Genomic DNA, 114646 nt, shown 5'->3' on the forward strand with positions numbered 1-114646 from the left:
TTAGGCACGCCGCCAGCGTTCATCCTGAGCCAGGATCAAACTCTCCGAAGAAATGTTTGACTTGCTCAATTTAAAAAATAAAAATTAACGTTGACGTTTGTCGCTTTGTTCAGTTTTCAAAGTTCAACCGCCGCTCTTAAGCGACTTTATCATCTTATCAAGTTATCAACGTAATGTCAACAACTTTTTAAAATTCTTTTTTTAGCTTCGTTGTTAACGGTATGTCTCAACGACGCTTTATAACAATAAAATATATTTTAACTAAAGTCAACGGTTTTTAAAGAAAAAATTAAAAACTATTATTTATAGATTTGAACAACGACTGCTGCAACGTATTATAGTAAATATTATAGACAAAAGCCAGCTGTAACTTTGCCTTCTTTGCTCCTGCGCTTTTACGTATTCTTTTTTATTATTCTTATAGAAGAAACTAAGAAAGAGCTGTCCATTAGACAGCCCTTTCTTATTTCCCTTTAAAACTAGGTCTTCTCTTCTCAGCAAATGCTTGAAGCGCCTCGAGACGATCTTCTGTCGGAATCGTTAACTCATATGCTTTTCGTTCAATTTGCAAACCAGTCTGCAAATCGGCCTTCATTCCTTCTTTAATAGCAAATTTTGCTTGCTGAAGTGCAATTGGCCCATTTTTCAATAAAAGAGAGATAAAAATATCTATTGTCTCTTCTATTTCATATCCGGGAGCCACCTTCGTTACTAGACCACATTCTTTCGCTTCTGATGCTGAGAGACGCTGAGCTGTTAAAATGAGTTCCATTGCTTTTGCTTCCCCAACTAACCGAGGGAGACGCTGTGTTCCTCCTGCGCCTGGTATAATCGCTAAGCTTGTTTCTGTTAAACCCATAAGCGCTTCGGTTGAAGCAATCCGGAAATCACATGCTAAAGCCAGCTCCATTCCTCCTCCAAATGCATATCCATTAATGATTGCTATCGTTGGCTGCGGAAGCTGCTCTATCTTCGAAAACACTTCTCCTATTTTGTAAATATTGCGCTTTACCTCTTGATCAGAGAGAGTTTTACGTTCTTTTAAATCGGCCCCTACACTAAAAGACTTTTCACCTGCTCCTTTAAACGTCACAACTCGAATATCTTTTTGAATACGAATTGCTTCAATTACTTCTTCCAATTCTTTAAGCATATCGTAATTAAAAGCATTCATCGCTTCCGGACGGTTCAGTATCACATGGGCGACGTGTCCCTTCATTTCATAAGAAATAGATGACATCCTTTTACCACCTCCAACTTGGAATCGCTTTCATTTTATCGTTCCTGAGATACTTGCTGCTTCAATGCACGACGTAAAATTTTTCCCGTTGTATTTTTAGGAAGTTCTTTTAAAAATTCAATTTCACTTGGCACTTTATATTTAGCAAGGTGCTCTTTGCAATAGGCAATAAGCTTCTCTTCCGTTATCTCTTGATTATTGCAAACCACGTAACACTTCACACATTCACCTAAAGAAGGATCAGGGACTCCGATAACAGCCACTTCTACAATATCCCGATGCGCATATAGCACTTCTTCTACTTCGCGAGGATAAACATTATATCCTCCTACAATAATTAAATCTTTTTTACGGTCAACGATATAAAAATAACCTTCCTTATCCATTCTTGCTAAGTCACCTGTATACAGCCAACCATCTCGGAGAGCATATTCCGTGTCTTCTGGAAGCTTGTAATACCCTTTCATCACGTTAGGGCCTTTGACGATAAGTTCGCCAACTTGTCCTACTTCTACTTCTTCTCCTAGTTCGTTCACCACTTTATTTTCAACATTCATAATAGATGTGCCTATAGAACCGGCTTTTCTCTCTCGGTCAATCGGATTGAAACACGTCACAGGAGAAGCCTCAGATAATCCATACCCTTCTGCTACCATTACCCCAAACTTACGTTCAAAATTGGTTAGAAGTGCCACCGGCATTGATGCCCCGCCTGATATACAAAGCCTTACCGTGTGAAAGTGCTCTTTTTTCCCTTTGTCATGCTGAAGTAAGAAATTATACATTGTGGGAACGCCGGCAAAAATAGTCGCTTGTCGATTTTGAATTAATTCAAATATAGAAGATGGACTGAATTTTGGTTCAATTAATATCGTTCCTCCATTCATTAAAGGCGCATTTAATGAAACAGTTAAACAAAATACGTGAAACATCGGCAAAGCAGCTACGACTCGGTCATTCCCATTTATACTTAAATAATCTGCTACGTCTTGAGCATTTGAATAAATATTCTTATGTGTAAGCATAGCTCCTTTTGGTTTTCCAGTCGTTCCTGACGTATACAGAATGATAGCCACATCTTCTTCTTTTAACTCCAGAAAATCATATGTAGCTTCTCCTCTGTTTATAACTTGCGAAAACGTGTGAAAATAAGAAGGTATATTTTCCACTGTATCTGTCGTTTCACATAAGATAACATGTTCCAAAAATGGAGTGTGTCCAATGATTTTCTTTAAAATAGGGAGAAGTAAATCAACCGCAATAACTGCTTTTACATCTCCATCCTGAAGCATGTAGCTAATTTCATCCGCTGTGTAAATAGGATTAATGGGTATAACAGTAGCTCCTACTCGAAGAGCACCGTACAATCCAATCACAAAATGAGGCGAGTTGCCGACAATCAAAGCGATATGATCTCCTTTTTTTACACCTAATTGCTTCAGACCATCAGCAAACTTAGATACCGATGCATCAAGATTTGCATAAGATGTTTCCTGGTCCATAAAAACATATGCAGATTTCTGTGGAAATTGCTCAGCTGTTTTATGAAGCTGTGCTGACAAATTCATCTCATAACTTCCTCCTTTTAATAATGAATGAATGAACAACCATTCATTATTAAGTCATAATAATGTAAAAATTCTTACTTCTTCTATTCTATTATAATGTTACTGCTGTTCCATTGACAAGACTCATCTGTTTAAAAAGAAAAAAAGCCTGATGTAGCAGACTTTTTTCTTAATAGATTAATTCAACAAACTCTTCTTTTGTAATATTACCAAAATAATGTGGAATATCGATGTCTTCTAAGGCTTGTTCAATAGAAGCTTTTTCATAACGAACACCTGTTAATTTTTCCTGTACTTCCTGGACATCTCCCACTCCAAAGAAATCTCCGTAAATGGTGCAAGCATCGATTTTTCCTTTATTCACTTCTAAACGAACGTCGATTTGTCCCACAGGAAAGCGGTGAGAGTGCTGTAAGTTAAATTTAGGTGATTTTCCATAGTTCCAATCCCATGACTGATAGCGCTCTTTAGAAATTTGATGAATCGTTTCCCAATCTTTTTCCGTTAGTTTATATTCTGTTATATTTTCTTCTCCGTCAAAGATATATCGAAGCAGCATTTCTCTAAACTCTTCCACCGTTACTTTCTGTTCTAAAAATTCGCTGATATTTGCTACTCTATTTCGAATAGACTTAATGCCTTTGGATTCAATTTTATCTTTTTTTACTTTTAACGCTGATACGACGTTTTCAATCTCTGAATCAAAAAGAAGAGTTCCATGGCTGAACATTCTCCCTTTCGTTGAAAACTGAGCATTTCCAGAAATTTTCCGTCCTTCAGCCATTAAATCATTTCGTCCGCTTAGCTCGGCATTAACTCCTAATTTCTTTAACGCTTCCACGACCGGCTCGGTAAACTTTTTAAAATTATGAAAGCTATTTCCATCGTCTTTCGTAATAAAGCTGAAATTTAAATTTCCTTTATCATGATAAACGGCCCCGCCTCCAGACAGACGTCTCACTACATTAATTTGCTGATCTTCAACATATTTTGTATTAATCTCCTCAATGGTGTTCTGGTTTTTCCCAATAATAATAGAAGGTTCATTAATATAAAACAGCAGATATGTCTCATTAATGTCTAGATGCTTGAGCGCATACTCTTCAATTGCTAAGTTAATTCGGGGATCATAGTTTTTTTGATTATCAATAAATAACATTCATTTTCCTCCTTGTTATTCCCATACATATCCTGATTCAGCTAACGTAAGCGTACCTCTATAATGAGCAGCAGCTTCCTCTACTAGCTGTTGATGTTCTCCATAGTGCGGAAGGTGAGTAAGCATGAGGTGTTTGACACTTGCTTTTGAAGCAAGTGTACCGGCTTCTGTACTTGTCATGTGTCCAGCGCCTCTTCCATCTTGGTTAGCATAAAAATTACATTCACAAATGAGAAGATCTGCTTCGTCTGAGAAGGAAATAAACTCTTCTAAATAGCTAGAGTCCGCTGTGTACACGACAGTTTGATTGCCGGCGCTTATTCTCATAGCATAACAAACGACTGGATGCTTCGTTTTCATAAATTCGATGGTAAAAGGCCCAACTTCAAGTTTTTGACTCGGATCATACTCTAACCCTTTAGTAATTCCTTTATGAGTAAGTTTGTTGAAGCTTTCCTGATCATATGTATGTCCATAAATAGAAAGTTCCTTAACAGCGTTTCCTAGATGAGTCTGAATGAGGCGTGCATATTGAAATACTCCGACATCAGCCACGTGATCATGATGATAATGAGATAAAATCATAGCATCTATTTCTTCTGGCTTTGCATATTTTTGCAGCTGAGCCAATGCACCGCTTCCACAATCAACAAGCAGCTGAAACCCATCGTGCTCCACTAAATAGCTAGAAGTAGCTTCTGAAACCGCAGGATATCCTCCCCAAAAACCAATAACAGTTACTTTCATTTCAATCACCCTTTCGTACTATTTTTATTACGTTCAGTATACCCTACTTTTTTTTGAAAACTAACTGAAAGGCACTCGTTTCGGCGATTTTATCGAAATAACTCATTGTTATATAACAAATAACCACTTAGAATAGCAAAATAGGCTAAATTGTTATAAAACATAATTGACATTTTATCATCTGTTATAATACAATGTTAGTAACAAAAACAACGGAGGGGATTTAAAATGTTAGAAAAAATGACTGAATTTTTCAAAAGATTACCCAATAAAAAGTGCGTAGAATGCGGAAACGACATTGAGGAACAGCATGAATGCTACGGAAACAAATGTGATCACTGTCTAGATATCATGAAATAAAAAAAGCTGAAACTGTTTTATAACAGTTTCAGCTTTTTTTATACGGTCAAACTGCGATACTCGTTTGGCGTAATGCCTTCTACTTTTTTAAACACTTTTCGAAAGTATTTATCATCATGATATCCAATCATATTCGCAATTTCATAGATTTTTAGTTCTTCATTTAGTAAAAGTGATTTGGCTTTATTCATTCTGACTTTCACCATATAATCTGAAATGTTTTCTTGAAATTCTTGCTTAAACTTCCTCGAAATGTATTCACGGCTTAGATAGAAACGTTCCGATATTTCTTGAAGCTTCACATCTCGATGAAAATTTTGCTGCAAATATTGTTCGATTTCATAAATAACGTCGCGATTATTTTTCTTGCTATACCTTTTTACTACTTTTAAAAAGCGCTTTACTTCACGCTTCTTTCTCTCTACATACTTTGCTAGCTGAAACTGCCCATCTTGGTTATAGAAAAAAGAAAGAACATATTCAGGACCGTTATTTATCGTATAAGGAATGTGATATCTTTTTAACCAATGCTGGCTTAACAGCTGATATTCCTGCTCAAAATGCAGAATTTGCTTTAATGAGAGATAATTTTGTGCTTCAAAAGCTGTGATAATTTCGTTGAATACCGGCAAAAAGGCTTCAAACTTCCCGACTTGCAGCGCTTCTTCAATTTTACTATTATAATCCATCATATTTATTAATAAAGCACTTGCTAAAACGTCTTGCTCGCCGTAGACCTTCACTTTATTTTGATCAAGAACATTGCTTAATAAAAGCGAGTTTTTCGCATCTTCATAGGATTTCATTAGCTGATCAATAGAAGAAACTTTGCACCCTCTTGCAATCCGACAGCTCACGTCTAGCGTACGGCGAATGGCTGTATGTAAAGTCGTCAGTAAAGAGGTTATGCGTTCAAAATCATTCCAAAATATAATAATAATTTCCCACTTATTTGATAAATAACGGAAGGCTACCCCATTTTCTTCTGCCATCAGCATTTCATTGATTACATTTAAAATTGAAAAATAGGCTAAATCCCGGTCACCGCCAAAAGAACGAATGATGGATTCATCTACACGTACAATCCCCACTTCATACTCTCTAGTCAGATGGAAACCAAACTCTTCATAGATTGATTGATTTAGCAAATAATTGTTCATTAACTGCGTCAGTTTTCGATCTCGATAAATCGGCTTCATTTCATTGATTAAACGATAGCTGCTATTATGGACTTTTCTGGACTCTTCTTCTTTCTTCCATTGGGTTACAGCTCGTATAAGCGTATCGTTTAAAATCGAAGGATCCACTGGTTTTAGAATATAATCCGTACTTCCAAAATGAATAGCTTTACGCATATAGTGGTAGTCATCATACCCTGTTACCACAATCGTTTTGCTAGAAGGCGAATTCTCTTTAATCCACTCCAACAAAGCAATGCCATCGATATTAGGCATCTTCATATCAGTAAAAATGATTTCAGGTCCGTGATCCTCAATAAGCGCAATCGCTTGCTCACCGCTATCAGCTTCTATCACATCTGTAATTTCATGCTCTTCCCACTGTCCAAGCAGCTTTATTCCTTCTCTTACATGCTCTTCATCATCCACGATTAATACTTTCATCACTATCCCTCTTTTCTTCAATTGTTGTTAGCTTTATGACAACGGTAAAATCGTGATTTTCTTGACTGCTAATTTGCATTGAAGCATGATCTCCATAGTAGATGCGAAGTCGTTCATAAATGTTTTGCAACCCAATATGCTCATCTGTTTGATTATACGATTGCTGAAGTCTCGTTTTTAATTGATTCAACTCTTGTTGCCCTATCCCTTTTCCGTTATCAGAAACCGTTAGAATCAGTTCTTCACCGTTCAAATCCGCTGAAATCAGCAGCTTTCCGCTTCCTGTGCGGGTTTCGAATCCATGCTTAAAAGAATTCTCAACCAGAGGCTGCAAAATCATTTTCGGTATTCGCATAAGCTCTGCTTCTCTTTCGATATTTAACTCATACTCAAACTTTGAACCAAACCGCTGCTTTTGCAGACTTAAGAAAGCTTTTACGTGATCGACTTCTTGCTTTAAGCTAACGATATCCTCTTTCATATTCATGCTGTAACGCATAATGTGGGAAAGTGAGGTTAATAAAGAATATACTTCAACTGCTTTATGCTTAAGAGCAAGAGTTCCAATCGATTGAAATGCGTTGTATAAAAAATGCGGATTAATTTGTGACTGCAGCACTTTTAGCTGCGTTGATTTATTTTCTAATTCCAATCGAAATTTACGTTCAATCAAGTCATTAATTGTTTCTACCATAGAGGTAAAATGCCTTCCTAACACACCAAATTCATCGTTTCCAAGCGACTTAAACCGCACCTCAAATGATCCTTTTTCCACTTCTTTCATATTGCGAATCAATACGTTAATCGGCTGTGTAAAACGTACTGATATAAAAAGCGTAGCGATAACGAGCATACACAAAAATGGCAGGCCAATTAATACATTCATAAGTGCTGTCTTTCTTGCATCCTCATATAAAACACTGTAAGGAATTCGTTTCACAATGTACAAGTCCTCAAAGGGCTGTTTAAGCTTTTCATACATTAATACGCCTGAGAAGCTTTTATCTTCCCATTCCATGCTATGGTCTTTTTGAGAAGTGAGCGCCTTCACCCACGCGTAGTTTTCATTTTTTCCAATAACCTTTGAATCAGAGGAATACAAAACCTTCCCTTTATTGTTCATTAAATAAAAATCTTCTGACTCTTCATTATATAGACGCTGTGATATAGATTGGATTTGTGTCATATTAATGTCTAAAGATAGATAAGCTAACAACTTGTCTGATGGAATCTCATCAATCCGCTGATGAAAGCTAATAACTTGATTCGGCAGTGAATCAATTAACGTTGATAAATTATTGTAGCTATAAATTTCATGGGTAGGCTCAATCACAAGAAATTTATGATTTTTATTTAAATAAGAATAGTAAGGCTGAGTGTAAATATCATCGTACTTCCCTCTGCTGCTCACTTTCGAATTATAAGCTGTATATGAGTCATGCCCGTTTTCAATGTAAAGATGGAGCTGTTCAATCTCTGGACGAGTATTATATAAATAAAGAAGAGTTCGTGATATTTCCAGTTGATTGGCTCCTAAGTCACTTGATACACCTTCATCTAACACTTTAATAAATGGGTGGTAGCCGTACAGCCTTTTTGTAATATTAGCAATTTCATTTAAGTAATCGCTCAAATCATTGCTTCCGTTTTTAATAACTTGATAGTTGGTAGAAATAAATCGGTTCTTAACCGTTTCTTTTGTGTATTGATACGTAAAAATCGTTGAAATTAAAAATGGAATAACCGTTGCGAATAAGAAAAACAAAATTAATTTCTTGCGTATGCTCCAGCCTTTCACAAATAACCTCCTTTGACTAATGTCATACATTATGACTATTATTATACATTAAAAGCGCTTTCAATTAACTATTATTTTTTCATAACTATGAATCTAACCAGCTATTTTTTCACACCAAAAAGTCCGCGTTTTCCACGCGGACTTTTTGTTTATTTTTTCATTTTTGCCCAAATTGTATCTAATTTCTTCATAAATTCTTCTTCTGTCATTTGCTTGCCTGCGTAAGACTGCATTGCTGCGCCGACTTCTTGAACCGTTCCTTCCGGATACTTAAACCAGTTCCAAGATAATGTTTTACCTTCTTCAGAGTATTTTAAGATATCATCAGATAAAGAATCGATTCCTTTTCCATCGATGTTTTTGAACGCTGGAATGAACTTGAACTTTTCAACTAAGAATTTTTGACCCTCTTTAGAAGAAACCATCCAATTTAAGAATTCCTTCGCTGCTTTTTTATCTGCATCTGGCGCATTTTTGTTTACTACCCAGTTATTTGGAACTCCGATTGCTAATTTATCATTTTTCTTTGCATCGTTGCTGATTGGCATTGGAATAAAGCCCATTTTCATGTCCGGATTAATTTTCGTAATCATATTTACCGTCCAGTTACCTTGTTGCATCATTGCTGTTTCACCAGAAGCAAATTGAGTAACTTGTGTATTGTAGTCTGTCGTTAGTGGATTTTTATTTCCATACTTTAACGTTAAATCGAACAGATTCATAAATTGCTTAAACGTTTCATTGCCTTCAAATTTTGCTTTTCCTTCGTTTAGACCTTTAATAAACGCATCTGGATCGTCTTGCTGTGCCATTGGAATATTAAATAAGTGGTTACCTAGTACCCACCACTCGCCGTATCCATTAGAAAATGGCGTAATGCCTTTTGCTTTAAGCTTCTTAGAAGCTGCTTCTAATTCTGACAGCGTTTTAGGTAATTCTTTAACGCCTGCTTTTTCAAATAAATCTTTATTATAAATAAAACCATAACCTTCTAAGTTTAGCGGCTGACCATAAATTTTCCCGTCCATTGTCATCGGTTCTTTGGCGATATCATACAGATTATCTACCCACGGCTGATCGGATAAATCTTCCAATTTATCCTTCCACGTTTGCGCTTCTTGGAACCCTCCATTGTTAAAGATATCAGGTTCATTTCCAGAGGCAAACTGTGCTTTTAATGCTGCACCATAGTCCGCGCCTCCGCCGACTGTTTGGATGTTAAACTTTACGTTTGGATGTTCTTTTGTATATTCATCCGTTAATTCTTTCAGCTGATCTGCAATTTCCACTTTGAACTGGAACATATCAATAACAACTTGATCACCTGAGCCTGTTGATTTACTTGCTTTTGAATCCGTACCTGAGTTTGAACATGCTGTCGCAAATAAAAGTGATGTTGCTAACACGCCAGACATTATTGAAAGCCTTTTCATTTTCATTCGTTTTGCCCCCCTTGATATCTATCTCTCTTTATTTTACCGATTCTAGGACATTTGAACAGGTAACAATATTGAACAACCGAGTGGAAAATATTGAACAACCCCTTCAGCACCCTTCGACAGATCTCTCTTCTTTCGCAAAAATTTCTATAAATTTTTTGTCTGTTTTATTCCACCTAATAACATTTATAGACAAAATTATGTTAATATGTAGAGTGATAGATTCATAAGAAAATTTATGAATTTTTTTAACTTGTATAAACAAAGTGAAGGGGTTTACATGAAAACTAAAAAGCGCAAAAAAACACATGTCTCATTTCGAATTAACTGGCTGTTTATTGTGGTTTTCCTGCTTTTTTCTGCACTCATTTTACGATTAGGCTTCGTACAGATCGTGTACGGAGAGAACTATAAACGAGAAGTTGAAAAAACAGAAGATGAAACGGTAGATTCACCGGTTCCTCGCGGAAAGATGCTAGACCGCTATGACCGCGTTATCGTGGATAATAAACCGTTGAACGCTGTCACGTACACGCGTTTGAAAGGCGTCACTCAAGAAGACAAGCTAAAAGTAGCTAAAAAGCTTGCCACTCTTATTGATGTTCCTGTTACAACAGACGTGTTTGGCAAATCGGCTAAAAAGAAAGATAAAAATACGATTAAGCTAACAGAACGCGACTTAAAAGATTACTGGATTGCAACTCATCCAAAAGCAGCAGCGAAAAAAATTACCGCAGCGGATAAGCAAAAAGTAAAAGAAGGTCAACTTTCTGAAGATGATTTATATCCTCTTCAGCTAAAGCGCATCACAAAAAACGAACTTCTATCGGTGAAAGATGACCTTGAAGTGATTGCTATTAAAAGCAAGATGGAAGGCGGCTACGCGTTAACCGCGCAAATTATTAAAAGCGGATTAACCGATAAAGAGCTTGCCGTCATTAGTGAGCAGCTGGGTGACTTACCAGGCGTCGATACGACAACTTACTGGGACCGTATGTATACATACGACGGCTTACTTAGCACGCTGCTTGGTAAAATCACATCGGCAGATGAAGGATTGCCAAGCGAAAACTTACAGTACTATTTATCACACGGCTACAGCCGTAACGACCGAGTAGGAAAAAGTTATTTAGAAAAGCAGTACGAAGACGTTCTTCGCGGTCAAAAAGCCCGCGTGCAAAACGTAACAGACCGCTCTGGCAACCTAGTGAGCCAAGAGACCGTTACTGAAGGTCAGCGCGGCAGTGACTTGATTTTAACAATTGATATGGAGCTTCAAAAGCAAGTCGAAGATATTTTAACAAAAGCCGTGACATCTGGAGCTGCTGGTTCACGATTAATGGACCGAGCGTTTGCCATTATGATGGACCCTCATACAGGAGACATTTTAGCAATGGGCGGAAAACAGCTCGTTACAGATAAAAAGACCGGAACACGAAAAGTACAAGATTTTGCTCTTGGTAACATGACCACTTCTTATGAAGTAGGTTCGGCTGTAAAAGGAGCTACTGTTCTTGCAGGTCTTGACTCAGGCGCTATTCAGCCCGGAACGGTGTTTTATGATGCACCGATGACATTTGCTGGGGGCACTAAGAAAAAGTCTTCACATAATATGGGAGCTACCGGAATCCAAAAAGCGCTAGAACAATCATCAAACGTGTTCATGTACCGTACGGTTATGAGCATGGCTGGTGAAACGTACCGCCCTGGCGGTAGACTGAACATTCCACCGTCTATCTTTAATAAGCTGCGCTCATACTATAGCCAGTTTGGTCTTGGAATTTCAACGGGCATCGAATTAGAAAACGAATCAACGGGTATTCGTAACAGCGTCACAAATGAACCAGGTAAAGCGCTAGATTTTGGTATTGGACAGTATGATACGTACACACCGCTTCAGCTTGTTCAATACATTTCAACGATTGCAAACGGCGGCTATCGTATGAAACCCCATCTAGTAAAAGAAATTCGTGAGCCTGAGCTTGATAGCGAACTAAAAGGAAGCGTACAAAGCTCGTTTGAGCCGGAAGTATTAAACCGTATTACAATGAGTCAATCGGAAATTGACATTGTTAAGGAAGGCTTCCGCCGCGTAGTCACAAGCTCACATGGTACAGGGCGTTTACTTAATTTAGGGAAATATCGTCAGTATAACATTGCTGGTAAATCCGGGACAGCTGAAACCTTTAACAAAGGTGTAAGCGTACGTAACTCTACATTCGTTTCATACGCGCCTTATGATAATCCGGAAGTAGCAGTAGCGGTTGTTATTCCTTCTGCTTATGTAGCAGGTACATCTAACACGTTAAGTAAAACTATTACAGGTGATTCTATTAAAGCTTACTTCGACCTTAAAAAAGAAGGCGAAAAAGAAGTAGAGCAAAAAGAAGAAGATGCAAAAACAGGAAATACAGAATTAAACGGCGTAAAAAAAGATGATAATGAACAATAAAAAAGGTCTCGTCATGAGACCTTTTTTGTTTTTTCTATGAAAAAAGCCCATCTCACTGAGACAGACCGCGTAAAAAGTATAGTTCAATTAATTCAGCAATTTTTTCTTCTGAAAGCGGCTCATGCCGTTTTTCCCAATCATAGACGAGTGCAATGTACATTTTAAATAGTAAAAAAGCTGTGAGCTCCGGGTTGCACGGTTTGATTTCTTTTTTAGAAATCGCAATTTCGATTTTGTTTTTTATATAAGTCAAAATCTCTTCTTCTACTCGTACCAGCACTTCTTGCACTGCTGTAGTGCCTAACTGCTGTTCCTGTACCAGCTTCAGCATGAGCTGATGCTCAGTGCGGAATTCTAAGATTCGAAAAATGGCTGCTTGGGCATTTTCAAAAAAAGGACGGTTGCTATCAATGACAGTTTCAGCTGCATCTGTCATTTCTCGAATCATTCGTGTCACAATTTCATCGAATAACTCTTCTTTGTTTTTAAAAAAAGTATAAATCGTTCCTTTTCCGACATTTGCAAGCTTCGCCACTTGCTCCATAGTCGTTGCTTTATATCCAAACAGCGCAAATGATTTTGACGCTGCATCAACAACTGATTGCTTTCGGTCTATCGCCACGTTATCCCCTTCTTTCTGACCAAATGAATATTTCAGTCAACAAGTACGGTTTTACTATAGCATAAGTTTCTTTTGCTTTTCAACCACAATCTCTTCTCTTAGTATAACCTTTCTCTACAGGTAGTAGACAAAAAAGCGGAGCATTGATTCACCGCTCCACTTCTACAGTTGCTGCACATATTTAACCGCTTTTTTAGCCACATCTTCTCCTTGCTCTACACATTCTGGTATACCCAGACCTTCGTATGAGCTTCCCGCTACATAAAGACCGGCCAGCTCTTTTTCAAGCTGTTCGTTCATCGTATCTAGCATATCGTGATGTCCGACCGTATACTGAGGCATTGACTGCTTCCATCTCGTTACCGCGTAAAATTCAGGCTCAGCAGAAATTGTAATGAGCTTCTTCAAATCCTCCAGGACAATTTTGAAAATTTCATCGTCAGGCTGATCCACCACAGCTTCATCCCCGGTTCGTCCAACTAAACATCTCAGCAGCACTTTTCCTTCCGGAACCGCATGCGGCCACTTTTTATTTAGCCATGTGCACGCCGTAATCGTGTAATCGCTATTTCTTGAAACGGCGATGTTCATTGCATCTAGATTGTCTTGCAGCGCTTCTTGTGCAAAGGCTATCACAACAGTAGCTACTGAAGTGGAAGGCATATGCTTCAACGGTTCGAATATTTTATATTCTGAAAGCATAGACTGAGCAGCTGCATGAGGAGAAGTTACAATAACGCTGTCTGCTTTTATGACTTTCCCGCTATTTAACGACAATTCATATGCGGTATCTTCTTTATAAATTTTCTCTACTTTTATTCCTTTTGTAATAATATCAGGATCTATTGCTTTTTCTACCCCATCTACTAGCGATTGAAGACCTTCTTTTAATGTTAAAAAAACACTATTTTTTTTGAACTCCGAATCATCACCGTGCTGTGGGTGAATTTCTTTTAGCTTTTTCATTCCAACAATTAAGCTTCTGTACTTATGTTCAGCATGCAGAAACTGTGGAAATGTTGATCGTAAACTCAAGCGATCAACGTCTCCTGCGTAAATTCCTGATAATAGAGGCTCAATTAAATTTTCAACAACTTCATCACCAAACCGTCTTCTAAAAAATACGCCTAGCGAACGGTCATCCTGATTTTTTGTCTTCGGTATAAAAAAATCAGCTGCTGCGCGCAGCTTGCCAACAGGTGAAAATAACCCTGTTGTGATAAAAGGAGATAACTTGGTTGGTATCCCCATTACAGCACCATCAGGCAGCGCATGCGGTGTATCTTTTACTAGAATATAGGATTTTCCTTTTTCATTTCCGACTAACTCCCTGCCTAACCCTACTTCTTTTGCCAGTTTTGTAGCAGCTAGCTTACGCGCTAAAAATGAATCAGGACCTTTTTCAAATAAATACCCGTCTCGTTTGACCGTTTGAATTTTTCCACCAAGCCGATGCGTCGCTTCTATTAGTTGAAGATCAATTGGCAGCTGATGATCCTTTATTTTTTTTTGCAAATAATAGGCAGCTGAAAGACCTGTTATTCCTCCACCGATGATGACAACCTTTTTTCGTCTATCCGTCATGTTATCATCGCCTTTTCTGTAAAATTCAATATAAAGAGAAGCGATTATGGAAATCCATAGCTCGCTTCTTACTTTTCTCTATATTGATTATAAGTTACTTTTCATCGCTGTTCAACGTACAAAGAATCTATATTGACTTAACGGGCAATCTGTTTTAAAACAACTGTAGCTAACCCATCGATAAATTCAGGCTGTGCATTTGGCATTTCAGGGCGGTAATAATCAGCCCCAATTTCATCTGTCACAACTTTGCATTCATAGTCGTTATCATAAAGTACTTCTAAGTGGTCTGCGATAAATCCAACCGGAGTATACACGAACGATGTATAGCCTTTTTCTTCATGCAATTCTCTTGTTAAATCTTGAACATCCGGACCTATCCATGGTTCAGGCGTATTTCCAGCACTTTGCCAGCCAATTTCGTAATGTTCAATACCAGCTGCTTGTGCAATTAAATCCGCTGTTTCTTGAAGCTGATTTGGATATGGATCTCCTGCTGCAATAATTTTTTCCGGCAAGCTATGTGCAGATACAATCAACACGGTTTTTTGGCGTTTCTCTTCGTCCATTAAATCAAACGTTTGTTTAACACGTGTAGCCCAGTACTGAATGAACTTTGGCTCACTGTACCAGCTTTCTACTGAATGAATGATTGGTCCTCCTAATTTTTCAGCCGTTTCTTTGGCGCGCCCATTATAGGATTTTACGCTAAACGTTGAAAAGTGAGGTGCAAGCACAATGCTGACCGCTTCTTTAATTCCGTCTTTATGCATGGCTTCTACTGCATCTTCAACAAACGGTTCAATATGCTTTAAGCCAAGATACGCTTTAAATTCAATTTCATCCTGCACTTCATTCAAGCGCTTTTCCAGACTTTCCATTTGCTGTTGCGTAATTTTGGCAAGAGGTGAAATGCCCCCGATTGCTTCGTAGCGGTTTTGTAAATCTTCTAAGGCTTCTGGTGAAGGTTTACGTCCGCGGCGGATATGTGTATAGTAACGTTCAATATCTTCTTCTTTATATGGCGTTCCATATGCCATTACAAGTAATCCCATTACTTTTTTACTCATGTGTTCGACACCTCTTTATTAGATTCAATACTTGTCTTCATTTTGCCATGAATAAAAAGAAAAATTCAAAGTTTAGCGCTCCAAATTATTTGACAATTTATTGTCTATTTGCAGAATATTCATGAATAAAGGTTGTTAAACGCTTTAACGTTTCCGGCTGAACCTGTGGAAAAACGCCGTGCCCCAAGTTAAAGATGTAACCAGGACTGGCCATCCCTTTATCTAATATTTCTGTTACACGTTCTTCAATAACTTCCCATGGAGCTAACAAAATAGCAGGATCTAAGTTTCCTTGCAGTGTTTTTGTTAAGCCTAATGCACGTGCTTCATCCAGCTGTGTTCTCCAATCTAATCCAACTACATCCAGCGGCAGATCATGCCATTCTTTTGCCAAATGACTTGCCCCGACTCCAAACATAATGAGCGGTACATTTTTTTCACGTAAAGAGGTGAAAATTCGCTCCATAACAGGTTTTATAAAGTAACGATAATCCGCTACATTTAAAGCACCCACCCATGAATCAAAGATTTGAATGGCTTTTGCCCCAGCGTCAATTTGCGCTTTTACATATGTAATCGTCATATCTCCTAACTTATCCATTAGTGCAAACCATGCTTTAGGTTCGGTATACATAAATGCTTTTGTTTTATTGTAATTTTTTGAAGGTCCTCCTTCAATCATATAGCTTGCCACTGTAAAAGGAGCACCTGCAAAGCCAATTAGAGGTACGTTTAACTGTTCTGTTGTTAACAGCTTAATCGTATCTAATACATACGGAACATCTTCTTCCGGCGTAATTTCTCCTAGTTTTTCTACATCGCTTAAAGATTGAATTGGATTAGAAATTACGGGACCAATTCCTGACTTGATTTCAACATCCACTCCAATTGAAGGAAGCGGTGACATTATATCTTTATATAAAATAGCTGCATCCACTCCGTACTGTTCAACGGGCAGGCGTGTTACGTATGCTCCAAGCTCTGGCTGATGAGTGATTTCAAATAAAGAGTACTTCTCTTTTAGTTTTCGGTATTCCGGCTGTGAACGCCCTGCTTGGCGCATATACCAAACCGGAACATGATCCGTTTTTTCCCCTCTACAGGCTTTTAAAAAAGTATCGTTAAACGTTCCTTGACTCATGATTTCCACCTTTCTCGATTGTCTTCCATCCGTATTTTCTTCGATTAGACAGACAATAATCAGCAAAGGAACATACCGGTTCCTCTACTGATTAAAGTTTCACGTTATATTCTCTACTTGTCACTATACCCATTTCTTTACGACTTGTATAGCCACCTGCTAAAAATGTCAAAAATTCGCCCTACTCTTCCTTTTTTTATTGAAAAAGAGCAGGTGTTACTTCGTTGGATTTTTTTCCTTTTTGTTTTGTTTGGGAATTGTAAGGAACTACATAATAAGTAGGACTGTCGAGCAGATTCACACGCTCTTTTTCAAATGCTCCTTTTCCCTTCACTTTGCCAATTACTTCGGCTTTATCTCCTTTTTTCTCATAAACATAATAAACAGCTCTTTTATCAGGTGAAGGTGTCCACGATAAATTTACCGTTAGCAAACCAAATGGATGGAATGTTAATTCTTGTTTTAAGTCTTTAACTTGCTCTAAGCGTATGGGTTTTGGCAAATCTTTAACGCCTGCTGGCTTTTGAAATGCAGCTTCGTCGTAACCAGCTCTTGTGAGAATATCTTTAAATAATAGCGTCGGATAAGAACTTCCTTTTGTTAAATAATGCTGGTCATTTGTAGAATCATATCCCATCCACACGCTTCCTACAACATCTGGCGTATACCCAACGAACCAAGCATCCCTTGTAGCTCCTTTAACATTCGTATACGAAGTAGACCCTGTTTTTCCTGCTAACTCTCCTTTAAACTCTCCATTTTTTGCCGTTCCTTCTTTAACAACTCCTTGAAGCATTTTTGTCATATACCACGCTGTCTGTTTTGAAAATGCTTTGTGAGTGTCGGGAACAGCTTTTGCAATCACTTTTCCGTCTTGATCTTTTATTTCTTGAATAAAGTACGGTTGGATGTTTTCTCCGTTTTCAGCAAATGCACGGTACGCTCCTGCTAATTGAAGCGGTGTAATTCCTTCCTTTAATCCTCCAAGAGCAATCGCAAGCCCTTTATCTTCTATAGGAATTCCTAGCTTTGTGAGATACTGCTTACTTGTTTCAACTCCTAGCTGATTCAACGTCCAGACGGCAGCTGCGTTTTTAGAATCTTTTAGGGCATCGTACATCGTTACCTTTTTAGCATATTGGCCGTCTACATTTTTAGGTGTGTATCCCCCGTAGCTTCTAAGCTTGTCTTGCAGCAAGGAATAAGGCTTGAATTGACCTTCTTCTAACGCAGGGCCATATACCGCAATAGGTTTCATCGTAGAACCTGGCTGTCTTTTGACATTTACGCGATTGAGCGACTTTTGTACATAATCTCGTCCTCCCATAACAGATAAAACTCCTCCGCTTTTGTTATCGACTAATACAAAAGCACCTTGGGCACTTTTATCTGTACCTGGAAAATAACGATTTTCTTTCATCAGCTCGTAGGCGGCTTCTTGTACTTTTGTACTCATAGGTACTTTGACCGTATAACCGCCGCGCAGAAGCTCATTGCTCGAAATACTGTATTTCTTCTCTGCTTCTTGAATAACCATATCGATATAGGTTAGATACGCTGGGTTTTTAGCCTGTTCCTTTACGTTCAACCCCAGCATTCTTCCTTGCAAACGGACATTTTTTTCAGCTGATAAATAACCTGCTTTTTGCATGGCATTTAACACAACATTTCTACGTTCTATACTTTTTTCCGGATGTAAAATAGGAGAATAAGAATTCGGTGCTTTTGGCAGTGCAGCGAGCAGTGCACCTTCTTCTACCGTTAATTCGGAGACATCTTTATTGAAGTAAAGCTTGGATGCAGCTTGGATTCCATAGGCTCCGTGTCCAAAGTATATTTGGTTCAAATACATTTCAAGCAGTTTTTGCTTACTGTAACGCTGCTCCAAGTTAATGGCCACCACTACTTCTTTTGTTTTTCTAAGCAACGTTTTATCATTAGATAAAAACACATTTTTAGCCAACTGCTGTGTTAAAGTACTTCCTCCTTCAACACTTCCTCCAGCCAATATATCTCGGTATAATGCTCGACCAATAGATTTAAAATCGATTCCGTGGTGTTCATAAAAACGAACGTCTTCAATTGAAATAAATGCTTGTTGCACATGCTTTGGAATCTTATCAATTGAAACCAAGTCCCGATTTTTCACATAGAGCTTTGTTAATTCGTCTCCATTTTCGTCCACTAACCTCGTAGCCGAGTCCATGACGATCTTTTTCTCATCAATTACATAGTTTCCAAGAAACAAGATGATAATATATCCAATCAATCCTAATAGAAAAATTCCAACTAAGGCAGCAATTGCGTATAAGCCTTTTTTGTACATCGTGCCACCCCTTTTCTTTCGCTAAACTTTTGATAATATGGAAAACAACTTCATCAATGTTTTACTTTACCATCTTCATTAGAAGTTCACAATTTTTGAATTTTTGTGTGTAAAATTTTATAATTTTAGTATGATTTACAATTGTAAATTGTATGCAATTCCCAATTAGAAAGGAAGTATAATCCATGAAGATCTTTATTACTTACGGAACAGGCCCTTACCTTCAGAAGTTGATCGACGAACATCCGAGTGAACGTTTGCTACTGCTTCACAAAGATGACGATCAATTTGCACTAGTTCACGAAACAGATGGAGATACAATTTTTAAAGAAGGACATGCTTATGAGGTATTAGATGCTTCTGGAGATCTTGCAGATAGCGGATTTGCTGTACTAAATAATATTTCAGTTACAGATGAAGGCCGTCCTTTGTTTGAACAGCGATTTAGCCAACGAGCTCGTTTAATTGAAAATGAAGCAGGCTTCTCAGCTATTCGTGTGCTTCGTCCACTGCAAAATGACACATACATTATCTTTACAGGATGGAAAGATGAAAGTTCATTTAGCGATTGGCAGTCTTCAAAAGCCTATAATGAAGCACACAAAAAACGCGGTACGTCAGAAGGCGTGGATCAGCAGCCATCGATTTTCTCTCGCCCTTCTTATGTGACCTCATACCACGTAGTTAAATAAGTAAACATCCTCCTAGTAGGCGAGTATCACAATAGGCACAAACGTCATATTGTATACTATATCACCTATTGGGAGGAATTTTTATGGGCATAGAGCTTGGAGCTCTTCATTGGATGTATGTCCTTTTTATCACCTTCATTATCGGCTTTATGATTATGCGGCGAGATACGAGTATCCTTTGTATACTCGGGATTTTTTTACTTTCCTTAACGGCTACCTCTTCGTTAAGCCACTCTGTCAGCGCTGTTTTTTCCAGCTTCATTTATGCCATTACAGAACTGCTTCCTACCATTTTAATTATTTCAATTATTGTATCCATGAGTAAAGTCTTAATGGCTACAGGAATAAATGAATCGATGATTTCACCTTTTGCTCGCCTCATTAAAACGCCTGCTCTTGCCTATTGGGTTATTGGATTAGTTATGATGACCATCTCCTATTTTTTCTGGCCTTCTCCAGCCGTTGCTTTACTTGGAGCCGTGCTTTTACCAGTGGCCATCCGCGTAGGGCTTCCAGCTATAGGCGTAGCCGTAGCGATGAATTTGTTCGGCCACGGCGTTGCGCTTTCAGGAGACTTTGTTATTCAAGCTGCTCCTAAGATAACTGCTGACGCAGCAGGTCTTCCAGTTCACGAGGTGGTTCAAGCAAGTGTCCCTCTGGTCATTGTGATGGGAGTTGTTACGACACTCTCTGCTTTTTACTTTTTAAAACAAGATATGAAGCACAATAGAATTCACGCTCAACCGACAATGTTAACAAGCAGTTCTTCTGTCCAATCCACACCTCTTTCTTCTTCAGTACGCCGGGCTTTAGCCATTATAGTTCCCCTTTTCTTTGCTATAGACGTATGGGCAATGTTCGCCCTTCATTTACAGGGAGGAGATGCAACTGCTCTCGTTGGTGGCACAGCCTTATTTATTTTAGTGGTGGTTTCACTTATTGCTCACAAAGGAAAAGGTCTCGAACAAACAACTTCCTACTTGATTGAAGGCTTGCAGTTTGGTTTTAAAGTATTCGGTCCCGTTATTCCCATTGCAGCTTTTTTCTATTTAGGAGATGCTGGATTCACAACAATCATCGGTGACTTTCTTCCGAAAGGATCACATGGACTTGTAAATGACCTAGGCGTTGCGCTTGCTTCCACTGTGCCGTTAACCGCACAGGTCGCCACTGTAACGATAACTGCTCTAGGAGCTATTACCGGATTAGACGGTTCAGGCTTTTCAGGCATTTCACTTGTAGGCTCTGTCTCTCATTTATTTGCATCTGCTTTAGGATCAGGCGCTGCCACCCTAACTGCTTTAGGGCAAATTGCTGCGATTTGGGTTGGGGGAGGCACATTGATTCCATGGGCATTGATTCCAGCTGCTGCGATTTGCGGAGTCAGTCCGTTTGAACTCGCCAGACGTAATTTAAAACCTGTAGCGATTGGATTAGTCGTTACAACAATTGTCGCGATGTTCTTAGTTTAAACAAAAGCCCCCCTTCTTTTTATGAAGGGGGCCATATGTATATATTTTTTACATGCCTTTTGGAAACTCTTTTTCCGCTGAAGGCTTTACATACGCATAAACAAGCGTATAGAAGAAAATGCCTACAATAAGCCACATAAGCCCTAAGCTGTAGCCAGCTAAGACATCTGTTAAAAAATGTTCTCTTAATAGAATACGGCTCACACCTATTAATAAAACAATTAAAGTAATTGCAAGCTGATACCGCTTGGCTACCTTTTGACTGTTCATATGCTTTGTGAGAAAAAAGATAATCAGACCATAAATAAGAATTCCCATCATCGCATGGCCGCTTGGAAAACTGTAGCCTTCGATGCCTTCAAGAGGACGCCCTCGTTCTACCGCATCCTTAACTGCTTTATTAATAATATCACCGCTTAAAATAAATAAAAATGCCGATATCATACCGATATAGTCCTTTTTAAAAAATAAAAAAACGAGAAGTACAGCTAAAAGAACCATAATCATCACTTTTGAAGCTAAAAAAGACAAGCCATGAAAAACAGATGACGCTGACTGAAGAACAGTGCTGTCATCTATAGCTGAAACAAGCCAGTGGTCTCCTTGAAAAGAATCTGTCGACACAACAAACAACACTCCTAAAAAAACGAGACCTGCCCCCCCAAACACCCACATCAATTTTTTGTACAGGGATACAGTTTGTGAATCTACCATATCGTTACCTCCTATTATCTCATGAGAAAATTGGCAAAAAACTCATTCTTTATCCCTATTCCTCATCTTATGTATCTATTATGTATATAAAATATTTCATGATTCAATTACTTTTTTCAATAACAACGCTTACATTCTTTTCTTTTTAATAGATAATGATATAATGATTAAAATGTCAAAAAATTCAAAACTTTATTCAACCTATACAGAAAGGATATGGTCACGTGAATTCCAAGCTACATACTTTACTTGAAGAAAAATTTGATGAAATGGTTCAAGTCCGCCGATATCTGCATCAGTATCCAGAACCGTCTTTTAAAGAATTTCAAACCGCTGCCTACATTCGATCTTTTTATGACAAAATCGGTATTTCTTACCGAGCAAATGTAGGAGGAAACGGCATTGTAGCAAGCATTCAAGGAGGAAACCCTGGTCCTACTGTAGCTTTGAGAGCCGACTTTGATGCCCTGCCTATTCAAGATGAAAAAGATGTACCATATCAATCAACTGTTCCCGGTGTAATGCATGCGTGTGGTCACGATGGTCATACAGCTACTCTTTTAGTCCTTGCTAAAGCGCTTTTTGAAATAAGGGATTCTCTCCCTGGTAAAATCATCTTCATTCATCAGCACGCCGAAGAGTACGCACCCGGAGGCGCCAAGTCCATGATTGAAGACGGATGCTTAGACGGTGTAGACGCGATATTCGGAACGCATTTATGGTCATTAACTCCAACTGGTGTCGTTCAATATCGAACGGGCCCTATTATGGCTGCTGCTGATCGCTTTGAAATTACGATCAAAGGAGCAGGCGGCCACGGTGCACAGCCTCACAAAACAAAAGATTCAATCGTCATCGCCTCTCAGCTTGTTGTTAATTTACAGCAAATTGTAAGCAGACGTGTAAACCCAATTGATTCAGCGGTTGTGAGCATAGGTTCTTTTGTAGCAGAAAATGCATTTAATATTATTGCTGATTCTGCTCGACTAATTGGAACGGTAAGAACATTTAATGAAGATGTACGAAATGACGTAGAAAAAGAAATCGAACGAATTGTCCAAGGTACATGCTTAACAGCTGACGCTTCTTATGAACTGAGTTATACGCGCGGCTATCCTTCCGTCGTCAACCACCCGGAAGAAACGGCCTTTCTTGCTTCTGCTGCTTCTCAAATCGATGAAGTTCATACAGTCGAAGAAACGGAGCCTCACATGACTGGGGAAGATTTCTCTTATTATTTGCAGCATATTAAAGGAACGTTCTTTTTTACAGGAGCTCAGCCAGAAGGTGTAGATGCTCCATATCCTCATCATCATCCTAAATTTGATTTTAACGAAAAAGCAATGCTTATCGCAGCTAAAACGCTTGGTACGGCTGCTGTTGAGTATTTAAGAGAACAAGCTCCTTCTAAAAACGTAATAAAAGCGAATTAATCATTCAGCAAGCATTCGTACAGATAAGCAGACGAGTGCTTGTTGTTTTATTTCAGGAACCTTTTCCTCACTTAAAACGTAGTATTTATATCGACTGAAATGAGGTGATTTTTTTGAATACGTATGAAGAAAAAGTGTTACAAGAAGCTGAACATTGGAAATTCAGCATGTTGAAACGACCTTCTAAATTTCAACGGACCGCAAAATCTTTACAGCTTAAAATAAATGAAAAAATCCCTGCTAAAGTCCATAAGATTATGACTGAAAGCATAAAAAAAATGGTTGAAACCACGCTTGTTGGATCCGATTTCACCACTAAAAAAAGAGATGTCAGCGGTCTTTCATTTGAAGAAAAAGAGAACAGAATTTTGGAACTCATACCTAAGTACAAAAGAACAGCTGCTGTAGAAGGAGCTGGTACTGGTGCAGGCGGTATCCTTTTAGGTGCAGCAGATTTCCCGCTTCTTCTTTCCATAAAAATGAAGTGCTTATTTGACATTGCCGCTACGTATGGTTTTGATGTAAAAGAAAAAGAAGAACGCATTTATATGCTGTATATTTTTCATCTTGCCTTTTGCAGCGACGACCATAGAACGAAGCTGCTCGAAGTAGTAGAAAACTGGGAAGAAAAGAAAGAGGAACTTCTTGAGCTTGATTGGAAAGCTTTTCAACAAGAATACCGTGATTACATTGATGTTGTGAAAATGTTTCAGCTTATGCCGGGAATTGGCGCTGTTATAGGTGCATATGCTAATTATCAGCTTCTTGACCATCTCACAAAAGTAGCAATGAACGTCTATCGCTTCCGTATATTATCTTCGTCTCCAAAGTAGTCTAAAAACGTAAAAAAGCTCCTTTCGGAGCTTTTTTTTACGTTAATTTTTTATTTACATATGCATGTACAAATAAGTGAATAAATATAGCACCTGCTGCCACGGAAAGCAGCGCAGCAACTATATTAGAAAAAGCCACCGCTATGGCGAGCACAAGAATTTGTACATACAGCGCTTTTTTCCATACGTCCAAAAATGCCTTTTTCCGTTCTTTAGCTTCAACCGGATAAAGAGAAAGCCATAAAATCTGTTTGTGCTGCTTCCAAAGCGGGAGTAATTGAAAACCCGTCATGTATACAACAAATAAAACAACCACTATATTGCCGTATTGAAACGGCGCAGCTACAATTAAAAATCCGCCAATGACAGTTAAGCGAACGAGCAAACTTAAATAATCTCCTGATCGCAAAAATGTTCTGGTGTATAAGTAATGGTAAGTGGCACTTTGACGAAATGGAATACGTGCTACTAGCCAATCTAAATATCTACGGCGTTTGATTCGCTCTTTCACCTGAGGAACGTCCGTAAATAAATTAGCTAATCGATAAAAATAGCCCATGCGCTTTTCTTCTAAGTCAATTAGCTTTTCCCATTTGATCGGCTTTCTTTTTGTAAGCGAGCGATAATAAATGGCTAGCGCAATCATAATCACCGCTACGATTCCTGTAAAGAATGCGTATGCATGGGAAAATAAGAAGTACGTAAAAACTGCGTTCAAGAAAAACCTGACGATATAATCTGTCCACTTCGCCCACTTTTCTTCAAACCATACAGCCCACCAAGACATGCCTAAGTTTACAACTTTCAAGATGAGTAATAGCAGAAAAAACACAAAAACGTTTGAGTAAGAATCATGCATTACCTTTACTTGAAGAGGTGCTGCTGCACCAGTTGCAAATAATAAAATATAAAGCTGAATCGTAAAGGTAAACCAAAAAGATTTTTTAAAATAAGGCTGAAGCTTCGTCTCCAAAGGAAGTAAAAAGACTAAATCAGGTCGTTTTAAAAACGTTTGAATTTGACCCATGGTTAAAATCAATCCCATAAGTATCGCAATCAATACAGCCGAAGGAAACGCAGGTGTTAATGTACTTAACCACTGTTGATAATAGTAGGCCAAACCGCCAATTGCAAAAATTAACACTAATTTAATGTGGTCATTTAAGATATATTTTGTATATCTTCTTATATCCACTAAATACTGCTGAAACCGTTGCTTCCATAATGCATCAATCTTACTCATAGCCTTCTTCCTTTGTTAATTCAATATAAATTTCATCAAGAGTAGCATTGCGCATTTGAAATTCTTCTTGAAGGTCTTTAAGCGTTCCTTGCGCTCTTACTTCTCCGTTATGTAAAATAACAAATTTATCGCAGTAGCGTTCCGCGGTCGCCAAAATGTGTGTGGACATTAAGATGCCTGCACCTTGCTTTTTCATATCCGTCATCAAATCAAGTAAAGATTGAATACCCAGCGGATCTAAACCTAAAAAAGGTTCATCAATAATATAAAGAGACGGCTGAACCAAAAAAGCGCACATAATCATAACCTTCTGCTTCATTCCTTTTGAAAAATGCGCAGGGAACCATTTTAACTTCCGGTCTAAACGAAACTCTTTTAAAAGCGGCTGCAGACGGGCTTCATATGTTTGAGCCTCAAGTCCATAAGCCATAGCTGTCAGATCTAAATGTTCTTTTAATGTTAATTCATCGTATAACACAGGAGTTTCTGGAATAAACGTAAACTGACTTCGATAACCTGTTGGATCTTGTTGAAAGGTTTTATTATTAATGGATACACTTCCTTTTTTTGCTTCCATTAATCCAATGATATGTTTAATCGTTGTACTTTTGCCGGCCCCGTTTAACCCGATTAACCCGACTAATTCACCTGCATTTACATCAAACGATACATCTTTTAAGACGGGAGTTTTTGTATATCCCCCTGTAATATTGTTAATTTGCAATAAAGAACCCATCACGATCTCCTTTTATTTGTTCTTTTTGTCTCCAAGCGCAAGCGCTATTTGCTCTATTGTACCAAATCTTTTTCTTCCTCACATTGTTTTCAATTTTTTTCGGTTAATTTTTCCAGAATATAATCGAAATATCGGGACATTCTATATAGGGAAGAAGGAAAACAAGTTATTGATTACAACTAATCATTACAAAGCTTCTTACATTTGGGATGAGGTGTCTACAGCAGGCATATTTCAGAAAACCTTATTGTAAATCGATGTATGTTTGATTCATAAGGGGATGGTAGTCATGAACGTAGTAAGAATATATATAATGGGTAGACAATAATGTTCATTTATTACTGTGTAGATGAGGTGTTTGTCAAAGACCAAGAACGATTTCGTTCACATTGTATATTTTTTTAGCTCAATGCTTAAATGAGGTGTTTGTTAAAGAGAATATACTTTTTCAAGTTACTGTTTCATTAGGCAATGCAATTACGTAAATGAGGTGTTCCTTAAAGATCATATGCTGCATTAAAAGCTATTTTTTCCTTCTTCACATGACGGGATGCATAATCGTTTGCATCCCGTTTTTGTGTATAAAATGCCAGCAGCTATTTCTTGTCTGCTGATTGCATTTCTACTTTGTGGTAAAATAAACGTACATGTATACCCATACATTTATATTGGTAACGGAAGGTGAATATAATGAGCACACATGATGAAAACTGTATTTTTTGCAAAATTATTCGCGGTGAAATCCCAGGTGCAAAAGTATTTGAAAATGAACATGTATTAGCTTTTTTAGACATTAGTCAAGTAACAAAAGGGCATACGCTGGTGATTCCAAAAGTACATAAAAAAGACATTCACGAACTAACGCCGGAAATTGCGCGCAATTTGTTTGAAGTGGTTCCTCAAATCGCAAATGCAATTAAAGAAACATACAGTCCAATCGGCTTAAACATCTTAAATAATAATGGTGAAAAAGCTGGTCAATCCGTGTTTCATTATCATATGCACATTATTCCTCGCTATGGGGAAGGCGATGGATTCGGTGCTGTATGGAAAGAGCATACAAGCGAATACACGCCTGAAAAACTTCAAGAAATCGCTGGCAATATTTCTTCTCGCCTTTCTTGAAACAAAAAAAGCTTACACATGTAAGCTTTTTTTGTTTTATCTATTCATTTAACACATGTTTAATCAGTTTGTGATACAAAACATCGTACAGCTTTTCACTTATTATGAACGACTTTCCGCCTTAACTTCTAAATTCATACGTTCTTCAATCAATTTTGTTAATGCTCTTGATCCTTCAGGTACCAAGTGGACACCATCTGATGTAAAGTATTCAGGGTGCTTAGAAGCCTCTGAGTACCAATCTACGAGCGTGACGTGATCAAACTTTTCAGAAGCAGCTTTCAAGTTCTTGTTCACGGTGCTTTCCCACGAACGAGGAACGCGCGTATTCACTAAGTAAACATCCGCGTGTGAAAAAGCTTTTAACAGTTGTTCAAGTTCTTCATTTGTAAAATAGCCGTTTGTTCCTAACTCAATAATCACTGCGCTGTTCGGATTATTAAATGCTTGATAGCTAGGAGTTAGCTGCAGTGCTTCATTGAGCTGCCTTCCTACTTTTCCGTCAATCGTAATACTAAGCGGCATCTCTTTAAGATTAGGAGCAATATCCAGCATGACCGAGTCTCCAATCGCAAGAACATCTCTGTAAGAATTCGGCTGCTGTTTTTCTTTGGCATCAGATTTTTCTTCCCCGGAACTCTTTTCCGCGTTCTCTGCTTTTTTATCATCCGCTTTGTTCTTGTCTTTGACAGAAGTTGAAGCATTTTCTTTATGATTCGTTTGAATTTTAACCTCTGTCTCTTTCGCTGTCGTTTCATCCTTTTGCTGCGTACTAATAGCAAAGCTTGTCATATCCGCTGTAAACAGCGCCAAAAAGAAAATGAGACTGCCCAAAACCGCTTGTCTCGAACGAGAGAGATTACGCCATTTAAAAAGCTCTCTCGGATGGTAGTGCCGGAAATAATAGCGAAAGCCGCGTGTGCGGATAGGCACTTCGATGTAACGGTAAGAAAGTTCAGCAATGATAAATGTAAGGCCTACTTGTAGCAGCGCATGCCAATAGACCGGGCGGCCAATCTCGGATACAGGTGTTGTAAGAACAATAACCGGATAATGCCACAAATAGATGCCGTATGATCTAGTACCAAGCCAGCGAAGCGGCTTAAACGACAGAGCTTTTCCTAAAAAACTACTAGGATGACTAATCGTTGCAACCAGTACAGCAGCGTTTAAACAAATCAGCAGCATTCCACCTTGATAAAGAAAAGATGCATGAGTATACTCATCAACGCTCCATACGCAGAGAATAAATACAAAGAAACTCACCATACTTACCGCGTTTAATACTTGCTTGCCTACGGCTGGAAGATTTTTTGATGATAAACGATACATCGGCCAGGCAAATGCAAGTAAACAGCCGATTAAAAGGGCAAACAGCCGAGTGTCGGTTCCATAATAAATGCGGCTAGGATCTCCTCCTGGCTCATATAAAAAAGACATTAGAATAGCTGAGGCCATTACTCCAGCTAAAATGAATAGAGAAAGAATTCCTCTCTTTTTGATAAATTTTAAACCCAACAATAAAACAAGTGGCCACACAATATAAAACTGCTCTTCAATAGCCAGTGACCATAAGTTCTTTAATGGTGACGGTGACCCAAAACTATCAAAATATGAAACTTTATGAAAAATAAACCACCAGTTACTCATATAAAAAATAGACGATAATGCATCGCCTCGTAGCGTTGTTAACAATGGCCGGTTAAATAAAATAACCCAAGCTGCAGTTAATACTACCATCACATACACAGCTGGAAGAAGTCTTCTCGTTCGGCTAATCCAAAAATGCTTCAAATTTTTCAAAGGATTTTCCAAAGATTGCACCAGTAAAATCGAGGTAATTAAATACCCTGATAATACGAAGAAAACGTCAACTCCTAGAAATCCTCCAGATGCCCATCCAAATCCTAAGTGATATGCAATGACAGACATAACAGCGAAAGCTCGAAGTCCATCCAAACTATATATATACCTATTTTTCTTTTCCTTTGCACTCATAAAAATGCCTCCAAGCAATATGTACAACAAATTTCTTTCTGAACCAATATTAAGAATATTACGTAATTGTTACATTTTTGTTACAAAAATCATTATATACAATATTATTACTTTCTTCAATATATCACTTACTTAAAATCAAAGAATAAGCAAAAAGAAACAAATTCATTATCTATCTTATTCATAAATTACTAATTTAGTAGTAGTCATATCGATTCTATCTGCGCAATACTAAAGCCTAACATCTTTCTTTCACCTTACCCGTTTCAGAAATAGAAAAACTTCACACAATTGGTGAAGTTCCTAAGGTGTCTTTAACATATCTACGTGGGGAAGCCCTTCATCTGAATAAATATCGGAAACAGGTCTAAAACCAAACGATTCATAAAATGTTTGAAGTCTGCTTTGAGCTTGAATTTTAATTGTCTTCTCGTGCAATTCATTCTCTAAAAAATCAATTCCTCTTGCTACTAGTTCTCTTCCGAGACCCGTACCGCGCTGTGCTTGTTTTACAATAATGCGCCCAAGAGAAGCTTCCTGGTAGCTAATTCCTTTTGGTAAAACTCTAAGATATGCGATAATTTTCTCATTCTCTTTTTTGAACAAGTGATAAGCAAGTTTGTCTTTTCCATCTACTTCTAAGTAAGCACACTTCTGTTCGACAACAAAAATAGCGGTGCGAACCTGTAGAATTTCATAAAGCTCATCGTTTGTCAGCTCTTGAAATGATTTTATGCACCAAGTCATGATCCGCTCACCTTTTCTTATTGTTCTTTTTCAATTAAATTCAGCGTACGTTCAAGCCAATTGATATAGCTTGTCTCCCGGTCTTGAGCGCGAGATAGCACCAAATAATGACCAAATTGAGGAGACGAAACGGTGATGTGATGATTAACTTGTTCCAAAAGGTCATCCATTCGTTTCTTTAAAAAAGTTAGCTTCACTTTCCTGCTTGATAGCTGGTTATCTATTTGTTGCTTTAACTCTTCTATTGACATGGATGAAGCAAAATAAGCTTTTAACATAAATTCATCTTTAGTTGTTTCAGGAATAGGATCAATCGTAGTGAGCCACTTGCTTAACTCAGCTCTTCCTTCTTCCGTTATCGAATACATCTTTTTTTCTAATTTCTTGCCTTGAATCACGGTTTCATAGCGAATAAATCCCTCTTCTGTTAATCGCTTTAACTCGGGATAAATCTGGCTGTGCTTAGCACTCCAAAAATTACCGACCTCTTCTTTAAAAAGTCTGGTAATGTCATACCCGCTGAGCTCCTTCTGATCTAAGAGCCCTAATATGGCATATTTTAATACTCTCATTCTGTTCCTCCACATTATTTCTTCCATCAGTATAGCATATAAACATTTCATTTACATGTTTGCCAAAACATGTTTGCATATACTTTTTATTTATCTTTTTTCTATTATTTTCTCTTTACAGATTAATTTAAATTTTTGAAAAGTTACCTCCACAATCAATGGTTTTCATGATAGTATAATGATATTCTTTCTGACATCAGTCATTAGCCATTTTGTATGATGAGTGTTCGAACTAATTTGAGGAGGAATTAATGTGATTACGTTAAACAGAGCTTATAATTTTAATGCAGGTCCGTCTGCGCTTCCCCTACCTGTCTTACAACTTGCTCAAGAGGAGCTAGTTAATTTTAAAAATACAGGTATGTCTGTGATGGAATTATCACATCGCAGCAAAGAGTTTGAAGATGTATTAACACATGCTAAAGAAACACTCACGGAATTGCTTAACATTCCAGATACACATGAAATTTTATTCCTGCAGGGCGGAGCAAGCCTGCAATTCTCTATGATTCCAATGAACTTTTTAGCTCCCGATCAAGTCGGTGCATATGTACTAACCGGATCATGGTCGGAAAAAGCATTAAAAGAAGCAAAGAAACTTGGAAAAACAGCAGTTGTTGCTTCTACTAAAGAAGAGAACTACCGCTCTATTCCAGCTTTAGATGACGTAAAGCTTCCAAAAGAAGAGATTGGGTACTTGCATATCACGTCCAACAATACCATTTTTGGTACACAATGGGCTGACTACCCTTCTATCGAAGGAGTAGACTTAATTGCCGACATGTCAAGCGACATTCTTTGCCGTCAAATTGATGTATCTAAGTTCTCACTCATTTATGCTGGTGCTCAGAAAAACCTCGGACCATCTGGTGTCACGGTTGTCATTTTGAAGAAAGAATTGCTTAAACGTATTCCTGAAGGTTTACCAACAATGCTGAATTATGAGACACACGTAAAGAGCAACTCTCTTTACAACACTCCTCCAACGTTTGGCATTTACATGCTTTCACTTGTTTTAGATTGGATTAAAGAACAAGGTGGCGTTAAAGCAATTGAAGCCCAAAATCATAAGAAAGCTAAGTTACTCTATACAAGCATGGAACGTTCAAATGGTTTCTATACCCCTCACGCTACAGAGGAAAGCCGATCAATTATGAACGTAACGTTTACTTTACCAACCGATGAGTTAACTGCTGCGTTTTTACAGCAAGCAAAAGAAAAAGGCTTCGTAGGATTAGCTGGACACCGTTCAATCGGCGGATGCCGCGCTTCTATTTACAATGCTGTACCGCTTGAAGCGTGTGAAGCTCTTGCCGTCTTTATGGATGAATTTGCACAGGCAAACGCATAATTGGCAGAATTAATTGATCTTTTTTTCACATAAATATGTTATAATCAGTATGTAAATATATGCAATGGGCATAGACGCACTATTGGTATATTTCGAGCTTAGCTTAGAAGAGGAGAGATGAGAAATGAATACAAAGGTTTTAGTTTCTTTAGCGTTATTAGTCGGAATTGGAGCGGTTCTCCACACGGTGGTACCTCCTATTTTATTTGGAATGAAGCCAGATATGATGTTAACAATGATGTTTTTAGCAATCCTGTTGTTTCCTAGCGTAAAAAATGTTGCATTGGTTAGCTTAACCACAGCGGTTATTTCTGCTTTAACAACAAGCTTTCCTGGCGGACAAATTGCAAACTTGATTGATAAACCAATTACAGCATTTGTTTTCTTTGCATTATTTATGCTTGTGAAAAAAGCAATAGGCATTAAAACACCCGTTGCCGCTGCTTTAACAGCTGTTGGCACACTCGTATCAGGAACCGTATTCTTGTCTGCTGCCGCGCTAATCGTCGGCTTACCGGGCGGAAACAGCGTCATGGCGCTTGTTGCTGCGGTTGTATTACCTGCAACAGTAGTGAACACAATCGTTATGGTCGTTATTTATCCAATTGTTCAATCCGTTCTAAAACGCACAAGCATCAAAGCAAAATTATCGTAACGTCAAGAGCCTGATTTAATTAAGAATCAGGCTCTTTTTTTACACCAAAAGCTCAGGCTCGCCAAAGCGTGGCGGGCCTTTAGATAAAACGGTTCATTTATAGTATGTTGCTGATCTTTTAGAAACAATCTACAGTTCGACTCTTAACTTTTTGTTTAAAAAGAAATGGTACAGAATGCTTTTCACTTAAATTTCATTTGCAGCTCATACAATAGGTATGAAGACTTACTATGTAATAAAGGTTTAAGTTCTCCATCCTAGGTTACATAATAAAGTATAAGCGCCAATAAAAAACTCGCAAAAGCCACTGTCGCACATGTAAGAGACTTTTGTTTCAGCACATGTTTAGGTGGATATGATGCCGTTCTAGTCGTAAGGCTAAACCATTTAAAGGCAGCCAGAAAAAAACTCAGGCTAATTATCAAAAGAATGAATAAAGCTACCCCATGTTGATAACCTCCTTCTTTTGTATAAATCTATGCTATTTTTTTATGATTATGTCAGAAGGAAGTGTTAGCAATTACTTTACTACATAGGAGGAAATAAATAATGAGCAGAATGAAAAAACTAGCAGCTGGAGCAGCAATCGGAAGCACCGTAGCCGCTATTACAACGCTTCTTGTTACTCCATATTCAGGACGAGAACTTAAACAGCGTGTCAGCTCTCGAAAAGACCGAGTTAACGCTTCACAACAAGAGCTCTCAACAAAAATAAAAGCTGTTTCTCAACAAGTACAAATGACCGCCAGAGAAGGAAATACTATAGTGAAAAATATCGCAAGTGACCTTTCTACTACCCTTGGTCAGTTTAAAGAAGAAATTGTCCCTCATAAGGAATCCCTTCAGCATCATTTGAAAGAAATCCAAAATTCTTTGTCAAACCTTGAGGAACATGTACAGACAACTAAAAATCCCAATGAAAAAATTGACAAAAAAGAAGGTTGAAACGCCTTCTTTTTTAATTTTTTAAAATTTTGTAAATTTACATCTTTATAATTTTTTATTTTATTGGCATAATAGAAGATAAATAAAAAAAGAGACTAAGTAGGTGGGAGAAGATGAAAAAGACTAGTGATCAAGATTACAGTTTGAAAGAAGCACTTCTATTTAGCCAACGCATTGCCCAATTAAGTAAAGCCCTTTGGAAAACCGTAGAGAAGGATTGGCAGCAATGGATTAAGCCTTATGACCTTAATATTAACGAGCATCATATTTTATGGATTTCATATCATTTAAACGGGGCTTCCATTTCCGAAATTGCCAAGTTTGGAGTTATGCACGTTTCTACTGCATTTAACTTCTCCAAAAAACTAGAAGAACGAGGTTTACTTGAGTTTTCTAAAAAAGAAAGCGACAAGCGAAATACGTACATTCAGCTGACAGATAAAGGCGAGGCCATTTTATTAGATTTAATGGAACATTACGAACCTTCTAATAATTCAGTGTTCAGCGGCGCACTTCCGTTGCGCGACTTGTACGGCAAATTCCCTGAATTTATGGAACTGATGACCGTCATCCGCAAAATTTACGGTGAAGATTTTATGGATATCTTCGAGCGATCTTTCCATCATATCGAAGAAGAATTCACTGAAGAAGATGGCAAGCTCGTCAAGAAAGACAAAGAGAACCACCAGGAGACTATTTCAAACTCTTAATGGTTAGTCCCTTATCCATTGAATAATTTCAAAAAATTCATTCATCACATCTTGATAAGAAGGTTGATAACGAAGCGATTCGACCGTCTCTCTGGGAGTTAATTTATAATTCAGCATGCCAACAAATTGTGTAAGAAGCGGAACAAAGTCTGTTAGACCTTCCGCTTTTTGCTCAATATATTCGTTTTTTGTATCTTCACACAGAATTAAAATTTCCTCTACTTCCTTCTTTGTAAGCTGATTTCTTACCACTAAATCAATAAATGGTTTAGCTTCTTGTTCAGATGTCCCAGATAACAGTTTTATGTAATATTCTAAACGTGATACTCGAGATTCTAAAGTTTCCATCCGCTTCCCCTACTCCTTCAACGTTCATATACCTCTACTCCATATTGTACATGATTCATTCATGTTCTTCCAAATAATTCTTTCTGCGTCATTCACATTTCCTGTTTAAGTAGCACCGTATAAAGATTTTCATATACTGATTATGTACTCACTGCATATATTAATATAAATCCCTCTGTCCTTTTTAACAATCCTTTTGCACAATGGGTAATTGTTACTCATTTCTTATCCATTCACTTTGCTATTTCGTTTAAAACCTATTTCTCAACTTCTTAACTACCCTTTATAAAATAAAAACCGCATTTCTGTGTAAATACCTTTTGAAATTCTTTGCTCAACTGTATATATAACTATCTATTTTACCGCTTTTTTGGTAATGTTAATATAGATATTTGTAAATTCATACAAAGCTGTACTATATAAATGACTATAAGACTTTTTGTCTTCGTCACACTGATTTTGTTAGGGGGATTTTTATGTACATATTCTTTATTGTATTTGCACTATTCATTTTATTCTACATCAATGCACTAACAAATACATTGTGTATTCAAAAAGAAATTCCAGCTGAAAAACAGCCTAAAGTTTTTCGTACGATTAATGTATTAATTACCATTTTATTAGTTTCATCTTATATTGAAGTATCATTTACATAAAAAACGGTGAGATGTCTCACCGCTTTTTTATAGGCTTAGCAAAAACAGCTAGCTCCGATGATAACTAATAAGATGAATAATACGACTAATAGCGCAAATCCACTGCCGTATCCGCATCCGTAAGTACCCATATCTATCGCCCCTTTCCTTTTATATTCATCTGTTTCCTAGTGGTAACATGCACAACCAACAATGACTAATAAGATAAACAGTACAACTAATAGTGCAAAACCGCCTCCATATCCGCCTCCGCTCATTTGAGCACCCCCTTTGTTTACTAATACTGCATCTTATGCATCAGCTCAAAAAACGTCTAGGCTTTTAGCCCAAACTCCATAATTTATTTCTCTTGCTTCTCGTTTGGAAATTACTCTGTGAGTTTGTCCACCATTTTGAAAACGCTTTATAAAAAAGCCATCATAAGCGTATAATCACTTCATGCTTAGTGGAAAATAAATGTAAATTTACGTGGTTTTAACTTCATTTGCTAACATCAGGAAATGTGATATAGTAAATCTTGAGTCAAGCTACATAAGTAAAAATGATGAGTAGGAGTGTTTACGTATGAAAAAAAGCTTAGTTGCACTAACAACGGCAGCCAGCCTCGTTGCTTTATCAGCATGCAGTGGGGGAAATGATGCTTCAAATGCAAACGATTCTTCAAAAGTAATTGTAGAAACAAAAGCAGGCAATATCACTCAAGGTGATTTGTATAAGCAAATGAAAGATACAATCGGACAAGACCAATTTAATACACTCGTACGAAGCGTTACCGAAGAAAAAGTATTGAGTAAAAAATATAAAGTAACGGATAAAGAGCTTGATCAGCAGCTGAACATTCTAAGAGAACAATACGGTGATCAGGTGGATTCAGTTATTAAGCAAAAAGGCGAAAAAGAAGTCAAAGATATGCTAAAAGTGGATATTCTCCGTGAAAAAGCTGCTACGGCAGGCATTAAGGTATCGGACAAAGAGCTGAAAAAAGCTTATGATGAATATAAAGCTCAAAAACCTCAAATTCGCGCAAGTCATATTTTAGTAAAAGACGAAAAGACAGCAAACGAAGTAGAAGCGAAAATCAAAAAAGGCGAGGACTTTGCTAGTCTGGCAAAAGAATATTCAACGGATCAGCAGTCTGCAGCTAACGGCGGCGATTTAGGCTACTTCGGTGAAGGCCAAATGGTTAAAGAATTTGAAGAAGCGGCTTACAAGCTGAAAAAAGGTGAAGTAAGTAAACCAATCAAAACAGAGTACGGCTACCATATCATTAAACTAGTCGATAAAAAGAAAGTAGAATCGTTTGAGAAAAAGAAACCCGAACTTGAGCAGCAAATCAAACGTTCAAAAGTAGATCAAGCAGAAGCGAACAAGAAGATTCAAAAAGAGCTTGATAAAGCAAAAGTGAAACCAAAAGATAAGGATGTAAAACCAATTTTCGAAGAAGGTGCGACAGATAGTCAATCTGGCGTAGAAACTCCTCAGCAGTAATGCTAAGAGCCTGTCACTCATGTGACAGGCTCTTTTATATAATCAGATGGAATCGCTGTTGCGTCTTTCTTTTTCCACTTGCATTCTTTCGATGAAGACTTGTCCTTCTTTTTCAATAAACGAATCATCCACTTGCTTATCATGTTGTGCAGCACGAATCGCCATAAATCCACTAAAGAAAATGCCTGCTACAACTAAATAAATCCAAATTGGTAGTGTCACCATATATTGATCCCCCATCACAGTTATTTACAACCACTATATGCGAAGGAAGAAAGACTTATACCTTTTTAATCAATCGTTGGTTTATAAAATGAGCGATTATCAAGTGCAAAAATACGCTCTGTAAACTCACCGGGCTTCACTTTTGTTAATGCTCGGTCCAGCATATTCATTTTAGCGTCTACATTGTCAATCAAATGAAGCATCTCAGCCTCTTTAATTAACGGCTTTTTCGGACTTCCCCACTCTTCCTTACCGTGATGCGATAATACAAGATGCTGAAGAAGCATAACCTCTTCTCCTTCAATCGCTAATTCTTCTGCGGCTTTTCCAATTTCATTCACCATAATCGAAATATGGCCAAGCAGGTTCCCTTCGACTGTGTATATCGTCGAAACAGGACCTGAAAGTTCAAATACTTTGCCAAGGTCATGAAGAATAACTCCAGCGTACAGCAAGTCGCGGTTTAAGCTTGGATAAAGGGTTGAAAATGACTCAGCCAGCTTCAGCATAGACACCACATGATAGGCAAGTCCCGATACAAACTCATGGTGATTTTTAGTTGCTGCCGGATATTCTAGAAATTCCGTTTGATATTTTTTAAACAAATGGCGAGTAATGCGCTGGACATTCGAATTTTTCATTTCAAATATACTCTTTGTAATATGTTCGACCATTTCTTCTTGAGATAAAGGCGCCACTTCTAAAAAGTCAGATGTGCGCACTCCGTCTTGGGGCTGTGCAGGACGAATGTTGCGTATTTTCAGCTGGTTGCGTCCGCGGTAATTCATTACTTCTCCAGCAGCTCGCACAATCTTTTGAGCAGCATAATTTTCCTCGTCATCTGGGGAAGCATCCCACAGCTTGGCTTCAATATCACCTGTTTTATCTTGCAGGATTACCGTTAAAAATGGCTTTCCATTGCTTGCAATTCCTCTCGTTGAGGATTTAATTAAAAAATAAAGATCAACTTGCTCTCCTACTTCGTATTGAGCAATTCCTTTTGTCATGATCTTTTCCTCCTTACCACTTCATTCTATGTATTTGATAACGAAGCTCTTATCGCTTCGTCCCCTTATTTACAGCTCTTTACATTTCATTTTACCATCGCTTGCCACCGAATGCACGGGTAGACGCTTTTTCATAAAAGATGAGATTGCGACATAACAAAATCAATGCAATCTAAAGAAGAACAAATTGGATAAAAGAGCTGAACTGCTTGAGACACCGCTGTTGATTTCCGTGCAAGACTTCGCTTTCCGCGAGCGGGCGCTGAGCCTCATCGTCCCTTCCGCTCCTGCGGGGTCTCACCTATTCCGCTTTTCCCGCAGGGGTCTTCGTCTTGCTCTCCAATACACAGCTAGAAGCAGCCACATATATGAAAACTATGGTCACTATAGCAACAAAAAAATCCGAACGAGTTGGATTCTCCCTCAAGAATCTAGGTTGTTCGTTCGGATCTTCCTTCAACTAAACTACTTTTATCTCAGCCTCTCACTTCTTTATGTTTCTTTTTTCGTTAGCTGCAGCGCCTTTTTAATATCTTTAAAAGAGGTAGATTGCCCATACATAAGGACTCCTCCTTTATACACACGGGCACCAAATATAGCTAAAGCCGTAATCGTCACAACTAAAATCCCTATCGATACACTCACTTCCCACACAGGAACATTTAACATACCTACACGCAAAAACATAATCATCGGAGCAAAAAATGGGATAAAAGATGTGACCGTAATGATTGTGGTTTCAGGATCACCAAGTCCAAACATAGCAATTAAAAAAGCAGCCACAATCACAAGGGTCATAGGCGTAATCATTTGCTGTACATCTTCAATACGGCTCACAAGAGAACCTAAAAAAGCCGCGAGCGTAGCAAAAAGGAAGTACCCCAATATGAAGAAGACAAATGCATACACGAATGTAGTCAGCGGAACATCATTAAATCCGAGATAAGAAAAGATACCGTTATGATTTGTTTCCACACTGGCTTTTAACGATGTGTAGCCCACGCTCAGTATCACTGCAAGCTGTGTTAAGCTGAGCAGTGCAATTCCAATGATTTTAGCAAACATTTGTGTAATAGGTGATACGCTCGATACAAGGATCTCCATAACGCGGGATGATTTTTCAGTAGCTACTTCCATCGCAATCATGCTCCCATACATGATAACGGCAAAATAAATAACAAACAGCAGTACATATACAAGACCTCTTGCTTGATTTAGCTCTTGTTCTGTTTTGGCATTTTCAACTAACGCTTTCTTTTTAAATGAAACAGGGCTGTAAAGCTGATCAATTTGCTTTTCTTCTAAACCGATTTTTACTGTAGCCATAGCCACTTTTGTTTGCTGTACCGCCTGTTCTAAGGTAGAAGAAAGATTTGATTCGGCCAAAGAATTAGCTTTGTACACAGCTTGAGGCAGCTGCTTATCGTTTAAAGACAAGAGTAAATAGCTATCGAGCTCCCCGTTTTTTACCGCTTGTTTTGCCTTAGACTCAGACGTAAATTCTTTTAAATGAATGTCTTTATTCATGACATTTACATTTTGTTTGAACAATGTATATACGCTTTCCACTTCATAGATGACACCCACATTTGTTCCATTATCGTCTGAATTAAAAACGTCGATAATTTTCTCCATATTTGTAAGAGCAACTAGAATAAGAGCAGTAATAATCGTTGTAATAATAAAAGATTTTGTTTTTAATTTATTAAGATATGTATGAAAGACAATGACCCAAAATTTATTCATAGGAAGCACCTACCTTTTCAATGAAAATATCATTTAATGAAGGCTCTTCCACTGCGAATTTAGATACAAATGAAAAGTATTTAAGTTCTTGAAAAATGAGTTGTGATACGGATTCATGTTGAATTTGAACAATCATACCCTCAACCGTTTTTTTTACCTTTACAACGCCTTCAAGCTCTGTAATTCTCTCAAACGGACCTTTTCCGTGTACAATGACGTTTTTCTTTCCAAATGAACGTTTGATCTCGGGCAGCCTTCCATACACTACAGGCGTGCCATGATGCATAATACATAAATATTCACAAAGTTCTTCCACATGTTCCATTCGATGACTTGAAAAAACAATCGTCGTTCCGCGTTTTTTCAAATCAAGCACCGCTTCTTTTAATACCTCTACGTTTACAGGATCTAAGCCGCTAAAAGGTTCGTCTAAAATAAGCAGCTCGGGTCGATGAATAACAGAGGCAATAAATTGAATTTTTTGCTGATTTCCTTTGGATAGCTCTTCTACTTTTTTGGAAGCATATTGAGGAATATTGAATCGAGATAACCAGTGCTCCATTTCTTGCAGCACGTTCGCTTTTTTCATTCCGCGTAACCGTCCAAGGTATACAAGCTGATCTTTGACTTTTAATTTCGGATACAGTCCCCTTTCTTCTGGAAGGTAGCCAACTAGATGACTTCTACTGTAAGTTAAAGATTTATCATTCCATTGGATGTGACCTGAGGTTGGTTCAATGAGCCCTAAAATCATTCGAAACGTCGTCGTTTTGCCAGCACCGTTTGCACCTAAAAAACCGAACACTTCGCCTTTTGGAATTTGCAGGGATAGCTCGTTTACAGCTGTAAATTCACCGTACCTTTTTGAAACTTCACGGATAGAAAGAGACATTTAATTCCTCCTTTGTAAATAAACCTATGTTTATTGTATGGAAAAAAATGATATCTGTAAACCTTAGCAGGATTTAAGGGAATAGGACGAGAAATATGTTGAATACGCTTACAATTATACTATAAGAGGAGAGTAGATTTTATGAGTACTTACACATTAACCGCTTTTGAAAAGACTGGAGAAAAATTAATAGATGAAAGTTTTGAAGCAGCTTCTGAGACAGAAGCAAAGACTATCGGCACCAAGAAGTTAGAAGAGCTTTCCTATTTAGAAAAAACGCATCGATGCGTTAGCTCTAGCGGAAAACTTGTATTGTTTCATCGTTAATACAAAACGCCGGAAAGTTTTAGCTTTCCGGCGTTTTATATTACTTTACAGCTTCTTTTAGTTCTTTACCAGCTTTAAATGCCGGTACTTTTGATGCTGGAATTTGCATTTCTTCACCCGTTTGAGGGTTACGGCCTGTACGAGCAGCACGCTCGCGTACTTCAAATGTACCGAAGCCGATTAACTGAATTTTTTCACCTTCACCTAGCGTTGATGAAATTGTTTCTAGTAATGCATCAACTGCTTTAGATGCATCTGCTTTTGTTAACTCTGATTTTGTTGCCACTGCGTTTACTAAATCTGTTTTGTTCATTTCCAATCACCTCATTAGTTTCTACATTATCTTGTGTTACCACTGTTTTGCAACTTTTAAACATGCTCTATCAATATGATAGACAAAAATATTGGCTTTTAAACTAGTTCACTTAATTTTCGGAAATATCTTTTTCACTTTGATTAAAAACAGGCGCTCGCTTTTCCAGAAACGCACGTACACCTTCCTTATGATCCGAACTTCGGCTCATAGCAAACTGACTTTTTTTCTCAAGCGCAAGCACTTGCTTTAATTGTGAAACAGATGTCTCCACATAAATTCGCTTTGTTTCCTTCAAAGCACGTGAAGGTTTTTTTAGCCAATATGAGAGATAATCTTCTACATGCTTCGCCAAATCTCCTTCTTTTATTTCATCAATTATGCCAAATTGATGAGCTTCCTCTGCTTTTAACGTCTTTCCTTCCCAAATTAGCTGTTTTGCACGATGAGCACCGATGCGCTTTTCTAGTAAAAAGTGACCGCCTCCGTCTGGAATTAGAGCAATACCGATAAAGTTCATCGCAATTTTTGTGTGTCTTTCTGCAATAATATAATCAGAGGCAAGCGCGATGCTCAGCCCTAGCCCTGCTGCCGCACCGTGCAGTACACTTATCGTCATTTGAGGGAGGCTGTATAAAGTCAGCACGGCTTCATTAATCAAATCCATTACCTGCTCAAAACGTTCTGATTGTGAAGGTGACATCATCATATTAATATCTCCGCCTGCTGAAAATACTTTTCCGTTTCCTTTTACTATTAAAAAGTCCGCTTCACTTCCTTCGACAACTTTTAAACATTGAATAAACTGCTCTAGCACTTCTTCGTTTAATGCATTTAACGCATCCGGCCTGTTAAACGAAATTGTGGCGATACGCTCTTGCAAAACTAGTTCTACTACTTTTAATTCGACGGTCATCTTACTCACCCTTTCTGATAATGATTGAGGACTTGTTCACGAAGCGTACGTTTTAAGAACTTTCCTACCGTTGTCTTCGGGATCTCATCCATAAATAAAATGTCATCTGGAAGCCACCATTTTGCGAACTGCGGCGTTAAAAATTCGAGCAGCTCTTCTGACGAAACGATGCCTTTGTATGCATCTTTTAACACGACACAAGCCACTGGACGCTCTTGCCACACCTTATGAGGGACTGCTATTACACAGGCTTCGAAAACAGCTTCATGGGCAATAAGCGCGTTTTCTAGATCAACCGATGAAATCCATTCTCCTCCGCTTTTAATTAAATCTTTTGTTCGGTCTACGATTTTGATCGTTCCCTCTTCGTCAACCGTCACAATATCTCCGGTGTACAGCCAGCCGTCTTTAAACGTATCTTCTGTTCTTTTATCCTTGTAATATTCAGAAGCTACCCATGGGCCCTTTAGTAATAGCTCACCCATTTCCACTCCATCCCAAGCAATTTCTCCATTTTGACCTATTACTTTCATTTCAACGCCAGGAACTAAGAAACCTTGCTTAGCTTTTACGTTGAGCTGATACTCAAAGTCTTCGCTGTACTGATAGCTTTTTAAGCGGGAGACGGTCACCACAGGGCTTGTTTCTGTCATTCCGTATGCATGCATAAATTCAATTTGATATTTTTCTTGAAATTCTCGAATAACGCTTTTTGGGGCCGCTGATCCGCCGCATAAAATAGCTCGCAAACTATCGACTGCGTAAGGCCTGTTTTCTATCTCTTGTAAAAAGTTTAACCAAACGGTAGGAACAGCTGCAGCCAGAGTTACTTTCTCTTCTTCAATCAAAAAAGCAATCGTCTCTGAAGTACAAAAAGCACCCGGCAGCACGAGCTTTGTTCCAAACCAAACGGCAGCAAAAGGAATTCCCCATGCGTTCACGTGAAACATTGGAACGATAGGCATAGCGGTATCAGCTTCTGATAATCCAGCACTATCAGCAAGCCCTAGCGCCATACAGTGCAGATAAATAGCGCGATGAGAATATACAACGCCCTTTGGCTCTCCTGTAGTAGCAGAGGTATAACAAAGACCTGCTGGTTCTTCTTCGTTTAAATCTTGAACAAAAGAATGCGATGCATCCCCTTGCTTAATCCAATTTTCGTAATGATAAACTGGCAAGTCTGTTTCTGGCAGCTTATTTTCATCTGACATAATGATATAGGCTTCAACATGTGGAAGCTTTTGATGAATGCTTTCAAATAAAGGTAAAAAACATTCATCAAATAAAATGACTTTATCGCGTGCATGGTTAATGATGTATACAATTTGCTCAGGATCTAACCGGATATTGATGGTGTGAAGAACAGCGCCTATTCCGGGCACGGCAAAATAAGCTTCTAGATGTCTATGATGATTCCATGCAAACGTCCCGACTCTTTCTCCTCGCTTCACTCCAATTCGTTCTAGCATACTAGAGAGCTGCCGAGTCCGTTTTATTAACTGATTATAAGTTAAACGCTGAATTCCTTTTGAAGATTTAGAAATCACTTCTTTTTTACTAAACAGCTTTTCAGCTCTTTCCATCATAGATGGTACGGTTAACTGTACATTCATCATTAAGCGGCACCTCGCATCGCCATAATAAGAAAACGCTTACAACTTTTTTTATATATTCAACAGATTCCGACATTTCCCTGCCGAAAATAAAAAAAGATCACTAAAAAGTGATCTTTTTATTTCCTAAACAATTCATCTAAAATCTTGAGTTTCTCTTGTGTGTAGTGCTCGAATCCATCGTTGTACGATTTTGGGTCTTTTGGATTCGCAAACCTTGTGATAATGCCTGTTTCTGGATGCACGAACTTACTAGATGCCCCGCATCCAAGACCAATAATCGTCTGCTTTTCTTCCATGATCATAATATTGTACAGGCTCTCTTGACCGGGGAATGAATATCCAACGTTCTCTAAATTACCTAAAATATTTTTTTGGCGATATAAATAATAAGGTTCATACCCTTGTTCTTGAGTCCACTCAGTCGCTAAATCCATCATTTTACCAATTTCATAACGATCTGCCACTTTGTATTTCCGTTTATTTTGAGTCATTTCAGACGCGCGTTTAAATGATAGCGTATGAACCGTTAAAGATTCAGGAAGCAATTTTTTAGATTCGTCTAGCGTATGCTGAAATTCTTCTACACCTTCATTTGGAAGCCCAATAATTAAGTCCATGTTAATGTTATTCATCCCCATTTTTCGAGAAAGATGAAATTTATCAATAGTTTCTTCAACTGTATGATGACGTCCAATAGCTTTTAAGGTTTCTTGAATATAAGACTGCGGATTTACACTAATCCGGTCAATATTCCATTTGTTCAAAACAGCTAGCTTTTCTTCCGTAATCGTATCGGGTCTTCCTGCTTCTACCGTAATTTCCCGGATATTTTGTACATCCGGGAACGATTCATACATCTCTTCATACAGCATGTCCATTTCTTCAGCGGTAATGCTCGTTGGTGTGCCTCCACCATAATAGACGGTTGTAATCTTGACGTTATTGTCTTTTAGCCATTTTCCTACTTCACGCATCTCATAATGCAAGCCGCCTAAAAATGACGTAACGGATCCTTGACGTCCGTTAATTGCATAGGCTGGGAATGTACAGTATGCACACTTTGTCGGACAAAACGGAATGCCTATATAAATGCTTACCTCGTTCTTTAACTCATGTAAATCTGGAATAGCTGCTAGTTGACGATCCACAATATGCTGCATTAAATTAATTTTGTCATCGGTAATTAAATATTCTTCCTTTAGCTCACGATGGGCTTGTTCTTTACTTTTGCCTGACTGCAGTTTCATATGAAGCAGTTTCGTCGGACGAATACCGGTCAAAATACCCCATTTTTGAACAATGCTTGTATACTCCTGTAGCACAGATAAGTAGACGCGAAGCACCACATTTTTTATTTGCTTAAATTTTTCTTTTTCTGTTTCATACGGCGTAAACGATTTAGCAAGCTCTTCGGTAAACACCTTGTCCGTTTCAGCATCATGCAGCACTGCTTTCGCATAAATTTCTTCATGAACTTTTAGCTCTACTTCGACTTTCAGCTGAGCTTCGTTATCATCCTCAAAGGAGACATTGCTTTCTTCAAAAAACAAATCTGAAATTCGGTGAAGCGGACGTAAAAAACGCTCATCTTCTATACCTTTTATATAAATGTTCAATATAATCACCTTTCAAATCAATTCTATCTAAGTAATCAGTTTACAAAACCTACGTATGTCCGGTCAAGGTGCTCAGCTCAAGGGAATGCGCGGACAGGAAACAAACGGAAAAAGAGATTGAGCCATAGCTACATTAATTCAATCTAAAGACGAACAAATGAGATACATGAGCTGAACCGCTTGTTACACTTTGTTGATTTCGGTGCAAGGCTTTGCTTTCCGCGGGCGGGCGATGAGCCTTCTCGTCGCTTGCGCTTTTTGCTCAGAAGCCTTCGCCTTGCCCTCCAATCAACACGTACATATATGAAACCTACGTTCACTCTTCCAATAAAAAAATCCGAACGAATTGGATTCTCTATCAAGAATCTCGATTCATCGTTCGGATCTTCCTTCGGCTAAACTGCTTTTGTACTAGCCTCTTTTTTCCTTTATTTATTTTAAACGAAAGCTGTCAATTTGATGAAGATAACCAAGGCGCTGCTGCTTTCTAAATAGTTCTTTTACCATATAGGCTACACCATTTTCATTATTAGAACGAGTAACCCAATCCGCAAGCATTTTTAATTCTGTTGGTGAATTGCCCATGGCCACACCCATTCCCGCATGTTCAATCGTTTCTAAATCATCATAACAATTTCCAATTGCTACTACGTCTTCCATTGGTATCCCTAGACGATTTGCTACATAACGAACGCCGGCAGCTTTTGTGGCTCCTTTTGGCGTAATATAACATCTATTTTCATTTGGATACGAAAACCATTCAATATCTGGAACTGCACTAGCGATTGTTTGCTCGGCATATTCTTTTTCTCTACGATCTGCAAAATACACTTCTATTTTTGGCGTAGAAACAGGTTCATCACGAAGTGTATCTCCTAATGAATCTACGAACTGCACGGGATAAAAGAGCGGTTCTCCCGTTTTCAACACGCTTTTAGCTACGATATTATTAGGAAGCTTTACACGATTTCCAATTGAAAACCTTTCATGTAAAATGCGGACATGACAATTAAAATTTTCAAAAAGCTGAATGAGATTAAATGTTTTTTCCTCGCTAATTCTCTTATCTAGTATCGGTTTGTCTATCGATGTTCCGATAAAGGCACCGCTATGAGTAATGAGCATTGCTGGATGAACTTTAAGTGACCGAGCAATTTTTTTAGCAGACGGAAAATGCCTGTTTGTTACTAACGTAACGTAAACCCCTTTATTTTTAACGAATTGAATTGCGTCTTTCGTTTCTTTTGTAACGCGCCCTTGGCTATTTAAAATGGTTCCATCAATATTCAACGCTAGCAATCGATAAGCCATATGAGAACCCCTTCTTTCATAGATGTCTAATCCGTTAGGATACGGTTATAAATGACCTTTTCATGATAGTCGGCATGTGTAGCCTTGTTACTAAGCTTATGAGCAGAACTGCACAATTAGAAGGAATTTCCGCATAAAAAAAAGAGGAAAAGATTTCTCTTTTCCTCTTTCCTCTATCTCTTATTCAGCCGCACCGTAAAGTTCTTCAAGTGGCTTCATGATAATTTTGTTTAATTCACCAATTACCATGCTCATACGTTGCTCAGCTTCCATTAGCTTCGCGATATTTTGATCTTGCTGAACGATTGCAACTGTTTGTTGAGCTTGCTGAACTTCTTCTTCAGTGATTTCTTGGCCCATCATTTGCTTTTGTTGCAGCTCCATTTGCATTGTACGGAAACGCTCAAATAATTGTTTTGAACCTTGATCAGCGTTTACTGCTGCATATAAGTTTTTTAAGTTTGTGTAATCGTCGCTTTGACGAATTGCTTTTTCTAAATCATTTGCTACATCATGTAAGTTTACAGACACGTTAAGTTCCTCCTAATTAAGTTCTATAATTTCTTGACTTCCCTAACTATAACAAATTATTATATAAAATTCAGCTTAAGACCTTTATTTTCTTAGAAAACGATAAATTCTCTTCACAGATTGGGCTAATTCCTCATAGTATATATCAGCATTCGCCTACTAAAGGAAAGAAAAAGAGGATTCGTTTATGAATACTTTTACCATTTCTCTAAAACCACTAGAGAACCATATGAGCAGCGACATTTACATTAGTTCTGCTCTGTTCTCACGTGTGAAGTGCAAGCACGAGTTTACGTTAACAGTAGGTTCCATCAGGAAAGAAGTCGAAGCCACCGTGTTTCAGCATCGAGAATGCTGTTTCATGATGTCAGAAGCTCTATTTACAGACTTTCGCTTTCCGTATGAAACACATCAGCTGAGAGGCATTTATGAAGAGAACACGTTTAGGTTGGGACCCGTAATTAGCATCGTAACAGAAGTTCGAGAAGATGAAGAACTCTTTGGCTCCATTTCTGTATTTTGTAAGGAATTTGTTCAAGCTTGCAAGGAGTTAGGGTGTTTTTGCTATGTGAGCAAATTAAGCGACGTGAAGTCATTATCCCCTAAAGGATATGTTTATCGCGCTGATCGATGGGTTTATTCAGACGTTCCCTTTCCTGGAATCGTACACAATCGGATTCATGCCAGGAAAACGGAGCAAACCGCTGATTTTCAAACCTTTAAAACATTTTTAAAAGAACATGACGTTCCTTTCTTTAACGCACGCTACTTAAATAAATGGACGGTTTTTCAACAGCTTAAAGATGTCGTACACTTGCTTCCATATTTGCCAAAAACGTATCAGCTTCGTTCACGTCAAGATCTTCTTGACGCTTTGGAACTTCATGACGATGTTTTTTTGAAGCCTGTTCATGGTAGCCAAGGAAAAAATATTTTTAAAATTTCAAAAAAAGAGAAGTATATTTTAGACTATACAACGTTTACGCAGACATATGAAAAAGAATATGAATCTCTTTATGACTTATTTGAAACGCTTTATAGTCAATTAAAAAGGCAAGGATTTCTCATCCAAGAAGGAATTTCACTGCAGACATACAAACAGTGCCCTTTTGATTTCCGCATTCTCTGTCATAAAAAAGACGACTTGACGTGGAAAATCACGTCCATTGTCACACGTGTATCAAAACCCGGCAATTTCGTCTCAAATCTTGCCCGTGGAGGAGATATTCATCCTCCTCAGCAAGTGTTAACTCAGCTCTATGATTCAAAAACTACGCGCCATATCCTTTCACTTTTAAAAGAGATTGCGATTGAAATTTGCACGCAGCTTTCTCATCCGTCTGAACTTTATGCCGAATTCGGTATTGATTTAGCGATTGATCAAGAAGGAAAGCCTTGGATTATTGAAGTAAATGTCAAACCTTCCAAACAATCCGATTCAAGCGCTTTCTCTGTCCGTCCATCAACAAAAGCACTGCTTGATTATTGTCTGCATGCAACGAATTTTCAATTTCCCAAGGAGGATTTATGATGATTTCATTAGGCTTTTTGACGATTCACCCACAGCAAGAAGTGGAGTACGTGACCGAAATTGCTAAACATGCTTCTGAGTTTTCGATTGAAATATACCGTTTTACTCCTTTTAACATTCATCCTAACACCGAAAATATTGAAGGCTTCCGCTACGATTTACAACAAAAGAAATGGATAGAAGATTCCTTCTTACTTCCTTCGTTTATTTACGATCGCTGCTTTTATCGAAAAGACTCTCTGTCTAAAAAGGCTCGCCCTATTGTAAACTGGCTTAAACAGCGGGAAGATGTTACATTTTTAGGCCATGGATTACCCAATAAGCTAGATGTCTATGAAGTAATTAAAAAAGATAGCTATTTATCTTCATATATTCCTCCTACCACTCCAATCGAAAGTGTAGAGCAACTTGTTCAGCTGCTTCGAACAAACGATAGCCTAATGATTAAACCTGCCAACGGCTCACAAGGTAAAGGAATTGTGAAATTAAGACAGCGCGGACGTGAAATTGAAGCTTCTTATCAACAAAATGACATTGTAAATACCATTCTATTTTCCTCTTTTCAAGAGTTTAAGAACTGGTTTACGAAAACCACCCGTGATGTACTGTATATTGCTCAGCCCCATATTTCATTTTTCCCTTATGAACGCACTCCTTTTGATATAAGACTGCTATTACAAAAAGGAAACGATGGTGCTTGGAAAGAAATTGGAAGAGGCATTAGACAAGGTGAACGGGACTCTATCGTAACAAATGTAAGTTCAGGAGCATCTATTGTACCTTTTGAGAACTTGCTGCCTCGCATCCCTCGCGTTCATCGTCAATATGTAATGGATGAAATCAACACCATTTGTAAAACGATTCCGTCCGTGCTGGAAAATCACTTTACTTCTCTTTTTGAATTAGGTATTGATTTATGTATCTCGAGAGACTTCAGCATCTGGATTCTAGATTTAAATTCGAAACCGGGAAGAAAAATAGTAATGGAAACAGCACCTGAACAAAAAGAAGTCATGTATAAAAATGTCCTGTCTTACTGCGTCTATTTAGCTAACACACTATCGTATCGTAAGGAGTAATGCTATGAAAAAAATTCTTACTCGCCTTGTTGTAGTAGAGCAGCTAGGCTGTGATCTTTCTGTTCCTGCATCTCTTTACAAAGACTCCTTGAAACAAGCAGCTTTTGGAACAATGACAGCTCCATGCCTTATACAATCTTCAGAACGTGAAGAAATTCAGATTTCAGCTGAGCTAATGACAAAACTTCAAATTCCTTTCGCCCATATGATGCATCCTATTATTGTGAATGAGACCATTCACTTAGGACCTTTAATCGGTGTGTTATCCGCTGGTTTTACTGGTTCTCTGCTGCGGCCAATTGGAAAGCGTTCCCTTCACTTAGCTAAACTTCTTTCTACTGCAAGTATAACAGGGGGCCTGCCTTTTATTTTTGGAACTCATCATATCAACTGGGAAACCGGGACCATAAACGGCTATTTTTATGAAGAAAGCGGCTGGACACAGCATGAAATCCCGCTTCCTAACATTGTATATAATCGTTTGCCAAATCGAAAAACAGAAGGGTTAGCTCCTTTTAAGTTCATTAAAGAAAAGATGATGACTGATTATGGCATTCCATTTTTTAATCCTGATTTTTTCAACAAGTGGGAAATTCATGAGCTTTTAAAACTGAACGAGCAGACAGCCTATTTGTTACCTTACACGGTTGAAAGTCCTTCGTGTGAGCAAATAAAAAAACTTCTGCTTCTTCATCAAACCGTTTATTTAAAACCGAAAAACGGAAGCTTAGGCCGGGGCATTTATACCCTATCTTTTAAGGATTCCATGTACACGCTGACTTACAAAGGAGAAAAAGGTCTTCATGTTCAAGAAAAAGAAACCTTAGAGGATCTATTATCAGAATTTGAATATTTACTTACTAATCCTTCCTACATTGCTCAGCAGGGTATTTCATTAATCAAAAAAGAAAAGCGCTGTGTAGACTTTCGCGTGCATACGAATAAAGACGGGAATAACCAATGGGTGCTTACTGCTCTGGCTGCTAAAGTAGCGGGTCCCAACAGCATCACTACGCATCTTGATTACGGCGGAGAAATTGAAGCTACAGCTAAAATATTCACCAACCCTTCTTACAAAAAAGAAATTGAAAATAAGCTAAAAGATGCCGCTATCTCAATTAGTCATGTGCTTGAACAGGAGTTGAACGGATTAATTGGAGAGCTTGGATTCGATTTTGGAGTGGATTATCAAGGCAACGTATGGCTGTTTGAAGCTAACTCCAAGCCCGGTCGCTCTATTTTTTCACACCCTGCCTTACGAAAAGCGGATCAACAAACTAGAAAACTTTCTCTAGAATATGCGATTTACTTATCTGGATACTATCTAAATACACCTGAAGGCATCAGCATATGATTACAATTTACTATCACAAAGAAAAGCAGCAGTGGTTTCATCATAACCCTTCAGCGTCTTACACATGGGGAGTTCAAGAAATTGAACTTCCCTTTACTCAAAACATTTCTTCTACTCAAGCTTTTCTTCGTTTAAAAGGAGAAAAAGTCGGTCCTATTGTGGGAGTTTTAACGAACAAAGCGGTTTTGGAAAAACTGAATGTAAAACAGCGCCCTTTATTGGAACTCTTACATCATACCCTGCAAGAAAAAGGCGGCCTTCTTGCTTTATTCGCTGAAGAAACAATGTCTCATCACTTCTTTGAAGGGTATTGCTTTGACGGTGCAAAAAAGCAGTGGATCAAAACAACTTTGCCGCTGCCAAACGTTATATATAATCGTTATCCAGGAAGAAAATCAGAAACTAAGAAGCTGACATCTTTACATCAAAAAATTAAAGGCAAGCACATCCCACTTTTTAACTCCGCTTTTTTTTCAAAATGGAAAGTATATCAATTATTTTCAAAGAATTCACTACTATCTTCTCACCTTCCTAAAACCTATCGTTTAACACCAGAAATTGATATTGCTAAGCTTCTGCAAAAGCACTCTTCCCTTTACTTTAAGCCTATTAACAGCAGTAAAGGTGCTGGAATTTTTCGATTATCTTCCCATAAGCATACGATTATTTACCAAGATCATAAACGCAAAGAAGAATTTTCTTCTTTACAAGCAATTGACCTTCCCAGGTCTGCTTATCTCATTCAAGAAGCGATTGAGACACAACCATTCAAAGACAGGCGCTATGACTTGCGTATTTTAGCGCATCACAAAGATAGCGGATATGTTATTAGCGGCGTCGGTATTCGACATAGTCCCTATCAATCCATTACAACACACACGTTAAACGGCGGCAGCATTTCACCTTTTCAAGATTTTGAAGATGAAGTAGATACTTCCTTTCTTTCGTCCTTTGTAAATACGTGCGGGCAAGTCCTTCAAAAGTCCTTCCCTCTAGTTGAAGAATTTTCTCTTGATATGGCAAAGTCAGCCCAAGGGCAGTATTATCTGTTTGAAGTGAATGCAAAACCGATGATTTTTGATGAAACAGATATTCAAACGCAAGGTGCTAAACACATATGCAACATATTTTACAAATTAACAAAATTTTTAGATTAAATGATTTTTCATCTCCTTTTCTCATGGTAAGCTTATAATAACTAATTGAGAAAGGAGATTTTCTTTATGGTTGCACATTTTCAGGTTAAACCGCTGTATCAAAATAATCGAATGCCGGGCTGGCACATCTCGTTTTATATGAATCAGGTTTATTATGAGGCTGATTATTTAAAAGATGGACAAATTGTATGGAAAACTGCGCTTTCTAATCAAATAGATGAAACACAATTAATTGATTATATTCATGAGCTTATGCTTTTTCACGTTTATGAATAGTAAGCTTTCACCGAAGGGAACGAGCACAGATGAAACAGCTGCACACACTATTTGGGGATAAAATGATTAAGGCTAAAATCCCTTCTCAATTTGAACGTTACAAATGGTTTTCATGTGATGAAGGCTTCATTGGAATTGAACACACGGCTTTATCTCAAACAGAGCAGGCGTTACTTTCTGCTTTTTTAACCCCTTATGATGAGAAAGTTTCTTTACTAACGCCAGAGCAATTGTATTGGTCAAACCTGTTATTTGAAGCACCTGAAAAAGTCATTCACTCTCATCATACGCACCATTCTTTTCGCTTCACCCAGTTTTTAATTAAACGTTTGTTTGAACAAAAAATAGAGTTTGAAAATGCGCTTCACGCCTTGTATTCTACCTCCATTACTGTGTTGTGGATTGATAAACAATCAGGTATCGTTATCGAAACCTTTAATGATCCTAATGACTTAACTGAAAATTTATCAGATTCTATCGAGGTGCTATGTCATGATTTTGAAACTTCGATTCAGTTCTTTGAAGGACAAATTCACTTTTTTCCGTCTTCACCGCAATTAATTTTTGAGCGTGAAAAGAAATGGTTTTATCAAATTAAGCATACAGTCGAACAAAACCATGTTATTCATTTTGCCGACGTTTTACCCCATTTGGTTCTGCAAGAGTCTTCAGAGGCAATCCAAAATCATATGATACATTTACTTGACTTAGTAAAAGATGATGGAGATCTTTTAGAAACGATTAAAGTTTATTTAGAATGTAATTTAAACGTATCTCTTGCTGCTAAGAAATTGTACATGCATCGCAACAGCTTGCAGTATAGAATTGAGAAATTTATTGATCGCACACACCTTGATATCAAACACTTCACAGGAGCTGTGTCTGCTTACTTAGCCATTCTTGCTTTAAAAAATTCGCAAGATGGAGAATGAAATGAAATGAAAGGGTTTTCGTAAATAGTGCACGAAAACTCTTTCTTTTTTTTGTGCATGTTTGCCATTTACCGTTTCATTAAAAAAAATTACACTAGAGTTAAGAAAACGGTTTCACAGAGTACATACAAGGGGGAAATGGAAATGGCTGAATTACGTTTAGAACATATTTATAAAATGTATGATAAAGATGTGACGGCGGTAAAAGATTTTAACCTTCACATTCAAGATAAAGAATTTATTGTATTTGTTGGGCCTTCAGGCTGCGGGAAATCGACAACGCTTCGTATGGTTGCAGGGCTAGAGGAAATTTCCAAAGGTGATTTTTATATTGACAGCAAGCGTGTAAATGATGTTGCTCCAAAAGATCGCGATATTGCAATGGTATTCCAAAACTACGCATTGTATCCGCATATGAGCGTATATGACAACATGGCTTTCGGCTTAAAACTTCGTAAATTACCAAAAGATGAAATCGAACGCCGCGTAAAAGATGCCGCTCGTATTTTAGGACTTGAGCAATACTTAGAGCGCAAGCCAAAAGCATTATCCGGCGGACAGCGTCAGCGTGTAGCCCTAGGTCGTGCAATCGTTCGTGATGCTAAGGTCTTCTTAATGGACGAACCTTTATCAAACTTAGACGCGAAATTACGTGTGCAAATGCGTTCTGAAATTGCGAAGCTTCACCAGCGTTTGGGTACAACGACAATTTACGTAACACATGACCAAACCGAAGCAATGACAATGGCTTCTCGTCTGGTTGTTATGAAAGATGGGATTATCCAGCAGGTTGGTACACCAAAAGAAGTATATGAAAAACCTGAAAATGTATTTGTAGGCGGATTTATTGGTTCTCCTGCTATGAACTTCTTAACCGGAACGTTAAAAGACGGAAAGGTTCAAGTAGGCGATTCTCTTCTTGCAGTTCCGGAAGGTAAAATGAAAATACTTCGCGAGCAAGGATATTTAAACAAACAAATTATTTTAGGCATCCGTCCTGAAGATTTCCATGATGAGCCTGTATTTATTGAATCTTCACCTGGCACAAAAGTTACAATCAAAGTCGATGTATCCGAGTTAATGGGAGCTGAAACCATGCTTTATTCTAAACTTGGCGGACAAGATTTTGTAGCACGCGTAGATTCAAGAACAGATATTAAACCGCTTCAGTCTCTAGACTTAGCATTAGATATGAACAAAGCGCATTTCTTTGATGCAGAATCTGAACAGCGCATCCGTGCTGAACACGAATAAAAAAGACCCCCAGGGGTCTTTTTTTATTCCTGTATTTGCTTCAATTCTTCACTGTGACAAGTAGAACAGTAAAAGAGATGAATACATTGGTGATTTGCTAAATCACTAGGATACCCATTTTCTACTTTTAACTGATCGATTTCCATGTAAGCACTGTAATCATCAAAATAATCGCTGACTTTTCCCATATCCCCCAGCACTCCTCCACATGTTTTGCACGTCATTTGTACATCACTAAACCCATTACATAAGGAACAAATCGACATCCGCACACCTCGCTTTACCTGATCAATATGTACCTATAATATGCACGGAATAAAACTCTCTTACTCTTTATCAAACTCTACAAAAAAATTCTATAAATTACCAATAATTTTCTATGTATATGTTTTTTTCCCTTTCGCCATAATACTAGTAACAACCGAGCACAACAGCTCGCAAGCATTGAGTTACGCCGCGGTAGGCAAGCAGATCTAATCGATGCATCTGCTCGGCTGGTTCAACTCCAGCTAACTCAACCATTACAATCTATTTTATCTAACGAGGAGATGAATACACATGGCAAATTATCAAAACGCATCAAACAGAAATTCATCAAACAAGTTAGTAGCGCCTGGTGCTCAAGCTGCTATCGATCAAATGAAGTTCGAAATCGCTAGTGAGTTTGGTGTAAACTTAGGACCAGATGCAACAGCTCGTGCGAACGGATCTGTTGGTGGCGAAATCACAAAACGTTTAGTACAATTAGCTGAGCAAAACTTAGGCGGCAAGTACTAATATTAACTAATTTCATATTATGGCTTTAGCGCTCCAAGATTTCTTGGAGCGCTTTCTAGTTTCTTTTAATCAGCTTCCTCATTCTTATTCCCAAATGATTTTACGGAAACTTTGCGAATACGTCGATTTTCTACTTCCTTAATGGTAAATAATATCTCTTCATATGAGAAAAAGTCTCCTTTAGCAGGGATATGATCAAACTGCTCATATATCCATCCCCCTAAGGTATGGCACGTACTGTCAGGAGAACTAACCGCTATATAGGTTAAAAATTCATCAATAGGGATGTCGGCGTTAAATTCGTACTCCTTTTCCCCTATCTGGTGTACATATTTAACAGCTTCATCATGTTCATCCCAAATCTCTCCTACAATTTCTTCTAATATATCCTCTAAGGTCACAAGTCCGGCCGTTCCACCAAACTCATCAACTACAATTGCCATGTGCACCTTACTTTTTTGGAGCTCTGGCAATAGAATAGATATTTTCATGGATTCTACTACAAAAATAGGTTGTCTCAACAAATCACGAATAGAAATCTTTTTTCTTTGGATTAAACAGGTTAAAAATTCTCTTTCTGATAAAATGCCAATAATATTATCAATATGATCTTCATATACAGGCACTCTCGAATATCTCTCTTCAAGAAACATTTGACAAACTGAATCAATATCGGCATTTACGTCAACTGCTGTGACATCTATTCTAGGTTTTAAAATTTGCCCCACCACAATGTCATTAAAATTGAGTGAACGATGAACTAGCTCTTTTTCAATATTATTAATCGTTCCTTCTTCTTCGCTTAAATCTACCATCACTTTAATTTCATCTTCTGTAATCGTTGGTGTAGGAGCAGACGTTAACAAGTGAGAAGTTCCTTTTTTTACCTGTAAAAATAAGAAGGAAATCGGGGTTAACAATTTAATAATAATAAATAACAAGGAAGAAATCATCAGCGCAAAAGATTCGGCATGCTCTTTAGCTAACGATTTTGGCAAGACTTCACCAAAAATCAAAATGATGATGGTCATAACGATGATACTAATCACAAGTGCTAGGTTTCCTTTAAACATATCGAGGGCAATTTTAGCTGCCAAAGAGGACGCAGCAATGTTTACGACAACATTTCCTACTAAAATTGTCGATAGCGTCTGCTCAAAGTGTTCAGCAATATGCAGCGCTTTTTTACTTCCCCGATATTTTTTCTCAGCGTAATGTTTTAAACGAATTTTATTTACGCTTGAAAAGGCTGTCTCAGCAGATGAAAAGAAAGCTGATAACATAAGCAAAACGACTAGTATCATCATTTGATTCAGAGGCAAGTCTCCCAAAAGACATTCACTCTCCTATTTTTTTGATTTTTCTGTCTTTTTATCATATCAAATTTTTTTGTTGTTGAATATTTCATTCATCAACTTTGTATTACTTTATGCTACGCATGCTTTTTATTATGAATAAGTATACAGATTGTATATCCTAAAGAATAGATACTATCTTTTATAGAGGGGTGTAGCCAATGAAAATTTTACTATTAGGCTCTACAGGGCGAGTTGGACAGTCTTTATTAAAAATGATGCTAAAAGATGAAAACGACGTTACTGTACTTGTTAGAGACCGCAATAAGCTACAGGTTAGCCATCCAAACCTACATATCTTACAAGGCGATGTACTTCATCAAGAAAATATCAACTTTGCCCTCAAGCACCAAGATATCGTAGTCAGCGCGTTAAATACAGATGGTGCAGAGACAATTTCAAAAAGTATGCCGCTTATTATAAACAGCATGAAGTATTACGGCGTTCATCGTATTCTTACCATTGGAACTGCAGGCATCTTACAATCACGAACAGAACCAGAAAAGTATCGTTTTCAATCAAATGAATCAAAGCGTAAAACGACCAGAGCAGCAGAAGATCATTTAAAAGGATACTTACACTTGAAGGAAAGTGATCTAAACTGGACGGTTATATGCCCAACATACTTGCCTGAGGGTGAAATAACAGGCACGTATCGAGTGGAAAAAGATATTTTACCAGCTGATGCCGTTAAAATCTCAACGGGAGATACCGCTCACTTTACCTACCATGAGATATGGGCTCAAAAATTTTCCAAATGCCGCGTTGGGATTGCTTATTGAAAAATCAGGAGAACTTTTCGTTTTCAAAACGAGAAGTTCTACATCCAGAAAATACCGATTATAGCTAATCCACCTAGAACAAAACCTCCTATTTGACCAACGAGAGCCTGTGTCAAAACAGGCTTTCCTTTTTCTTTCTCTAATGGGCTAATATCAAGCTTCATCTGATACATTTCTTCTTTTAAATCTTCAATCTGGCCGTGCAGCGCTTGAATCTGACGTTCTTGGTCACTCATCCACTATCTTCCCTTCCCTTTTTTATTTTTATCATATGCGTAAAAAAGTTAAAGCTTTACTTTTCGGCATCACTTTTTCTAAATGATAAAAACTCCTTTCCCCGGCTTTAGGATAAAAAACTCTTTCCTTCTCATAATAAAAAAGAATAGAGTCCTTAGTCACTGTTGAAAGGAGAACACGATGATAAAACTTGTGTTGATTCGGCACGGACAAAGCGTGTGGAATCTTGAAAATAAATTTACAGGCTGGACGGATGTAGATCTTTCTAAAAATGGATTGCAAGAAGCGCGAGAAGCTGGAAAAGTACTAAAGAAAAACGAATATACTTTTGATATTGCCTATACTTCTGTTTTAAAACGATCCATTCGCACTCTATGGATTGTCTTACATCAAATGGACTTCATGTGGATTCCCGTATATAAATCTTGGAGGCTGAATGAACGGCACTACGGGGCTCTTCAAGGTTTGAACAAAGAAGAAACCGCAAAAAAATTTGGAGAAGAGCAAGTGCATTTGTGGAGAAGGTCGATGAACGAACGCCCTCCTGCTTTAGAGACAACAGATATTCGTTATGAAGCTTCTAACCCTAAGTATAAGGAATTAGCTAAGGGACAATTTCCTGTAACGGAAAACTTAGCCGATACAGAAAAGCGGGTTCTAGAATACTGGGACGAAACTATTGCTCCTTCTATTAAAGCTGGAAAAAAGGTTATTATTTCCGCTCACGGTAATACGATTAGGGCTCTAATGCAGTACTTGGATAACATTTCGCCTGATGGCATTGCGAACTTGAATATTCCTACAAGCGTGCCGCTTGTTTATGAGCTTGATGATAATTTAAAGCCCCTTAGACATTATTATTTAGGCATCGATGGAGAGATTCCTACCCATATTCCTTCTTCATAAAAAACGTGCCTAGATTGTAGGCACGTTTTTTTATATGTTTGAACGAAAGTATTTTCCATACGCCCAGTGATTAGTAGGACCGTGTCCGGAACCAATTTCAAGCGTGTGCTTAATCGCATAGTGAACAAAATCCGAGGCAGTTTGAACTGCTTCAACCACGCTTTTGCCTTTCGCTAGTTCAGCTGTGACGCAAGCAGCAAACGTGCATCCCGTTCCATGTGTATGCTTTGTATTCATCTTTTCATGCGTGATTTCAACGTACTTATGACCATCATACACTATATCAATCATATCTTGATGAGATTGATCATGTCCGCCTTTAATTACCACGTGCTTTACACCTAGCTCATGAATCTGTTTTGCCGCTTCTTTTCGGTCTTCGATCGTGTGAATTTCTTTACCCGTGATGACTTCCGCCTCCGGTATGTTCGGCGTAATGACTTCACAAAGAGGCAACAATTCTTTTAGAGCCTGTACGGCTTCACTTTGAAGAAGAGACTGACCGCCTTTTGCAATCATAACGGGATCAACTACAACATTTTGCAGTCCGTACTGTTTGATTTTACGAGCCACTGCGTAAATAATATCAGCACTGAACAACATACCTGTCTTCACTGCATTAGGAAATAAGTCAGTGGCAATTGAATCTAACTGAGTTTCAACTGCTTCTACTTCTAAAGGATAAACTCCTTGAACGCCAACTGTATTTTGTGCGGTCACAGCTGTAATAACAGACATGCCAAAAACGTCACGCTCTTGAAATGTTTTTAAATCTGCTTGAATGCCTGCTCCTCCACCGCTGTCTGATCCAGCAATGGTTAATGCTTTTGGTACTGTCATGCTTGAAACCTCCATCTCTTTCTTACCCAATATACCGATGATAAAGTGACTTTGCTTCTACTATATCGTTTGTTCCATGGACAAAGACGCGCCCATCTTGAAACATAACTAAACGGTAATCATCTACATAAAAAGAAAGCAGATACGGATTCTGTTCAATTTTATATCCTTTTTCTTTTAATCGTTCACCTAAAGACTGCAGCGGCTGCTTGGCTGATTTGCCCGGACGGATTTGTACCGTGTTTCTTCCGCATAGCACAGCTGTTTTCGTTTGATTTTCATATTGTAAAAAGGGATACGTTTGTTCACTGCCGCATGAGCGGCAAGCAGATTTGCGAAACACGTTCACATTGATGCTCGTATACTCATTTTTCCATACGTCAAACGAAACAAGTTCCCTCCTGAGCGCATTCCAGTCTCCGACTAATATTTTTAACACTTCTGTTACTTGATGAGCGACTACCATTTGGACAGCAGGACTAATAATCCCCACTGTATCACATGTTAACCCTCCAAGCGGTACAGATTCAAGCAAACAGGATAAACACGGTGTTTCACTTGGTATGATAGTATAACTAATTCCATAACTTCCTACACATGCTCCGTAAATCCAAGGAATATCATATTTTTGTGATAAATCATTCATTACAAGGCGTGTGTCAAAATTATCGGTTGCATCAATCATAACATCTACCCCCTCAACAAGCTGTTCTAAAACTTGAGGGGTACCGTCTGCTACGTGCGCTTCTACTTTTACATCGTGATTAATATCGTGAAGCCGTTTTTTAGCGGCAATTGCTTTTGGAATTCTTTTATCAGCATCTTTTTCACTATACAATTGCTGCCGCTGAAGGTTGCTCCATTCTACATAGTCCCGGTCAATGAGCGTTATTTTCTTTATCCCCGCTCGCGCAAGGGCCTCCGCGTTCCCTGTTCCAAGAGCACCTGCTCCTACAATCAGAACATGCTTTTCTTGAATTTGCTGCTGTCCGCCTTTTCCAATAGGTTGAAACAATTCTTGGCGGGAATAACGATTAATCAACCGATACTCATCCCTTCTGTTGGACTGCTTGCCGTTGCATATTGTTTCTTTTCAATACGTCCTGCTTCAAATGCTGCTCGTCCTGCTTCAATCGCTAACTTCATAGCACGAGCCATTTTCACAGGATCTTTTGCTCCTGAAACAGCTGTATTTAATAACACACCATCTGCTCCTAACTCCATAGCTTGAGCTGCGTCTGAAGCCGTTCCAATACCTGCATCTACAATTACTGGAACAGTTGATTGTTCAATGATAAAACGCATGTTCAACGGATTAATAATACCTTGACCTGAACCGATAGGCGAAGCTCCTGGCATAATGGCATGTACGCCTAACTCCTCTAAACGACGCGCAAGTAAAACATCATCTGATGTGTAAGGTAAAACGGTAAAGCCCTCTTTTAACAGTTCTTCACTGGCTTTTAATGTTTCAACTGGATCAGGAAGCAGCGTTTTATCACATCCAATTACTTCTACTTTCACCATGTCACAAAGTCCAGAAGCCTTTGCTAATTTAGCAATACGTACGGCCTCTTCTGCATTTTTTGCTCCAGCAGTGTTAGGCAAAAGAGTGAAACGCTTCACATCAAGCGCTTCTAATAAATTAGGCTGATTTTGATCAAAAATATCCATTCGTCTCACAGCAAATGTTAAAATTTCTGTTTCTGACTCTTCTACCGCTTGACGCTGAGTCGTAAAGTCCGGAAATTTCCCTGTCCCTAATAATAAACGTGAATTAAATGTATATTGTCCAATTTTTAACATACTCTTCATCCTCCTCCGACAAATGAAACAACTTCTAATATATCGCCATCTTTTAAGCATGCATCGCTATGTTCTTCTTTTTGCAAAATGTTCTTGTTTAGCTCAACAATTACCACTCGTTCATGCAGGTTCTGAGCCTGCAACAAGTGCTCGACCGTTTCAATTTCATCTCCAAAAGTAACGGTCTTACCATTAATGATTAGATTCAATGAACTCCCTCCATTACTCTTGTTAGCTGAAATGATGTAAAAAATGAATGATTCAGCTTTTTCCCTAACAAAGCATCAGCCATAATTTTTCCAGTTGCAGCACTTAATAAAATACCGTTTCGGTAGTGGCCAAACGCCATGTGTAGATTCGCTATTTCAGGATGCTCTCCTAAATAAGGCCAGCCATCATTTGTTTGCGGACGAAGACCAGCCCATGCTTTTTCAAATGTGGCTTCTTTAATAGCCGGCAGAAGCGCAGAAGCTTTATTCAGCAAAAATTGAATACCTTGTGCAGAAACCGTCTTGGTAAAATCATGCTGTAGCTTAGTTGCCCCGATTACGATTCTTCCACCAGTCTTAGGCACTAAGTAAAAACCTTCATCTAAAAAAATCGTTTTAGAAAGCAGCGGCTTATGACTTTGAAGAGCAATACACTCCCCTTTTACGGGAAACACCTGACCTACATGTTCAGAAGAAATAAAGCGTTTAGCCCATGAGCCTGCTGCAATAACTACTTTTTCTCCATAAAAAGAGCCTTTGGACGTCTGTACACCTTTTACTGTTTCATTTTCCATAATAAGAGAATGAACGTCACAGTATTCGAATACATCTGCTCCGTGATACAAGGCTCCATGAGCAAGAGCTTGCGTTAACTTAGCCGGAGCTAGCTGGCCGTCTCCCGGTATTGTAATGGCTCCGTATATGTCTGGAGAGAGCCCGGGTTCTAACAAACGCGCTTCTTTTACATCGATCCATCTTACATGTTCATCCCACCGGTGGTGCTGAGCGGCTTTTTTCTTTAATACGTGTGCATCTTCTTCTGTTACAGCGACTTTTAATAAGCCTTTTTGAATGAGCTCTACATCGATGGCCGTTTTTTCTTTTAGTTCCTTCACCAGTTCAGGAAACATGCTTCTGCTCTTAATAGCAAGGTCTAAAAGAGGACCTTCTTCATCAATTTCAGCTTGAGCACCTAAAATACCAGCGGCTGCACTTGAAGCTTCACAACCAATTTGATTGCGTTCAAGAATAGCTACTGACGCTCCTTGTTTTGACAAATGATAAGCGATAGAAGAGCTGATTATACCTCCTCCGATTAACAGTACATCATAATGCTGCTTCATTTTCTCCACCTCCAGATGTCCATATATGAGAATATTGTTTAATCGCTTTGAGGGGATCTTGCGCAAGCATGACACCAGACATCACAGCTATACCGTGTGCTCCTGTTTGAAGCACCTCTTTGGCATTTACAGGTGTAATTCCTCCAATGGCAATAACCGGTATCTGCACAGCGTCTACTACTTCTTTTAGTGCTGCTATCCCTCGACTTTTTAATCCTTTTTTTGAATGTGTTGAATAAATATGTCCGTATAGAATGTAGTGAGCACCATCTTTTTCAGCTTCTAAAGCCTCTTCCACAGAGTGAACTGATTTTCCGACAATAAGAGAAGGAAATGCGTCTATAACAACCGAAACGTCTAAACTATGATAGGCAAGCTGTACGCCTTTTGCTTTTAAAGCATGCGCTACATCAACTCGGTCATTCAAAATAATTTTAGAGCGACAAAATGGCAGGCTTTCTAGTAAACATTGAATCTGCTTTGCCGTTTTCTCTTTTTCTCTAATATGAACGGCGCCCGCAAAAGGCGCGATAGCCGTTAAAATTTTTTGAAGCTCTTCGATTGGCTGCTTATCTGTTGTAATGACATGAAATTTAGGAATATCCACATGATCGAAACCTTTCTATTCAGAATAAAGAGAAATTTCAATCACCTCATCTTGTGTAGAGGGTTTTATTACATACAAAAAACCACTCTACAACGTAGAGTGGTTAGCATGCATCGTTATGTAAACATGATCACCACTTCCCTACGCTGGTCCAAACCAGATCAGGTTCAAAGGGTCCGAAATACATTCGTCTCAGCTTCAAAAAGCTCCCCTAGTGATTGCTATTTATTGATTTTGTTTTCGCACTTAAAATTATAACACAACTAGATGTAAATACAATATCTCTTTATGCTCTTACAGCTCTCTTCTTTTTATAGATGTATCTTTTAAGCTTCTTTAGTAAGTAAGAGGCCCGGCGCACCGCATCATTCTGCTTTTTATATGGTTAGTAATCGGTATAGTCGTCAAATTCTTCTTTGTCTTTTTCCTTTTTCCGATCCCATATAAACAGCAGGAGTAACATAATAAAAGTTAGAATATAAAAACCGTAAAAAATAAATGCCGCGACAACATTTATAAATAAAAATAAAAAACCGATGATCTGACCTGCAACAGCTACAATCAACAAAATGTATTTCCAAACTTCTGCTTTTCTATCCATTCTCTACTTCTCCGTCTTTTTGTTTTTCCCTACTAGAAACGTTCTCTTTACTTAAATAAAAACGTTCCTGCCAGTAAACCGACTGTAAATAAACCAACTGTTCCAAATGCTGAAATCCCCACATACGCCAACATTTTTCGATAAGATTTTTCTCGAATTAACTGTACGGTTTCCACACTGAACGTTGAAAAAGTGGTAAAGGCACCAAAAAACCCAATGCCAATCATTAAAAATATTGAATCATCATAAGCATGACTCGGAACCTTTCCATAATAACTACCGTAAAAAAGACCAAGGCCAAACGCACCGAGCAAGTTTACAAACAGCATTGATACTGGAAAAGGAGGGTTTGAAACTATTTTTGTAACTTTTAAACCCAAAAGATAACGGCATATCCCTCCAGCTGCCCCGCCAAGTGCCAAGCTCACTATGCTCATTTACTTCACCTCATGTACTTTCACTAAATTTTCCCCTGCCGCTTCACCGCATAGATAGCCTGCTAAAGCAAGAAGGATTCCACCTACTAAAGAGACAATTACATAAATGGCTCCCCAAAATAAATGGTGCTGAGTGAGAGAAATGACGTCTCCTGCAAACGTTGAATACGTTGTAAAACCGCCGCACACGCCAACTCCTAGTCCAAGCTTTATCCATTCTTTTGGCTTTTTCCACACAAAAAATCCTGTTAATAGGCCTAGTATGAAGCTTCCTAATAGGTTTTCAATTACCGTTCCTATTGGATAGCCCGTGTATAATAAGGAAAGATTCAGCAAATAACGTGCATATGTACCAGCGATAGCACCAAAGGCAATTGAGATTAAGTTTATGGCTTTCATCATATCGCTCCGTTTCATAAATTCTTCTTTAAGTGTACCATAAGGAATTTATTTCTACCTTAACATTTAACTATATGTTTATTGCACCAAAAGTCATGAAAAAATGAAAGAGAAAATCGTCGCATGAAACTTCCTTTTTACTCCTCAAATCTCCCTTAAAAATCCACTTAATCCAAATTTTAAAATCTTTCTGTATCCTTATGACAAACCGTGTATAGAAGGTATATTTCCCTTATTTTAAGTCACATTAATCGTATAAGTTTTTTTTGTTGACTTTTGCTGTGTTCTTGTTTAGTATCACAGAGTATCATTTCCTATCAGAATACTAGGGGGTTTAGAAAATGAAGAAATTTGCTGCACTTTTGTCGCTACTATTAGCTTTCACAGTTGTGCTTGCCGCATGCGGTTCTAGCTCAAAAAATGAAGCAAACAATGGAGACAATAAATCTTCACAAGAGGATTTATATAATAAAGTGAAAAAAGATGGCGTATTAACAATTGGAACTGAAGGTACATACCCTCCGTTCACTTTTCATGATGACAAACAAAAGCTAACTGGGTTTGATGTAGAATTGGCTCAAGAAGTAGCTAAACGTCTTGGCGTAAAAGCTGAGTTCAAAGAAACACAGTGGGATGGCATGTTTGCCGGATTAGATGCTAAACGCTTTGACATGATTGCTAACGAAGTGGGTATTCGTGAAGATCGTCAAAAGAAATACGATTTCTCTGATCCATACATCCAGTCAGGCGCTGTATTAATTGTTCGTAAAGACGAAAAAGATATCAAATCATTTAAAGATTTAAAAGGAAAAAAATCAGCACAGTCATTAACAAGTAACTATAAAGACATGGCTCAATCTTATGGTGCAAACATTACGAGTGCTGAAGGTTTTGCTCAAGCAGTAGAACTAATGAGCGCAAACCGTGTTGATGCTACAATCAACGATAAATTATCGTTCCTTGACTATAAGAAAAAGCACCCTAACGCACCTATCAAAATCGCGGATGAAAAATCCGATGGTGCTGCAAGCGGCTTTATGTTTAGAAAAGACAGCGGTAAGTTAGTGGATGAAGTAAACAAAGCATTGAAAGATATGAAAAAAGACGGAACATACGCAAAAATTTCTAAGAAATGGTTTGGCGAAGATGTTTCTCCTAAATAATATTTTTCCTGATGGAGAGCGATTGAATCAATTGATTTCAATCGCTCAATCATCTCTCTTACCAATGCTAAAGGGAGCTATTCAATATTCTATTCCACTAACATTAATAAGCTTTGCCATAGGCATTGTGTTAGCTGTTTTAACAGCACTTGCTCGCTTGTCGTCAAGTAAGGTATTAAACATGATTGCACGTGTATATGTCTCAATTATTCGTGGAACGCCTTTGCTTGTGCAATTATTTATCATTTTCTACGGATTACCTAACTTAGATATAACAATTGATCCATTTATCTCTGCTGTTATTGGATTTTCATTAAGTGTAGGTGCTTATGCATCTGAAATTATCCGAGCAGCAATTCAATCTATTCCTAAAGGACAGTGGGAAGCTGGCTACTCACTTGGTATGACCTATTCCCAAGCGTTAAGACGGATTATCTTACCGCAAGCAGCACGTGTATCGATTCCGCCATTATCTAACTCTTTTATTAGTCTTATTAAAGACACGTCACTTGCATCGCTTATTCTTGTTTCTGAAATGTTCCGTCAAGCTCAAGAAATTGCTTCAACTAACTATGAGTTTTTACTTCTTTATAGTGAAGCAGCGCTCTTGTACTGGATTATGTGCACAATCTTATCCATTATCCAAGGACGCATTGAAATAAGACTAGATCGTTACGTATCTAAATAACCGTTTCAAGTAGCTAAAGGAGTTTTTTATATGATTAATATCAAAAATTTGCATAAATCATTCGGTGATTTGCAAGTATTAAAAGGGATTGATTTGGAAGTTGAACAGGGCAAGGTAATTGTATTAATCGGCCCTTCTGGATCCGGTAAAACAACTTTTTTACGTTGCTTAAATCTGTTAGAAATCCCAACAGACGGTACGATTGAACTTGATAAAAAAAGCATGAATTTTACCAAGCCTGTTCGTAAAAAAGACATTACTTCATTTCGAAGCCTAACAGGTATGGTCTTTCAAAACTATAACTTATTTCCTCATAAAACTGCACTTGAAAATGTTATGGAAGGTCCTGTAATTGTAAAAGGTGTTTCCACTCAAGAAGCAGAAAAAAGAGGGAAAGAATTATTAACACGAGTTGGCTTAGGAGACAAGCTCGACTTTTATCCTTTCCAGCTGTCTGGCGGACAACAACAGCGCGTTGGCATCGCCAGAGCAATGGCGATGGATCCAAAAGTTATGCTGTTTGATGAGCCTACTTCAGCTCTTGATCCTGAGCTTGTAGGAGACGTTCTTCAAGCCATGAAAGACTTGGCAAAAGAAGGAATGACGATGGTGGTGGTAACTCACGAAATGCGCTTTGCCCGTGAAGTAGCGGATGAAGTTATTTTTATGGATCAAGGCGTCATTATGGAAAGAGGGACACCAGATAAAATATTTTCAAATCCTCAACAAGAGCGGACACGTCAATTCTTGAATATGATTCATTAAAAAGGTTGCACACTTTCATGTGCAACCTTTTTCTTTATTTGGCTACTGCTTTTTTCATCAAATCTGTAATGTACGTAAAGAATGCTTCAGCTGTGACATCATATACGACATCTACAGGTCGTCCCTCTTCGGAAATTTCTGTTCTTCCTTGGCTCGGTGTTTCTGTATGCACAATACTCGAAACGGTTTTTACCTTCACAAGTGTTGAATTCCCTGTAAATGCTGTTGTGAGTACATCCCACAAATAATATGTTGAATTGGTTTCAACGTGTACAAGCGGCGGGCAAGCCGCGTAGCACTGCCCTACAAAGTCTACTCCTTCATATCTTCGAAGTGAAGCCCACATTTGACGAATAGCGGGCGTTAAGGGAACTTGATTCGTGCTTTCTAAAGCAACCATCTCAATTTTAATTTTGCTTTTCCATACTTTCGCTACTGCTTCTGGATCCCAAAAAGCATTCCACTCCGCCGTTCCATCATGTTCGGGCTCTTGCACGTTTCCTACTTCTTGAAATGTACCGCCCATCCATACTAACTTGTCAATTTTCTTTTCTATTTCCGGCGCTTTTTCCAATGCTCTTGCTAAATCTGTTAACGGTCCTGTAAACAATAAAGTTGTTTTCCCGGCTGTGTGCTGCAATGTCTCGATTAAATGATCATGAGCAGGGAGCTGATTTATTTTTGTTTGTACTTCCCCTTTTTCATTTAAAATCGGCAGTGCATCTACATAAAACGTATGCATGCGCCACTCCTTTGGAAATGGATTCATACCGCGTGAAGTAGATTTAGCGACCTCAATATCATAACTTCCAAAACGATCAATAATCTTTTGGCTTGCGCTGATACCTGGCTCTAGATATCCGTCAGCGGGAATAACAGATACCCCTGTTACCTTTACATCATCCATTTTCAGCAGTAAAAAAAGCGATACTAAATCATCAATGCCTGCATCATGGTTAAAATATATGTTTGTGCTCATTTCTCTTCTCCTCTTTTCTATGTATTGCTAACTAATAGCTATACCGCTATTTTATAATGAAATAATCTCTTTCGTAATCAAAGTATTAGGAACTTCTTTTACTATTTTCTATAATGGGTATAGAAATAAGGTAGTCTATGTATAGATATATACATCTCATTATAGAAAGGAGAAATAAAATGGAGCAATCATTTTCAGCATTAATCGTAGATAAAAAAAGTGAAGAGCAAGTGGAGGCGTCCGTCCAAGAACTGACGCTAAACGATTTGCCAGAAGGCGATGTACTTATTCGCGTTCATTATTCAGGGGTGAATTATAAAGATAGCTTAGCCAGCATCGCAAACGGAAATATTGTGACAAGCTACCCATTTGTTCCAGGAATCGACCTAGCAGGAGTTGTTGTATCTTCTGACAGCCCTGATTTTAAAGAAGGTGATCATGTCATTGCAACAAGCTATGACATTGGCGTATCACACTTTGGAGGCTATAGTGAGTATGCGCGCATACGCAGCGAATGGATTGTCCCTCTCCCTGAAAATTTAACGTTAAAAGAAGCAATGATTATCGGAACAGCTGGCTTTACAGCTGCTTTATCTGTGCATCGCTTAGAGGAAAACCATACTAGTCCATCTAATGGCTCTGTGCTTGTAACAGGCGCTACGGGAGGTGTAGGAAGCTTTGCAGTTGCCATTCTTTCAAAATTAGGCTACACAGTGGAAGCAAGTACGGGAAAAAGCTCGGAAGCAGCTTATTTGAAAGAGCTTGGCGCTTCCTCTATTGTAGCGCGTGAAGATGTTTATAACGGCAAATTAAAAGCATTAGGCAAGGAAAAATGGGCCGCTGCGGTGGATCCTGTGGGCGGAGAGCCTCTAGCTTCTGTTCTCAGTCAAATTCAGTACGGAGGCTCTGTAGCGGTCAGCGGGCTAACGGCTGGAGGCAAAGTGCCAACAACAGTCTTTCCCTTCATTTTAAGAGGGATTAATTTATTAGGTATCGATTCTGTTTACTGTCCAATGCCTACTCGAAAAGAGATTTGGAATAGACTTGCTAATGACTTTAAGCCTGAAAGCTTCGAACCTTTCATTCAGCAAGAAATTTCACTACAACAGCTCCCTGAGGTACTTCCGACTTTATTAAAAGGACAAGCTCGAGGACGAACAATTGTGAAGCTATAAAAAAATGGAGAAACCTAGGTTTCTCCGTTTTTTTACGAACAGAAGCATGTTATTATGCATCTATTTTTGCTATTAAATCCGTCACTAATTCTTTCATGGTCACATCCGCTAAGACTTGTTCCATGGCATCTTGAGAACGTTTTAAAATCAATTCAAGAACACTTTGAATATTGGCTCCTACAGGACACTCCACATTCGGATTTTCATGCATTTGAAACAATTCTCCTTCTTCCACTGCCGCCACCGCTCGATAAACGTCCAGCAACGTTATCTCTTCTAGATCTTTCAATAGATAAGCTCCGCCAGCTCCGGCTTTTACACCTACGAGTCCAGCTTTCTTTAACATCCCAATTACTCGTCTTATAACAACAGGATTTGTATTTACACTGCTAGCAATCCACTCTGAAGTACTAAGATGACTGCTATCTACTTTAATTAAAGATAGTATGTGAACGGCCACGGTGAATCGACTGCTAATTTTCATTGCTCTCACTCCTAATTTGTTGTAATCATTATAGTTACAACATTTATGAAAGTCAAGCATGCTTTTTTAGGAAAGAATGTCCTCTTCTACCGCCTCATAAAAACGCATCGTTTTCTTGATTTCCATAGCTTTAGAAAATGCTTTCGTTTTCTTTTTATTCGCTTCTTTATGTTCGTTCACATGTTCCTCTCTTGAGATCCACGCTTGAAAGAACTGCTTGTCTTCCCACTTCGATACAAAGACATATTCAACTTTATCTGCAGAATCTTTTTTCCAGCATTCGAACGATAAATTTCCTTTGGCTGCCTCAATTTCTGTTTTGTTTTTCTTAGCTTTTTGCGTGAGCTGTTCTTCAAATTTCTTTTCTGTTTCAAAACTTGCGTTTACAACAAACATCTTATCTTCCTTTCTAAATGAAAGTAATTCTCATTCGATTATTGCATAGTAATTTTATTTTTTCAATTTATATGGATAAGTTACAGAAGCCCAAAAAGACCGCTGTTTAAGCGGTCTTCTTTTTTACAAATGTTTTCTATGCACTGTTTTTCCATCATACGTAAAGGCGATTGGCTTGCCTTCCATTACCGTTTCTAAATGAACGGGGCGGCCCCAAAGCTGATGAACGTACGGTACCACTTTTTCTAAGTATTTGACATCTAATTCAATTCCTTCATACCAATGTTTTAAATAGAGCTCTCCATTTTTTAGATAGTCTCCATTGGTTACTGTGATATAAGGAAATCCGCCGTTTACGCGCATATTAACAAGCTGATCTCTAACTTCTGTCCACTCTTTGTCAACGATTTTATAGTCTTTTCCTTGTTTTTGGAATAAGTACATATCCTCTCGCATGACTAAATCTTTTGTTAAGTAATTGCGAATAAAGGAAATATCTGATTCAACCTCACGTACCTCAAACATCTTCTCTCTTCCTGACCCCGGCTCCACGCCCCGGCGAATCATATCTTCTGTTGGATTATTGTAGCGTTCTTCAATGTCTTCAAAGATTTTTAAACCTAAATAATATGGATTGATTCCCGTCTTAGAGGGCTGCACAACCCCTGCATTTAGCTTGGCGAATTCTATCGCTTCATCACTCGTTAAGTCCATTTCTCGAATAATGCGCTGATGCCAGAAAGAAGCCCAGCCTTCATTCATAATTTTTGTTTCAAGCTGCGGCCAGAAATAAAGCATTTCTTCTCGCATCATCGTTAAAATATCCCGCTGCCAGTCCTCTAAATAAGGACTGTATTCTTCGATAAATAATAAGATGTCTTTTTCAGGCTGAGGCGGAAATTTTTTAAAAGATTTTGGAGGTTTTGGTTTTTTCTTTTCTTTATAATCCAAATTCCATAAATCATCGTAAGGAGAAATGATTTCTTCTTCCGATGATTCTACATCATCTATGCTCCAAGAAAGCTTGGCACGCATAAGAGACGGATCAATATGTTCCTGAATCGATAGGACAGCATCCAAAAACTTTTCTACTTCACGCTTACCGTGCTTTACTTCGTATTCTTTAATTCGATCAGCGGTCGCTGCCATACTTTCTACCATATCCCGTTTAGTGTTGGCAAAACGGCTGTTATTTTTAAAGAAGTCACAGTGGGCTAACACGTGAGCTACAATTAATTTATTCTGAATAAGCGCATTGGAATCCAATAAAAATGCATAACAAGGATCTGAATTGATAACTAATTCATAAATTTTACTCAATCCAAGATCGTAGTGTAATTTCATTTTGTAAAATTGTTTTCCAAAGCTCCAATGTGAAAAACGAGTTGGCATCCCATATGCACCAAACGTATAAATAATATCTGCCGGGCAAATTTCATAGCGCATCGGATAAAAATCTAAGCCGAAACCGCTAGCTATTTCCGTAATTTCATCAATCGCACGGTATAATTGCTTATAATCTGCTTCTTTCACGACAGCTCCCCCTTTCACTCCTTACTTCAATCTATGTACAAACATGTCAATTCATGTGTTTTCATCAAAAAGAAGCTTTATTTTTTCAAGAAAAGGGGATTTTTATTTAGTTGTCTTAAATAATGGATGTAATATAACTGTTATGCTGCATCATTCTTTGCCTTTCTTATCATTTATAGGGTCCTGTACGTTTATTCTTCTTGCATAATGACTACAACCTCTTTTAATTATGCACTGGTCTTTTGCCCAACATTTACAGCGTAAGAATTCCCGCAAATATCATACACTAATTTCAACTCCTCAAAAGGAGGAACGTTATTAATGGATGTAATTGATTATGATCGAGCTTTATATTACACACACCGTTCACAATGGGATAACTTATTAATTTTAATGGTTCGAACAGACGACGATTTTCTTTCAAAAAAGATTGAACATTTTTTGCACGCCTACAATTTTGAACGAAACTACCGCATCATTCAAGAAGAGCTTTATTCTTTACTACGCTACATTGATCATGCAACGGAATATTCGGAGCACAACCCGGAGCTTCTGGAAGAATCATTGTACTAGTATTTTTGATACACACACTTGGACAAAGAAGGGATGAATTCCCTTCTTTATTTTTTTATGTTGCACTAAAAATATGCATACTTTATTTCAAAAAACATCAAATAATATATGTAAACACATTTATTTTTATCGTTGACATAAAAGCAGATTCGACGTACAATCTTCAGTACATACGCTAAGATATTTCAGTACATACTGGGAGGAACATATATGAGTACTAATAAAAGGTTTCGCACATTAGATTTAACGCTAGCTGGTATGTTTGCGGCTCTTATGGCTATTGGTGCAAACATTACTTCTTGGGCACCTTTTTTACAAGTAGGCGGCGTGCCTCTTTCACTTCAGCCTTTTTTTGTTATATTAGCAGGACTTTTACTTGGGAGCAGAATGGGTTCTATTTCAATGATTGTATACGTATTAATTGGCATTGCCGGCGCCCCAGTATTTGCTCAATTTAAAGCAGGAATTGGTATTTTATTTGGAAGCACTGGCGGCTTTTTGCTTTCTTATATCGTAGCAGCATTTATCACAGGAAAAATTATGGAGATGCGCGGCAAGCCAACTTTTTCTATCTTTTTAATTTCATCACTAGTTGGTATTGCCGTTATTTATTTAATAGGTACTACGTATATGTATGCAGCGGTTAATTACTGGCTTGAAGCTCCTGCAATGACATATGCAGCCGCTTGGAAGATTATGTCGTGGTTTGCGGTAAAGGATCTTATTTTTACTGTTCTTGGGGCTATGCTTGCTCCGAAAATTTATAAAGCCCTACGATCTTCTTCGTATTTGTCAAATACGCAATCAAATAAAGTATCATAAAAGAAGCCTGCTCAAGTTTGAGCAGGCTTTACTTTTATACCGTTTTCACTTTATCTAATACACGTTCTACTTCACCCATTACAGCTGTTTGTACAGCTTCTAAATGAGCAATGCTCGTTGCTTCATCTTCTGACACGACGCCAAAATAGAACTTCACCTTTGGCTCTGTACCAGATGGACGAAGGCAGAACCAAGAACCGTCTTCTAAGATATATTTTAATACATTTGATTTTGGCAATGTAATTTCTTCTACTTTCCCTGCTTTAATATGCTGACGCTCACTTAATGTATAATCCTCTACAACCGAAACATTTAATCCTGCAATATTCTTAGGAGGTTCATTTCTAAATGTAGCCAAAATATGCTGAATTTGCTCAGATCCTTCTTTTCCTTTAAGCGTTAAAGATTTCAGACCTTCACGATAGAAACCATATTTAGTAAACACTTGCTGAAGCGCTTCATATAGCGTCATGCCCTGCTTTTTATAATAAGCACAAGCTTCTACTGCTAGAATGGCTGCTTGTACAGCGTCTTTGTCACGAGCAAAGTCACCAATTAAATAGCCGTAGCTTTCTTCATAACCGAATTGGAATGTATACTCGCCCGTTTGCTCATATTGCTTAATTTTTTCACCGATAAATTTAAAACCTGTTAGAGTGTCAACAACTTGCAGTCCAAATGAACGAGCAATTTGTGCGCCGATTTCTGACGTTACAATCGTTTTTAACACAACGCCATTAGCAGGCAGCACGCCTTTTTCTTTCTTTTGAGAAAGCAAATAGTGAAGCAATAAAGCACCCGTTTGGTTTCCTGTTAATAACGCATATTCGCCGCTTGGATCTTTGACAGCAATTCCTAAACGGTCTGCATCTGGATCCGTTGCGATTAAGATATCTGCATCAATTTCTTTTCCTTTACGAACAGCATATTCAAACGCAGCTGGTTCTTCAGGATTCGGAGATTTAACCGTCGAGAAATTTGGATCAGGAAGTTCTTGTTCTTCAATAACCGTGACATTTTCGTAACCGATGGATTGAAGCGCGTTGCGAACTGGCTTATTAGCTGTACCATGTAGAGGTGTAAAAACCACTTTTAAATCTTTACCTGTTTCAGAAGCTAGCTCTGAATTAATTAAAATCGTTTTTAGTTTCTCATTGTATGCTTCGTCAATCGCTGAACCAATCATTTCAATAAGACCTTTTTCTTTTAGCTCCGCTTCAGATTGAACAGCTAATGTAAGTTCATTTTCCACAGCATTTACAAAGCCAACTAGTTCATCAGCTTCTTTTGGCGGCAGCTGACCACCGTCTGGACCATATACTTTGTATCCGTTATATTCAGGAGGATTGTGGCTCGCTGTAATAACAATACCTCCAAATGCGTTTAACTCACGCACTGCAAATGAAAGTTCAGGTGTTGGTCTTAGCTCTTCAAATACATACGTTTTAATTCCGTGACTTGCTAATGTTTTTGCTGCTTCCATTGCAAATTCAGGGGATTTGTGGCGAGAATCATACGCAATGACTACTCCTTGGTTAATAGCTTCTTCGCCAGCTTGTTTAATGTACTCAGCAAAGCCTTCGGAAGCTTTTCGGATTGTATACGTATTCATACGGTTTGTACCGGCTCCAATTTCCCCACGCATTCCGCCTGTTCCAAATTCCAATGTTTTGTAAAAACTATCTTCTAATTGTTTTTCATCACCTTTGATTGCGTCTAAATTTTGACGTAATTCAGGATCTAAATTTGGATAATTAATCCAAGATGTATACGTTTCTTTCCAACTCATAAAAAAAAGCCCCCTTATATAGATGTAAATATGTATGAAAAGAGAAAAACGAGTAATCGTCTTTCTCTTTTTTTAACAGTCATATTATATTTCTTCGTCAAAATTTGACTTCCTGCTATTATATTATGGCTGTATTGACAAATTTTGAGGTGCTTTTTTATTTTATCATGAAATACCTGTCATACGGTTAACTTTTTCATCTACTGGTACAACTGCGTCATGAAGGTGCTGTTCTAATTCATCCGTATAAGCTTTTGTTTGCTCAGGCGTCCACTTTAACTCTTCGGCCATATGAGCAATCACTTGTTTTTTCCAGCTTCTTACCCAGTTGATATCAAAGAATAAAGCGCCCGTACGTCTAATGAAGAAGTCCACTGGTTTTGAAACCATTTCTTCTTCTATGCCATATTGAATTTGCAGAAATACACTAGCTGGAAGGTCGCTGTTTTTTAGCTGATCAGGACGTTCAATCATGTAGCGGTATACTTTATCTACGTTTGAGCCATAGCGTTTTACAAGCTTTTCAGCAGCGTCACGTGATAACCCTAGTTTGATGCCTTCTTTGACTTTTTGCTCTACAAACGTTGGGAACCCACCTGAACCGCCTACATTACCTCCAGAAATCGGTAAATGTTTAGTTTGACAGCTTTCAAATTCGCGTCCTTCTGCTTTAAAATCTTCAGCTACGCGATTTACGACAATTTCAGCCATTTTACGGTACCCAGTTAATTTCCCTCCAGCGATTGTAATTAAACCTGATTCTGATGTCCAGATTTCATCTTTACGCGAGATTTCAGAAGGATCTTTTCCTTGTTCGTGAATAAGTGGACGAACACCCGCCCAGCTTGATTCTACGTCGTCTACCGTAAGATCAACCGTTGGGAACATATAGTTAATCGCATCAATAACATATTGACGGTCTTTTACAGTCATACGCGGATGTCTAGCGTCTTCTTTATAGACCGTGTCTGTTGTGCCTACGTATGTTTTTCCATCACGCGGAATCGCAAATACCATACGTCCATCAGGTGTATCAAAATAAATGGCTTGTTTTAACGGAAAGCGTTCTTGGTCAATAACTAAGTGAATTCCTTTTGTTAATTGAAGCTGCTTGCCTTTTTTTGAATTATCTTTTTCACGCAGCGTGTCCACCCATGGACCTGCAGCGTTGACGATTTTTTTCGCATAGATATTATATTCTTTATTCGTAAGCTGATCACGAACAACCGCCCCTACTACTTTTCCTTTATCGTAGATGAAGTTTTCCACTTTTGTGTAATTGACTAAGTCTGCCCCTCTTGCTGCAGCTTCTTTAGCTACTTCAATCGTTAAACGTGCATCATCTGTTTTATATTCAACGTAGTAACCGCCGCCTTTTAAATCTTTAGATTTCACCAATGGCTCGCGGCTAAGTGTTTCTTCTGCGCTAAACATTTTGCGGCGCTCTGAGCGTTTTACACCAGCTAAAAAATCATATACGCGCAGTCCAATTGAAGTTGAGAATTTACCGAATGTTCCACCTGTATGGAAAGGTAACAGCATCCACTCCGGAGTCGTTACATGAGGGCCATTTTCATATACGATGGCACGTTCTTTACCAACTTCGGCTACCATTTTAACTTCAAACTGTTTTAAATAGCGTAGACCGCCGTGAACAAGCTTTGTTGAACGACTAGATGTTCCTGCTGCGAAATCCTGCATTTCAACTAATGCCGTTTTCATGCCTCGATGAGTCGCATCAAGTGCAATACCTGACCCAGTAATTCCCCCACCAATTACTAGTAAATCGTATTGATTTTGTGTCATGTCTACCAATTTATTCGAACGTGTTTGACTTGAAAACATACGTCATTCCCCTTTCATTTTTCAAAGATATAAAATTTTTCCAATATACAAAAAAGAGAGACCACAAATCACATATATAGTATGCCTACATATGGATCTGTGGTCTCTCCGATTCTCCAACCAATTTATTAACTTGAGTAAATTATATCATACATGCGCTTTTAATTAAAGGATTTTCATCAAATAATTACTTAAAAGCCATTGTTGCATGTACGGCTTTTTTCCAGCCGCTATATAATTCTTCACGCTTTTCTTCTTCCATACTTGGTTCGAAAGATTTTTCCATATTCCACTGCTGCGCAATTTCATCGCAATCTTTCCAGTAGCCGACCGCTAGACCCGCTAAATATGCTGCCCCAAGAGCCGTTGTTTCATTCACTTGAGGACGTTCAACCGGAACGTCTAACACATCACTTTGGAACTGCATTAAGAAATTATTCTTAACTGCTCCTCCGTCTACACGCAATGTTTTTAATGTAATTCCAGAGTCCGCTTCCATTGCACTTAATACATCTCTTGTTTGATAAGCTAGTGATTCAAGCGTTGCACGGATAAAATGTTCTTTTTTTGTACCCCGAGTCAATCCAAACATCGCCCCCCGTACATCACTATCCCAATAAGGTGTTCCAAGTCCTACGAAAGCTGGCACAATATATACGCCGTCTGTAGACTCTACTCGCGTTGCATAGTTTTCAGTTTCAGCCGCATTTTTAAACATTCTTAAACCGTCGCGAAGCCACTGAATAGCAGATCCTGCTACAAAAATACTGCCTTCAAGCGCATATTCTACTTTGCCGTTAATCCCCCATGCTAATGTAGTTAACAAACCGTGATCGGACTTAACTGCTTTTTCACCCGTATTCATGAGCATAAAGCAGCCTGTTCCATAGGTGTTTTTCGCCATTCCTTTTTCATAGCACGCTTGTCCAAATAAAGCGGCTTGCTGATCCCCGGCTGCTCCAGCAATTGGAATGTTTTTACCAAAGAAATGATAGTCTACTGTATGAGCGTATACTTCAGAAGAAGGCTTCACTTCTGGAAGCATTGATTTCGGTACCCCTAAGATGTCTAGCAGTTCATCATCCCATTTTAAATCGTAGATATTGAACATAAGCGTGCGGGATGCGTTTGAGTAATCCGTTACATGCGCCTTTCCGCCTGATAGCTTCCAAATTAACCATGTATCAATTGTTCCGAATAACAATTCACCGTTTTCTGCTTTTTCACGTGCACCTTCTACGTTATCTAAAATCCACTTCACCTTTGTTCCAGAGAAGTATGCATCAATTAATAATCCCGTTTTGTCGCGGAACGTATCGTTTAATCCTTTTGCTTTTAATTCTTCACAAATACCAGACGTTTGTCGAGATTGCCATACAATTGCATTGTACACCGGTTTCCCTGTTGCTTTTTCCCATACTACTGCTGTTTCACGCTGATTGGTAATCCCAATTCCTTCGATTTGATCCGCATGAACACCTGACTCAGATAAACAAGATGCGATAACTGCTAGGATAGATCCCCAAATTTCACTTGCATTATGCTCTACCCAACCTGGTTTTGGAAAGTACTGTGTAAACTCTTTTTGAGCTACATGTACAACTTCACCTTTTTTATTAAATAACATTGCTCGTGAGCTTGTTGTTCCTTGGTCTAAAGATAAAATAAATTTTTCCATATCAATATCCCCTATTCTCTGTATAGTGTCGTTTCTTTATTGTACATAGTTAGATGGTAAAGCGCATTCATTTTTTCGGTACTACTGCTGATTGAATCTGTGCTGCCTTTTGTTTAGAAACAGCGTAGATAACTGCTAAAACAATCAGCGCTAGACTTAAAACAACCCATAAACTGCTTGACATTTTATTTAAAAATGCCGCTTGGTAAAATACTGCCCCGATTGATCCGCCTACTAAAGGACCCACTACTGGCACCCAAGCATATTTCCAGTTCGAGCTGCCTTTGCCAGGTATCGGCAAGATAGCATGAGCAATACGAGGTCCTAAATCACGAGCAGGGTTGATGGCATAGCCTGTTGTTCCTCCTAATGATAAACCAATACTTACGATTAAAAATCCTACTACTAAAGGATTTAATCCATCTGTAAATTTATTTGCTCCAATTGCTAAGATTCCTACTACTAATACAAACGTTCCAATTGCCTCACTTAAAACGTTTGCAAATGGGTTAGCAATTGCTGGCCCCGTTGCGAATACGCCTAATTTTGTACCAGCATCTTTTGTTTCTTTCCAGTGTGGAAGATAGTGTAAATAAACAACTGTTGCGCCAAGAATGGCTCCAATAAACTGAGCTAAAATGTACACCGGTACTTGTGACCACGGAAAATCACCTGTAATAGCAAGCGCTACGGTTAACGCTGGATTTAAGTGTGCCCCACTCATATTACCAACCGCATATGCTGCCATCGCTACTGCCATTCCCCATCCCATTGTGATAACGATCCATCCTGAATTAGCAGCAAACGATTTTTTTAAATTGACGCCCGCACATACACCAGCGCCAAGGATAATTAAAATCATTGTTCCAATTATTTCTCCTAAGAATGCTTGCATATAAATAACCTCCCCTTTGTATGAAAACGATTAAAATAACAAGAAAATAAGAAAATCCACAATACATCCCCCTAATAAAATCATTAAAAGGCTATACCGTGGATCTCCTATTCTCCCTCACATCTATTAACTTATCTAGAAGTTTACTAGATGGTGAAAGCGTTGTCAAACAGTTTTTTTAAGTTGAAATACTCCACAGTTCTCTATTTGATGTTGTAACAGCAGAAGCCCCGGCTCCTAAAGCATTCAGCACTTCTTTTTCGGTTCGTATTAAACCTCCAGCTAACACTGGAATGCCTGTTTCAGCTTTGACTTCTTGGATTAAAGTGGGCACAATTCCAGGAAGAAGCTCAATATAATCGGGTTTTACTTTCTTCATTAACTCGTAGCTTTTCTTCAAAGCCGTGCTGTCTAATAAAAAGACCCGTTGAATGGCATAAATCCCTCTTTGTTTAGCTTTTAAAATGACGTTTGTTCTTGTCGAAATAATCCCCGCAGGCTTAAACTCCTGACACAAAAAATCAACCGCATATTCATCGTGCTTTAAGCCATGAATTAAATCTAAATGAATGATTAGTTTCTTTTCATGCTTATGGACCTCTTTCATAATTCCTTTTAGCATGCCCACTTGATTGTCTAAAAGAACTCCGTACTCATAATTACTTACTAAAAATTTTTCCAATTGCTTCATATCTCGAACAGCGGGTAATACCGATTGTCCATGAAAACTCATGTTTTCCCCTCTTTTCCATGGTTAGTCCACAAAATTCATTGTAATAGTTTTTATTATGGCAAAAGTTGAAATAAAAAACACCATGCATTTGCATGATGTTTTTAGAAACTTCGTTATTTTTTATATTTAATATTGTAAACGTCGTGGCGTCGGTCTTTTAATTGACGAACCGTTCCCGATTGACGCTGGCGGCGAAGAATTTCTAAATCTACGTCTCCAATAACTACCATTTCAATATTAGGATTACATTCTCCTACAATGCCGTCTCGTGCAAATTCAAAGTCAGACGGTGCAAAAATAGCGGACTGAGCATACTGAATATCCATGTTTTCTGTTTCAGGCAGGTTTCCAACTGTACCTGCGATAACCGTATAAATTTGGTTTTCGATCGCACGCGCCTGAGAGCAGTATCTTACGCGCAAATAGCCTTGACGGTCTTCCGTACAGAATGGTGTAAAAATAATATTTGCACCTTTATCGGTAGCAATACGAGCAAGCTCCGGAAATTCGATGTCATAGCAAATTTGGATCGCAATTTTACCGCAATCTGTATCAAACACTTCAACTTTGTCTCCTGGGCTAATTCCCCACCATTTTCTTTCATTAGGTGTAATATGCACTTTGTACTGCTTTTCAATTGTTCCATCTCGGCGGAATAGATAGGCAATATTAAAAATATCTCCATTATCTTCTTCAACGAAGTGGGATCCTCCAATAATATTTACGTTATATTTAACCGCTAAATTAGTGAATAGTTCAATGTACTCTTCCGTATATTCTGCTACGCGCTGAACCGCTTTGCTTGGAATCTTTTCATTCAAGAAAGACATTAGCTGAGTTGTGAAAATTTCCGGGAATACGCAGAAGTCGGCTTTTGCGTCATAAGCAACATCTGTATAATATTCTACCTGTGTTGCAAACTCTTCAAATGAATTGATCTGTTTCATCATATACTGAACAACACAAATACGCACTGGGAATGACGTTTTAAAATGGCGTTTTGAACGGCGAACATAATCTACGTTGTTCCATTCCATCAGCGTTGCATACTTATTAGAAGCTAGATCATCAGGAAGATAACCAGGGTTTATACGCATAAGCGTAAATCCGTTCATTAGCTGAAAAGATAGGACTGGATCATAAATTTTATGATGAATAACTTGCTCTACATATTCTCTAGGCGACATTTCAGCTGAATGCTTATGGTAATTAGGAATTCTTCCTCCGATAATGATACTTTTCAGGTTCAATTCACGTGCTAAATCTTTACGCGCTTCATACAAGCGGCGTCCTATTTTCATGCCGCGATACTTTGGATGAACCATTACTTCAATTCCATACAGATTGTAGCCTTCGGGGTTATGATTTGTAATGTATCCTTCGTCTGTAATATCGTCCCACGTATGCTGATCATCGTACTCATCAAAGTTCACAATCAAGCTTGAACAAGATCCGATAATTTCCCCGTCGTACTCTGCACATATTTGTCCTTCTGGAAAAATGGCCAGGTGACTTTCAAGCTGTTCTTTTTTCCACGGATCCATTCCCGGGAATGATAGCTTTTGAAGTGCTAAAATTTCATCTATATCGTCCGGTTTGATGTTACGAATAATCATTTTTTTCTCGAATTTTGATAAATCTATTGTAGACATACGTTAAAACAACCCTTTCTCTCTCTTCATTAGGCAATTAGTTTCCCTGTTTTTTATTATAATAAACATTATTAAAAATTCAAAAAATGAGGTTGAGACATAACGAAATAAATCCAATCTAAAGACGAACAAATGGATGCATTAGCTCATATAAATAGCTTGTGACACCGCTATTGATTTCCGTGCAACTGCTAGAAGGAACAGAACAGATGAAACCTACGTTCACCATAATAAAAAAACGAACCATGAATCAAAATATTTGATTCATGGTTCGTTTTTTACTTAGGCTAAAATACTTTTGTCCCAGCCTCATTTTCTATTTGCAAATATCTAATTTTATGGATGTTTTTTTAGTAGGATAATTTTCAATAAACCCTGGTCCTAAAGAGACTTTAATGCCATCTATTTTATATACATTATAGCGTTCACCGCGATTTAACGTACGAATCTTTACCCATTTTCCTTTTTCTTCTTTTAACAAAACCATCGGTGATTCAATCGTTACAAAACCAATTTGGCCTTTTGAAAGCTTTTTCGTTTTACAAAGGTTCTGGGCGACTGGAGCACTGCTTACTTTGTATTTGTTTTTAACAGCGATTGAATCAAAACCTTGAGAATGAAATTGACCAATAACCACTTTTGTACCGGTTTGAACGCGGTCAAACAGCCAGCGTACCTCTTCATCATACATACGAATGCACCCTGAACTTGCGTAAGTTCCGATAGAACTTGGATTATTATTTCCATGAATAGCATACGTTGTTCCATATGTTCCGCGCGCATTTAATCCTAGCCAGCGATCACCTAGCGGATTCCTAGGATCTCCTCCCCGAATGTTGTCTTTATAATAAGGCCGGTTTTTAATTTTATTCACAATGCTGAAGGTACCCTCTGGTGTATAACTCATCTGCCTGCCTGTCGCAACTTTGAACGTCTTTACTAATTTTCCTCCATCATAAAAAGCAAGGGTGTTAGTAGATTTATTAATAATAATAAGTTGATTTGACGCCGCAGACGCATTGCCTGTCAGGCCCATCCCCGCGAGTAAAAAAACAAGCCCAACAAAAAAAACAGCCACCTTTTTCATTTATCGACTCCCCCAATTTCTCTTATATCTATATAAGAAAAGTATAGGATGAAAGTCAAACCATCAGAACACTTTTTATCTTATAAGTCAAAATACAATAAAATCTTTCACGCACCCCTTTTTACTGACAAGAAGCAATAAATGTACATAACAAAAAAACGGCCCTTTAAAGGGACGTTTTTTTTGTATTTAAAGCTTCACTTCAACTTTTGCATTTTTCTTAAGTTCTTCAACTTTTTTCTCTAATGCTTCTTGTTTCTTTTGTTGTTCAAGCTGCTGCTTAATTTGTGGCTTTACGTCTTCAAGCTTTGGCATTTGAGATTGTTCTTTACCGCCGCTTGCTTGACTTTGGCTTTGTTTTGCAAATTGATCGTAATAATCTTGAATTTCTTTATCTGTTACTTCTGGTGTTTGGATGTCTTTATCTACGTACTGCTGATATTTAATGCTGTCAGCCAGCTCAGACTTTAATTGTGATTGAGTTAGTCCTGCATCTTTTAAAGCCGCTTTAAACTGTTTATCTGTTTTGAACTGCTTTTTCGTTTCTTTTAACTTTTTATTTACTTCTTCATCAGTTGCTTTATAGCCTTTGTTTTCAGCTTCTTGCAATAGCAGCGTTTGACCTACTAAATTGTCAATTGTTTGCTGCTTTACTTGTTTAGCTGCTTCTTTAGATGTTGGGTCTTGTCCCATTTGTTGATATTGGGCTTGTGATGAAGATAATGCCGCATTATATTCTTCACCAGAAACTTTTTTACCGTTTACAACCGCTACGGTTTTCTTCTCATCTACTTTTTGTTTATCTAATTTCTTCTGCATTTCTTTTGCTTGCTTTTCCTGCTTTTCCTGAGCCTCTTTTTGCTTCTCAGTTTGTGCAGTTTTCTGATCATCACTTTTTGATTGCTTTGCATCATCGTTTGAACCGCATGCTGTTAAAGCTGCAGCAATTACCCCAATGAGCAATGTATACATCAGTTTTTTCATGATTAATCTCCTTTCATAATCCCAAACGATTATTAGCTATTCGAAAAAATCATCTAGGGGGCATTGTATATGATATAGGCGTAAAAAGAAACCATTTAGTCTAATTTTAAACATATGTAATAAGATTGAAACGTTCTGTAATCTTATGAAAGGTAAATAATTTCGTTTATACGACTTGTCTAATCATAACATTATTTAGTATGTTTTACATAATTTGCAGAAATTTATTCATCGTACATTCTTTTCTTTAAAGCTTTCTTTACATTAAAGATGACAGTATTTGATCACATAATTTCATGGTTTTTACATTATCACTTCCACTGGAAAGAAGTTCTTTATCACTTGTACAACACTCAATGAAATGAGCCATCTCTCCAACAAATCCACGAAGGTAAAGATCTCGATATGCTCCTGACATTGGAGAAGCAGAAGGTGTAAACACACGGTCGCTTTCTTTTAATGACTTCCATGGTAAATCATCAAAAGTCTGAGATTCGTGAATAGTCAATGCGTTTACTTCATCAGCAAAAGCAAAGCCATTGTCAAATGTCACTAATAAGTTTTCGCTTTCGCGAGACCACGCTGTCATGCCAGTAAAATACAGGCTCCCTACAGTGCCATTTTCAAACTTCAGCGAAATACTATTTGAAATATACTCACCATGATTATTTCTGAACCCTGCCACGTGAACGCCTTCGCCGAACAAGTGACGGACAAGATCAACAATATGTATGGCAGCAAGCTTCATAAACTGCTTTTCATCTTTACAAAAAGGGGTACTGTCTACAGCAAACCTCGCTTGAAATGAACGGACGTTTCCAAGTTTTCCTTCTTCAATGAGCTCTTTTAGTTTTATATAGCAAGGTGCATAGCGCTTCATAAAACCTACCATTACTTTTACGCCAGCTTCCCTAGCAGCATCTGAAATCTCTTTTGCTTCCCTTTCATTCAGCCCCAAAGGCTTTTCCACATAAACATTTTTTCCCGCTCGAATGCAATCAAGCACCAAAGCAGGATGATCTTCAGGCTGTGCCACAACTACTACTCCGTCGCACTTTTCCTGCTTCAGCATTTCCTTATAATCATCGTATGGCGTACCGCTGCTACCAAATCGCTGAAGAGCAGCTTTTGATCTTTCCATACTGCGTGTGGAAATTGCTTTAATTTCTGCTCCCGCTTCAATAACGGACGGATAAATGTTCGTTGATGCGTGAAAGCCTGCACCGATAAAACATAATTTTGCTTTTGTCATGTTTTCGCTCCTATTTGTTTTTTGTGATGGATTTATACAAGTTTGACCATATCACAAGCTCTTTTTGAATGTCCAATTGAAATCTGAAATATACCAATAAAAAGAAATAAGTTGAGACACAACTAAATGAATCCTACGTTTACCATAACAAAAAAACGAACCACTAATCAAAAATCTCGATCAATGGTTCGTTCTTCACTTCGTCTAAAATGCTTTTGTCCCAGCCTCTTTCTTTAATTTATGTATGAATTATAAAACGATTCATACGAATACGTAATCAAATTGTTTTCTTTTGCAAAACACTCAATGGAAACAGGAAATAAGAACCCGTATTTTTTTAAAATTGCAATATTTTTTTCGAATTGCTCGCAGTCGCTTTCTTCAATCGGCCGGTGTTGGATCGCTTCAATCACGGCAATTATTGTCTGAAGGCTACTAATGACTTGCAATGCTTCATCGAGTAAGCCATTATATAAATGGTCTGTACAATAATCTGGGTTTAATAATTCATCAGGATTAAGCTTATCTACAGATACATACCGAGGTAACAAGTCATAGCGAAGCTGTTCAGTCAACTCTTCTATGTAATTCTCCATTTCTGGCGGAGCTGCTTGGGCAATTTTCATGGTTACCCCCCCTTTTTCTCTTAACTTATGTCTCTTTATTTAGCATAACATAAACATAAAACGAGAACTTCAGGTAGTTATTTCCTCCTAATTATTTACAAGTTCTTTTAAAAGATTAAAGGATATTTACTAGTATGTAAGGAAGGGATTAAATATGAGTATACACGGCCAATGGCTAGAAGATAAAATCGCAAAAAATGATGCAGGGCAAACAATTGAAGAGTATTTAAAAACGAAATGGCGGATTCCTAAAAAAACGCTGCATCAGTTTCGGATGAAGAAAAATGTGCTTATAAACGGTGAGCCTTTACCATGGAGAAACACTCTTAAGGAACATGATAAAATGTCACTTCCTTTTTTTGAAGCAGAGCCTAATGAAATAACACCTTACAATGTTGATATAGAGATTTTGTTTGAAGATGAGCACGTACTAATCGTAAACAAACCAATAAACCTAGATACTCATCCTTCATCAGAACAAGACCAAAAAACTCTTTTAAACGCTGTAGCTGCTTATTTTCAAAAAATAGGCCTCAAAACAAAGCCTAGACACGTTCACCGTTTGGACAGCGATACATCAGGTGCTATCTTATTCACGAAGCATTTTGTAGCAAGCTCCGTGTTTGATCAGCTGCTGGCTGAACGTAAAATTAATCGGACTTATATTGCCCTCGTCCAAGGAATCATAAAAAAAGAGGATGGAATCATCAATGAACCCATTGGACGTGATCGTCATCACGCTACAAGAAGACGAGTATCTAGAACGGGACAAGCTGCCAAAACACTTTATCGGGTGTTAAAACGCAATACGGCAAAAAACGAAACGCTTATTGAACTTTCGCTCGAAACTGGACGCACTCACCAAATTCGTGTTCATATGAGTCACATCAACTATCCATTACTTGGTGATACTCTTTATGGAGGAAAGAGATTAAAAGAGCAGCAGCAAGCTTTACATGCCATTAAGCTTTCTTTTATACATCCGTTTACACATCAGCGCGTCTCAGCTGTTGCACCTCTAACTCAGCAAGTCTTTTTGCCTTACAGCAAGTTGCTTTCCTATTAAATATAAAAGAGAGGTTAAGACACAACCAGCTAAGGGCAAACAAATAGAAGAAGTGCGCTGAACCGCTTGAGATACCTACATGAAACCTGCGTTCACCATATCAATAAAAAAATCCGAACGAGTTGAATTCTTTATCAAGAATCTCAATTCATCGTTCGGATTTTCCTTTAACTAAAATACTTTTGTCCTAGCCTCTTTTTTTCTATTGAATTTTAAATTGACGAATCAAGTTCGCCAATTCTTCACTAATCTCTTGCAGATGTTCCGCTGATTGAGAAACAGTAGAAATAGCTCTAATTTGTTCTTCTGTGGAAGCGGTAATCTCTTCAGTTCCTGCTGCTGATTGCTGTGCAATGGCTGCTATGCTTTGAATTGCCGCTACCACGTCTTCCTTATGCTCATCGATACTGTCCATGCTGCTTGTCACATGTTCGACAGCCGCCGCCACTTGTTCAATCGTAGTTGCAATTTCATGAAAAGCTCGTTCTGTATCTCCTACCACAAAGTCTTGAGACTTTGAAAGCTCTTCTGTACGGTTGCATTCTTCACGCGCAGCAGCGACTTCACCTTGAATCGCTGCAATCGTATGGCGAACTTGTTCAGTGGCCTGAGAGGACTGTTCAGCAAGTTTTCGCACTTCTTCAGCTACTACCGCAAATCCTTTGCCATGTTCTCCTGCACGAGCTGCTTCAATACTAGCATTTAATGCAAGTAAATTTGTCTGATCTGAAATACTATTAATCGTGAAAATAATAGATTCAATTTTTTTCATCTTATTTGTTAACTCTTCCATTACAGCTTGAACAGCGTGAATCGTTTGAGACGATTCAGTGGTTTGGTTGCGAAGGAGCTGCATCTGTTTTAAACCTTTTTCATTGATGCTTACAGCTTCAATCGTCATTTTATTAATCTGTGCATTTTGTTCAATGACTTCTTCAATTTGCGAAGATAAACTCATCGTTTTATGATTAGTAGAGTCAGCGTCAGAAGCTTGCTGCGTGGCACCGCTGGCAATCTCATGGATAGCCCGGCCGATTTCCTCACTGGATGCAGTTGCTTCTTCAGATACGGCACTCAAGTCTTCGACAGACGTTTTTACTGTCTCAACAGACGTCTGAACCGTGCCAATCAATGTTTTCATTTTGGCTACCATATCATTAAATAAATGAGTAAGCTCACCAATTTCATCTTTTGACTTCGTCTTCACCTGAACCGTTAAATCGCCAGCTGTTACTTTGGCTACTTCATTTTTCAAGCGGCGAATTGGATTAGTAATAATTCTTGAGAAAAAGATGGTTAACACCACTGATAATAAGATTCCAATTAACGCAATCCAGACAATAACAGTCAGTAAATGATGAGCGCTTGAGAGCATTTCATTATAAATAAAGGCATTTCCTATCTTCCAATTCGTCCCTTCGAGAGTATCATATGCCATGACTCTCTCTTCACCTTGAAAGGTATACTTCATGAAATCTCTATTCCGGTCTGCTTCGTACATTTTTTTCATAAATGGCTGATTCATCAAATTTTTCCCAGCTTCTGTTGGATGAACGAGCGCTGTGCCATTTTGATCAAATAAAAATGCATACCCACCGTGATTTACTTCTGCTTTACCTACAATGTTTTTTAATGCATCTAAGTCTAAATCAGTAGCTATAACGCCCAGTACATTTTTAGTATCTGGATCTAAAATAGCCTTTGCAATTGTCACGACCGTCTTTTTTGTTGCTGCATCTTCATATGGATCCGTATAAACAACATCATTAGGTGATTCTACTGCTTGTTTGTACCATACCCTTGAAGTCGGATCATAGTTTGAACCAAACTCTTGTTTGGGAACAGAATACATTCCTTTATTTTGAGTGCCTATGTATTCAAGTGCTAGGTTTGGATACTTTTCTTTAAACTGCGTAAACTCTTTTTGAACTGTGTTCCATGTAAAATACGGATTTTTCTCTTGGTTTGTTTGATCTCCTTCCTGCTTAACAAAATTAACAATTACATCGTTTTCACTATACGTCAGCAAAGAACGACTATACATGTCTAAGTATGTATGAATGGTTTCTTTTAACTCTTTCACTTGACTTTGAGACTGAACTTCTACATCTTTTTCTATTTGCGTTTTGGTAAATTGATAAACAGCCCCTGAAACAACTAATAATAAAATAGCTATAAAAATACTAAAAAATACTACGAGCTTTGCACTTAACCTCTTCATTCCCTCACCCTTCTACAAAAATCTTTATATTACTAATAACGGCTTTTCATTTTCATTTTTGAAGAAGTTTTTGTGATTTATTTCAAATTCCCGCAAAATAAAACCAGCGCATCCTTTCATAACGAAAGAACGTGCTGGTCTTATTTTTGCTTTTCGTATGCATCAGGTTCAATATGAACAAGCGTATCTTTAATTTGATGCTCATCGTTCATCATATGTTCAATTTGATCGGCAATTTCATGGCTTTTGATAACATTTAAATGGGGATCTACTTTAACAGTTACATCAATCACGACTTGATTACCAAGCTTGCGCGCTTTCACATCTTCTACTTCTTTTACACCTTCTACAAGCTCGATGCTTTCTTTGTAGTGCCCTAACTTTTCTTCATCAAATCCGTCCGTTAAGGAATGAGCCGCTTCTTTAAAAATCTCAATGGCTGTTTTACAAATAATAATTCCCACAGCAAAAGCAGCTACCACATCCAGCCATGGCAAGCCGAATTGGGAGCCGAAAATTCCCACAACAGCCCCTATACTCACAAGTGCATCAGACAAATTATCTTTAGCAACCGCATATAAAGACTGGCTATCAAGTTTTTTAGCAAGCTTAATATTATATCGGTAAACACCACCCATAATAGCAGCCGCTCCAAGACCTACCCAAGCAGCCAGTAAATTAGGAGCTTCAGATTTGTCCATAAATAATGACTGACCCGCATCAACCAATACTTCTAGTCCGATGACCATCATAATAAAAGAAGCAATAAGTGAAGAAATATGTTCCGCTCTGGAATGTCCATAGGGATGATCATTATCACGAGGTTTTTTAGAGATTTTTAAGCCGACCAAGACGGCAATCGATGCAATAATATCTGTAACATTATTAAGACCGTCGGCTTTTAATGCAGAGGAAGCGGTGACACCCGCAATGATAAGTTTACATGTTGATAAAAAGATATATGATAAGATACTAACCCAAGCGCCTTTTTGGGCTTGCTCATAGTAGTTCTCCATCCCTTCCACTCCTTTATTCAAAATAAGCAAACTTAGTGTAACAAATGGATTTCGTGTGGGTCTATAGAAACATTATTGGCTGCTAACATACAAATAGAGAATGTTAAACTCTTTAGCTTTCTGCAAAACAAGTTGCCTTTACTCAACACTTTAAACGTTTAAGATCTTTCTAAATGTGGCACTTCATGTAGAAGGACATTTTTTAAAATCGCCCTGTAAAATTGTTTACTATTTTTTAAAGGGTGTGATTTTTATCACAGCTGAAGCAATTTATTCTTGTTACACTAACATTGTGAAAAACATCACAAAATAAAATTCAAAGGATGATACAAATGAAAACACAATTCACACCAAAAACACGAAAAGTTGCTGTTATCGGAACTGGTTTTGTTGGCTCAAGCTACGCTTTTTCAATGGTGAATCAAGGTATTGCCAATGAATTAGTGTTAATCGATATGAACAAAGAAAAAGCAGAAGGTGAAGCACGTGATATCAATCATGGAATGCCATTTGCCACACCGATGAAAATCTGGGCTGGAGATTATAAAGACTGTGCTGACGCTGATTTAGTAGTTATTACAGCGGGCGCTAATCAAGCTCCAGGGGAAACACGCTTAGATCTAGTTGAAAAAAACGTTAAAATTTTTGAATGCATTGTAAAAGATATTATGAACAGCGGATTTGACGGCATCATTTTAGTGGCAACAAATCCAGTTGATATTCTCGCACACGTTACACAAAAAGTATCAGGATTACCAAACGAACGGGTAATTGGTTCAGGAACGATTCTTGACACAGCTCGTTTCCGCTACTTGTTAAGCGACTATTTCGAAGTAGATTCTCGCAACGTCCACGCTTATATTATGGGGGAACATGGAGATACGGAATTTCCTGTTTGGAGCCACGCGCAAATTGGCGGTGTGAAGCTCGAACATTTTATCAATACTGCCGCTATTGAAAAAGAACCGGATATGCAGCATCTATTCGAACAAACCCGCGATGCGGCTTACCATATTATTAATCGAAAAGGAGCGACTTATTACGGAATTGCAATGGGGCTTGTACGCATTACCAAGGCTATTTTAGATGATGAAAATTCTATTTTAACAGTATCTGCTTTATTAGAAGGACAATATGGTATTTCTGATGTGTATATCGGCGTACCAGCTATCATTAATAAAAACGGCGTGCGTCAAATTATTGAATTGAATTTAACCCCTCACGAACAGCAGCAGCTCGAGCACTCTGCTAGCATACTTAAGCAAACTCGCGACAGAGCTTTTGTGTAACATCTAAAGATTTTTGCGGGGGACTCTCCCGCTCCCTTGTTTTAAATATGTAGTAGAGGTGTATGAATATGACGTGGACTCAGGTATATAATCCGTTAGATAATATTTGGCTTTCTGCACTAATTGCACTCATCCCCATTATCTTTTTCTTTATTGCTTTAACTCTTTTGAAATTAAAAGGACATATTGCTGCTGGTATTACGGTGCTTCTTTCTATGATTATTGCTATTTATTTTTATGATATGCCTGCCTCAATGATCTTAGGAGCCACAGGCTATGGGTTTCTGTATGCACTTTGGCCCATCAGCTATATTATTATCGGAGCGGTGTTCTTATACAAGCTAACTGTCAAAAGCGGACAGTTTACTACCATCAGACAATCTATTATTTCAATAACGGATGACCCCCGCTTGCAAATGCTGCTTGTTGCTTTTTCCTTTAATGCTTTTTTAGAAGGGGCAGCGGGATTTGGAGCTCCAATTGCCATTACAGCAGCGCTTCTAGTTGGACTTGGGTTCAAACCATTAAAAGCAGCGGCGCTATGTTTAATTGCTAATACAGCTTCAGGAGCGTTTGGCGCCATGGGGATTCCTGTTATTGTCGCAGGACAAGTATCTGGCATAGATCCAAAAGAAATTGCTCATTTTCTTGGCACGCAGCTTCCGATTATTTCTTTTCTTATCCCTTTTTTACTTGTCTTTATTATGGATGGGATAAAAGGATTAAAAGACGTATGGAAAGCAACGAGCATCACAGCCGTTTCCTATGCACTGACACAGTATTTAACTGTTACATACATCGGCCCTGAACTTCCAAATATCACATCTTCTATTGTGAGTTTACTTGCTCTTGCTTTTTATATTAAACGAACAAGCCCGGCAGCAGCTAAAAGCTTCAGCCTGTCACCAAAACAGATTTTAAAGGCTTGGTCTCCTTTTATTCTATTAACGATACTCGTTACGGCTTGGAGCATTTCTTTTGTCAAAAAAATGCTTGAACATATGAACCTGCTTATTAACGTCCCATTTTTACACAATCACGTAATTAAAGCAGCGCCTTTAGTAAAAGATCCTACGCCTTACGCTGCTATCTTAAAAATAGACGTATTTGCAGCAACAGGTACAGCAATTCTTATTGCTTGTATCCTTTCAGTTTTCTTGCTTAACGTATCGCCAAAAGTGGCATGGACCACTCTTTTAGAAACCGTAAAAGAATTATCAAGACCTATTATTACTATTATGATGGTCATTGCTTTTGCTTTTATTTCAAATTATTCAGGACAGTCTTCTACACTTGGATTGGCGCTCGCTACATCAGCCGCTTATTTTCCATTTTTATCTCCATTTCTTGGCTGGATCGGCGTATTTCTAACGGGGTCTGTCGTATCAAATAATGCGCTGTTCGGCAACTTGCAGCTAACTACAGCTCAGCAAATTAATGTCTTGCCAGTTATTCTCGTAGCGGCCAATACTGCCGGCGGCGTGATGGCTAAAATGCTTTCTCCTCAATCAATTGCCGTCGCTGCCGGAGCAGTGGGACTGGCTGGAAAAGAAGGTGAACTGTTTAAATACACGCTCAAATACAGCATGGGATTTTTGATACTAGGAGGGTTGGTTACTTTTTTATTGGCTTGGTGGTTATGATAAAAAGCGCTAAAAAGCTGTTATTACCGTGTTTCTTTCATTTAAACAAACGTTTGATTATATAAAAAAGTCCCCAGTTAGCGCTGGGGGTTTTTTTATTCCGAAATAAGTAAACCTATGTTGCCAAATTGTTTCCCTTTATCTAATCGTTCGCAAGCTGCAACTGCCTCTGACAGCGGATAGAATCGATCGACGATTGGTTTAATTTGATGTTTCTCTATAAAATCCATCATGTCCACGAATTCTTCCTGACTTCCCATAGACGTACCAAGTATGTTGAATTGAGGATAAAAAATGGTTCTTAGAGGTAGTTCAACTTCATTTCCAGAACTTGCACCAAAATTAACAATTCTTCCATTTGGCTTTAATATTTCAAAATAAGCAGGAAATAAAGCTGCCCCCACACTATCAAGTATGATATCTACTTTTCTATTGTTGGTTTCTTCTTTTAGGTTGCTTCCGCTATCTAATGCATAATTCGCTCCATGCTTTAGAGCTTGCTTTCTTTTTTCACCACTTCTAGAAGTGACTGTTACGTTAGCTCCGATAGCTTTTGCGAATAACAATCCATAGGTCGCGACTCCGCTTCCTATACCGGGAATAAGGAGGTGCTCTCCTTTTTTTAATTGGCCTTTTGTAAATAGAGCTCTATAAGCAGTTAAAGCGGATAATGAAAGAACTCCCGCCTGTTTCCAAGATAGATAAGATGGCTTTTGTACAACGTTATTCGCTTGTATGATTACATACTCTGCAAATGTTCCATGTGATGGACCGCCTAAAATTTTAGGTGTAAGTGGAACGTGTTCTACACAATCCCACTCTAGACTTGGATTAATAATTACTTCCATTCCTTTTTTTAAACCTTTTACGCCTTCTCCCAATTCTTCTATAATGCCTGCACCGTCTGAACCGGGGATAAACGGCTCATCTCCTTTGCCTCGATTATTCATAACGAATAAATCTCTCCGGTTTAAACCTGCTGTTTTTAGTCTTACTTTTACTTCTCCTCTTTCAGGGAGCATCTCCTGAAGATTTCTGTACTTCATACCTGCTATTCCACTTTTTTCACTATGTATAATACCTTTCATCATTTCGCCTCCTTTTAATCTACTCTACTAAAAACCTCAAAACCCAAAAAGAAATATGCCTAAAAAAGGAAAACAAACTTTTAGAATCGATCTTTCACTGTTTTATCTTTATTTTTCTGTATCGTAAAGGTATTAAGCTTCTTTTATTACATTTTTGTTACAAACAATCTTTTTTTGAAAAAAAGATTAAAAAGTAGAAAGAAACGCCTGAAAACATTGATAATTCAACCTTTAACTGGTAATTCCCTTACTATAACTAGTTTAGAAACTAGTAAAAAACTAAAAAAATTTAAGAAAAAAAGACAAAACACTTTCTTTTATTACAAATTTATTGTAATATAAATGTAACAAAAGAAATATAAAACACATAATTGTTACATAAATAAGGTTAATTAATTAGGAGTGAGTTAGAAATGAAAAAAATTGGACTAGTTTTATCATCAATCGCTATTTTCTTTACACTAAGCACTGGAGTTAGAGCACAAACAACATCTACAACACTAACGGATGCAAATGCTGTCAAAATTGCAGCTAGTGCCAGCAATCATTTCTGGAGTGCTCTGCACGGTTATAAAAACAAACCATGTACAGAACGTACATTTGAATATAAAGGAACTGAGTACGTGTATCTTTGCCCAGAATTTGATACAAAAGCTGAGCTATCAAGCTACTTATCTGAGACATTTACAAACAGTGCAGTAGAAAAAGGATTAACAAATTACGGCTATATCACATATAACGGCAAACTTGCACATCCAATCGGCGACGGATTCAGCATGTTAGAGTGGTCAAAAGCAAAAACTAAGCTTGTGTATCAAACAGCAACAGTTCGCTCTTATGAATTCACAGTTCCAACTGTAGATGGCGGCAGCGTAAAACGAACTGTCACATTCTATAAATCTAATTCTCAGTGGAAAGTAAATAAATTTGACGCTGTTCAATAATAAAAAAAGCAGGCCTGCTTGAGCAGACCTGCTTTTTTCTTTTTGATCGATAACATAAATAAAACTTCTACTTACAGCGCTCTAATAGCTGTAAATAGAAGTTGAGATCACAAGTTTAAGTAAATCAAATTTTGTCGAATCCTGTAGAAACAGTGATAAGTTACGTTTTATATTACAGGCTAAATTGCTTATTGTCAACATAATTCAGCAAAAAGATAGGGCAATATATTCAGAGCATAATAAAGACATTAACTTGGATTTTGTTCATGTTCCTCTGGGTTATCATGTACAGGATGAGCGCCTGGAAATAATCTCTGCGCTTTTTCATGAAGATTTTTGTTTTCATAATTAAATGCGCTATACGTTCGCTGCCCTTCTTCCCATGAAGTAGATTTCCCCAGTTTTTGATTAACAGGAGAGCCGAAAGGACCGTCTGGAAATTCTTCAGCGGTTATATACTCATGGCTTTTTTCTACTGTAGAGAAATCATCATACGATGGTTGTTTATCTTCTTTCAATGATTTTACCCCTTCTTTCTAGAAGATTTTCTACTAGTATGCACACTTCTTTGTAAAAAACCCTCTTAAATTAGTCTAAATCAGGGTATGATAACTATACATTTATTTTTAAAAGGAGTTGAACAGCTTGGAACCTAGACCTCAGAAAGGAACTTTTTTCCGAGAAAAAATCTTAAATAATAAATTTGTTGTATATACAATTATTATTTTTATTCTCAGCATGACTATTTTTTCGTTATCAAAAATCGGATTTATTTTAATTCCTATCTCTATTTTTATTAAAACAATCGCACTGCCGATTATCTTAGCAGGAATTTGCTTTTATTTATTTAATCCGCTTGTTGACTTTTTAGAACGAAAAGGTGTAAAACGAATTATTTCCATTCTTGTTTTATACATAGTGATTATCGGCGCATTAGCCATTATTATTTCATCGGTTATTCCGCCTCTAAAAAATCAAGTTGACCGTCTTATTGATAATATCCCAGAGCTGACGCATGACGTTCAGCATGCGGTGACGAACCTTTCGAATAACCGATATGTCGAACAAGGTCTTCAGTCGGCTAACACGGACCTAGATAAGATTTCAAAAGATGCATCCAAACACTTGAGTAAATATGTTTCTGGATTTTCAAGCGGTATTGTGAACTTTGTCGGCACAATTACAGAAATTATATTATCGGTTGCCGTTTTACCCTTTATTCTTTTTTACTTATTAAAAGATGGGAAAAATTTACCTAATTACATTGTGAAACTGCTTCCAAACCGCTCTCGTTCTGAAGCTAAATTCATTTTAGCCGACATGAACCACGCATTAAGCGCATATATTCGCGGGCAAATTTTTGTTGCGATTTGTATAGGTGTACTGCTTTTCATTGGCTATCTGATTATTGGGTTAGATTATGCATTACTTCTAGCGATTATCGCCATGGTAACCAACGTTGTGCCTTACCTTGGTCCTATTATCGCCATTATTCCAGCCATTATTATTGCGTTTATTACCTCTCCTTTCATGCTTGTAAAACTAGCCATTGTCTGGGCAGTTGTTCAATTGCTTGAAGGTAAAGTAATATCTCCGCAAATTATGGGAAGAAGCCTAGACATTCACCCGATTACCGTCATTTTTGTCATTCTAACCGCCGGAAACTTATTCGGAATCATCGGTATCATTTTAGCCGTCCCTGGATATGCCGTTTTAAAAGTTATTATTACGCATATTTACCAATTCATCCGTTTGAATTCTACTATGTATCCAGATAAAAAAGCATAATAAAAAGCCCATCGATTTTCGATGGGCTTAACTTTTTACTTTTGTTCTTCTTCATCTTCACGATCAAACCAAAGGAGCTCTTGATCATCTTCATCTCCATTATAGTTGATGAGAATTTCTTCTCCTGCTTGGATATCCGTATATGCATAAAAATCAAAGGTATGATTGTCAAAATTAATTTCATACGTAGCATTGGGTGTATACGAGTGATTAAACAGCATACCGTATCCCAAAAGAATAGCCGTATGATTCACTCCATATTCAAAAGCATAATCCGCTAGTGTTGTTTTCTCAATAAAATCATGCTCTTTATTAGGATAAGCGATAACAGGAGCTTCGTGAATAAGCGTTCCTTTTTTAATATCTTGCTTAGCAAATACACCTCTGTTAAATTCTCCGTCGCTTATCGCAGACGCTTTTATTTCGATCATATTCGTCACCTATATATTCTTTCCTCTAAGATTTTTTTCTTCCTTAAGCTTGACAGTTTCTAATGGGGAAATCAACTGTTTTTCATAACCACTTGAATATAAGCTGAAAGAGCGCTTATCATGCACACTTGTGTAAGCACTTACCTTGTTAGAAACACGCAATTTGATTTTATTTTAGACACGGAAAAGCAATGACCTTGCGCATAGCGCTTTTTTGAGCCATTCAACATGTGAAGAATCGTTTTTCTCTGTGATATAATCGTTTATGCTGCTTTTTTATGTTAATCTATCACTCTTATTACCAAATTTATCTCATGTTAGAAAGAAGGTTTTAAATGAACTTAAATCATGACAAAGAGGGTGTAACGTATGCAGTCCTTTCTTATCTTATGTGGGGGCTCACGCCAATTTATTGGAAGCTGGTTCACCACGTAGCACCGGGGGAGATTTTAGCTCAGCGCGTTTTTTGGTCTTTTATTTTTATGCTTATTCTTTTATTGATAACAAAGAAATGGCGTACATACATTACGTTTGTAAAAGAAATAATGAAAAAACCATCCTTATTCTGGTCCCTTTTTACTGCGTCTGTACTTATTAGTGCAAATTGGGGCATTTTTATGTGGGCTGTCATTGATGGAAAAATAGTAGAAGCGAGCCTTGGACAATATATTAATCCCCTAACAAGTGTTTTATTAGGTGTTATTGTCTTAAAAGAGAGATTAAGCGGGGCTCAAATTTTTTCATTTATACTAGCAGCGATCGGGGTATTAACACTCAGTCTTCATTATGGTGTGGTTCCTTGGATTTCGCTTAGTTTAGCTCTTACTTTCGGATTATATGGTTTGGCAAAGAAAAAGATTAAAGCTGATTCAACAATCGGATTAACTCTTGAAACGATGGTCATCTCCCCTATTGCATTAGCATACATAGGCTACCTCACGTTTCAATCACACTTGCAGTTTTTTGATTCTTTTTCAACAAGTCTCTTGTTAATCGGAAGTGGAATGGTCACAGCTCTACCACTCTTATTATTCACAAAAAGTGCTAAAAAAGTATCATTATCAATGCTTGGTATTCTTCAATATATTTCACCAACCTTATCTCTGCTAGCAGGAGTAATTCTGTACCATGAATCGCTAACAAAAGCTCATGTTATTGCTTTTAGTTTGATTTGGTTAGCTCTTATTGTTTATACGTTTTCATCTATTGCTAAATGGGGGAACAAAAAATACATAAAAAATAAAATGGAAGCCTAACAGAAGCATACATTTTCTTACGTATTATTTCTAAACAAATTGGGCTGAAAGGAGCGAGCGATATTTATGAAACAAATCATTGACGCTCATATTCATCTCGATCAATATGAACCGAAAAGCTGGAAAGACATAATAGAGAAGGATCCTTCGTTACAAGCGCTTATTTCTGTATCTTCCACATTACAGTCTTGCCAACTTAATCAAAAAATCAGCCAATTGTATTCCTGTGTGAAACCCGCCTACGGATTTCATCCTGAACAAATGCTGCCTTCTTCAAATGAATTAGCGGAGCTGTTTGCCTGGATTGATCAAAACAATGAAGAAATGATAGCTGTTGGGGAGGTAGGTCTACCTTATTACTTAAGTCAGACTTATACTCTTTCTCTAGAGCCCTATTTGGAGCTGCTTGAAGCTTTTATTATTCATTCAAAAAAATGGGGAAAACCATTAATTCTTCACGCTGTATATGAAGACGCTGAAATTGTGTGTGACTTACTGGAAAAACATTCCGTGTCTAAAGCGCACTTCCACTGGTTCAAAGGAGCTAAAAAAACCGTTGAACGAATGAAAAACAACGGTTACTATATTTCAGTTACACCTGATATTGTATATAAGCCTAAAATCCAAGCGCTTGCCATGGAATACCCTCTTGACTACTTGATGGTCGAAACAGATGGTCCGTGGCCATTTGAAGGACCTTTTCAAAACCAAATAACGGTTCCATCAATGATACATCAGTCCGTTGAGGAAATAGCACGTCTCAAAGGAGTTTCTGAAACGGAAGCATATGATTTTTTATATCAAAATACGTCTTGTTTTTATAATCTCTCCACATAAAAGGCCTTTCCCTAAGGAAAGGCCTTTTATATCTAAATTCGTTTCACAAGTTTTACGATTAGCACAATCACTGCAATGACAAGAAGAATGTGAATGATGCCGCCGCCAATATGAAAAACTAATCCTAATAACCAAAAAATAAATAAAAGTCCAATAATCGTCCACAACATAATTTTTTCTCCTTTTTTTATATGTAGTATTTGTTATAATTTTATATTTCCCTAAATGTGCATAAATAAACGTATTTCATATACATCTTTTCACTGAGGAAGGTTCACATAATGTACAAAAAGCAATCATGTTCTCTGTGGTAAAATAAGTATGTAATCTTATTTCATTTAAACTATAGCGGAGATGATTAACTATGACGTGGATTGTATTACTTTCCATCATTCTTGTAAGTGCACTCAAAATATTAATAACGTGTCTTCCAACTCCAGTGGTCAAATGGCTTATGACTAAATTTCAATTACACCCAACACTTGATGACCAAAGCGTTACTGTCACAGTTGATGGGAAACATTTAGAAGGCAAAGACAAAATGCAAGTGATTGATTATTTTAATAAAGCAACATTTTTAAAACAATATTATGTCCATGAAGGAAATAAGGACTATTATAAACACCTAGAAGACAGTGAAACTCCACTGATTATCGATACGAAAAAAGGAAAAAAAGATGTTCGATTGTGCGTATACAGTTATGATGATCATGTCGATGTCGTAAAACAGTATAAAAAGAAAATTATTGCTTACAGCCTGCTGTCTGATCACCTTCAAAAGCAGTCCATAACAGCTGACCTAGCTTAAACCAGTCGCCTATAAGGCGGCTTTTTTAGTTTTTAGTTTTAGTTTGAAGCTATCTTATTTTAAAACACCAAACTTTAACAGTAATTCTAATGCTATAATGTAAATTAATATAATTTTCTAACTTTTCTAAGAGGTGATGGATAATGCTTTCTTTGTTAGGGTTTGGAATGATTGCGACTTTTCTATTTCTTGTCATCAGTAAACGCTTGTCCGTGGTTGTTGCTTTTATTTTTGTCGCTATCCTCTTTGGTATAATTGGAGGTTTTAGTGCCCATATGGGCGATATGATGATGAATGGTATTTTAAAAGTAGCTCCTACGGCCATTATGATCGTTTTTGCTATTTTATATTTTGGACTAATGATTGACGTCGGTTTATTTGATCCTATGATTTCTCGTGTCCTAAACATTGTGAAAGGCGATCCTTTAAAAGTCGTAATGGCAACTGCCGTTATTACAATGCTTGTTGGCTTGGACGGAGACGGCTCTTCTACATTTTTAATTACAGTTTCCGCCTTGCTTCCTTTGTACACAAAACTGGGAATGAACCGACTAATACTGGCTTGTGTTATTAGTTTAAGCGCAGGTGTTATGAATATGATTCCTTGGGGAGGTCCTCTCGTAAGAGCCGCAGCAAGTTTGCAATTAGAAGTATCAGATCTATTTAACCCTCTTATTCCAGCTATGGCAGCGGGATTGATGTGGACTTTATTTTCAGCATATCTACTCGGAAAGAGAGAGAAAGCGCGCTTAGGAACCATTCATTTAAAAGGTTCATCAATGGCTTTTGCTGAACAGCTTTCAGTTCATGAGACCCCTGGGAAGCCACCTAGACTCTTTTGGTTTAATGCCTTATTGACACTGTGCTTAATGACTCTCTTGGTCGTAGACATACTCCCTATTCCTATTTTATTTGCTATTGCTTTTGCCATTGCTTTATTTGTTAATTTTCCTCATCCAAAAGAACAGCAGGAAAGAATCTTAAGTCATGCAAACAGCTTTGTAATGGTTAGTACGTTGGTTTTTGCAGCCGGAATCTTTACAGGCGTTTTTACAGAAACAAAAATGATGGATGCCATGGCTAATACCATTGTCAGCCTCACTCCTGAATGGCTGGGCTCTCACCTTCCCTTAGTTGTAGCAATAACGAGCCTTCCTCTTAGCTTTGTATTTTCACCTGATGCTTATTATTTTGGCATTTTACCTGTTATTAGCCATACAGCAGCTAATTTTGGTGTAGACCCTGTAGAAATAGGACGAGCAGCTTTATTGGGACATTCCACAACTGGGTTTCCCCTATCTCCTTTGGTACCCGCTACTTTCATTCTGATTGGGCTGGTTGAAGTAGATTTCGGGGAGCATCAAAAGTTTCTTTTCAAGTGGGCCTTTGGGACAACTATTGTGATGATAATTACAGCCATTTTAACGAATGCTATTTCCTTTTAGACTCTACCATAAAAAAGGAAGCCGACTACCATAAGGCAATCGGCTCACACATGTAGGATATTGATTTAACACTAACAAAGTACAACACAACACTAGTAATTATATAATATATTTCATTATTTTGAAAGCGATTTCATAGATATTTTTAAAAATATTTTGTTATTTGTTTTTCGTAGAAAAAAACCACGTTTCAGCCAATTCGAAACGTGGTTCTTTTCTGTAAGGACTTGCCCTACAGGCTATAAATGTAAGTACGTTCATTATAGCATGAGCTCTTATCTAGATTCCATGGTAATTACTGTATAATATCGTTACATTACGACCGGTTGTATTTTTCTGTCCATATGCAGCGTATTCCATGGCTCATCCTGTTCAGCAAGCCTTTCGATAAAACCTTGTGAAATCCAGAATGGGATAGCCCCCGGTAAAAAAGGATGAGTATGCAGATACAACGTGTCATAAAAATGATTTTGAGCAAATTGTTCCACTGCCTTTAACAGCTGCTGTCCAATGCCTAGACGCCGGTATGCTGGATCGACATAGCATTTTACAATCTCGGCTGCAGTTTTATGTTCATATCGCTTTTTTAATGCATGAAACCTTCCATCGTAAGCGTATAAACCAATTGTTCCAATTACTTGTTGATTTTCCGTGACAGCTGCAAAAAAAGCAGCGCCTTTCGCTTGAACATAATGTTCATTAAAATGAAGCAAATCCACAGAAAGCTGATTTTTTTCCAGCATAGGAAATAGCTCATTCCGCATATTCATGACAAACTGAATCACTTCAGCATCCTTTTCTTTTACTTCTTTAATTTGATACATTTGTACTTCTTGCACGTTTACTGTCACATCCTTTTATCTATCATTGTATCCTTTCTCTTTTTCCTATAGGAACAACGATATTGACTATGGCGTTACGTCTAAATGCTGAGTCAGCATATAATACTCGCTTGGATTTGTTGTCCAGTTTTTCACTTTTTGATTATAAGCAACAACAATGTTTGGATGTACAATCGATGACGTCAGCATTTCCCCATTAATCAAAGCGGTTGCTTGCTTGGCTAGCTGATCTCGTTTTGCGTCATCTACTGTTGAATTTAACTGTTCTATCATTTTTGTTAGCGTATCGTCATTAATCCGGCTGGCATTTAAACCACCGCCCGGCAAATAGTTCGTGCTTAAATAATAGCTGGCATCCCCTCTAGGTGCTGTGATAAGGCTGTACAATGCTAAATCCCAATCATCTTTTGCCATTACATATTCATCGCTGTCTTCAACTAGGTGAATCTTAATATTAATTCCTAACTCTTTCGCATTAGACTGTATAAGCTGAGCAATCAAAGGAAGTTCTGGCAATGAGCTGTATGTGACAAGAGAGAGGGATAATGGCTTTCCATTTTTGATTACTTTGCCATTTTTGAGTTGATAGCCTGCTTTCTCTAAATATTTTTTAGCATATGCTATTCCTTTTGTCTCACTAGCAGTATTATCAGCAAAAGGAAATTGGGGTAAAAATGGACCTCGAGCCGCTGCCGCTTGATTGTTCATTATGCTGCTGACAATTTCTTTCCGGTTCAGTAAGGTATCGATAGCTTTTCTTACAGTTTCGTCTTTTAATGCGTCATTGGTTTGATTATAAAGCAATAAATGAGTACGCACACTAGGTACTCCACTTACTTTGAAAGACGAATTCGCTTGTAAAGTGCTCAAGCTTTCTAAAGGCGGGCGATAAATAATATCGGCTGTTCCGGACTGAAGAGCCGCAACTCGCGCATTAGCATCTTCGTTAAATGCAAAGATCGCATTTTTCAATTTTACTTTCCCATTCCAATAATGTTCATATCTTTCTAACTTCACTTGATTTCCTTGATCGAAAGTCAAAACTTGAAATGGACCTGTGCCAATAGGCTTCTTAGCTATATTAGAAACATCAACATCTATAATAGCTGTGTTTGGATGCACTAACTCAGAAGGAAATTTAGGCATTGGTTCTTTTAATGTAATTGTCAGCGCATGACCGTTCGCTTTCATTTCTTTAATATTTAAAGCGTTTTTCATCGCATAACTTTGATCTATCGTTCTTTGAAGAGAAGACTTAACGGCATTTTCATCTAGCGCTTTACCATTTTGAAACGTAATATTCTTTCTTATCGTAAATGTCCACGTAAGACCGTTATCTTCCGTTTTCCACTTTTCAGCAAGCCAGGGCTTTATTTTTAAATCATTGCTGATTTTAACAAGCGTCTCCCCTACTCCCGCACGAACTGCTGTATAATTATCATCCGTATGAGGATCAAGCGTTGCAGATGTAAAATTAAATAAAAACGTCACACTTTTATCCGTTTTCTTTCTTTCTTTTATACTTATGCTCTCTTCATTAGGAGCGCAAGCAGTGAGGCAAAGTAACACAAGAAATATCATAGATACGAGTTTTTTATTATTTATCATTGATCTTTCCACCTTCTATTTTAATACACAAAAAAAGCACTTCTAAAAAGAAGTGCTTGTCTTCAAAACAAATTCAGATAAACGTATCCCTTGTTTATCTTATTTTTGATTCTGCCAAAACACCTCCCTATCCTCGTAGGTTATTGTGTGCTGCGATTTATGGCAGGTCTCCTGGCTTCAAGTCATTGCCTTATACCGCCTTCCCGTCTCTAAATAGACAGTGGCTTTTTGACATAAGGCTCCTTGTTACAGTGGCGGGACCGCTCCGGATTTGCACCGGATTCCCTTTTAAGGCAATTGAAAAACAATTGCCACCATAAAAACTGGTTATTTAATTTAGTAGCGTGCTCTTGAAACTCTAGAAGTAGAAGCTGATGGTGAAACATCTTCATCATCAAATCCAGTGGCAATAACGGTTACCATCATTTCGTCCTTTAAATCTTCATTAATCACGGACCCAAAAATCATATTTAAGTCCTGATCAGAAGCAGACGTGACAATATCTGCTGCTTCCTGTACTTCGTAAAGACTCAGGCTGCTGCCGCTCGTAATGTTCAACAGCACGCCTCTTGCTCCATCAATCGATGCATCTAGCAGCGGACTAGAAATCGCTTTTTTCGCTGCTTCAATTGCCCGGTCTGATCCAGAAGCTCGTCCGATACCCATAAGCGCAAATCCTTGATTAGACATGATTGTTTTTACATCAGCAAAGTCAAGGTTAATCAGCCCCGGAACAGCGATTAAATCTGAAATACCTTGAATACCTTGGCGAAGAACATTATCTGCTTCACGGAATGCTTCAAGCATAGGCGTCTTTTTATCGACAATTTCAAGCAAGCGGTCGTTTGGAATCACAATAAGAGTATCTACCGATTCATTCATCGCAGTAATACCGCCTACTGCTTGCTTCGTACGTTTATTTCCTTCAAACTTGAACGGGCGAGTGACTACTCCAATTGTTAAAGCATTTAGTTCACGGGCAATTTGGGCAATAACCGGAGCTGCTCCAGTACCGGTTCCTCCGCCCATGCCAGCTGTTACGAATACCATATCTGCGCCTTGCAGTACTTCTTGAATTTGTTCTCTGCTTTCTTCGGCTGCTTCTCTTCCCACTTCTGGATTAGCTCCTGCACCTAATCCTCGCGTTAAGGCCGCACCAATCTGCATTTTCACATCTGCTTTAGATAAGTTAAGCGCCTGAGCATCCGTATTAACGGCGATAAATTCTACTCCTTGTACACCGTGTTCAATCATACGGTTAACGGTGTTATTTCCTCCACCGCCGACCCCAATTACTTTAATTCGCACTAATGGCGATACATCTGCATCAAATCCAAACATTCTAAGTTCCTCCTCAATGATCAAAATTACTTTCTCTTATTATCCGAAAAAACACGTGAAGAACCTTTTACTCCTATGTTTAACGCGTAACTGTTCTTTTGTTTTACAGATTTTATACACTTCTCTTTTAACCTTTAAATCTTTACATCTTTATGTAAATTTATTGTTGTTCTAAAATTAGTACGCCGAACTCTTTTATGGTTTTTCCACTCAAAATGGCATATAAGCTTATTGTATCATTCATTTGACAGATGTCTGTATTTAATTTTGAGTAAGATGTGACTAAGAGAATAATATTTTTATAGACAAAATGAGAAAAAGCCCTTAGAAATAAGGGCTTCTCTAGATAATAAACCGTTTTATAATTTCCCAGTTAAGAATTGAGCCTCTCCCATGCCAAAGCTCCAGTCAGCATTACTGTTTTCAACAATCGAAATCATAATGTCGTTTGGCTGAATGCCGCAACTCTCTCCAAGCTCTTTTACAATTAATCTGTAAAGAGCTTGCTTTTGCTCTTCTGTTCGCTGTTTACTCGTTACACTTATAATAACCAAATCCTTGCTTCTCTCAAAGCCAAGACCTGTATCTTCAATAATCATTTCATGAGCAGGATGCTGATGTACAATTTGATAACGGTCGCGCTCCGGGACGCCAAAGGCTTCTAGCATCGCTCGGTGAGCAGCGTCTAGTAATGTTTTTAACTCTTTTTCATCTCTTCCTTCTATTACATCAAATCTAAGTAATGGCATACTAAGTAACCTCCAGCTTTTTGTCTAATATATTATTGCCTCATCATATCACAACTATCATTTGTAAAAAAAAGATATGCTATTCACAATGGGCTCTCTAGTGAAAGAGACCTCAAATGCTTCAATAAAAGCTCAACTTAACAAAAAGAAATGAGCAGTATAACGGCTCATTTCATTAGTACAAAAACATTTATAATAAGAGCTAAAATACATACAGATACAATGGCAATGAGTACGTTCATCACAAGGTTTTGCGAGGATGTTTTGGCTTGTTTTTTCATATCAGCCCGACTCATCTGTTGCTTTTCATGATCACTTTTAGACATCACGTAGCCTCTCCTATTCATCAAAATGTCAGCAGTGTGTAAATGATTTTTGAGAAACCTTGATCCAGTTCTTTTGTATAGACAGCAGCACATGCAGGTTATCACCAGTTATTTTAGCATGTTTTGTCAAATAAGTGGACTATGTAGCGCTTCAATTTATTATTCACAGCCAAATATATTTAAATTCGTTGCTTTTCTCTTCTTTTCTCGCTATTGTTTGAGAAGAAGGATAATTAGATACGATAAAGGATGATACGATATTGAATAACCATACGCAGCTGCCTCAGTATATCTACACATACGCATGCAGCGAAGAGGAACTCTCACTATGTCAATTAGAGAGACGCTCTCTTTTTGAAATTGAAACTGAGAAACCTATCATAAAAAGTGCCGTTAAACTTGATCCAAGTAGAAGCCCTTTTATCAAAGAGCGATTAGATATTATGTATGAATCAGATGACCTTGCAGATATTTGTAAGCAAGTAGAAGATATTGACCTCGGAGACAAAACATTTAAACTCATTTTTATGAAAATTAATGACTTGGAAAAAGATCAAAAAATAAGTTATAAAGGTCAGCGTGCTATTGAACGTGATGTGGGTTGGCATTTTGTAGCAGAAGCAGACTTGCATAACCCTGACCATTTGTTTGGCATTGTTCCATTTGAAGGACGCTGGTATTTTGGGAAATATCAAAAAAGCGAAGCAGTATGGCTGCATCATTTGAAAAAACCGCGTGAATACTCTACAGCACTCAGTACCCGCCTTGCAAGAGCTGTAGCTAACATTGCCGTTCCAAACCCCGAAGGAATCAAAGCGATTGATCCATGCTGCGGTATCGGTACAGTCCTTGTAGAAGCCCTTTCAATGGGCATTGATATTGTAGGACGCGATATCAATCCACTTGTGACCGACGGATCTCGTGAAAATATTGCGCATTTCGGCTTAAGCGGTGATGTCAAAACTGGACCGATTTCAGATGTTACAACTCACTATGATGTAGCTATCATCGACATGCCTTACAATCTCTACACCCACGCGACGCCTGAAGATCAGCTTTCTATTTTAAAACACGCGCGCCGCTTTGCGGATAAAGTAGTCGTGATTACAGTAGATACGATTGACCATATGATTCATGAAGCGGGCTTTTCTATTTCAGATCGCTGCGTAGCGCGCAAAAGCGTTTTTTCTAGACAAGTAGTTGTATGCGAATAAAAAAGACACCAGTCTAACAGGCTGGTGTCTTTTGATTTACCACTCTTTAGGTTCATAATCTAATTCTTTGAATAGCTGCGTACGCTCTTTTTTCGTTAAATCTCTCCATTGCCCAATAGGTAAGTTATTTAAATGGATATTCATAATACGAGTGCGCTGAAGGCGGTACACTTCATATCCGAGCACTTCACACATACGGCGAATTTGACGATTTAAACCCTGTGTTAAAATAATTTGAAACTCATACTTAGACAGCTGTGTCACTTCACAAGGAAGCGTTTTTGTGCCTAAAATTTTTACTCCCTCAGACATGTTTTTGATAAACTCTGGTGTAATTGGCTTATCTACTGCAACAATATATTCTTTTTCATGCTTGTTTTCTGCACGTAAAATTTCATTAATAATATCGCCGTCATTTGTAAGTAAAATTAAGCCGTCTGAATCCTTATCAAGTCGTCCAACGTGGTGAATACGCAAAGGGTGATTGACTAAATCAATGATGTTTCCCTTTACTTTTTTTTCACTCGTACTTGTAATGCCGACTGGTTTATTAAGCGCAATATATACATTATTTCGAGCAATCCGAAGCTGTTGTCCGCTTACTCGAATATCATCGCCAGGCTTAACTTGATCTCCGACTTTTGCAACCTTTCCATTAACGGTTACTCTTCCTTCACTAATTAACTTATCTGCCCCGCGTCTTGACGCCTTTCCAGATTCGCTAATAAATTTATTCAGTCTCAGGTGAATCACAACCTTACATTTAAAAATTTTAAAATTTGTCTCTTCTATTAGAAACAGACATATGCCAATTTCTATACCGTCCCTATCGTAACATGCTATACGCTTCTCGTCTTCTTTTAATTTCATTACTTAATCATATTTTTTTAACAGTAATAGAAGTATAGGTCCAAAATACTTTGTAACCTTATTCTTAACATTTCAATCAATGCTTACACCTGTGAAACTTGCATCAATCTTTACTTATATACAAGACCTAGACGTCTGGATTGACTGATCAGTATAGAGTTGCTACCATTATACTGACCGATCAACTAGTAATTATATCAGGGAGCTGTTTTCATGGAACCAACCAATTCAAAGGAAGAAATGCCGTTAACTTCACCTTTTGTTTTGGCTTGATATTTAATTTATTTCCTTCTGCTAACACCTTAAATTTATTATCAGAATAACCGTTTTTCATTTTTAAGGGATAGGATAAAAATACATTATTTTGTTTGATGGTCAAATCGCTCTTGTTTACTAATTCCATTTCATATGAAATTCCTTGCTTCATTTTTTGTTCTTTGATTACGTTAATACTTATCTTTTCTAGTTCTCTTAAAGGAACGTTGTCTTCTTCTTTTGAACACCCGACAAATAAGATGGCTAAAGCTAATAAAACAAGAATTCCTAACTTTCTATTCAAAAAACAATCCCCTCTCTAGTAACAAAGATTATTTTACAATTATAACTCAAAAAAGTTATTTAATGGAAAAATACAATTAAAAAAGCAAACCGTCATTGGTCTGCTTTTTTAATTGCTACGCATAGGTAATGTGTTGTTGTGCGAAAAACTTTTCGATAAGGAGTTTGCCAACTATATGTATATCGTAACAAAAGAAAAAAGAATGCGCTGTGAGATTTGTCACTCCTTCTTTCAAAATAATCTAACCGGATACTTCCTATTGCCTTACGCAAAAAGAGCAGACCGCAAACGCGACCTGCTCTTTTCACATGCTAGATATGGGTAATTTGTCCATGCGTGAAAAGCTCTTCAATAATAAGGGGTTTATCACTACACTTATAGAATAACAAAGAAAAAAAGATGGGGCTGTGAGATTTATCACAGCCCCATCTTTTTTATCCAACTAGCTTATTAAATTGTACACGTTTATTAATTGCAGCCATAATTGGTGCTCCAACAAGCATAACAATGAACTCACCAACAGCTGTTGTTAACCATGTAAAGAAAAATGGTAAATCAAATGCTAAGTGCAGTTCAAACGCAATAATAAACATCGTGAACGTAAATACAAGTGTATTAACAAGCATACGAGCCCACATATTTTTAATGTAGCGCATAGAAAAAATGGTAATGAGTAATGATAGCACGGATTGTCCTACCCCAAACACCAGATCATAAGCGACCATTGGTGAAAAAAACAAATTCGTCAGAAATACTCCTAGCACAATGCCGTACACGTACTTTTTATTAAACACAATTAAGTGATTGAACATTTCCGATATACGAAATTGGATATTGGTGAAGCCAAACGGCTGGATTAACATGCTGACAGCAATATACATAGCAGCTAAAAGACCGTTGACGCAAAGTGTTCTTATATTCATCTTACTATTCTCTCCTTAGTTTTTTAACGTGGGATGGTTACGAACCACGTAAACACTCAAAGAATCATACAGCAAGCTTAAGCTTTCGTCAATCTAGCTGTTTACAAACTACTGCTCCTTTCTATATCTTGCATATTGACTGCTCTTTTTTCTTACTTTCCTTTAGTATAAAATAGAAGACGTATCAGTATACATAGGTGACATCAAGTAGTTAAGCCTTTTGATTTGAAATACGAAAGGATTTGTAGCGATGTTAGATAATACAGATAAGCGCATACTAGAAGAACTATCAAAAAATGGACGTATGAAGATGAAAGAATTAGGAGAAAAAGTGCATTTAACCGGACAAGCCGCTTCTGCTAGAGTATTAAAGTTAGAAGATGAAGGCATTATCAAAGGCTATACAATTAACATTGATGAACGAAAACTCGGCTACATCATCCATGCATTTTTAAATATCTATACGCAGAGCATTCATCACCACCCCTACCTTACATTTTTAGAAAGTCAGCAGGAGCACGTTATCAACAACTTTAAAATCAGCGGCGATGGCTGCTACTTATTAGAATGCAAATTTCATTCAAATGAAGAACTAAATGATTTTTTGACAGAGCTAAATCAGCATGTGAATTACAAACTTTCAATCGTCATTAACAAATAAATTTTTTTGAAAAATTAAGGTATATTAATTTATGAAAATGGTAATCCTAATAACGTATTCCCCCTATTCCAATAAATTTGAAAATCCTTTGCATCGTCGCAAAGGATTCTTTTTTTATGTAGGAAACCGCCTTCTATTTTTTGAAAAGTTGAACATCTCTCATAGCGTTGACATAGCGGTCAGAGGTTTATATAATCGGTGACATCGAAGCATAGAAAAGCCGGATCAAGACCTATACACGTATCGTAATTCTTCGTCTTAGAAGTTGATCAGTTTTATAACTAGACAATTTCTAAGACGTTTTTTATTTTATCATTTGTGAAACACTAGTAAAAACAAGATTACACATGAAAATATCCTAATAATCAAGGAGGTTTGCATATTGAAAACAATCTATAAAGACATCATCTTAATTATTGTTGGAGCACTTTTAGTTGCTGCATCCATTGATTTTTTCGTCATTCCAAATAAATTAGGTGACGGAAGTACAGTTGGTATTGCTCTTGTTTTATATTATTTATTTCATATCCCTACAAGTATCAGCACATTTCTTGTAAATCTTATATTTATTGCCTTAGCCTATAAATTTCTAACCAAAAAAACGATTCTTTATACGATTCTAGGAGCCGTCATGACGTCCGTTTTCCTCGGTCTAGTCAGCTATATTCCTTTTCACGTTCACGACATGATTTTAGGAATTGTATTCGGGGCTTTACTAATGGGAACAGGACTTGCTCTCATTTTTATCGCAGATGGATCTACCGGTGGAACAACGCTTTTAGCTTATTTATTAAACTATACAAAAGGCTATAATATTTCTAAAAGCATGTTCTATATGGACAGCGTCATTATTTTAGCATCGGTTTTTGCTATTGGCGTCAACAACACACTCTATACTTTTATATTCGTCTATCTTTGTGCCAAAATCGTAGATGTCGTTATCGAAGGTTTCCACAACAAAAAAGCAATGACGATTATGTCCGATCAATACAAAGACATAGCACAAGTTATTACCAGTGAATTTGGAAATGCAGCCACCATCTTTTACGGATACGGCTACTACGCCAACAAAGATAAACGCATTATCTACGTTGTTATTAAAAAGAACGAGTTATTAAAAATTAAAAAGAAAATCCAGCAAATTGACCCGAATTCTTTTATTGTCATCCACGAAGTAAAAGAAGTTGTCGGCGGAAAATTTGGATTTATCGGCAATTCGCCTCATGAAACAAAAGCCGCTGCTAAATAAAAAAATCCACCTCTTGGTGGATTTTTTTATGAAAAAACCGTTAAGAAAAACGAAAAGATACCTGCTAAAAAGTAAACTGACCCTAACGCAATTGCTCCTGTAACGACCGTAAATACACTTAATCCGATAGCCACCTTCATTTTCATCCACATCCCTTTTTAGATTAGTAGTATAAGTATGTCCAAGAATAGAAGATTTATAACTATGCCATCCTATTTATTTCATATATCGATGCAACAATTGTCTATTCAATGTGTTCTAAAACCACCCCTGGCGACATAATGTATAGGAAGGATTTCATATACACATCTTTGTATCACACATATCATATGAAATTAGGTGAGATAAAATGGTGGCTGTCCACTTTTTTGAAAACAGAAAGCTTCTATTAAGCCAGCTGAGGGAAAACATTCCTTCTACGGGTGATGATTTAAAGATTAAAGGACGAAAAGGAACCGTCGTGCTTGTGAATGACATCGATGAAAAAAATGTTCACGTGGAAGTTGCTTTAGAAAAAGTAGTGAAAAAGAACTTAGCATTAGATAACGCTAAAAAGAAAAGGAGATAAGCGGCTTACGCTTATCTCCTTTTCTTTTTAATTTATATACGAATCGTCTGTATCTGTTGCTTCCGTTTCCAAAAAAAAGAGACTCCTAAAAAGGAATCTGCAGCAAAGAGCGATATCATCGCCTGAATATTAATACAAGCTATATTTTAACATATAAAAACATATTTTACAAAAATAAACTATTATTTTACGCATAATTATTTTTTATTCGAGGTTTTTCAACATTTGAAACCCATTTCTTATATAGAGCTTTATTTATTTTTCAGGCCAAATTTTTGCATCCGCCTCTAATAACCACTTATGCTCTTCTTCCATAATACGGTCTGTCCACGGATTATTGTCGAGATGGCGAATCATCCAGCAGAAGTACATCGCATAGCCAGGAGCCGTTGCTTGAGGATGATCCAATTCACCAGGAATTGTAATAAAACTATTATCAACTACACGGTACGCATCTTCTCCAACCATTGCGCAGCCAAATCCTTGTGGCTTGTCAAAACGATAGTAATACACTTCGGGCTGGTCATGATGATGAGGCGGATAACTCGACCATCTTCCTGGATAAGAAATAACTTCTCCAATAACAAGGTTAGAGTAAGGAGCGTTATTGTAGTCAAAAATTGTTCGGATTACACGCTGAGCAGTACCTTCCCATATTCCTTCACCAGCCACTGTGTTTTGACAATCTTCGGGCGTATATAATTTTGATGAAAACTCTTTTTCATTATCCGTTTTTTGAACTAGTACTTCACTATCGGCAAGTCCGGTAATTTTGACCTCCACATTTTTTGAAACGTGCAAACACCAAGGCTCTTCTTCAAATAGGGACTGGCGCTGAATTTCTTTCGAATGGCCTTCCCACTCTAGCTTTATCTTTCCTTCTAGTAAAAGAATAGCGGTTTCACTGCTGCTGTCTAGTAAAGTTTCCTCTTTTCCTTGGGCCATTTTATAAATCCCAATATCCATCAGCATATCTTTGTGCTGACCGGTCATTTCTGTAAGTACGTTGTATCCTTTATTTAATTCACCTAATTTACCTAACATGCTTGAATTCCTCCTTTATGTAGTAGCGCGATAAGAATTTACTAATTACTCATTTTTCTTCATAGACTCTCTAAATTCTTTTAAATATGTGACTATGAGGATTTTTTATTAACGGCAATATTCTTGATTGTGTTCAATTATTTGTAGATGCTGTGGCTTCCCTTCGTAACGGAGCCGTTGATTTCCGAACAATCAATTTTGGCTCAAGAAGCAAATGTTCTTTATGCATCGCTGGATATTTCATTTCTCTAACCAGCAAATCCACTACGTTTACAGCCATTTCTTTTGTCGGCTGTGCTACTGTCGTCAACATGGGCGTAATGGTAGTAGAAAGAACCGTATTATCAAAGCCAATCACTGATAAGTCTTGCGGTACATCAATTTTGAATTCTTTTGCAGCTTGGATAACTCCGATAGCCAGTAAATCGTTACAAGCAAAAATAGCCGTCACTTTCTCCTTCATTGAAAAAATTTGCTTAGCACTTTCATATCCTTTTTGAATACTTGCTTCGGTCGTAATAACGTGCTGAGGCGGCACGATGATTCCATTTTCTTGCATAACGTCTCGAAAAGCATCTAAACGGGCGTGATTGCTTTTTGCATTTTCTGTAATAATCGCAATTTTTTTATGATGCAAAGACAGCAAATAATCAGTCGCTAAATAGCTCCCTTTGTAGTCATCCACTGTCACTGTATTAACGGATATGTGAGGAATTTCTGAAGCAATAA

117 protein-coding genes and 3 riboswitches (1 of these 120 cut by a window edge) are annotated in these 114646 nt (G+C 37.8%); of the genes, 43 read left to right on the forward strand and 74 right to left on the reverse strand.

Translation table 11 applies throughout. From position 1 onward, the window contains the following. Window positions 1–463 precede the first annotated feature (463 nt). The 4 genes from AC1DEF_RS24080 to AC1DEF_RS24095 all read right to left on the reverse strand — a co-directional run bounded on the left by AC1DEF_RS24080 (window position 464) and on the right by AC1DEF_RS24095 (window position 4714). Window positions 464–1240: an enoyl-CoA hydratase-related protein gene (locus tag AC1DEF_RS24080; protein ID WP_097825018.1), complete on the reverse strand. Its 777-nt coding sequence runs from the start codon at window positions 1238–1240 to the stop codon at window positions 464–466. A gap of 35 nt (window positions 1241–1275) precedes the next feature. Next, on the reverse strand, window positions 1276–2808 hold the full coding sequence (locus AC1DEF_RS24085; RefSeq protein WP_043981728.1) for a fatty acid--CoA ligase family protein: 1533 nt from the start codon (window positions 2806–2808) through the stop codon (window positions 1276–1278). Between the two features lie 169 nt (window positions 2809–2977). Beyond that, on the reverse strand, window positions 2978–3967 hold the full coding sequence (locus AC1DEF_RS24090) for a lipoate--protein ligase (RefSeq protein ID WP_097825017.1): 990 nt from the start codon (window positions 3965–3967) through the stop codon (window positions 2978–2980). Window positions 3968–3982: 15 nt separating this feature from the next. Next, a complete protein-coding gene (locus AC1DEF_RS24095) occupies window positions 3983–4714 on the reverse strand; it encodes an MBL fold metallo-hydrolase (RefSeq protein ID WP_097825016.1) in 732 nt (243 codons plus the stop codon). A gap of 228 nt (window positions 4715–4942) precedes the next feature. Between AC1DEF_RS24095 and yhfH the strand changes: the two genes are divergently transcribed. Next, window positions 4943–5074 (forward strand): protein YhfH, encoded by a 132-nt coding sequence (gene yhfH / locus AC1DEF_RS24100; protein ID WP_013055337.1) that lies wholly within the window; start codon window positions 4943–4945, stop codon window positions 5072–5074. A gap of 38 nt (window positions 5075–5112) precedes the next feature. Here yhfH and AC1DEF_RS24105 read toward each other — a convergent pair whose 3' ends face one another. The 3 genes from AC1DEF_RS24105 to AC1DEF_RS24115 all read right to left on the reverse strand — a co-directional run bounded on the left by AC1DEF_RS24105 (window position 5113) and on the right by AC1DEF_RS24115 (window position 9933). Beyond that, complete coding sequence (locus tag AC1DEF_RS24105) at window positions 5113–6696, reverse strand: response regulator (RefSeq protein WP_043981725.1); 1584 nt, start codon at window positions 6694–6696, stop codon at window positions 5113–5115. Continuing rightward, on the reverse strand, window positions 6674–8494 hold the full coding sequence (locus AC1DEF_RS24110; protein WP_097825015.1) for a cache domain-containing sensor histidine kinase: 1821 nt from the start codon (window positions 8492–8494) through the stop codon (window positions 6674–6676). The genes AC1DEF_RS24105 and AC1DEF_RS24110 overlap by 23 nt, the downstream gene beginning before the upstream one ends. Window positions 8495–8643: 149 nt before the next feature. Then, complete coding sequence (locus AC1DEF_RS24115) at window positions 8644–9933, reverse strand: ABC transporter substrate-binding protein (RefSeq protein ID WP_028410288.1); 1290 nt, start codon at window positions 9931–9933, stop codon at window positions 8644–8646. Window positions 9934–10213: 280 nt separating this feature from the next. Between AC1DEF_RS24115 and AC1DEF_RS24120 the strand changes: the two genes are divergently transcribed. Further along, on the forward strand, window positions 10214–12385 hold the full coding sequence (locus AC1DEF_RS24120) for a peptidoglycan D,D-transpeptidase FtsI family protein (protein WP_097825014.1): 2172 nt from the start codon (window positions 10214–10216) through the stop codon (window positions 12383–12385). Between the two features lie 52 nt (window positions 12386–12437). Here the strand turns inward: AC1DEF_RS24120 and AC1DEF_RS24125 are convergent, their stop codons facing one another. The 5 genes from AC1DEF_RS24125 to AC1DEF_RS24145 form a co-directional block, all read right to left on the reverse strand. Then, window positions 12438–13007 (reverse strand): TetR/AcrR family transcriptional regulator, encoded by a 570-nt coding sequence (locus AC1DEF_RS24125; RefSeq protein ID WP_013081690.1) that lies wholly within the window; start codon window positions 13005–13007, stop codon window positions 12438–12440. A 162-nt stretch (window positions 13008–13169) separates the two neighbouring features. Beyond that, the gene (gene hemY, locus AC1DEF_RS24130; RefSeq protein WP_025751394.1) at window positions 13170–14591 is read right to left on the reverse strand and encodes a protoporphyrinogen oxidase; all 1422 of its coding nucleotides are present in this window, start codon (window positions 14589–14591) and stop codon (window positions 13170–13172) included. A gap of 137 nt (window positions 14592–14728) precedes the next feature. After that, window positions 14729–15661 (reverse strand): ferrochelatase, encoded by a 933-nt coding sequence (hemH, locus tag AC1DEF_RS24135; RefSeq protein ID WP_097825013.1) that lies wholly within the window; start codon window positions 15659–15661, stop codon window positions 14729–14731. Between the two features lie 97 nt (window positions 15662–15758). Beyond that, complete coding sequence (hemE, locus tag AC1DEF_RS24140) at window positions 15759–16802, reverse strand: uroporphyrinogen decarboxylase (RefSeq protein ID WP_097825012.1); 1044 nt, start codon at window positions 16800–16802, stop codon at window positions 15759–15761. 196 nt (window positions 16803–16998) lie between these two features. Further along, window positions 16999–19128, reverse strand: a complete 2130-nt coding sequence (locus AC1DEF_RS24145; protein ID WP_097825011.1) for a transglycosylase domain-containing protein — start codon at window positions 19126–19128, stop codon at window positions 16999–17001. A gap of 185 nt (window positions 19129–19313) precedes the next feature. Between AC1DEF_RS24145 and AC1DEF_RS24150 the strand changes: the two genes are divergently transcribed. Both AC1DEF_RS24150 and AC1DEF_RS24155 read left to right on the forward strand, forming a co-directional pair. Further along, window positions 19314–19820: an antibiotic biosynthesis monooxygenase family protein gene (locus AC1DEF_RS24150; RefSeq protein ID WP_013055327.1), complete on the forward strand. Its 507-nt coding sequence runs from the start codon at window positions 19314–19316 to the stop codon at window positions 19818–19820. Between the two features lie 83 nt (window positions 19821–19903). Continuing rightward, entirely contained in the window at window positions 19904–21292 is a 1389-nt protein-coding gene (locus tag AC1DEF_RS24155) for a hypothetical protein (protein ID WP_097825010.1), read from the forward strand. Between the two features lie 48 nt (window positions 21293–21340). Here the strand turns inward: AC1DEF_RS24155 and AC1DEF_RS24160 are convergent, their stop codons facing one another. Then, window positions 21341–22006 (reverse strand): phosphatase PAP2 family protein, encoded by a 666-nt coding sequence (locus AC1DEF_RS24160; RefSeq protein ID WP_097825009.1) that lies wholly within the window; start codon window positions 22004–22006, stop codon window positions 21341–21343. A 224-nt stretch (window positions 22007–22230) separates the two neighbouring features. Here AC1DEF_RS24160 and AC1DEF_RS24165 point away from each other — a divergent pair, with 224 nt between their 5' ends. Both AC1DEF_RS24165 and AC1DEF_RS24170 read left to right on the forward strand, forming a co-directional pair. Continuing rightward, window positions 22231–23439: a M20 family metallopeptidase gene (locus AC1DEF_RS24165; RefSeq protein ID WP_097825008.1), complete on the forward strand. Its 1209-nt coding sequence runs from the start codon at window positions 22231–22233 to the stop codon at window positions 23437–23439. 113 nt (window positions 23440–23552) lie between these two features. Then, window positions 23553–24272, forward strand: coding sequence for an EcsC family protein (locus AC1DEF_RS24170; RefSeq protein WP_097825007.1), 720 nt, complete (start codon window positions 23553–23555; stop codon window positions 24270–24272). A 37-nt stretch (window positions 24273–24309) separates the two neighbouring features. Here the strand turns inward: AC1DEF_RS24170 and AC1DEF_RS24175 are convergent, their stop codons facing one another. Together AC1DEF_RS24175 and AC1DEF_RS24180 are read right to left on the reverse strand one after the other, a co-directional pair. Next, window positions 24310–25515: an ABC transporter permease gene (locus AC1DEF_RS24175; RefSeq protein WP_097825006.1), complete on the reverse strand. Its 1206-nt coding sequence runs from the start codon at window positions 25513–25515 to the stop codon at window positions 24310–24312. Then, window positions 25508–26251 carry an ABC transporter ATP-binding protein gene (locus tag AC1DEF_RS24180; protein WP_097825005.1) on the reverse strand — a complete coding sequence of 248 codons (744 nt, stop codon included), beginning with the start codon at window positions 26249–26251 and terminating at the stop codon, window positions 25508–25510. Before AC1DEF_RS24180 ends, AC1DEF_RS24175 begins: the two co-directional genes overlap by 8 nt. Before the next feature lie 690 nt (window positions 26252–26941). Between AC1DEF_RS24180 and AC1DEF_RS24185 the strand changes: the two genes are divergently transcribed. Further along, on the forward strand, window positions 26942–27376 hold the full coding sequence (locus tag AC1DEF_RS24185) for an HIT family protein (RefSeq protein WP_014461670.1): 435 nt from the start codon (window positions 26942–26944) through the stop codon (window positions 27374–27376). Window positions 27377–27478: 102 nt separating this feature from the next. Here AC1DEF_RS24185 and AC1DEF_RS24190 read toward each other — a convergent pair whose 3' ends face one another. The 3 genes from AC1DEF_RS24190 to AC1DEF_RS24200 form a co-directional block, all read right to left on the reverse strand. Beyond that, window positions 27479–29374, reverse strand: a complete 1896-nt coding sequence (locus tag AC1DEF_RS24190; RefSeq protein ID WP_097825004.1) for an acyltransferase family protein — start codon at window positions 29372–29374, stop codon at window positions 27479–27481. A gap of 303 nt (window positions 29375–29677) precedes the next feature. Continuing rightward, window positions 29678–30121 carry a GNAT family N-acetyltransferase gene (locus AC1DEF_RS24195; protein WP_013081678.1) on the reverse strand — a complete coding sequence of 148 codons (444 nt, stop codon included), beginning with the start codon at window positions 30119–30121 and terminating at the stop codon, window positions 29678–29680. Between the two features lie 17 nt (window positions 30122–30138). After that, complete coding sequence (locus AC1DEF_RS24200; RefSeq protein WP_025752934.1) at window positions 30139–30693, reverse strand: PadR family transcriptional regulator; 555 nt, start codon at window positions 30691–30693, stop codon at window positions 30139–30141. Window positions 30694–30946: 253 nt separating this feature from the next. On the opposite strand from AC1DEF_RS24200, the gene serC reads away from it, so the two are divergent. Continuing rightward, window positions 30947–32044 carry a 3-phosphoserine/phosphohydroxythreonine transaminase gene (serC, locus tag AC1DEF_RS24205; RefSeq protein ID WP_043981712.1) on the forward strand — a complete coding sequence of 366 codons (1098 nt, stop codon included), beginning with the start codon at window positions 30947–30949 and terminating at the stop codon, window positions 32042–32044. Window positions 32045–32168: 124 nt separating this feature from the next. Beyond that, on the forward strand, window positions 32169–32699 hold the full coding sequence (locus AC1DEF_RS24210; protein WP_043981711.1) for a tryptophan transporter: 531 nt from the start codon (window positions 32169–32171) through the stop codon (window positions 32697–32699). Between the two features lie 257 nt (window positions 32700–32956). On the opposite strand, the gene yhzF is transcribed toward AC1DEF_RS24210, so the two are convergent. Next, entirely contained in the window at window positions 32957–33175 is a 219-nt protein-coding gene (yhzF, locus tag AC1DEF_RS24215; RefSeq protein ID WP_464722081.1) for a membrane protein YhzF, read from the reverse strand. A gap of 73 nt (window positions 33176–33248) precedes the next feature. On the opposite strand from yhzF, the gene AC1DEF_RS24220 reads away from it, so the two are divergent. Both AC1DEF_RS24220 and AC1DEF_RS24225 read left to right on the forward strand, forming a co-directional pair. Continuing rightward, a complete protein-coding gene (locus AC1DEF_RS24220; protein WP_013055314.1) occupies window positions 33249–33644 on the forward strand; it encodes a YtxH domain-containing protein in 396 nt (131 codons plus the stop codon). A gap of 113 nt (window positions 33645–33757) precedes the next feature. Next, entirely contained in the window at window positions 33758–34354 is a 597-nt protein-coding gene (locus tag AC1DEF_RS24225; protein ID WP_014461677.1) for an HTH-type transcriptional regulator Hpr, read from the forward strand. 3 nt (window positions 34355–34357) lie between these two features. Here the strand turns inward: AC1DEF_RS24225 and AC1DEF_RS24230 are convergent, their stop codons facing one another. Beyond that, window positions 34358–34702, reverse strand: a complete 345-nt coding sequence (locus tag AC1DEF_RS24230) for a DUF1878 family protein (RefSeq protein ID WP_013081673.1) — start codon at window positions 34700–34702, stop codon at window positions 34358–34360. 476 nt (window positions 34703–35178) lie between these two features. On the opposite strand from AC1DEF_RS24230, the gene AC1DEF_RS24235 reads away from it, so the two are divergent. After that, on the forward strand, window positions 35179–35358 hold the full coding sequence (locus AC1DEF_RS24235) for a hypothetical protein (protein ID WP_013055312.1): 180 nt from the start codon (window positions 35179–35181) through the stop codon (window positions 35356–35358). A gap of 35 nt (window positions 35359–35393) precedes the next feature. Here the strand turns inward: AC1DEF_RS24235 and AC1DEF_RS24240 are convergent, their stop codons facing one another. Together AC1DEF_RS24240 and AC1DEF_RS24245 are read right to left on the reverse strand one after the other, a co-directional pair. Next, entirely contained in the window at window positions 35394–35489 is a 96-nt protein-coding gene (locus AC1DEF_RS24240) for a YjcZ family sporulation protein (RefSeq protein ID WP_097825003.1), read from the reverse strand. A gap of 36 nt (window positions 35490–35525) precedes the next feature. Next, window positions 35526–35615, reverse strand: a complete 90-nt coding sequence (locus AC1DEF_RS24245; RefSeq protein WP_016762973.1) for a YjcZ family sporulation protein — start codon at window positions 35613–35615, stop codon at window positions 35526–35528. Window positions 35616–35922: 307 nt separating this feature from the next. Between AC1DEF_RS24245 and AC1DEF_RS24250 the strand changes: the two genes are divergently transcribed. Next, a complete protein-coding gene (locus AC1DEF_RS24250) occupies window positions 35923–36846 on the forward strand; it encodes a peptidylprolyl isomerase (RefSeq protein WP_016762972.1) in 924 nt (307 codons plus the stop codon). A 42-nt stretch (window positions 36847–36888) separates the two neighbouring features. Here AC1DEF_RS24250 and AC1DEF_RS24255 read toward each other — a convergent pair whose 3' ends face one another. The 4 genes from AC1DEF_RS24255 to AC1DEF_RS24270 all read right to left on the reverse strand — a co-directional run bounded on the left by AC1DEF_RS24255 (window position 36889) and on the right by AC1DEF_RS24270 (window position 40716). Beyond that, window positions 36889–37071 carry a sporulation YhaL family protein gene (locus tag AC1DEF_RS24255; RefSeq protein WP_013055310.1) on the reverse strand — a complete coding sequence of 61 codons (183 nt, stop codon included), beginning with the start codon at window positions 37069–37071 and terminating at the stop codon, window positions 36889–36891. Between the two features lie 65 nt (window positions 37072–37136). Further along, on the reverse strand, window positions 37137–38078 hold the full coding sequence (gene yhaM / locus AC1DEF_RS24260) for a 3'-5' exoribonuclease YhaM (protein ID WP_013055309.1): 942 nt from the start codon (window positions 38076–38078) through the stop codon (window positions 37137–37139). A gap of 492 nt (window positions 38079–38570) precedes the next feature. Beyond that, on the reverse strand, window positions 38571–39824 hold the full coding sequence (locus tag AC1DEF_RS24265; protein WP_097825002.1) for an ABC transporter permease: 1254 nt from the start codon (window positions 39822–39824) through the stop codon (window positions 38571–38573). Next, on the reverse strand, window positions 39817–40716 hold the full coding sequence (locus AC1DEF_RS24270; protein ID WP_013081670.1) for an ABC transporter ATP-binding protein: 900 nt from the start codon (window positions 40714–40716) through the stop codon (window positions 39817–39819). Before AC1DEF_RS24270 ends, AC1DEF_RS24265 begins: the two co-directional genes overlap by 8 nt. A gap of 141 nt (window positions 40717–40857) precedes the next feature. On the opposite strand from AC1DEF_RS24270, the gene AC1DEF_RS24275 reads away from it, so the two are divergent. Next, window positions 40858–41043: a YhzD family protein gene (locus AC1DEF_RS24275; protein WP_013055306.1), complete on the forward strand. Its 186-nt coding sequence runs from the start codon at window positions 40858–40860 to the stop codon at window positions 41041–41043. Window positions 41044–41083: 40 nt separating this feature from the next. Here AC1DEF_RS24275 and AC1DEF_RS24280 read toward each other — a convergent pair whose 3' ends face one another. The 6 genes from AC1DEF_RS24280 to AC1DEF_RS24305 form a co-directional block, all read right to left on the reverse strand. After that, a complete protein-coding gene (locus AC1DEF_RS24280; RefSeq protein ID WP_013055305.1) occupies window positions 41084–41356 on the reverse strand; it encodes an HU family DNA-binding protein in 273 nt (90 codons plus the stop codon). A gap of 112 nt (window positions 41357–41468) precedes the next feature. Next, window positions 41469–42272, reverse strand: coding sequence for an enoyl-CoA hydratase (locus tag AC1DEF_RS24285; RefSeq protein WP_097825001.1), 804 nt, complete (start codon window positions 42270–42272; stop codon window positions 41469–41471). A gap of 5 nt (window positions 42273–42277) precedes the next feature. Then, window positions 42278–43891 (reverse strand): long-chain fatty acid--CoA ligase, encoded by a 1614-nt coding sequence (locus AC1DEF_RS24290; RefSeq protein ID WP_097825000.1) that lies wholly within the window; start codon window positions 43889–43891, stop codon window positions 42278–42280. Between the two features lie 116 nt (window positions 43892–44007). Then, entirely contained in the window at window positions 44008–45510 is a 1503-nt protein-coding gene (locus AC1DEF_RS24295) for a coproporphyrinogen III oxidase (RefSeq protein ID WP_170943847.1), read from the reverse strand. Between the two features lie 429 nt (window positions 45511–45939). Continuing rightward, window positions 45940–46818 (reverse strand): Cof-type HAD-IIB family hydrolase, encoded by an 879-nt coding sequence (locus tag AC1DEF_RS24300; protein ID WP_013055300.1) that lies wholly within the window; start codon window positions 46816–46818, stop codon window positions 45940–45942. A 180-nt stretch (window positions 46819–46998) separates the two neighbouring features. Next, on the reverse strand, window positions 46999–47349 hold the full coding sequence (locus AC1DEF_RS24305; protein WP_013055299.1) for a YlbF/YmcA family competence regulator: 351 nt from the start codon (window positions 47347–47349) through the stop codon (window positions 46999–47001). A gap of 187 nt (window positions 47350–47536) precedes the next feature. On the opposite strand from AC1DEF_RS24305, the gene AC1DEF_RS24310 reads away from it, so the two are divergent. From AC1DEF_RS24310 to AC1DEF_RS24340, 7 genes are all read left to right on the forward strand, one after another. Further along, window positions 47537–48880 carry a YheC/YheD family endospore coat-associated protein gene (locus AC1DEF_RS24310; protein ID WP_097824999.1) on the forward strand — a complete coding sequence of 448 codons (1344 nt, stop codon included), beginning with the start codon at window positions 47537–47539 and terminating at the stop codon, window positions 48878–48880. After that, complete coding sequence (locus AC1DEF_RS24315; protein ID WP_255255801.1) at window positions 48877–49959, forward strand: YheC/YheD family endospore coat-associated protein; 1083 nt, start codon at window positions 48877–48879, stop codon at window positions 49957–49959. The genes AC1DEF_RS24310 and AC1DEF_RS24315 overlap by 4 nt, the downstream gene beginning before the upstream one ends. A 4-nt stretch (window positions 49960–49963) precedes the next feature. Further along, a complete protein-coding gene (locus AC1DEF_RS24320; protein WP_097824997.1) occupies window positions 49964–51313 on the forward strand; it encodes a YheC/YheD family endospore coat-associated protein in 1350 nt (449 codons plus the stop codon). After that, window positions 51310–52470 carry a YheC/YheD family endospore coat-associated protein gene (locus tag AC1DEF_RS24325; RefSeq protein ID WP_097824996.1) on the forward strand — a complete coding sequence of 387 codons (1161 nt, stop codon included), beginning with the start codon at window positions 51310–51312 and terminating at the stop codon, window positions 52468–52470. The genes AC1DEF_RS24320 and AC1DEF_RS24325 overlap by 4 nt, the downstream gene beginning before the upstream one ends. Before the next feature lie 66 nt (window positions 52471–52536). Next, the gene (locus AC1DEF_RS24330; protein ID WP_097824995.1) at window positions 52537–52746 is read left to right on the forward strand and encodes a YheE family protein; all 210 of its coding nucleotides are present in this window, start codon (window positions 52537–52539) and stop codon (window positions 52744–52746) included. 29 nt (window positions 52747–52775) lie between these two features. Continuing rightward, window positions 52776–53678, forward strand: coding sequence for a PucR family transcriptional regulator (locus tag AC1DEF_RS24335; protein ID WP_097824994.1), 903 nt, complete (start codon window positions 52776–52778; stop codon window positions 53676–53678). Window positions 53679–53822: 144 nt separating this feature from the next. Continuing rightward, window positions 53823–54932: an ABC transporter ATP-binding protein gene (locus AC1DEF_RS24340; protein ID WP_025752961.1), complete on the forward strand. Its 1110-nt coding sequence runs from the start codon at window positions 53823–53825 to the stop codon at window positions 54930–54932. A 23-nt stretch (window positions 54933–54955) separates the two neighbouring features. On the opposite strand, the gene AC1DEF_RS24345 is transcribed toward AC1DEF_RS24340, so the two are convergent. Further along, the gene (locus AC1DEF_RS24345; RefSeq protein ID WP_013055291.1) at window positions 54956–55120 is read right to left on the reverse strand and encodes a hypothetical protein; all 165 of its coding nucleotides are present in this window, start codon (window positions 55118–55120) and stop codon (window positions 54956–54958) included. Between the two features lie 370 nt (window positions 55121–55490). On the opposite strand from AC1DEF_RS24345, the gene AC1DEF_RS24350 reads away from it, so the two are divergent. Beyond that, window positions 55491–55709 carry an alpha/beta-type small acid-soluble spore protein gene (locus AC1DEF_RS24350; protein ID WP_013055290.1) on the forward strand — a complete coding sequence of 73 codons (219 nt, stop codon included), beginning with the start codon at window positions 55491–55493 and terminating at the stop codon, window positions 55707–55709. Between the two features lie 65 nt (window positions 55710–55774). Here the strand turns inward: AC1DEF_RS24350 and AC1DEF_RS24355 are convergent, their stop codons facing one another. Continuing rightward, entirely contained in the window at window positions 55775–57040 is a 1266-nt protein-coding gene (locus AC1DEF_RS24355; protein ID WP_043981703.1) for a hemolysin family protein, read from the reverse strand. A gap of 185 nt (window positions 57041–57225) precedes the next feature. Here AC1DEF_RS24355 and AC1DEF_RS24360 point away from each other — a divergent pair, with 185 nt between their 5' ends. After that, window positions 57226–57846: an NAD(P)-dependent oxidoreductase gene (locus AC1DEF_RS24360; protein ID WP_013081655.1), complete on the forward strand. Its 621-nt coding sequence runs from the start codon at window positions 57226–57228 to the stop codon at window positions 57844–57846. Between the two features lie 38 nt (window positions 57847–57884). On the opposite strand, the gene AC1DEF_RS24365 is transcribed toward AC1DEF_RS24360, so the two are convergent. Beyond that, window positions 57885–58082 carry a hypothetical protein gene (locus AC1DEF_RS24365; protein WP_477727570.1) on the reverse strand — a complete coding sequence of 66 codons (198 nt, stop codon included), beginning with the start codon at window positions 58080–58082 and terminating at the stop codon, window positions 57885–57887. 181 nt (window positions 58083–58263) lie between these two features. Here AC1DEF_RS24365 and gpmA point away from each other — a divergent pair, with 181 nt between their 5' ends. Then, complete coding sequence (gene gpmA / locus AC1DEF_RS24370) at window positions 58264–58989, forward strand: 2,3-diphosphoglycerate-dependent phosphoglycerate mutase (RefSeq protein ID WP_013081653.1); 726 nt, start codon at window positions 58264–58266, stop codon at window positions 58987–58989. Window positions 58990–59019: 30 nt separating this feature from the next. Here gpmA and thiD read toward each other — a convergent pair whose 3' ends face one another. From thiD to AC1DEF_RS24415, 9 genes are all read right to left on the reverse strand, one after another. After that, window positions 59020–59829, reverse strand: coding sequence for a bifunctional hydroxymethylpyrimidine kinase/phosphomethylpyrimidine kinase (gene thiD / locus AC1DEF_RS24375; RefSeq protein ID WP_043981702.1), 810 nt, complete (start codon window positions 59827–59829; stop codon window positions 59020–59022). A gap of 22 nt (window positions 59830–59851) precedes the next feature. Next, the gene (locus tag AC1DEF_RS24380) at window positions 59852–60871 is read right to left on the reverse strand and encodes a thiazole biosynthesis adenylyltransferase ThiF (RefSeq protein WP_043981701.1); all 1020 of its coding nucleotides are present in this window, start codon (window positions 60869–60871) and stop codon (window positions 59852–59854) included. Then, window positions 60868–61635, reverse strand: coding sequence for a thiazole synthase (locus AC1DEF_RS24385; protein ID WP_013055283.1), 768 nt, complete (start codon window positions 61633–61635; stop codon window positions 60868–60870). Before AC1DEF_RS24385 ends, AC1DEF_RS24380 begins: the two co-directional genes overlap by 4 nt. Window positions 61636–61640: 5 nt before the next feature. Continuing rightward, window positions 61641–61844 (reverse strand): sulfur carrier protein ThiS, encoded by a 204-nt coding sequence (gene thiS, locus AC1DEF_RS24390; protein ID WP_013055282.1) that lies wholly within the window; start codon window positions 61842–61844, stop codon window positions 61641–61643. Next, on the reverse strand, window positions 61841–62968 hold the full coding sequence (thiO, locus tag AC1DEF_RS24395; protein WP_477727571.1) for a glycine oxidase ThiO: 1128 nt from the start codon (window positions 62966–62968) through the stop codon (window positions 61841–61843). The genes thiS and thiO overlap by 4 nt, the downstream gene beginning before the upstream one ends. After that, entirely contained in the window at window positions 62952–63575 is a 624-nt protein-coding gene (locus AC1DEF_RS24400; RefSeq protein ID WP_013055280.1) for a thiamine phosphate synthase, read from the reverse strand. The genes thiO and AC1DEF_RS24400 overlap by 17 nt, the downstream gene beginning before the upstream one ends. Before the next feature lie 121 nt (window positions 63576–63696). Next, window positions 63697–63798, reverse strand: a riboswitch (TPP riboswitch). A gap of 162 nt (window positions 63799–63960) precedes the next feature. Continuing rightward, window positions 63961–64176: a hypothetical protein gene (locus AC1DEF_RS24405; protein WP_013055279.1), complete on the reverse strand. Its 216-nt coding sequence runs from the start codon at window positions 64174–64176 to the stop codon at window positions 63961–63963. Between the two features lie 47 nt (window positions 64177–64223). Beyond that, complete coding sequence (gene crcB, locus AC1DEF_RS24410) at window positions 64224–64613, reverse strand: fluoride efflux transporter CrcB (protein ID WP_013055278.1); 390 nt, start codon at window positions 64611–64613, stop codon at window positions 64224–64226. After that, window positions 64614–65030, reverse strand: coding sequence for a fluoride efflux transporter FluC (locus AC1DEF_RS24415; protein WP_235567445.1), 417 nt, complete (start codon window positions 65028–65030; stop codon window positions 64614–64616). It abuts the gene before it with no gap. Window positions 65031–65353: 323 nt separating this feature from the next. Here AC1DEF_RS24415 and AC1DEF_RS24420 point away from each other — a divergent pair, with 323 nt between their 5' ends. From AC1DEF_RS24420 to AC1DEF_RS24430, 3 genes are read left to right on the forward strand one after another with little or no spacing between them, the layout of a single operon-like run. Continuing rightward, window positions 65354–66175, forward strand: coding sequence for an amino acid ABC transporter substrate-binding protein (locus AC1DEF_RS24420; protein WP_013081647.1), 822 nt, complete (start codon window positions 65354–65356; stop codon window positions 66173–66175). After that, a complete protein-coding gene (locus AC1DEF_RS24425) occupies window positions 66159–66863 on the forward strand; it encodes an amino acid ABC transporter permease (protein WP_043981697.1) in 705 nt (234 codons plus the stop codon). Before AC1DEF_RS24420 ends, AC1DEF_RS24425 begins: the two co-directional genes overlap by 17 nt. A gap of 30 nt (window positions 66864–66893) precedes the next feature. Next, complete coding sequence (locus AC1DEF_RS24430; protein WP_043981696.1) at window positions 66894–67628, forward strand: amino acid ABC transporter ATP-binding protein; 735 nt, start codon at window positions 66894–66896, stop codon at window positions 67626–67628. Window positions 67629–67662: 34 nt separating this feature from the next. On the opposite strand, the gene AC1DEF_RS24435 is transcribed toward AC1DEF_RS24430, so the two are convergent. Then, the gene (locus tag AC1DEF_RS24435) at window positions 67663–68607 is read right to left on the reverse strand and encodes a nucleoside hydrolase (protein WP_097824991.1); all 945 of its coding nucleotides are present in this window, start codon (window positions 68605–68607) and stop codon (window positions 67663–67665) included. A 179-nt stretch (window positions 68608–68786) separates the two neighbouring features. Here AC1DEF_RS24435 and AC1DEF_RS24440 point away from each other — a divergent pair, with 179 nt between their 5' ends. Beyond that, on the forward strand, window positions 68787–69782 hold the full coding sequence (locus AC1DEF_RS24440) for an NADPH:quinone oxidoreductase family protein (RefSeq protein ID WP_097824990.1): 996 nt from the start codon (window positions 68787–68789) through the stop codon (window positions 69780–69782). Between the two features lie 52 nt (window positions 69783–69834). On the opposite strand, the gene AC1DEF_RS24445 is transcribed toward AC1DEF_RS24440, so the two are convergent. The 3 genes from AC1DEF_RS24445 to AC1DEF_RS24455 form a co-directional block, all read right to left on the reverse strand. Next, window positions 69835–70266 carry an Rrf2 family transcriptional regulator gene (locus tag AC1DEF_RS24445; protein WP_097824989.1) on the reverse strand — a complete coding sequence of 144 codons (432 nt, stop codon included), beginning with the start codon at window positions 70264–70266 and terminating at the stop codon, window positions 69835–69837. A 66-nt stretch (window positions 70267–70332) separates the two neighbouring features. Continuing rightward, window positions 70333–70662 carry an antibiotic biosynthesis monooxygenase family protein gene (locus AC1DEF_RS24450; protein ID WP_097824988.1) on the reverse strand — a complete coding sequence of 110 codons (330 nt, stop codon included), beginning with the start codon at window positions 70660–70662 and terminating at the stop codon, window positions 70333–70335. Window positions 70663–70785: 123 nt separating this feature from the next. Beyond that, window positions 70786–72195: a SpoVR family protein gene (locus AC1DEF_RS24455; protein ID WP_013055269.1), complete on the reverse strand. Its 1410-nt coding sequence runs from the start codon at window positions 72193–72195 to the stop codon at window positions 70786–70788. Window positions 72196–72516: 321 nt separating this feature from the next. Here AC1DEF_RS24455 and AC1DEF_RS24460 point away from each other — a divergent pair, with 321 nt between their 5' ends. Further along, window positions 72517–72768 carry a YhdB family protein gene (locus AC1DEF_RS24460; protein ID WP_013055267.1) on the forward strand — a complete coding sequence of 84 codons (252 nt, stop codon included), beginning with the start codon at window positions 72517–72519 and terminating at the stop codon, window positions 72766–72768. Between the two features lie 210 nt (window positions 72769–72978). Further along, entirely contained in the window at window positions 72979–73590 is a 612-nt protein-coding gene (locus AC1DEF_RS24465) for a biotin transporter BioY (RefSeq protein WP_028410248.1), read from the forward strand. Window positions 73591–73624: 34 nt separating this feature from the next. Here the strand turns inward: AC1DEF_RS24465 and AC1DEF_RS24470 are convergent, their stop codons facing one another. From AC1DEF_RS24470 to AC1DEF_RS24515, 10 genes are all read right to left on the reverse strand, one after another. Beyond that, window positions 73625–75379 (reverse strand): phospho-sugar mutase, encoded by a 1755-nt coding sequence (locus AC1DEF_RS24470; RefSeq protein WP_097824987.1) that lies wholly within the window; start codon window positions 75377–75379, stop codon window positions 73625–73627. A gap of 165 nt (window positions 75380–75544) precedes the next feature. Further along, the gene (locus AC1DEF_RS24475) at window positions 75545–77224 is read right to left on the reverse strand and encodes a glycerol-3-phosphate dehydrogenase/oxidase (protein ID WP_043981690.1); all 1680 of its coding nucleotides are present in this window, start codon (window positions 77222–77224) and stop codon (window positions 75545–75547) included. A gap of 187 nt (window positions 77225–77411) precedes the next feature. Continuing rightward, the gene (gene glpK, locus AC1DEF_RS24480) at window positions 77412–78902 is read right to left on the reverse strand and encodes a glycerol kinase GlpK (RefSeq protein WP_043981689.1); all 1491 of its coding nucleotides are present in this window, start codon (window positions 78900–78902) and stop codon (window positions 77412–77414) included. Between the two features lie 67 nt (window positions 78903–78969). Further along, window positions 78970–79797: an MIP/aquaporin family protein gene (locus AC1DEF_RS24485; protein WP_025752994.1), complete on the reverse strand. Its 828-nt coding sequence runs from the start codon at window positions 79795–79797 to the stop codon at window positions 78970–78972. 178 nt (window positions 79798–79975) lie between these two features. Next, window positions 79976–80530, reverse strand: a complete 555-nt coding sequence (locus AC1DEF_RS24490) for a glycerol-3-phosphate responsive antiterminator (RefSeq protein WP_043981688.1) — start codon at window positions 80528–80530, stop codon at window positions 79976–79978. Between the two features lie 113 nt (window positions 80531–80643). Next, a complete protein-coding gene (locus tag AC1DEF_RS24495) occupies window positions 80644–82182 on the reverse strand; it encodes a carbon-nitrogen hydrolase family protein (protein WP_013055260.1) in 1539 nt (512 codons plus the stop codon). A gap of 316 nt (window positions 82183–82498) precedes the next feature. Next, entirely contained in the window at window positions 82499–83269 is a 771-nt protein-coding gene (locus AC1DEF_RS24500) for a L,D-transpeptidase (protein WP_043981687.1), read from the reverse strand. A 189-nt stretch (window positions 83270–83458) separates the two neighbouring features. After that, window positions 83459–84253: a SurA N-terminal domain-containing protein gene (locus AC1DEF_RS24505; protein ID WP_034654560.1), complete on the reverse strand. Its 795-nt coding sequence runs from the start codon at window positions 84251–84253 to the stop codon at window positions 83459–83461. 259 nt (window positions 84254–84512) lie between these two features. After that, window positions 84513–85505, reverse strand: coding sequence for a Gfo/Idh/MocA family protein (locus tag AC1DEF_RS24510; protein ID WP_097824986.1), 993 nt, complete (start codon window positions 85503–85505; stop codon window positions 84513–84515). Between the two features lie 233 nt (window positions 85506–85738). Next, window positions 85739–86131 carry a YhcU family protein gene (locus tag AC1DEF_RS24515; protein ID WP_013081630.1) on the reverse strand — a complete coding sequence of 131 codons (393 nt, stop codon included), beginning with the start codon at window positions 86129–86131 and terminating at the stop codon, window positions 85739–85741. A 154-nt stretch (window positions 86132–86285) separates the two neighbouring features. Between AC1DEF_RS24515 and AC1DEF_RS24520 the strand changes: the two genes are divergently transcribed. Beyond that, on the forward strand, window positions 86286–87197 hold the full coding sequence (locus AC1DEF_RS24520) for an RluA family pseudouridine synthase (protein WP_097824985.1): 912 nt from the start codon (window positions 86286–86288) through the stop codon (window positions 87195–87197). Window positions 87198–87399: 202 nt separating this feature from the next. On the opposite strand, the gene AC1DEF_RS24525 is transcribed toward AC1DEF_RS24520, so the two are convergent. Both AC1DEF_RS24525 and AC1DEF_RS24530 read right to left on the reverse strand, forming a co-directional pair. Then, entirely contained in the window at window positions 87400–89418 is a 2019-nt protein-coding gene (locus tag AC1DEF_RS24525; protein WP_097824984.1) for a methyl-accepting chemotaxis protein, read from the reverse strand. Window positions 89419–89558: 140 nt separating this feature from the next. Continuing rightward, the gene (locus AC1DEF_RS24530) at window positions 89559–90434 is read right to left on the reverse strand and encodes a cation diffusion facilitator family transporter (RefSeq protein WP_043981683.1); all 876 of its coding nucleotides are present in this window, start codon (window positions 90432–90434) and stop codon (window positions 89559–89561) included. Between the two features lie 332 nt (window positions 90435–90766). On the opposite strand from AC1DEF_RS24530, the gene AC1DEF_RS24535 reads away from it, so the two are divergent. Both AC1DEF_RS24535 and AC1DEF_RS24540 read left to right on the forward strand, forming a co-directional pair. Beyond that, window positions 90767–91723: an L-lactate dehydrogenase gene (locus AC1DEF_RS24535; protein WP_013081626.1), complete on the forward strand. Its 957-nt coding sequence runs from the start codon at window positions 90767–90769 to the stop codon at window positions 91721–91723. Between the two features lie 62 nt (window positions 91724–91785). Next, entirely contained in the window at window positions 91786–93366 is a 1581-nt protein-coding gene (locus AC1DEF_RS24540; protein WP_043981682.1) for a lactate permease LctP family transporter, read from the forward strand. A 95-nt stretch (window positions 93367–93461) separates the two neighbouring features. Here AC1DEF_RS24540 and AC1DEF_RS24545 read toward each other — a convergent pair whose 3' ends face one another. Further along, window positions 93462–94454: a zinc-binding dehydrogenase gene (locus AC1DEF_RS24545; protein ID WP_097824983.1), complete on the reverse strand. Its 993-nt coding sequence runs from the start codon at window positions 94452–94454 to the stop codon at window positions 93462–93464. A gap of 413 nt (window positions 94455–94867) precedes the next feature. On the opposite strand from AC1DEF_RS24545, the gene AC1DEF_RS24550 reads away from it, so the two are divergent. Then, window positions 94868–95398 (forward strand): IseA DL-endopeptidase inhibitor family protein, encoded by a 531-nt coding sequence (locus AC1DEF_RS24550; RefSeq protein ID WP_097824982.1) that lies wholly within the window; start codon window positions 94868–94870, stop codon window positions 95396–95398. Window positions 95399–95646: 248 nt separating this feature from the next. On the opposite strand, the gene AC1DEF_RS24555 is transcribed toward AC1DEF_RS24550, so the two are convergent. After that, complete coding sequence (locus AC1DEF_RS24555) at window positions 95647–95916, reverse strand: hypothetical protein (RefSeq protein ID WP_014461729.1); 270 nt, start codon at window positions 95914–95916, stop codon at window positions 95647–95649. A 127-nt stretch (window positions 95917–96043) separates the two neighbouring features. On the opposite strand from AC1DEF_RS24555, the gene AC1DEF_RS24560 reads away from it, so the two are divergent. After that, a complete protein-coding gene (locus AC1DEF_RS24560) occupies window positions 96044–97186 on the forward strand; it encodes an AI-2E family transporter (RefSeq protein WP_013081622.1) in 1143 nt (380 codons plus the stop codon). Between the two features lie 35 nt (window positions 97187–97221). Here the strand turns inward: AC1DEF_RS24560 and AC1DEF_RS24565 are convergent, their stop codons facing one another. Continuing rightward, entirely contained in the window at window positions 97222–97617 is a 396-nt protein-coding gene (locus tag AC1DEF_RS24565; protein WP_025753011.1) for an SET domain-containing protein, read from the reverse strand. A 335-nt stretch (window positions 97618–97952) separates the two neighbouring features. On the opposite strand from AC1DEF_RS24565, the gene rarD reads away from it, so the two are divergent. Together rarD and AC1DEF_RS24575 are read left to right on the forward strand one after the other, a co-directional pair. Beyond that, on the forward strand, window positions 97953–98873 hold the full coding sequence (rarD, locus tag AC1DEF_RS24570; RefSeq protein WP_097824981.1) for an EamA family transporter RarD: 921 nt from the start codon (window positions 97953–97955) through the stop codon (window positions 98871–98873). 66 nt (window positions 98874–98939) lie between these two features. Then, entirely contained in the window at window positions 98940–99710 is a 771-nt protein-coding gene (locus AC1DEF_RS24575) for a TatD family hydrolase (protein ID WP_097824980.1), read from the forward strand. A 32-nt stretch (window positions 99711–99742) separates the two neighbouring features. Here the strand turns inward: AC1DEF_RS24575 and AC1DEF_RS24580 are convergent, their stop codons facing one another. Beyond that, window positions 99743–99880, reverse strand: coding sequence for a lmo0937 family membrane protein (locus AC1DEF_RS24580; protein WP_013055244.1), 138 nt, complete (start codon window positions 99878–99880; stop codon window positions 99743–99745). Window positions 99881–100074: 194 nt separating this feature from the next. Between AC1DEF_RS24580 and AC1DEF_RS24585 the strand changes: the two genes are divergently transcribed. Then, on the forward strand, window positions 100075–100518 hold the full coding sequence (locus AC1DEF_RS24585) for a YfmQ family protein (RefSeq protein ID WP_097824979.1): 444 nt from the start codon (window positions 100075–100077) through the stop codon (window positions 100516–100518). 143 nt (window positions 100519–100661) lie between these two features. Continuing rightward, the gene (locus AC1DEF_RS24590; protein ID WP_097824978.1) at window positions 100662–101963 is read left to right on the forward strand and encodes a CitMHS family transporter; all 1302 of its coding nucleotides are present in this window, start codon (window positions 100662–100664) and stop codon (window positions 101961–101963) included. A 311-nt stretch (window positions 101964–102274) separates the two neighbouring features. Here AC1DEF_RS24590 and AC1DEF_RS24595 read toward each other — a convergent pair whose 3' ends face one another. From AC1DEF_RS24595 to AC1DEF_RS24615, 5 genes are all read right to left on the reverse strand, one after another. After that, the gene (locus AC1DEF_RS24595) at window positions 102275–102802 is read right to left on the reverse strand and encodes a GNAT family N-acetyltransferase (protein WP_013055242.1); all 528 of its coding nucleotides are present in this window, start codon (window positions 102800–102802) and stop codon (window positions 102275–102277) included. Between the two features lie 69 nt (window positions 102803–102871). Next, on the reverse strand, window positions 102872–104413 hold the full coding sequence (gene nikA / locus AC1DEF_RS24600) for a nickel ABC transporter substrate-binding protein (protein ID WP_097824977.1): 1542 nt from the start codon (window positions 104411–104413) through the stop codon (window positions 102872–102874). Between the two features lie 144 nt (window positions 104414–104557). Next, window positions 104558–104747: riboswitch (cobalamin riboswitch) on the reverse strand. A gap of 2 nt (window positions 104748–104749) precedes the next feature. After that, entirely contained in the window at window positions 104750–105754 is a 1005-nt protein-coding gene (ftsZ, locus tag AC1DEF_RS24605; protein WP_013055240.1) for a cell division protein FtsZ, read from the reverse strand. Window positions 105755–106113: 359 nt separating this feature from the next. Then, complete coding sequence (locus tag AC1DEF_RS24610) at window positions 106114–106503, reverse strand: tautomerase family protein (protein WP_097824976.1); 390 nt, start codon at window positions 106501–106503, stop codon at window positions 106114–106116. A gap of 167 nt (window positions 106504–106670) precedes the next feature. Next, a complete protein-coding gene (locus AC1DEF_RS24615) occupies window positions 106671–106829 on the reverse strand; it encodes a hypothetical protein (protein ID WP_013055238.1) in 159 nt (52 codons plus the stop codon). Window positions 106830–107089: 260 nt separating this feature from the next. Here AC1DEF_RS24615 and AC1DEF_RS24620 point away from each other — a divergent pair, with 260 nt between their 5' ends. Further along, the gene (locus AC1DEF_RS24620) at window positions 107090–108043 is read left to right on the forward strand and encodes a TRM11 family SAM-dependent methyltransferase (RefSeq protein WP_057240565.1); all 954 of its coding nucleotides are present in this window, start codon (window positions 107090–107092) and stop codon (window positions 108041–108043) included. A 36-nt stretch (window positions 108044–108079) separates the two neighbouring features. On the opposite strand, the gene rluF is transcribed toward AC1DEF_RS24620, so the two are convergent. The 3 genes from rluF to AC1DEF_RS24635 all read right to left on the reverse strand — a co-directional run bounded on the left by rluF (window position 108080) and on the right by AC1DEF_RS24635 (window position 110395). Then, window positions 108080–108787 (reverse strand): 23S rRNA pseudouridine(2604) synthase RluF, encoded by a 708-nt coding sequence (gene rluF / locus AC1DEF_RS24625; RefSeq protein ID WP_141425890.1) that lies wholly within the window; start codon window positions 108785–108787, stop codon window positions 108080–108082. Between the two features lie 337 nt (window positions 108788–109124). After that, window positions 109125–109472, reverse strand: coding sequence for a hypothetical protein (locus tag AC1DEF_RS24630; protein WP_255255800.1), 348 nt, complete (start codon window positions 109470–109472; stop codon window positions 109125–109127). 434 nt (window positions 109473–109906) lie between these two features. Further along, a complete protein-coding gene (locus AC1DEF_RS24635) occupies window positions 109907–110395 on the reverse strand; it encodes a QueT transporter family protein (RefSeq protein ID WP_013081607.1) in 489 nt (162 codons plus the stop codon). 9 nt (window positions 110396–110404) lie between these two features. Next, window positions 110405–110449, reverse strand: a riboswitch (PreQ1 riboswitch). Between the two features lie 196 nt (window positions 110450–110645). On the opposite strand from AC1DEF_RS24635, the gene AC1DEF_RS24640 reads away from it, so the two are divergent. From AC1DEF_RS24640 to AC1DEF_RS24650, 3 genes are all read left to right on the forward strand, one after another. Then, complete coding sequence (locus AC1DEF_RS24640; RefSeq protein WP_097824974.1) at window positions 110646–111056, forward strand: Lrp/AsnC family transcriptional regulator; 411 nt, start codon at window positions 110646–110648, stop codon at window positions 111054–111056. Between the two features lie 382 nt (window positions 111057–111438). Further along, the gene (locus AC1DEF_RS24645; protein ID WP_013055229.1) at window positions 111439–112305 is read left to right on the forward strand and encodes a YitT family protein; all 867 of its coding nucleotides are present in this window, start codon (window positions 111439–111441) and stop codon (window positions 112303–112305) included. A gap of 349 nt (window positions 112306–112654) precedes the next feature. Continuing rightward, on the forward strand, window positions 112655–112873 hold the full coding sequence (locus tag AC1DEF_RS24650) for a hypothetical protein (RefSeq protein ID WP_013055227.1): 219 nt from the start codon (window positions 112655–112657) through the stop codon (window positions 112871–112873). A gap of 255 nt (window positions 112874–113128) precedes the next feature. Here AC1DEF_RS24650 and AC1DEF_RS24655 read toward each other — a convergent pair whose 3' ends face one another. After that, window positions 113129–113917, reverse strand: coding sequence for a 5-deoxy-glucuronate isomerase (locus AC1DEF_RS24655; RefSeq protein ID WP_097824973.1), 789 nt, complete (start codon window positions 113915–113917; stop codon window positions 113129–113131). Window positions 113918–114050: 133 nt separating this feature from the next. Continuing rightward, a protein-coding gene (locus tag AC1DEF_RS24660) for a LacI family DNA-binding transcriptional regulator (RefSeq protein WP_043981666.1) crosses the window boundary here: on the reverse strand, window positions 114051–114646 show its 3' portion. Its footprint extends 430 nt past the window's final position; 596 of the gene's 1026 nt are visible here — the last part of the coding sequence; its start codon lies off the right edge, out of view — the gene reads right to left on this strand; its stop codon occupies window positions 114051–114053.

The organism is Priestia sp. 10L35, assembly GCF_056395685.1.

Excerpts from the sequence above, each read along its gene's own strand:
- AC1DEF_RS24080 (WP_097825018.1), bottom strand. The coding sequence starts at position 1,240 with ATGTCATCTATTTCTTATGAAATGAAGGGACACGTCGCCCATGTGATA.
- AC1DEF_RS24085 (WP_043981728.1), bottom strand. The coding sequence starts at position 2,808 with ATGAATTTGTCAGCACAGCTTCATAAAACAGCTGAGCAATTTCCACAG.
- AC1DEF_RS24090 (WP_097825017.1), bottom strand. The coding sequence starts at position 3,967 with ATGTTATTTATTGATAATCAAAAAAACTATGATCCCCGAATTAACTTA.
- AC1DEF_RS24095 (WP_097825016.1), bottom strand. The coding sequence starts at position 4,714 with ATGAAAGTAACTGTTATTGGTTTTTGGGGAGGATATCCTGCGGTTTCA.
- yhfH (WP_013055337.1), top strand. The coding sequence starts at position 4,943 with ATGTTAGAAAAAATGACTGAATTTTTCAAAAGATTACCCAATAAAAAG.
- AC1DEF_RS24105 (WP_043981725.1), bottom strand. The coding sequence starts at position 6,696 with ATGAAAGTATTAATCGTGGATGATGAAGAGCATGTAAGAGAAGGAATA.
- AC1DEF_RS24115 (WP_028410288.1), bottom strand. The coding sequence starts at position 9,933 with ATGAAAATGAAAAGGCTTTCAATAATGTCTGGCGTGTTAGCAACATCA.
- AC1DEF_RS24120 (WP_097825014.1), top strand. The coding sequence starts at position 10,214 with ATGAAAACTAAAAAGCGCAAAAAAACACATGTCTCATTTCGAATTAAC.
- hemY (WP_025751394.1), bottom strand. The coding sequence starts at position 14,591 with ATGACGGATAGACGAAAAAAGGTTGTCATCATCGGTGGAGGAATAACA.
- hemH (WP_097825013.1), bottom strand. The coding sequence starts at position 15,661 with ATGAGTAAAAAAGTAATGGGATTACTTGTAATGGCATATGGAACGCCA.
- hemE (WP_097825012.1), bottom strand. The coding sequence starts at position 16,802 with ATGAGTCAAGGAACGTTTAACGATACTTTTTTAAAAGCCTGTAGAGGG.
- AC1DEF_RS24145 (WP_097825011.1), bottom strand. The coding sequence starts at position 19,128 with ATGTACAAAAAAGGCTTATACGCAATTGCTGCCTTAGTTGGAATTTTT.
- AC1DEF_RS24150 (WP_013055327.1), top strand. The coding sequence starts at position 19,314 with ATGAAGATCTTTATTACTTACGGAACAGGCCCTTACCTTCAGAAGTTG.
- AC1DEF_RS24155 (WP_097825010.1), top strand. The coding sequence starts at position 19,904 with ATGGGCATAGAGCTTGGAGCTCTTCATTGGATGTATGTCCTTTTTATC.
- AC1DEF_RS24160 (WP_097825009.1), bottom strand. The coding sequence starts at position 22,006 with ATGGTAGATTCACAAACTGTATCCCTGTACAAAAAATTGATGTGGGTG.
- AC1DEF_RS24175 (WP_097825006.1), bottom strand. The coding sequence starts at position 25,515 with ATGAGTAAGATTGATGCATTATGGAAGCAACGGTTTCAGCAGTATTTA.
- AC1DEF_RS24180 (WP_097825005.1), bottom strand. The coding sequence starts at position 26,251 with ATGGGTTCTTTATTGCAAATTAACAATATTACAGGGGGATATACAAAA.
- AC1DEF_RS24185 (WP_014461670.1), top strand. The coding sequence starts at position 26,942 with ATGAGCACACATGATGAAAACTGTATTTTTTGCAAAATTATTCGCGGT.
- AC1DEF_RS24190 (WP_097825004.1), bottom strand. The coding sequence starts at position 29,374 with ATGAGTGCAAAGGAAAAGAAAAATAGGTATATATATAGTTTGGATGGA.
- AC1DEF_RS24195 (WP_013081678.1), bottom strand. The coding sequence starts at position 30,121 with ATGACTTGGTGCATAAAATCATTTCAAGAGCTGACAAACGATGAGCTT.
- AC1DEF_RS24200 (WP_025752934.1), bottom strand. The coding sequence starts at position 30,693 with ATGAGAGTATTAAAATATGCCATATTAGGGCTCTTAGATCAGAAGGAG.
- AC1DEF_RS24210 (WP_043981711.1), top strand. The coding sequence starts at position 32,169 with ATGAATACAAAGGTTTTAGTTTCTTTAGCGTTATTAGTCGGAATTGGA.
- AC1DEF_RS24220 (WP_013055314.1), top strand. The coding sequence starts at position 33,249 with ATGAGCAGAATGAAAAAACTAGCAGCTGGAGCAGCAATCGGAAGCACC.
- AC1DEF_RS24225 (WP_014461677.1), top strand. The coding sequence starts at position 33,758 with ATGAAAAAGACTAGTGATCAAGATTACAGTTTGAAAGAAGCACTTCTA.
- AC1DEF_RS24230 (WP_013081673.1), bottom strand. The coding sequence starts at position 34,702 with ATGGAAACTTTAGAATCTCGAGTATCACGTTTAGAATATTACATAAAA.
- AC1DEF_RS24235 (WP_013055312.1), top strand. The coding sequence starts at position 35,179 with ATGTACATATTCTTTATTGTATTTGCACTATTCATTTTATTCTACATC.
- AC1DEF_RS24240 (WP_097825003.1), bottom strand. The coding sequence starts at position 35,489 with ATGGGTACTTACGGATGCGGATACGGCAGTGGATTTGCGCTATTAGTC.
- AC1DEF_RS24245 (WP_016762973.1), bottom strand. The coding sequence starts at position 35,615 with ATGAGCGGAGGCGGATATGGAGGCGGTTTTGCACTATTAGTTGTACTG.
- AC1DEF_RS24250 (WP_016762972.1), top strand. The coding sequence starts at position 35,923 with ATGAAAAAAAGCTTAGTTGCACTAACAACGGCAGCCAGCCTCGTTGCT.
- AC1DEF_RS24255 (WP_013055310.1), bottom strand. The coding sequence starts at position 37,071 with ATGGTGACACTACCAATTTGGATTTATTTAGTTGTAGCAGGCATTTTC.
- yhaM (WP_013055309.1), bottom strand. The coding sequence starts at position 38,078 with ATGACAAAAGGAATTGCTCAATACGAAGTAGGAGAGCAAGTTGATCTT.
- AC1DEF_RS24265 (WP_097825002.1), bottom strand. The coding sequence starts at position 39,824 with ATGAATAAATTTTGGGTCATTGTCTTTCATACATATCTTAATAAATTA.
- AC1DEF_RS24270 (WP_013081670.1), bottom strand. The coding sequence starts at position 40,716 with ATGTCTCTTTCTATCCGTGAAGTTTCAAAAAGGTACGGTGAATTTACA.
- AC1DEF_RS24275 (WP_013055306.1), top strand. The coding sequence starts at position 40,858 with ATGAGTACTTACACATTAACCGCTTTTGAAAAGACTGGAGAAAAATTA.
- AC1DEF_RS24280 (WP_013055305.1), bottom strand. The coding sequence starts at position 41,356 with ATGAACAAAACAGATTTAGTAAACGCAGTGGCAACAAAATCAGAGTTA.
- AC1DEF_RS24285 (WP_097825001.1), bottom strand. The coding sequence starts at position 42,272 with ATGACCGTCGAATTAAAAGTAGTAGAACTAGTTTTGCAAGAGCGTATC.
- AC1DEF_RS24290 (WP_097825000.1), bottom strand. The coding sequence starts at position 43,891 with ATGATGAATGTACAGTTAACCGTACCATCTATGATGGAAAGAGCTGAA.
- AC1DEF_RS24300 (WP_013055300.1), bottom strand. The coding sequence starts at position 46,818 with ATGGCTTATCGATTGCTAGCGTTGAATATTGATGGAACCATTTTAAAT.
- AC1DEF_RS24310 (WP_097824999.1), top strand. The coding sequence starts at position 47,537 with ATGAATACTTTTACCATTTCTCTAAAACCACTAGAGAACCATATGAGC.
- AC1DEF_RS24315 (WP_255255801.1), top strand. The coding sequence starts at position 48,877 with ATGATGATTTCATTAGGCTTTTTGACGATTCACCCACAGCAAGAAGTG.
- AC1DEF_RS24320 (WP_097824997.1), top strand. The coding sequence starts at position 49,964 with ATGAAAAAAATTCTTACTCGCCTTGTTGTAGTAGAGCAGCTAGGCTGT.
- AC1DEF_RS24325 (WP_097824996.1), top strand. The coding sequence starts at position 51,310 with ATGATTACAATTTACTATCACAAAGAAAAGCAGCAGTGGTTTCATCAT.
- AC1DEF_RS24330 (WP_097824995.1), top strand. The coding sequence starts at position 52,537 with ATGGTTGCACATTTTCAGGTTAAACCGCTGTATCAAAATAATCGAATG.
- AC1DEF_RS24335 (WP_097824994.1), top strand. The coding sequence starts at position 52,776 with ATGAAACAGCTGCACACACTATTTGGGGATAAAATGATTAAGGCTAAA.
- AC1DEF_RS24340 (WP_025752961.1), top strand. The coding sequence starts at position 53,823 with ATGGCTGAATTACGTTTAGAACATATTTATAAAATGTATGATAAAGAT.
- AC1DEF_RS24345 (WP_013055291.1), bottom strand. The coding sequence starts at position 55,120 with ATGGGAAAAGTCAGCGATTATTTTGATGATTACAGTGCTTACATGGAA.
- AC1DEF_RS24350 (WP_013055290.1), top strand. The coding sequence starts at position 55,491 with ATGGCAAATTATCAAAACGCATCAAACAGAAATTCATCAAACAAGTTA.
- AC1DEF_RS24360 (WP_013081655.1), top strand. The coding sequence starts at position 57,226 with ATGAAAATTTTACTATTAGGCTCTACAGGGCGAGTTGGACAGTCTTTA.
- AC1DEF_RS24365 (WP_477727570.1), bottom strand. The coding sequence starts at position 58,082 with ATGAGTGACCAAGAACGTCAGATTCAAGCGCTGCACGGCCAGATTGAA.
- gpmA (WP_013081653.1), top strand. The coding sequence starts at position 58,264 with ATGATAAAACTTGTGTTGATTCGGCACGGACAAAGCGTGTGGAATCTT.
- thiD (WP_043981702.1), bottom strand. The coding sequence starts at position 59,829 with ATGACAGTACCAAAAGCATTAACCATTGCTGGATCAGACAGCGGTGGA.
- AC1DEF_RS24385 (WP_013055283.1), bottom strand. The coding sequence starts at position 61,635 with ATGTTAAAAATTGGACAATATACATTTAATTCACGTTTATTATTAGGG.
- thiO (WP_477727571.1), bottom strand. The coding sequence starts at position 62,968 with ATGAAGCAGCATTATGATGTACTGTTAATCGGAGGAGGTATAATCAGC.
- AC1DEF_RS24405 (WP_013055279.1), bottom strand. The coding sequence starts at position 64,176 with ATGGATAGAAAAGCAGAAGTTTGGAAATACATTTTGTTGATTGTAGCT.
- crcB (WP_013055278.1), bottom strand. The coding sequence starts at position 64,613 with ATGAGCATAGTGAGCTTGGCACTTGGCGGGGCAGCTGGAGGGATATGC.
- AC1DEF_RS24415 (WP_235567445.1), bottom strand. The coding sequence starts at position 65,030 with ATGAAACGGAGCGATATGATGAAAGCCATAAACTTAATCTCAATTGCC.
- AC1DEF_RS24420 (WP_013081647.1), top strand. The coding sequence starts at position 65,354 with ATGAAGAAATTTGCTGCACTTTTGTCGCTACTATTAGCTTTCACAGTT.
- AC1DEF_RS24425 (WP_043981697.1), top strand. The coding sequence starts at position 66,159 with ATGTTTCTCCTAAATAATATTTTTCCTGATGGAGAGCGATTGAATCAA.
- AC1DEF_RS24430 (WP_043981696.1), top strand. The coding sequence starts at position 66,894 with ATGATTAATATCAAAAATTTGCATAAATCATTCGGTGATTTGCAAGTA.
- AC1DEF_RS24435 (WP_097824991.1), bottom strand. The coding sequence starts at position 68,607 with ATGAGCACAAACATATATTTTAACCATGATGCAGGCATTGATGATTTA.
- AC1DEF_RS24440 (WP_097824990.1), top strand. The coding sequence starts at position 68,787 with ATGGAGCAATCATTTTCAGCATTAATCGTAGATAAAAAAAGTGAAGAG.
- AC1DEF_RS24445 (WP_097824989.1), bottom strand. The coding sequence starts at position 70,266 with ATGAAAATTAGCAGTCGATTCACCGTGGCCGTTCACATACTATCTTTA.
- AC1DEF_RS24450 (WP_097824988.1), bottom strand. The coding sequence starts at position 70,662 with ATGTTTGTTGTAAACGCAAGTTTTGAAACAGAAAAGAAATTTGAAGAA.
- AC1DEF_RS24460 (WP_013055267.1), top strand. The coding sequence starts at position 72,517 with ATGGATGTAATTGATTATGATCGAGCTTTATATTACACACACCGTTCA.
- AC1DEF_RS24465 (WP_028410248.1), top strand. The coding sequence starts at position 72,979 with ATGAGTACTAATAAAAGGTTTCGCACATTAGATTTAACGCTAGCTGGT.
- AC1DEF_RS24470 (WP_097824987.1), bottom strand. The coding sequence starts at position 75,379 with ATGAGTTGGAAAGAAACGTATACATCTTGGATTAATTATCCAAATTTA.
- AC1DEF_RS24475 (WP_043981690.1), bottom strand. The coding sequence starts at position 77,224 with ATGTTTTCAAGTCAAACACGTTCGAATAAATTGGTAGACATGACACAA.
- glpK (WP_043981689.1), bottom strand. The coding sequence starts at position 78,902 with ATGGAAAAATTTATTTTATCTTTAGACCAAGGAACAACAAGCTCACGA.
- AC1DEF_RS24485 (WP_025752994.1), bottom strand. The coding sequence starts at position 79,797 with ATGCAAGCATTCTTAGGAGAAATAATTGGAACAATGATTTTAATTATC.
- AC1DEF_RS24490 (WP_043981688.1), bottom strand. The coding sequence starts at position 80,530 with ATGAGTTTTCATGGACAATCGGTATTACCCGCTGTTCGAGATATGAAG.
- AC1DEF_RS24495 (WP_013055260.1), bottom strand. The coding sequence starts at position 82,182 with ATGTCTACAATAGATTTATCAAAATTCGAGAAAAAAATGATTATTCGT.
- AC1DEF_RS24500 (WP_043981687.1), bottom strand. The coding sequence starts at position 83,269 with ATGAAAAAGGTGGCTGTTTTTTTTGTTGGGCTTGTTTTTTTACTCGCG.
- AC1DEF_RS24505 (WP_034654560.1), bottom strand. The coding sequence starts at position 84,253 with ATGAAAAAACTGATGTATACATTGCTCATTGGGGTAATTGCTGCAGCT.
- AC1DEF_RS24510 (WP_097824986.1), bottom strand. The coding sequence starts at position 85,505 with ATGACAAAAGCAAAATTATGTTTTATCGGTGCAGGCTTTCACGCATCA.
- AC1DEF_RS24515 (WP_013081630.1), bottom strand. The coding sequence starts at position 86,131 with ATGAAAATTGCCCAAGCAGCTCCGCCAGAAATGGAGAATTACATAGAA.
- AC1DEF_RS24520 (WP_097824985.1), top strand. The coding sequence starts at position 86,286 with ATGAGTATACACGGCCAATGGCTAGAAGATAAAATCGCAAAAAATGAT.
- AC1DEF_RS24525 (WP_097824984.1), bottom strand. The coding sequence starts at position 89,418 with ATGAAGAGGTTAAGTGCAAAGCTCGTAGTATTTTTTAGTATTTTTATA.
- AC1DEF_RS24530 (WP_043981683.1), bottom strand. The coding sequence starts at position 90,434 with ATGGAGAACTACTATGAGCAAGCCCAAAAAGGCGCTTGGGTTAGTATC.
- AC1DEF_RS24535 (WP_013081626.1), top strand. The coding sequence starts at position 90,767 with ATGAAAACACAATTCACACCAAAAACACGAAAAGTTGCTGTTATCGGA.
- AC1DEF_RS24540 (WP_043981682.1), top strand. The coding sequence starts at position 91,786 with ATGAATATGACGTGGACTCAGGTATATAATCCGTTAGATAATATTTGG.
- AC1DEF_RS24545 (WP_097824983.1), bottom strand. The coding sequence starts at position 94,454 with ATGAAAGGTATTATACATAGTGAAAAAAGTGGAATAGCAGGTATGAAG.
- AC1DEF_RS24550 (WP_097824982.1), top strand. The coding sequence starts at position 94,868 with ATGAAAAAAATTGGACTAGTTTTATCATCAATCGCTATTTTCTTTACA.
- AC1DEF_RS24565 (WP_025753011.1), bottom strand. The coding sequence starts at position 97,617 with ATGATCGAAATAAAAGCGTCTGCGATAAGCGACGGAGAATTTAACAGA.
- rarD (WP_097824981.1), top strand. The coding sequence starts at position 97,953 with ATGAACTTAAATCATGACAAAGAGGGTGTAACGTATGCAGTCCTTTCT.
- AC1DEF_RS24575 (WP_097824980.1), top strand. The coding sequence starts at position 98,940 with ATGAAACAAATCATTGACGCTCATATTCATCTCGATCAATATGAACCG.
- AC1DEF_RS24580 (WP_013055244.1), bottom strand. The coding sequence starts at position 99,880 with ATGTTGTGGACGATTATTGGACTTTTATTTATTTTTTGGTTATTAGGA.
- AC1DEF_RS24585 (WP_097824979.1), top strand. The coding sequence starts at position 100,075 with ATGACGTGGATTGTATTACTTTCCATCATTCTTGTAAGTGCACTCAAA.
- AC1DEF_RS24590 (WP_097824978.1), top strand. The coding sequence starts at position 100,662 with ATGCTTTCTTTGTTAGGGTTTGGAATGATTGCGACTTTTCTATTTCTT.
- nikA (WP_097824977.1), bottom strand. The coding sequence starts at position 104,413 with ATGATAAATAATAAAAAACTCGTATCTATGATATTTCTTGTGTTACTT.
- ftsZ (WP_013055240.1), bottom strand. The coding sequence starts at position 105,754 with ATGTTTGGATTTGATGCAGATGTATCGCCATTAGTGCGAATTAAAGTA.
- AC1DEF_RS24610 (WP_097824976.1), bottom strand. The coding sequence starts at position 106,503 with ATGCCATTACTTAGATTTGATGTAATAGAAGGAAGAGATGAAAAAGAG.
- AC1DEF_RS24615 (WP_013055238.1), bottom strand. The coding sequence starts at position 106,829 with ATGTCTAAAAGTGATCATGAAAAGCAACAGATGAGTCGGGCTGATATG.
- AC1DEF_RS24635 (WP_013081607.1), bottom strand. The coding sequence starts at position 110,395 with ATGAATATAAGAACACTTTGCGTCAACGGTCTTTTAGCTGCTATGTAT.
- AC1DEF_RS24640 (WP_097824974.1), top strand. The coding sequence starts at position 110,646 with ATGTTAGATAATACAGATAAGCGCATACTAGAAGAACTATCAAAAAAT.
- AC1DEF_RS24650 (WP_013055227.1), top strand. The coding sequence starts at position 112,655 with ATGGTGGCTGTCCACTTTTTTGAAAACAGAAAGCTTCTATTAAGCCAG.
- AC1DEF_RS24655 (WP_097824973.1), bottom strand. The coding sequence starts at position 113,917 with ATGTTAGGTAAATTAGGTGAATTAAATAAAGGATACAACGTACTTACA.